Genomic DNA, 113412 nt, shown 5'->3' with positions numbered 1-113412 from the left:
TGAACAATACGCCGAAGGACAAGCTGATCTCGGCCATTGCGACGATCACCTGGCCGGCGCTGGTGGCGCCGATCCTCGGGCCGCCGCTCGGCGGTTTCATCACCGACCATGCTAGCTGGCGCTGGATCTTCTTCCTCAACCTGCCGCTCGGCATTCTGGCCTTTATCTTCGCGCTCATGCTCATTCCGGAGACGAAAAGCATGGCGCGCCCGCCTTTCGACTGGATCGGCTTCGTCGTCAGCGGCATCGGACTTGCCGGCCTCATGTATGGGCTGGAATTGATCGGGCGCCCCGATCCCGTCTGGCTGGAAGCCTGGACCTATGTGATCGTCGGCTTTGTCCTGCTGGCCATCGCCGTTTTTCATTTTCTCCGCACGGAGCATCCGCTCATCGATCTCTCGGGGCTGAAGCTGCCGACGTTCGCCATCACCATCTCAGGCGGATCGCTATTCCGCACCGCTATCGGCGCGGTGCCCTTCCTGCTGCCGCTGATGTTCCAGGTCGGCTTCGGGCTCAGCGCCTTTCACGCCGGCATGCTGACGCTCGCCGTCTTTGCCGGCAATCTGGCGATGAAACCGGCAACGACGCCCATTCTGCGCCGCTTCGGCTTCAAGCCGGTGCTGATCGTCAACGGCCTGTTGAATGCCGTCTTCATTGCCGCCTGTGCGCTGTTTTCGCCAGATACGCCGCTCTGGTTCATCGTGCCGGTACTGTTCATTGGCGGCATGTGCCGGTCGATGCATTTTACCGCACTCAACACGATCGCTTTTGCCGATATCCCACCGGGGCAGATGACGGGTGCCAACACGCTGTTCAGCACCGTCTTTCAGCTGACGATGGGCATGGGCATCGCCGTTGGCGCGATCGGCATTCGCATCGGTCAGGCGATCAGCGCACCGCTCGGAGTGGGGAGCATCGTCGCCATCGAGTTCCGCCTCGCCTTCGTGCTGCTCGGCATCATCGCGCTTCTGGCTGTGCTGGATTGTTTGCCGCTTGACCGCAAGGCAGGCGAAAACGTCTCGCGCAAGCCAAGGAAGGGTGTGTCGAAAGCGGCGTAGTGATGTCTTTTTCCGAAGCGGTTAGTATGAGAGTTGGATGAGATTATAATGCAGCAATATCGCTGGAATCGCCATCAGGATGATCAGAACTATTGCGACACTTGCCGCGCGCATCATCCGCCTCCGGCGGGCGCGCTGACCGGTCCAATCATATACTGTCATAATGAGCCCCTCCTTCTCATTAGTGATTAGAAAGACAAGAAATGGAACGCCAGTCAATATCGGCAATAGCGAGCTAAATAATAAGCCTTATCTAATATTTGGAGGGCGAAGCATACTTCGATGGCTGAAGAGAGCCGTCGAACTTCATCTGCAAGAGCCTAAAGATCGTTTTATGATGCCGGCTCACACGATATAACGGAAAAGGATTTCGTCCCTGTGTCAGCGGGACGCCGGCTGCTTTGGAAAAGAGGAAAAGGCAATGAGCAAGATGCGTGCCCTGGTTTTGGAACGTCAGCATGAACTGGCGATCCGCGATATCGATCTGCCGCAGGAGGTCGGGCCGGGCCAGGTGAAGATCAAGATCCATACGGTCGGTGTCTGCGGGTCGGATGTGCACTATTACACGCACGGAAAAATCGGCCCCTTTATCGTCAACGAACCAATGGTGCTCGGGCACGAAGCGGCGGGAACGGTAGTGGAAGTCGGCGCAGGTGTGACGCATCTGAAGGTCGGTGACCGGGTCTGCATGGAGCCCGGCATTCCCGATGCCAATTCCAAAGCGAGCCGTCTCGGCATGTACAATGTCGATCCTGCGGTCACCTTCTGGGCGACGCCACCGATTCATGGCGTGCTGACGCCATTCGTCGTGCATCCGGCCAACTACACCTTCAAGCTGCCTGATAATGTCAGCTTTGCGGAAGGGGCGATGGTCGAGCCTTTCGCCGTCGGTATGCAGGCGGCGACCAAGGCACGCATCACGCCCGGTGACACCGCTGTCGTGCTTGGTGCCGGCCCGATCGGCATCATGGTTGCGGTTGCAGCGCTTGCCGGTGGCTGCGCCCGGGCGATCGTTGCCGATCTCGCCCAGCCGAAACTCGATATCGCCGCGCAGTATCAAGGCGTCATTCCGGTCAATATTCGCGAGAAGAACCTCGTCGAGGAAGTCGATCGCCTGACCGATGGCTGGGGTGCGGATGTCGTCTTCGAATGCTCGGGCTCGCCGAAGGCCTGGGAGACGGTCATGGCGCTGCCGCGTCCCGGCGGCGTCATCGTGGCCGTCGGCTTGCCGGTCAATCCGGTCGGCTTCGATGTTTCCACGGCGTCGACCAAGGAGATCCGCATCGAAACGGTCTTCCGCTATGCGCATCAGTATGAGCGTTCGATCGCGCTGATCGCGTCCGGCCGCGTCGATCTCAAGCCCTTGATCTCTGAGACATTCGATTTCGAGGACTCGATCAAGGCTTTCGATCGCGCCGTCGAAGCCCGTCCGACCGACGTCAAATTGCAGATCGTCCTCGACCAATAGTCGCTCGCTGTCTCATCGCCTTGCCTCAAGTCTTCTTCTGGCTTCACGCACCGGCAAGGCGATGTTTTCCCTTAGGTTTCATATCTCCCGTAGACGGCCTGGCAAAAGCGATGCTAGGTAGCCTTTCACAGAGGGAAACAGGCTTTGACGCCGTGAAACGGGAAGGACCGCCGTGCCGCACGACGTTGCATTGATCGCATTGATTGCCGCCGGCTTCGTATTCGCGGCCATTTTCGGCTATCTGGCCGACAGGCTGCATTTGCCGCCGCTGGTCGGCTATCTGGTGGCCGGCGTCATCATAGGCTCGTCCACGCCGGGTTTTGTCGCCGATGTTTCGCTGGCATCGCAATTGGCCGAGATCGGCGTCATCCTGCTGATGTTCGGCGTCGGTCTGCATTTCTCGGCCGCCGACTTGTTGGCCGTGCGCGGCGTCGCCATTCCCGGCGCCATCGGTCAGATTGCAATCGCGACGTTGCTCGGGGTGGGGTTGACCTCACTATGGGGCTGGAGCGTCGGCGCCGGGGTTGTCTTCGGCCTTAGCCTTGCCGTTGCCAGTACGGTCGTGCTGTTGAAGGCGCTGGAAGAGCGCAATCTCGTGAGTTCGACGAATGGTCGTGTCGCCGTCGGCTGGCTGATTGTCGAAGATCTGGCCATGGTGCTTGCGCTCGTGCTCTTGCCGGCCTTTGCCGGTGTTTTGGGCGGTCACGCGGATGCCGGCGGCCATGCCGCTTCCGGTTCGATCTGGCTGACAATCGCCATGACGCTGCTCAAGGTCGCAGCCTTCGCGGCTGTCGCGATCTTCATTGGCCCGCGTGTGGTGCCATGGCTCCTGACTTCGGTTGCGCGCACGGGTTCACGTGAACTGTTCACGCTGTCGGTTCTGGCGATCGCGCTCGGTATCGCCTTCGGCGCGGCCGAAATCTTCGGTGTGTCCTTTGCGCTGGGCGCCTTCTTTGCCGGCCTCGTGATGAGTGAATCGCATCTCAGCCACAGGGCGGCGGCCGACTCCCTGCCGTTGCAGAATGCCTTTTCGGTTCTCTTCTTCGTGTCCGTCGGGATGCTTTTCGATCCGACCGTCCTGATCCGCGAACCGCTGATGATTATCGGCGTGCTTGCCCTGATCATGCTCGGCAAGGCATTGATCGCCTTCTGTGTCGTGCTACTGCTGCGCTATCCCGCCAGCATCGGCTTTGCGGTTGCAGCCGGCCTTGCGCAGATCGGTGAATTCTCCTTCATTCTCGCGGGGCTCGGCGTCTCGCTTGGATTGCTGACGCGGGAAGGGCAGGATCTCATTCTCGCCGGTGCGATCCTGTCGATCACCCTTAATCCACTGGCTTTCTACGCCACGGAAAAGCTGGAAAACTGGGCCTTTGCGCGCTGGCCGTTCCTGGCGAACAAATATGGCATGGCCAAGCAGGAGGCTCTTCGCCGCCAGCTGGCCGTCATCAACAAGCAGCGCGAGGAGCGGGATCGCCAGCATCATCTCGAGATCGAGCAGCTCATCGAAACCTTCCCGATGTTTGCCGAACTTGATGATAACGAGCATGAGGAACTTCTGCTGCTCTTCCGCCCGAGATCGGCGTCGCCCGGTGACCGGGTGATCAGAACCGGCGATCGCGGTGACAGCATGTTCTTCATCGCTTCCGGTGCTGTCGAAGTGCAGCTGGAGAATGACGAGATCCGGCTCGGCGCGGGTGCCTTCTTCGGTGAAATGGCACTGCTGACGGGGGCACGCCGCACGGCCGATGTCGTTGCCGTCGATTTCTGTCAGCTTTTCGTGCTGGACCGCCGAGACTTCAATCTGTTCATGTCGCGCCATCCGCAGCTGCGTGCCGCCGTCAGCCGCATGGCGCGGGAGCGGCAGGAGAGCAATGTGTCACGCCAGCGGCGCGATCTTTCCCAGGATGCCAGCTGATATCAGGCTGATATTTTATCGGCGTTTCAGCCAGCTTTTCGAAACGCGGCAGGCCATCGTGTAGGCAGGGTCGAAGACATTGCCGACATCATAGCGCACGACCTGACCGAGCAGGTGGCTGGCTGCGGTCTTGTCGAGACCGTAATCGGAGCCGAGCCAGCGCAGCATCTCGCTGGTGGCATGCTGCAGGGCTTGATCGAGCGGCCGGGCATTGCCGATGGTGAAAATATCCTCCGCCGTCTCGCCGCGCGGCCAGATGATCGTCTTTTTCTTTTCGACGCTGAGGCGCACCGTCACCTCGAAAGTGGTCTCGATCCCAGTGCCGACGATCTCGCCGTCTCCTTGCACTGCATGGCAATCGCCCAGGAAAAAGAGAGCGCCAGGCGCAGAGACCGGAAACCAGACGGTCGTGCCAGGCCCCAGCAGGCGATAATCCATGTTGCCGCCGAATTCGCCGCTGGTGGCGGTCGATATGGCCTGACCGAGAGACGGCGCAACTCCGAAGCAGCCGATCATCGGAGCCAGCGGCAGGGTAAGGGTTTCGAGACCCGTCACCGGTTCGGCCAATCGCGCCGTGAGATTCTGGCGGTCGATCTGCCAGATAACCCTCTCGCGTGCCGGTAGTGCCCGGACATCCTGCGGATCGACGACGTTGGCGGCGACCACGCTGCCGGTGAAACCCGTATCGCGCGTCGGCACCATTGCGACGATCTCAACCTTGAGAGAATCTCCCGGCTCAGCACCCTCGACGAAGATCGGCCCGTTCATCGGATTGGGGCCGGATATCTGGCGGACATCATGCTTGTCGTAGCCGGCGGCATCGAGCGTTTCGGTAACAACCGTATCGCCATCGGCAACATGCAAGGCCGGAGGCAGCGAGCCGATGACATTGTGATAATGGGTAGGAGCGAAACGGTGTATTGCCATTTTGCTTAAGCCTCACGTGGAATCCGGTCGCGTCAGCCTATGACGACTCCGAACGTCTGGGAAAGAGCGCAACGACCATATTTACGCATAAAGGCCACTTTGTTTGGTATGCGGTTAAATGCCTGCCACCGCAGACAGGCCTCAAGCAAAATGATCGCGAAATGCCTGCGGCGTCGTGCCGAACTTCCGCATGAAATTGCGTCGCATGGTTTCTTCCGAACTGAAGCCGCAGCGCATGCGTGCCTGATGCACGCTGAGGCCTTCCTCCAGAAGGCGGCGGGCTGCCTCGATGCGGATTTCCTCCACGGCGCGTGCAGGCGTCCGCCCGGTCGCCTTCAAATAATGGCGCGAGAAGCTGCGTGCGCTCATATTGGCCTGCTCGGCAAGCGTCGGCAGGGAAAGATCGGCGCGCAGATTGTCCATGATCCAGCCATGCAGACGGTCGAAGCGTTCGCCGCCCTCCTGAAGTTTCAGTGCCGCGCTGAACTGCGCCTGGCCGCCGGGACGCTTGAGGAAGACGACGAGTTCGCGAGCCACGGAAAGCGCCAGCGAGCGGCCGAGATCGGCTTCAACCAGCGCAAGCGAGAGATCGATACCGGCAGTCACGCCGGCGGAACTCCAGATCTGCCCGTCCTGAACGAAGATCGGATCGGGCTCAAGCTTCACTTGCGGAAAGCGCTTGGCGAATTCCTCGCAACGATTCCAATGGGTCGCTGCCCGCCGCCCGTTCAGAAGACCGGCTTCCGCAAGCAGAAAGGCGCCGCTGCAGACCGAGGCTATCCGTCGGGCATTCGCAGCTCGCCGGCGCACCCATTCGATCAGGTCGAGGTTCTCGCAGGCTTTATTGACGCCCCAGCCGCCGGCGATGATCAAGGTGTCGAGCGGTGTATCGATATTGCCGAGTGGGGCGGTCATGAGCACGAGACCCGAGCTCGTTTGCGTCTGCGGGTCTTCCGCGACCACGATGGCCTCGTATGGTTTCGGCCGATCGAGCTCATGCGCCGCCTCGTTGGCGCTGGTGAAAACCTGCAGCGGACCGGTAATGTCGAGCAGCTGGGCATTGTCGAACGCAAGAATTTCGATGCGGCGCATGATTGGCAAGAAATGACGGTGGTTTGGCAAATATGCCAGATCGTTGTCGCATAGGTTTGGAAAAGTCAATCCTTGGAGACATGTCATGACCATTCGCTTCGGCCTGCTTGCCTTTCCCGGCGTCCAGCAACTCGATCTGACCGCACCTTATGAGGTATTCGCCTCGATGGATGATGCGGAGGTGCATCTGGTGTGGAAGGACACGTCACCTATCGTGTCGGCAACGAAGCTGGTGTTGCAGCCGACGACAGCGTTTGCCGAATGCCCGCCGCTCGATGTGATCTGCGTGCCCGGCGGTGTCGGCGTCAATGCATTACTCGAGGATACGGCCGTCCTGAGCTTCGTCCGGGAACAGGCGACCCAAGCGCACTTCGTAACATCGGTGTGCACCGGTTCTCTCGTCCTTGGAGCGGCCGGCCTGCTCAAGGGCAAGAAGGCCACGACCCATTGGAATGCGTTTGATTTCCTCGAGAGTTTCGGAGCTGTTGTCACGCCGGGGCGCGTGGTGCGGGATGGCAATCTCTTCACCGCGGGCGGCGTGACTGCTGGCATCGATTTCGGATTGACGATTGCTGCCGCTTTGCGCGGTCGAGAGGAAGCCGAGGCGATCCAATTGTCGCTGGAATACGCGCCAGAGCCGCCATTTCATTCCGGATTGCCCGAGAAGGCCAGCGCTGGGGTGTTGGCGAGAACCAGGCAACGCCTTGCTGGCTCGAGAATGGCGCGGCGGGAGATCGTCGCTCGCCTCATGGCGGCCAGACATGAGCCTGAATGAACATCGGCTTGTCCACCGGTACTGTCACCTCAATGAAACGGAGCATCGATAGGGAAGCGATCAACGGTTGATCGTGTCGAGGCAATGATGGGCAGCGGATGACTGGAAATTCCAGTCTCACGTCGCCCATCATACTTGACACAAATAGCTTTTCTGCGACCGTGGCATCACAATAGCGTCCACGGCCTTACGGGGAAAAGGCTTATTTGATGAACGAGTTCCGATCGTTGCGCTGCATTTTCCGTTTCGTCATGGCAGTGACCGTTCTGATATGTGCAGGCCTGGGGTCGATATCGCACGCTGCAGCCGCCGAGACATCCGAGATCGCTCCGCAGACAAAGGCTTCGAGCGAGCAGATCGAGAAGCTGATCGGCACCTTGCGTGACAGCGGCGCGGTGGCCGGAGCCGACCTGTTGCAACGCCGCTCCGATTTCGAAAAGCTCATGGCATCGACGCCAGGCCCGGCGCGTGTCCAGATACGTCATGTCGACGCTAACGGGGTGGATGGCGATCTGATCTGGCCGGCACGATTGCATCATCCGATCGGGCGGCGTGCCATCCTTTATTTGCATGGCGGCGGCTTCTATAGCGGCTCCCTTCGGACGCACGCCAACATAGCGGGTTCGCTCGCCAAGGCCGCCTCGGCTGATGTGCTGTTGATCGATTATCGCCTCGCGCCCGAAAATCGCTTCCCCGCGCAAAGAGACGATGCCATTGCGGCCTATCGCTGGCTTCTGACATCTGGATACAAGGCCAGCAACGTTGTTATCGTAGGCGAGTCGGTTGGCGCGACTCTGGCCATCGAGGTCGTTTTGAACCAGCTTAGGCTGAGCGGTCCGCTTCCCGCTGCCGTGGTCGCAATGAGCCCGATTACCGATTTCGCTGCAACGGGCGCTTCCCTGGCCGCCAATGCCGTAAGCGATCCCTTGATGAACAAGGCCGAGTTGATCCTTATCCACGATGCGTTCGCGCGTGATCGCCCTCTCGCCGATCCCGATATATCGCCGCTCTATGGCAATGTCTCCGGGTTCCCTCCGCTGCTGATCCAGGTCGGCGCTCGCGAAGTGCTACTTGATGACGCCTCGCGGTTCGCAGACAAAGTGCGCCAGGCGGGTGGCAATGTGAGCCTGGAAGTCTGGCCGGGGATGATCCATCAATGGCAGATTTTCCCGTTCTGGCTCGATGATGCGAGGAAGTCGAACGAGCGCGTTGCGCAGTTCGCGATTGCGCATTTCGTCGATAAGCCAGTGCAATAGCTCGCACACCTGGTCGAGCTCAATCTGATTGCGAAAATGTCTGCTCTTCTGCGGTGCCTCATCAAGCGCGCTCGGTCGAACGGCTTATGGCGCCTAATTATTTATCGCAATAAATAATCGTGGATTAAATTTTTATATAGACAGGGCAGGCGAAAGCCATTATGCATGTCAATGTCGCGATAATAAATCGCACGATAAATTTAAGTGGAGATTGAAATGAGCCAGTCGATCCCTCAAGCTACTCGTCGGGGCGTTATGACAGCCGGGCTGGGCCTTGCCGCTGCTGCAGCTGCCAGCCCCTTCGCTCAACCTGCACAAGCCTCTACAAAGCAATCAACTTCGAAAGGTAAGGACACAATGAGCAGCAGCACGATCACCACCAAAGACGGCACCCAGATCTTCTACAAGGATTGGGGAACGGGCCAGCCGATTGTCTTCCATCACGGATGGCCTTTGAGCTCCGACGATTGGGACGCCCAGATGCTATTCTTCCTTCATCAGGGCTACCGCGTCATCGCCCACGACCGCCGCGGCCACGGCCGCTCCAGCCAGACGGCGACCGGAAATGAAATGGATACCTACGCCGCCGATGTGGCGGCTCTTGCCGAGCATCTCGATCTCAAGGGCGCCATCCATGTCGGCCATTCGACAGGCGGCGGCGAAGTTGCGCGCTATGTCGCCCAGTATGGCGGCCATGGCCGCGTCTCGAAGGCCGTGCTGATCGGCGCCGTACCGCCGATCATGGTCAAGTCCGACAAGAACCCCGGCGGCCTGCCGCTGGAAGTTTTTGATGGCTTCCGTGCAGCGCTTGCAGCCAACCGCGCTCAGTTCTTCCGCGATATTCCGGCAGGGCCGTTCTACGGTTTCAATCGTCCGGGCGCAGCTGTTTCGCAGGGTGTTATCGATAATTGGTGGCGCCAGGGCATGATGGGCGGCACCAAGGCCCATTACGATTGCATCAAGGCCTTTTCGGAAACAGACTTCACCGAAGACTTGAAGAAGATCGAAGTCCCGACCCTCGTCATGCATGGCGACGACGACCAGATTGTGCCGATCGCGGATTCGGCGCTTCTCTCCTCGAAGCTGCTAAAGAATGGCACGCTCAAGGTCTATAAGGGCTTCCCGCACGGTATGGCCACCACGCATGCGGACGTGATTAACGCCGACCTGCTCGCCTTCTTCAAGGCCTAAGCATTAAAATGGTCATGCGCCCGCCAAAAAGGCGGGCGCTTCACAGCCTGCCGGGTGCTGGTTACCACCCTCACCATTTCAGCTGTCGAGTTTCAACGAGAGCTGAACGGCGCGGGGCAAGGGCGGTAGCGGCCGGCTGATTTCAACGCGGCGCGTCCATGTGGCGCGCCGTTCCTGTTCGCGCTCCCGAAGGGCCTTCGAGACAGCGACAAAGGTCATTGCACGTTCGATGACTTGTTCTGCCTTGGTCATGGAAATCTCCATTTGTTCACTTTATGTTCTCATATGGAGTTCTGAAAGTCAAGCAAGACAGCGTTCGGGCCGCGGCCGCCGATAGGCGCAGCGGCTTCCCAATGAAAACGCCAACCAGCGACTCTAATTCCCTTGTAATTTATGGGTGATTTTCGGCCAAACTCGTCAATCAGAAAATGTGGTCTTGCCTTTGCCCTATCATTGACAAAGAAGCAGCGGGCTTTCGTTTTGAGCATCATTGACGGTGCAGATTGATCTCGCTGGTTACGACCGATTTGCCGGAGCTCAGATCCTTGTCGATGGTCCGGAGCGTCAGCTGGTCGTCGCCCTGCCTGCGAATGGTCATACTGGCATCGCGATCGCCGTTGACGAGACGTGCCCAGCGCACCGCCAGATTGATGACATCGCCCTGCCTGCTGCCCGACAGCTGCGATGTCGCACCGGAAGGACCGGTGTAGGTACCTGAGTATCTGTTTCCGCGCGCTGTGAGCTGGGCCGAGATCGCGCGACTGATGATGAGAAGGCCGCGGCAGTTTCCCCTCATCGAAATCGAGGAACCCGGTGCGCTGATGGTGAATCTGCAGGAGACATTGATCGGCGTGTCGCCGATCTTCCGAAGCACCTTGCCGGTTCCCGTCCAGCTGCCGTTCAGCGGCTTCAAAAATCCGATTTCATCGGCGGTGACAGGTGTCGCCAGGCAAACAGCGGCAAGGAGGGCAAGAAGGCACGCCTGATAACGCATGATATCAATCCCTTCGTCAGACTAACTAGGAACGTCGCAGGCTATGCTCAGTTCCCAGGCAGTCAGAGCCAGTTGATGCGCTTCAGAATATAGAGAGTGATGATGGAGGTGACGGCGACCAATACGACGATGATGATGAAGGCCCAGGTATCGTTGACGCCTGGAATACCGCCGACATTCATGCCGAACAGGCCGGCAACGACGCTCGGCGGCAGCAGCAACGCGGCAAGCGCTGCAAGCCTGTTGGAGTTGCGGGCGATGCGCTCGCTGATGACGGTCGAAAGGTCATCGTGCAGGATGCCTGTCCGGTCGCGGATTGCATCCAGATACTCGATGCAGCGCATCAGCTTGTCGATGACCTCACGCATGCGAAGCTTGTCGCGTTCGGCAAGCCAGGGAGCGTCGTCATGTTCGATGCGATTGAGGGCATCGCGTTGCGGCGAAAGATAGCGTCTTAGCTGCACGGCGCGTCTGCGAAGCAGCTTCAGGCGCTCGCGGACTTCGGCGGCCTCGCCATGGAAGATCAGCTCATCCAGCTCGTCAACTTCCTCATCCATTTGATCAAGAACGGGCTCCAGGTCCCTCACGAGCTTGTCGCTGACGAGGGCAAGCAGTTCGCCGGTACGCTTCGGTCCCTTGCCCTTTTCGAGCGCCTGGCGAATGTCCCGAAGAGCGGTGATGTAATGGCCGCTGTCGCGAAGCGTCACGACGCGGTTCTCGTCCACCCAGGCATGCAGGGGAACGAGATCCAGATCCTCGACCGTCACATCCGCTTCGTCGGGCGGTGCAGCGCAGACGCCGCGAAGAATGATCAGCAGGCCGTCGTCAACCGGCTCGACACGGGGACGTGATTCATCCTCGAGCAACGCGTCGGCGACGAGCGGATCGAAACCGCCATTTCGTGTTATCCAAGCGGCCGCCGCATCATGGTCACGCTCGAGATGAACCCAGAGAATTCCGTCTGTCGGCTTCCAACTCTGGAGGCCGGCGGCACCGATCTCGCGACAGCTGCCATTGCCGTCGAGAAGGACGGCGAAGCGTATGCCCGGCTCGGCGCCGTAGCTGAGTTGAACCTTCCGGCCCTCGATCTCCATCCGCTCCCATCCTCCCCCGAGTGTAAAAGGAAAGCGAAATCATGCAGCTATTTTCAATAGTTCTAGCACCGAGAACGTTAAGGTGAAACTGCAGTTTAACGCGAATGATCGGTTATGATGCCAGACCGTTCATTCTGCCGCCGCGGCAAGACAGCTATCGATGATCATACGGATCTCGGCACGGCAGGAGCCGCAATTGGTTCCAGCATTAAGCTTCTTGCCGACGGCTTCGACACTGTGACAGCCGCCGCGAATGGCCGCGACGATTTGATTGACGCCGACGCTGAAGCAGGAACAGACCGTCGCGCCGGCATCAATCGTATCGGCTCCCGGCCTGCCTGCGATCAGCGCAAACCGCTTGTTGAGATTGCCGTGCGATGCCGAAAGCTGGGCGATCGCCCAGTTTCGGGCGACCGCGACGGGCTGGCGGGCGACAAAGAGAGCCGCAAGCAGCCGTTCGCCATCGAAGAAGGCAAGGCGCAGGTCTCCGGAAGCCCGATCGGCATAGCCGAGCGGCTCGAGGTCAACTGGTATATCGAATGTCGCGCGGCACCAGCTGACCCAGTCGTCCGGTACCAGATCGAATGCAAGTTCTGTCCGCCATCCACCATCGGTCTTGGCAAGCGCCCAATAGGCACTCTCGAGGTCGCGCGGCTTTGCTGTGGAGACCGTGAAGCAATAATGCGAGGCTTGGAAGCGGCGTGCGCAGACTGCGACATTCTTCGACGCGGGCTGACCGGAAATCGGATCTGTAAGGGGAGCGACCACGGCGTCGATGCGGGCTTTGGCGGCGAAGCTATCGTTCCAGTGGATCGGTACGAAGAGGCTGCCGCGCGCCTGCCGCTCTGTCACCAAGGCGCGGACGATCACCTTGCCATGCGGGCTCTCGATCTCGACCAGGCCCGCTTCGGCGACACCGATCTCGATTGCATCACGCGGATGGATCTCGACGAAGGGCTCGGCGATGTGGCCCGATAGGCGGGCGCTTTTGCCGGTGCGCGTCATCGTATGCCAGTGATCGCGAACGCGTCCGGTATTGAGCGTCAGGGGGAAGCGACGGTCGGTTCGATCGGTAGCCGGCGGTTCTATGGCGACGAAGCGCGCCTTGCGATCGGAATGATAAAATCCGCCATCTGCGAAGAAGCGTGTGATCCGTGGTGCCGCCCCGGCTGGCTGTGGCCATTGGAACGGCGTGAGCGCGTCGTATTCTTCTGTGGCGATCGCTTGATAAGCGCCGATGTCGAAGTCCCGGCTGCCCTCGTTTTCGAAGCCGGAAAGGCCCGCGTGCTCGGCGAAGATCTCCGCATGTGTGCGAAACGAAAAGGCTTGCGAAAATCCCATGCGCCGGCCGACTTCGGCCATTTGCCACCAGTCGGGCCTGGCTTCGCCGGGGGCTGCGAGAAACTGGCGCTGCCTCGAAATCCGCCGTTCGGAATTGGTGACGGTGCCGTCCTTTTCCCCCCAACCCAGCGAGGGCAGCAGCACATGCGCGTGCCGCGTCGTATCCGTCTCGCGCAGGATGTCGGAGACAACGACGAAGGGACAGGCTCTGATGGCCGCCTCGACGGCATCGGCGTCCGGCATGGAGACGACGGGGTTGGTCGCCATGATCCACAATGCCTTGATGCGGCCGTCGGCGACGGCGCGAAACATGTCGACCGCCTTCAATCCCGGCTTTCCGGCAATCCGCGGTGACTGCCAGAAGCGCTGCACGCGGTCGCGATCCATAGCGCTCTCGATCGCCATGTGAGCGGCAAGCATGTTGGCGAGGCCGCCGACCTCGCGGCCGCCCATGGCATTCGGCTGGCCGGTCAGTGAGAAGGGTCCCATGCCGGGCCGGCCGATGCGGCCGGTCGCGAGATGGCAATTGATGATGGCGTTGACCTTATCGGTGCCGGATGAGGATTGGTTGACACCCTGGCTGTAGCAGGTAACGACCTTCTCGGTCTGCGCAAACAGTCGGTAGAATTCGCGAAGCTGCATGGCAGGCAGGCCGGTCAGCTCAAGCACGCGGTTGAACGACAGGGCGCCGGCGGCTGCGAAGGCTTCGGCAAAGCCGCCGGTATGCTCGGCAATATAATTCTGATCGATGGTGTTGCTTGTGATCAGATGCTCGAACAGACCCAGGAAAAGGGCAACGTCACCATCCGGCCGGATCGCCAGATGCAGATCGGCGATATCGCAGGTCATGGTCCGGCGCGGATCGATGACGACGATCTTCATCGTCGGCCGTGCCGCTTTTGCCGCCGCCAGCCGCTGGTAGATGACCGGATGGCACCAGGCGAGATTGGAGCCGGTGAGGATGACGAGGTCGGCAAGCTCGATATCCTCGTAGGTGCCAGGCACCGTATCCGAACCGAAGGCGCGGCGATGACCGGCGACCGAGGATGACATGCAGAGCCGCGAATTCGTGTCGATATTGCCCGAGCCGATGAAGCCTTTCATCAGCTTGTTGGCGACGTAATAATCCTCCGTCAGCAGCTGGCCGGAGACGTAGAAGGCAACGGAATCAGGGCCATGCTCGGCAATCGTCTCACTGAGGCGTCTCGCGACCAGATCAAGCGCATCGTCCCAGCTTGCCCTCTGGCCGGCAATTTCCGGATGGAGCAGACGGCCGTCGAGATCGATAGTTTCACCGAGCGCCGAGCCCTTCGAGCATAGCCGTCCGAAGTTGGAGGGGTGGTCGGGATCGCCTTTGACGGAGACCTTGCCGTCGTCATCGACCCTGGCGATGACGCCGCATCCGACGCCGCAATAGGGGCAGGTGGTTTTGGTTTCAATGGACATGGGTGGGGTCCATGAAACTCAAAGGACGTGGCGAAACACCCCCCTCTGTCAGCTTTGCTGACATCTCCCCCACAAGGGGGGAGATCAGTGGGAGCGTGAGATTGCCTCCGCGCTGCGAAAATGATGACTCCGCTTGCAGGAGCACCATATGATCTCCCCCCTTGTGGGGGAGATGTCCCGAAGGGACAGAGGGGGGTATTCTCCCGCGCACCGTCATCCTCATTCCGCCGCCATCATCAGGCTTTCAAGCGCAATGAAGAGCGCGCCATCCTCGTTGCGGACGGGAATGGTCCTGACCTCGCCCTGGTCGGCGCCAAGCGCCTTGCCGGTTTCGAGCGAGATCACCCAGTTGTGCAGCGGGCAGGTCACCGATGCTCCATGAACGATGCCCTGACTGAGTGGCCCACCCTTGTGCGGGCAATGATCCTCAATGGCGAAGACCTCGTTTTCGGCGGTGCGGAACACGGCGATCTTGCCCTCAGGGGTTTTCACGCAGCGTGCGCCGCGCAGCGGAATGTCCGAGATATCGCCGATTGCATGCCAGATTTCCTTTGGCCAGGTCGTCATATCCATCTCCTCACTCGGCGGCCTGCGGGAAGCCGACCGTCGCCATCGGCTTGAACTCGTGCTTGTCCTTGCCGGAGACACGCTCCGACCAGGGATCGACCTGGGCGAATTTCTGGCTGAAAACAAAGCGCTCGTAATAAGCCTTGCGCTTTTCGGCATCACCCATGATCTGGCGGCGGATCTCATCGAGGCCGATGCGCTTGGCCCATTTGTAGATGCGCTCGAGATAGCGGGCCTGCTCACGATACATCTGCGTCAGCGCCACGATATGCTCCAGCGCCTCGTCCTCGGTCTTGACGAGGCCCAGAACTTCCGTGCCCTTGATATCGAGGCCGGCGGCACCGGCGAAATGGATTTCGAAGCCGGAATCGACGCAGATGACGCCGACATCCTTGCAAGTCGCCTCGGCACAATTGCGCGGACAGCCGGAAACCGCCATCTTCACCTTCGCCGGCGTCCATGAGCCCCACATGAATTTCTCGATGCGGATGCCGAGACCGGTGGAATCCTGCGTGCCGAAGCGGCACCAGTCGGAGCCGACGCAGGTCTTCACCGTACGCAGGCCCTTGGCATAGGCTTGCCCCGAGATGAAGCCAGCCTTGCCGAGATCGGCCCAGACGGCGGGCAGATCCTCCTTCTGTACGCCGAGAAGATCGATGCGCTGACCGCCGGTCACCTTTACCATCGGGATTTCGAACTTGTCGACGACGTCGGCAATCGCGCGCAGCTCGTTCGAGCTGGTGACGCCGCCCCACATGCGTGGCACCACGGAATAGGTGCCGTCCTTCTGGATGTTGGCATGCACGCGTTCATTGATGAAGCGCGACTGGTAGTCATCGGCATATTCGTCCGGCCAATCGCAGACGAGGTAATAGTTCAGAGCCGGGCGGCACTTGGCGCAGCCGCAGGAGGTCTTCCACTCAAGCTCCTGCATAACGGCAGGAATGGTCTTCAGTCCCTTGGCTTTTATCAGCCTTCTGACATCGTCATGGCCGAGCTCGGTGCAGGTGCACATCGGTTGGACGGCGGCAGGGTTGTAGCTGTCGCCGAGCGTGATCGACATCAATTGTTCGACAAGGCCCGTGCAGGATCCGCAGGAGGCTGAAGCCTTCGTGTGGGCGCGCACGTCGTCGAGCGATGTCAGGCCCTTGGCCGTGATGGTCGAGGTGATCTTGCCCTTGCAGACGCCGTTGCAGCCGCAGATTTCCGCATCATCCGGCAAGGCTGCAACGGCCGCCATAGGGTCCAGCGGTGACCCTCCCTGATAGGCCTGACCGAAGATCAGGGTATCGCGCATCTCAGAGATATCCACCGCCTTCTTCTTCAGGTCGTTGAACCAGGCGCCGTCGGCGGTCTCTCCGTAAAGCACCGTGCCGATGATCTTGTTGTCCTTCAGCACGAGGCGCTTGTAGATGCCGGCCGCCGCGTCGCGCAGGACGATCTCTTCGCGATCGTCGCCATCGGCGAAGTCACCGAGCGAAAACAAATCGATGCCCGTGACCTTGAGCTTCGTCGGCGTGTCCGAGTGTACGAAGGCGGCGCTCGTATCGCCGGCCAGATGCGAGGCGGCGACACGCGCCATCTCGTAGAGGGGGGCGACGAGGCCATAGACCATGCCGCCGACTTCGGCGCATTCGCCGAGCGCCATGATCGAGCCATCCGAGGTCTGCATGCCGTCATCGACGACGATGCCGCGGTTGACGGCGATGCCCGCTTCCTTGGCAAGGCCGACATTGGGACGGATCCCGACGGCCATGACGACGAGCGTGGCCGGGATCACCCGTCCATCATCGAGTTCGATCCCCTCGACCTTGCCATCACCGATGATCGCCTTGGTATTGGCCTTGGTGATGACCTTGATGCCGCGCTCCTCGACCGCCTTTTGCAGGAGATAGCCGGCGGCCGGATCGAGCTGGCGTTCCATCAGAGTCGGCTGCACATGAAGAACGGTCACATCCATACCACGCAGGCTAAGCCCAGCGGCCGCTTCCAGACCGAGCAGGCCGCCGCCGATGACAACGGCCTTTTCGCGTGACTGAGCCGCAAGCAGCATGGCCTGCACGTCGTCCAGATCGCGATAGGTGATGACCCCGCGCAATTCCTTGCCCGGAACCGGAATGATGAAGGGGACGGAGCCGGTTGCGATGACAAGCTTGTCGTAGCTCTCCGTCACGCCGTGATCGGAGGTGACCGTCTTTGCCGCCCGGTCGATGGCGACGATCTTGTGTCCCTTGTAGAGCGTGATGCCGTGCTTGATGTACCAGCCGTCGCCATGGATGATGATCTGCTCGTAGTCCTTCTCGCCTGACAGCACCGGCGACAGCATGATGCGATCGTAATTGACGCGCGGTTCGGCGTTGAAGATCGTGACCTGATAGAGGCAGGGCGCCTTTTCCAGCAGATGTTCCAGCATGCGCCCTGGCGCCATGCCATTGCCGATGATGACGAGTTTCTGGGTCATGGTATCACTCCGCGGCTTCGACGAAGCGGTGGCGTTCGTAGAGGAACTTCAGCACGGCCTCGCGGCATTTGAGGTAGGTTCTATCGGACGCAAGCTCGATGCGGTTGCGCGGCCGCGGGATCGGCACTTCAAGGACATCGCCGATATGAGCGGCCGGGCCATTGGTCATCATGACGATGCGGTCGGAGAGCAGCACTGCCTCGTCGACATCATGGGTGATCATCACCATCGTGCTACCGAGGCGGGCGTGGATTTCCATGACGGCATCCTGAAGATGGGCGCGGGTGAGCGCATCCAGCGCGCCGAAGGGCTCGTCAAGCAGCAGGATCTTTGGCTCCATGGCGAGTGCGCGGGCAATGCCGACACGCTGCTTCATGCCGCCTGATATTTCCGAGGGACGCTTGTCCTTGGCATGGGCCATCTGCACGAGATCGAGGTTGCGCATGACCCAGTCATGACGCTCCGCCTTGCTCTTCGTGCCGCGGAATACCTTCGAGACAGCGAGATTGACGTTCTCGTAAACGCTGAGCCAGGGCAGCAGGCTATGGTTCTGAAAGACTACGGCGCGATCCGGACCTGGCGCGTTGACTTCCCGGTTCTCAAGCAGCACCGCACCGGCGGAAACCGGCGTCAGGCCGGCAATGAGGTTCAAAAGGGTCGACTTGCCGCAGCCGGAGTGGCCGATGATCGACACGAACTCACCCTTGTCGATGACGAGTTCGATGCCCTTCAGAACTTCGGCGCGCTGGCCGCCGCGGTCGAAATATTTGTCGATATGATCGAGCTTCAGATAGGCGCTCATTGGGTTCTCCTCAATTGCTCGTCATGCCGCGGGTCACGACGGCACCGAGGCCTGCGACCAGGCGGTCGAGGACGAAGCCGGTGATGCCGATGTAGGCGAGTGCGACGATGATGTCGGGCAGACGCGAGGAGTTCCACGCGTCCCAGATGAAGAAGCCGATGCCGACACCGCCGGTCAGCATCTCGGCGGCAACGATTGCAAGCCAGGAAAGCCCGGCGCCGATGCGAAGGCCCGTGAAGATGTAGGGAGCGGCCGCCGGCACCATGATGCGGAAGAAGAATTCGATCTGGTTTAGCCGCAGCACCTTGGCGACGTTGCGATAGTCCTGTGGAATGTTGCGAACGCCGACTGCCGTGTTGATGATGACAGGCCAGATCGAGGTGATGAAGATCACGAAAATCGCCGACGGGTTGGAATTCTGGAAGGCCGCGAGCGACAGCGGCAGCCAAGCAAGCGGCGGGACGGTACGCAGCACCTGAAAGATCGGGTCGAGACCGCGCATCGCCCAGACCGATTGTCCGATCACCGCACCGATCAGCACGCCGGCAACGGCGGCAAGGCCGAAGCCATAGGCGACGCGCTGCAGCGAGACGAGCACGCGCCACGCAAGCCCGATATCCTGCGGCCCGTTATAGAAAAAGGGGTAGACGATGAGGTCGTAACTGTCCTGCCAGACCTGCGAAGGCGGCGGCAAGCTGGCGCCCGCCTGCTCACAGAGCAGCTGCCAGATAGCGAGCAGAAGCACCAGGACTACCAGGGGCGGCAGGGCGTTACGCAAGACCGAGACAGCGATACGACCTGGATTGATGCGCCGAGCCGGGCGGGCCGCCAATGTCACGACATCGCTCTTTGCGGGAGCAGGCGCTTGCGCAACGGCAGCTTGCTGTTTGCGGGCGGTTACGGACATTGAACGAATCCTTTTTGGAAGAGAGTGCCGAGCCTCATGACGCCACCTTGATCGAGAGGCTTTCGAGGTAGGCAGTGGGATTTTCGGGATCGAAAACCTTGCCGTCGAAGAAGGTTTCCTTGCCGCGCGAAGTCGATGCGGGAATGTCCGACGCGGCAACGCCGAGATCCTTGGCGGCATCGCGCCAGATGTCCTGGCGGTTCACCTGGCCGACCAGCGTCTTGATATCGGTATCGGGAGCGAACTTGCCCCAGCGAATGTTTTCGGCGATGAACCAGGCGTCATGGCTCGGATAAGGATAGGAAACGCCTCCCTTCCAGAACTTCATGTAAAGATCGGTGCCCTTGGCGATCCGGCCGTTGCCGTAGTTGATGTCGCCCTTGAGGCGGCCGAGCACGTCCTTGGGCGGCACGTTGAACCATTGCCGCTTGCCGAGAATGGCCGCCATCTCCTCCTTGTTGTCCATGCTGTCGCACCATTGCTGGGCTTCCATGACCGCCATCAGCAGGGCCTTGGCCGCATTCGGATTCTTTTCGATCCAGTCTGCGCGCATGCCGAGCGCTTTTTCCGGGTGGCCCTTCCAGATTTCGCCGGTCGTACAGGCGGTAAAGCCGATCCCCTGATTGACGAGCTGCTCGTTCCAAGGCTCGCCGACGCAGAAGACGTCCATGTTGCCGACCTTCATGTTCGCCACCATCTGCGGCGGCGGTACGACGATGGTCGAGACGTCCTTGTCGGGATGGATGCCGCCGGCCGCCAGCCAATAGCGGATCCAAAGATCATGCGTGCCGCCAGGGAAGGTCATGGCCGCCTTGATCTCCTTGCCCGCGGCTCTTTTCGCATCGAAGGCGGCTTTCAGCTTGGATGCGTCAAGCTGCACACCGGTTTCCGCATATTCCTTTGCAACCGAAATGCCCTGGCTGTCGTAATTGAGACGGGCGAGGATCGCCATCGGCACGGCTTGGTTGTTCTGCGTTACCTTGCCCGTGTGCATGAGGTAGGGGAGCGGTGAGAGGATGTGGGCGCCGTCGATGCCGTTTGCCGCCCCGCCGAGCACGAGATTGTCGCGGGTTGCACCCCAGGAGGCCTGCTTGGCCACATCGACGTTGGAAAGGCCATGCTTTTCGAACAGGCCTTTTTCCTTGGCAATAACCAGCGGTGCGGCATCCGTCAGCGCGATGTAGCCAAGCTTGACCCCCGACACTTCAGGTCCGGCGGTTGCTGCAAAGGCGCCGGAGGGGAGAGCGGTCCTGACGGCGCCGATCAGGGCTGCCGTGGCGGATGTCTTCAAAAGGTTTCGGCGCGTAATACCACCGGAAAGGATCTTCTTCACTTGCAGTTTCCCCTTGTTTTGCTCGTGACGCGTGGATTTTGGACATAAAAAAAACGCCGCTCGGTTGATGCAGCCCGGGACAGGAAAGGAATCCTCGGGGCAAGAACCTTGCGACGTCGATGTCTTTGCGAGCGCGTTTTCCGCGCATTGCGTGCTTCGATCGCCGTTGATCGAAGCGAAATTGAATAAGCAAGCCGCGTGCCAGTTTTTCACGGCGCGATCATAGCATTGTAATTGCTCGATTATTCAGGAAGATGGTTCGAAGGCCGCTGTGCGGGCAGTTGCGATTTCTGCAAATATTTTGAGCGGATGCCGCTCGCCGGCTTTTGATCCTGCGTTTATTCTGTGCAGCGCAGCATGCCTTGAGGCTAGATGTCGTCGCTCAAAGACTGCGTCGCGCTTGTCGTTTTCACGGCAAATCCGGCGACATAGGCGGCGATCTCCGCTGGATCGAAAATATGGCCGTCCATGAAGCGGTCGCCATCCCTGCCGCCCTCGATACGGATATCGGCATCGTCGGGCGACGCCTCGCTGCCGAGTGCCAGCCGATAGAGATCGGAACGGTAGGCCGAGGCTGCCATCTTCATGTTCTGCTCGGAAAATGCGCTTTGCCCCCAGCGTATCATCTGGCTGAAGATCCAAAGTGCCTGGCTCGGGCGCGGATAGTTGGCAAAGCCGCCATGGAAACTGAAATACCTGTCGATGATGCGGCGATGGCCTCTGGCATCAAGGTTGAATTCGCCTGCCAGCACATGGCGGATGATGTGTACAGGTGCCGCAATATAACGCTGATCGGCAAGCGCTTCGGCAAGGGAATCGTGATTTTCCGGCCGATCACACCAGCGCGCAGCTGCGTCCAGCGCCACGATAAGGCGCGACACGGTTTCCGGATGGTTTTCGGCCCATTCCGGGCGCATGCCGATCACCTTTTCGGGTGCGGAGGGCCAGATATCCTGCTTTGCTGCGACGATGCGGCCGACGCCTCGTTCGGATGCGACCATGTTCCAGGGGGCGCCGACGCAGAAGCCATCGATGGCGCCGGCGGCGAGCGCATCGGATGTGAGAGGCGGCGGCACGACGACGAGCTTCACGTCCCGGTCCGGATCGATGCCGCCGGCGGCCAGCCAATAGCGGAATTCGTAATTATGCGACGAGAAGGGATAGGTCATGCCAAGCGTCGGCGGCTGCTCCCCGCGCGCCTTCATGGTATCGACCACCTTCGCAAGCGCCTGCGAATTTTCCAGTGCGCTTGCCTGATCGCACAGGCCTGTTTCTTCGCACATGCGGTCGAACAGCCGCGTCGATAGCGTGATGGCATTGCCGCCACAGCCGAGAGAGAATGGCGTAATCGTGGGCGAGGGGTTTGAGCCGAGCCCTAGCATCGCTGCGACCGGCATCGGCGAGAGCATATGGGCGATGTCGAATTGGCGAAAGGCAAGACGGTCGCGGACATTGGCCCAGGAGACGTCCTTGACGAGATCGAGGGCGATCCCCTCCTTGCGGGCGAAACCGAATTCCGCCGCCGCAATCAGGACAGAAGCATCGACGAGCGGAATGAAGCCGGCGCGCAGTATGCGCGGGCCTTCGCCGGCAATCTGGGCAGGCGCCGAAGGATTGCTGTCACCCGCCTGTTGGGCTTTGGCGGAACGGGTTGCCTGCGCTCTCATATTCACTCCGATGCCTCCCCTCTCAAGGCGACGGACAAGATGGGGCTCGGTACGCTCACATCAGCAACCCCGCTGCCGTCACAACGCTTTGCGCGATCTCGGACATCTTCTTCTTCTCGTTCATGGCCGTCTGTCGCAGCAGCGCGAAGGCTTCCTCTTCCGAAAGGCCGCGCATCTTCATCAAGATTCCCTTGGCCCGCTCGACGATCTTGCGTTCTTCAAGCGCAGACTTGGCGTCCGCCAATTCCCGCTGTAGCCGGCTGAAGGCATTGAAGCGGCTGACGGCCATATCGAGGATCGGCTTGACCCGCTCCTTCTTGAGGCCGTCGACGATATAGGCTGATACGCCGGCCTCGACAGCCGCTTCGATCGAGGCGGTGTCGGAACGATCGACGAACATGGCGATTGGCCGCCCTACCGTCCGCGTCAGCTGAAACAGATGCTCCATCATGTCGCGGTTTGGATTTTCGAGATCGATGATAATGACGTCGGGACGCAACGTCTCGATCGTGCGTGCGACGCCCTGCACTTCATGGATGACCGTCACCCGCGCATGACCAGCCTCCCGCAGCCCCTCTTCGATAATCGAGGCGCGGATCGTGTTTTCATCGATCACAAGAATGGTCAGATCGAGACGGCTCATTGCATCTTTATGACGCAACGCAGCAAGGCGAACAAGTGTTGTTCGCTGAAATATTGGGCGACTTTAAAAATCGCCTAAATATTGGGCTGCCTCGACCTGTTCTGGCTATTTCCTCATCAACGCTGCCAATAGGCGGCGATGCTGAAAGTGCCAGGATCCCTGGCGATCTCGCTCTTGACGAAAGCGCGGACGGCACGCGCCTGCTTCTGTTCGCAGGCGACCCAGACAAAGGTTTTCGGATCGGCCGCAGGCACGATGTCGCGCAGGATGCGTTCAAGCGTATCCGTCGTCCCGGCAGCGGCATCATTGCGATGCAGCCAGGTGACATTCATCGATGCGCTTGATGTCAGCGGCTGCTCTTCTTGTTTGTCGGCGACCTCAAGAAGGATCCGCAACTCGGCATTGGCAGGGACGGAGGCTGCGATGCGGGCGATGGCCGGCAGCGCGGTTTCGTCGCCGGCGAGAATGAGCTTGCGTGCTGTCGGCACGCCGCCGCCACCGGGGCCGATCAGGCCGGCAGGATCGCCGGGGCGAGCAGTCAACGCCCAGGTCGCTCCCGGCACATCGTCGCCTTCATGTACGACGAAATCGATATGCATCTCGCCGCGGTCAAGATCGATGCTACGGATCGTATAGGCGCGGATGGTCAGCGCATCATCGCCCTTCGGCCAATGGATGCGGCCGTCCGGCTCCGTATGCGGCCAGACCGGCTCGCGGCCTTTCGGCGGAATGAGCAGGCGCGCATGCAGGCCGCCCTCGACGAAATGCCTGGCATCATCAGTCGCAACGACGACGCGGCGCATGTGCGGAGTGATATCGTAGGCATCGACGACCCTGATTTCGCGGAAGTTCGGTATGGCTGATGGTTGCGGGCCGTCGGCCCAATCGAGGGCGAGAGTGTTGCTGGTGGAGAGTTCGAACAGGTTTTCGGCGACCATGCTGCGGATCGTGAAGAGCATGGCTGCCGTCGGGCAACGTAGCTTGATGTCGAGACGATCCTTGCTGACGGCGATGTCGGCGCTGCCGATGACGGTATCGAGGCGGGCTCCGGCCTCACTTCTCGTGATGGTGACATGTTCGGCAAAACGCGCGCAGAACTGATCCAGCAATTGACCGGCATCCTTGTGGGTCGCCACGCCGGAAGCGGTGAAATCCCTTGAATGCATCATTTTTTCGTCTCCTTGCGGGTCAGGAACCAGATGAGATAGGGCCCGCCAATCAGCGCCGCGAACAGACCGACGGGAACCTCATAGGGAAAGATCACAATGCGCGACAGCCAGTCGGCCAGCACGAGCAGCATGGCGCCAAGCAGCAAGCTCGCGCCCAACTGTTTGAGGGTGCTACGAAAGCCTATGAGACGCCCAAGATGCGGTGCGATCAGCCCAGTCAGGCTGAGCGGGCCGACGAGGAAAGAGGGGATCGCAGTCAAGATGGCCGCAAGAACCGCCAGAGTGAGGCGGCTTGCCGCAACCGAGAGGCCGACGGAGCGCGAAACGTCGCCGCCGAGCGGCAGCACATCGAACCATCGCCTCAGGATCGGCAGGATCGGAACGAGAAGCACAAGCGAAATGACGCCGGTCCAGGCTTCGAAGGAACCGGCCCGATTGGTGGAGCCCGACAGCCAGGTCAGCAGGAGATAGGCGCGCAGATCGCCGCGTGAGAGAACGACAGTGACGATTGCCATGCAGAGGGCGCCAATGGCGACGCCCGAAAGCAGCAGTCGCTCGGGGTCGAAGCCGCCGCGCGCGCTGAATGCCATCATGGCAAGGAATGCAATCAGCGCGCCGATCGTCATTGCGGTGATCGTGACGACGGGGGAGGGGAATGCAAAGAGCAAGAGTGCAATCGTCAGGCCCGCACCGCCGCCGGCGCTCACTCCCAGGATCTCGGGGCTTGCGAGCGGATTGGCGGTGAGGCGCTGCATGATGAAGCCGGCTGCGGCGAGCATCGCGCCCGCAGTTGCCGCAACGACGGTGCGCGGCAGGCGGAAAGGCAGAAGTTCCCGAAACTGGCTGCCGATCGCTACGTGCCAGCCATCGAAACTGCGCCCGACCGACAGAACAATGAGGATCAGAAGAACGAAGCCGAGTGCGAGCAAGGCAAGCGCTCGTCCCGGTGCTGCAATCGTCAGCCGCGCGCGAGGACCGTCAACGGCGCGCAGCGCATTGCCGGAATGCAGGCGCCGCAGAAGCAGCAATAGGAGGGGGCCGCCAAGGAGCGCGGTCGCTGCTCCCGTCGGGGCAAGGTCGGTGAACCCCGGCGAGAGGAGCTGCACCAGGCAATCCGTCAGGAACAGCAAGCCGGCGCCGGCGATAGGGGCGGCGATCAGCAGGTGCTGCGTGCGCCGCGCGCCGCAGAATCTGGCGATGTAAGGTGCGGCAAGCCCAAGAAAGCCGATGATGCCGACCTGCGCCGTCACCGAAGCCGCCAGCCAGACGGCAAGCGCCAGAATGGCGAGGCGCATGCTGTGCAAGGCAAGGCCGAGGTTCTTGGCGCTGCTGTCGTCCAGGCTCATCACCGTCAGAGGGCGGACCAGTACCAATGCGGCTGCAAAGCCGATGATCAGGCGCGGCGCAAGCGTGATGACGCCGTCCCAGTTTTGCTGGTTCAGCGCGCCCGCGCCCCAGATGAAGACGGACATGGCATATTCGCCGCGCGCGAGAATGATGGTGACGCTAAGTGCGGTTGCAACCAGCGTCACCATCATGCCGCATAGCGCCACCGTCACCGGGTCGAGACCACGCCTCCAGCTCAATGCCAGAACGATCAGGACCGCAGCAAGCCCGCCGACAAAGGCAGAGATCTCCCGCGGCAGGCCGATCAGCAAGGGAAAGAGCCCGACAGCGATCGTCATTGCCAGCTGCGACCCGGCGGCGATCCCGAGCGTCGAGGCGTCGGCGATCGGATTGCGCAAGACTCTTTGCAGCAAGGCGCCCGAAAGGCCGAGAGCCGCACCGGCTATGATTGCGATAGCCGAGCGCGGCAGCAGGCTATCGGTGAGCAAGATATGGTTGAGTGCGGCTGCCTCGCGTACATCAGCGGCAAGCTGCGGCCGCAGCAAGAGCAGAGCTGCAAAAGCAAGGATGCAGAGAGTGGCGAGCAGAGCACCGTTGCGTGCCAGCGATTTGCCTTGGGCAATCACAGGCCGATCAATCATTCCATGCACGGTTGAGGCCTCCTGCAAGGAGATCGGCGAAGCGTTCTGCCGCCGGCAGCGCACCATAGGGATTGATCGAGCCGAGCATGAGGACACGACCTTGCCGTACCGGCGGAAGCGCATTCCAGAATGCGCTTTGCTGGAGTTCCGCCAGAGCTTCGGCCGGATGCGGCGGGATGAGGACGATCCATGCATCCGGCATGGCGGCTAGCCGTTCGATGCCGACCGGTGCGGTTGCCGAATAACTCGTCAAATCCGGCCAGGCATTGGTTAGGCCGGTGCGGGTGAGAACTTCGCCGAACATGCTATCGGAACCGAAGACGCGAAAGTGCCTGGCGTCGCCCAGATTGATCGGCAGGATCGGCCGGTGATCGCCCTTGCTGAAACTGACGCGATAGGCTTCGAGTTTTTCGCGCATTGCATCGACGAGGGTGCGACCTGTCATAAGTCCGAGCCGTTCGCCGATCGCAAGGGTTGCCTGTTCCGAAAGCCGGTAAGGGCTGGCTCCGGGTTGATAAATGGCGTGGCTCTCGACCGGTGCGATCAGCCGCATGCGATCGTCGGCCCAGGTATAGAAATTGGAATTGAAGATCAGATTTGGCCGGGATGCATAAAGGGCTTCGAAGTTCGGCGTGCCGCGCAGCCCGAGATCGGCAACGCCCGCGGGAATGGCCGGGGTCACGGCAACGTCGCGGAATTGCAGTAATTCGGTGCCGGCAACCACATTTGCGCCGATCGCCAGCAGGGTTTCCAGAATGGCCCAATCGAGCGTCGCCACACGCGGGCTCGCCGCGGCGCGCGCCGGCGTCACGCCGGCGATCGCACTTGCGCCTGCCATCGCAATGAACTCTCTTCGAGACAGCTTATGAGCGTTTCCTGCTGTCATTGGAAATAGCTGACCAGGCTGCAGCACTGTGACTGGGCAAGCATCCCTGCGCCGACGCGGTAAATTCGCAGCCACTGCGTCGTCATGCGTAAGCGTTGCCTTCGTTTTGAAACGAGTTAGAGGATTGCGTTGCGGCAATCCCCCGGTTCCTTGCCATGATTGAAAATAAAAGTATACCTTAATCCTCAACTTACCACTTCTTGCTGAGCTTGAAGGTGATGGTTCTCGCTTCGCCGTAGCCGCAGACATTCTCGCCGGCGCAACCCGAGACATATTCCTTGTCGAACAGGTTCGAGACGTTGAGCGCCGCACCCCAGCCCTTCTTCTCGTAGCGAATGCCCGCATCAAAGAGCGTTGCGGAGGGTACACGCAGCGTATTGGCCTGGTCTGCCCAGGACTTGCCCTGGTAGCGCACGCCGGCGCCGATGCTGAGCCCGTCAAGCGCATCGCTCGTGAAGGCGTAGTCGATCCAAAGGGATGCGGTGGAATTCGGCACCAGATAGGGCGAGTTGCCGATGATGGAGGAGTCGAGGTCCTTGGTGATCGTCAGATCCGTGTAGGAATAGGAGCCGAGGAGCTTCCAATTATCATCTAGATTGACCTTGCCTTCGAATTCGACACCGCGCGAGCGGACCTCGCCGACCTGGCGCTGCAGGAAGGTGACCGGATCGGTCAGCGCCATGTTCTTGCGGTTAATCTGGAAGATGGACGCCGTGAACAGGCCGTCGATGAAGTCGGGCTCATACTTGATGCCGGCCTCGTATTGCTCGCCCTTTTCCGGGGTCAGGCCGCCGCCGCTGACGCTGGTGCCGATCAGAGGATTGAAGAAGGTGCCGGCGCTGACATAGGGCGTGATGCCGTTGGAAAACTCGTAGGCGAGGCCCGCACGGCCGCTTGGCGCTGATGCGTTCGACTTGTAACTTGTGCCGACCTTCGAGTCGGAATTGGTGTCGACGAAGTCGTAACGGCCGTTGAGCGTGACCAGCCAGCCATCGCCGAAGCGCATCTGGTCCTGCGTATAGATACCGAGTTGCTGCTGCGTCATGACCTGATTGAGGTAGACGAAGTTGGTTCCCTGCGGCGTGCCGTAGACCGGGTTCGTTGCGCTGATCGGATTGGAGCCGCAGCACGCCTGGATCTGGTCGAGGCGGTAGATCGAATAGTCCGTGCCGATCAGGAAATCATGGCTGATCGGGCCGGTGTCGAACTTGTTTTCCGCGCGTGTGTCGACGGAGAACGTATCGACCTTTGAGCGCTCGAAGAAGCCGATGCGGTTCAGCATGTAGTTGGGATCGTCATAACCAGGGCTGAGCGGATTGCCGTCGACATAGCCGTTCAGATAGGGGCCTTCCTCGCGCTTGTAGAGATGGCCGTAACGCGCGTTCTGCGACACGGTCCAGCCGCCGTCGAAATCGTGTGAGAATTCGTAGCCCAGCATCTGCTGGGCATATTTGAGATTATCGATGCTTCGCTCGCCATAGAAGGCATCGCGCTTGATCTTGCCGAAGGGCGCATCGACAACGGTGCCGACATAGGGGAAGAAGCCGTTGCCGCTATGGATTTCATCCAGGCCGCTCAGCATGCCGAAGACGGTCAGCTTGGTGGACTCATCGGGTGAGATGGTGACCTGCGGCATGATGAAGCCGCGCAGGTCGTGGGTGCCATCGCTATAGGTGTCGCCGCCGGCGATCTTGCCGGTCAGGCGGTAGCGATAGACGCCGTCGGCCGAAAGCTTGTCGGAAAAGTCGAAGCCGACGAAGGCATTGCCGAGATTGTTGATGCCGATCTCGGTCGAATATTGCGGAATGTCCGTTGGCTCCTTGCGAACCATGTTGACGAGGCCGCCCGGATTGGCGCCGCCATAAAGCACGGAGGAAGGCCCCTTCAGCACTTCGACGCGCTCGAGCATATAGGGATCGATTTGGAAGCCACCGAAGCCGTAGCTATAGAGCGTCAGGCCATTCATGAAGACGCCGCTCTGCGTCGCGTCGAAGCCGCGAATGTAGAACCAGTCGGTATCGCCATCATTGCCGAAGGGCTGCGCGGTGACGCCGGGCGTATAACGCAGAGCCTCATCCACCTTGTTGGTGATGCCGCGATCCTGCATTTCCTGCTGGCCGATGACGGAGACCGATTGCGGTACCTCGGTGATTGGTGTGTCGGATTTTGAGCCTGCCGTGGTCTTCCTGGCGACATAGCCCTTAACCGGCGCGGTACCGTTGTCTTCACTCTTCTGTTGCGAACCCTGAATAACCAAAGGCTGCAACTCCGTCGGCGTTTCCTGCGCCATGACCTTGGAGCCCGCCAGCAGCGCGATAAGGGCTGCGCCCGTTGCCATGAGCCGCGCTCGCGATACGTCCTGCTTCAATCCCTGCATTTCCGTCAATTGTCCCGAATTCTTGCGCCCGTTCAGCCCCGGTGGCCGATCCGTCGATAAGATGAGCAGTTAACTCATATTTACAGGCGCGGCTTGTCTGTCACGGGGGAAATTGAATGTTTTTGGGCAATTCTCCGCAAAACCTACAATTGCTCGCGGGCTGTGGTTTTCAGGCAAGCCTGCTGCGCTTCCAGCTGGCAGGCGCAGCGCCGACATTCTTGCGGAAGACGCGGGTGAAATGCGCCTGATCGGCAAAGCCGGTTTCGACGGCAACGGTTGTCAGCGGCATCTCGCTGTTCAGGAGCAGATGCTTGGCCTTTTCGAGTCTGGCCTGCGTTTGCCATTGATGCGGCGGCAGGCCCGTCGACGCCTTGAAGGCGTGGCTGAAATGCGACTGCGAGAGGCCGGTCAATTCAGCCAGTTCTTCCAGCCGGATGGCGCGCGTGCAGTTCTCTTCGATATAGTCGACCGCGCGCCGCAGCTGCCAGGTGGCAAGGCCACTGCGCTTGCGCGGCTGGGTGCCGCGCAGTTGCAGCACATTGATCAGCAACGAAAGTGTCAGGCCGTCGCCGTAGAGATCGTGCAGCGGCTCCGGGTTTTCACACTCGGCCGCGATCAGCTCGGCAAGCGCCATTATGCGCGGGTCGTTGAAATGCAGCTGCGGACGGTCGAGCCGCGCCGCGTCGATATGTTCCATCAGGCGCTGGCTGATGATCTCGGCGTCGAAATGAATGTCGAGGTGGCGGACGAACTCGACGCCTGCCATGTCGACCCAGAGCTCCATGCCAGCGGGAATGTAGGAGATGCGACCACTACTATAATCCTGCAGCTGGGCCTGCGCGCGAGGCGAGGGGCGGACATTGGTCTTACCCGCACCGCGCTGTTCCAGAAGGATGAACAGACGCGGATCGCGTGCCACATAATATCCGCCAGCCTGCGCCGCGCAATTGACGTTCCAGATGTCGGCAACCATGCCGTTCCAGTGGCGGCGATGCATACCGCCGATGACGGAAAAGCCTCCGATCTTGTTCTGCATTCTTGGCTGAAACGTCATTTGCTGCTTCCGGCGTTGCTTCTGCGCAATAATCCTTCAAATTAAACTCAAGTTATTATAACAACACTGCCAGGATAGCAATCCGCATGGGCGCGAGGGCGGTTGCCATGCAAAAAGATCTCTACCCGCGTCTCCAAATACAAACGGGATGCCCTTTCGAGCATCCCGCCTTTGAGATCGATACTACTGACTTAAGGTCTGTATCCTAGAACAGACCTGCCAATCTCACCGTTTTTGCATCGGGCTGAAACGAAGCCTGGATCACGTTGGACGGCTGATGGTTGGGAGATGGCTGGGGTGCGACGGCATGTGCCGGCCGAGGAGCCGGGCTCTGAGCCGGGCCGCAGCTTCCGGAGCTCGTTTTCTCGACCCGAGGCTTGCCGCTGCCGGAGCTGAAATACTCCACGGTTTGCGTGCAGGTGCCCTTGCCCGATGTCATCGAGATGACCGTATATCCTTTCACGCCTGCGGGGAGCTTCGACAGATCGATCTTCATGAGATTATCCGAGCCATCCGGCCACGGCGCGAAAAGACGCGGATCATTCATCAGGGCTGCAGCCTCGCGATCCATGGCAGCCGAGATGCGCTCTATGTCGGCGAAGGGCGAGACGTCGTCGATTGGAGCAAAGCCCGCCATCGACGCCGGATCGTCCCGGAAGGTAATCGTCGGTGGCTGAGCACCGCTGTAGCGGATCAATTCCAGCGAGCCGTCCGGCAGGCGAACTGTCATTTGGTGCGTATTGGCGGATTGCTCAATCTTCTGCTGAGCGACGGCCTGGCTCGCCAATCCTGTGGCTGTGATAAGGCCGGCGCTGATGAGAAATGCATTGCGGAGGGTTAGCACGATGATCTCCTTTGCGTTGAGAGCATGTCGGATCGGCTCCCGCTTGAATGGCTTGGAGCGCCGATCGATGCGAACCCTTTCGATCTTGGTCTCGCCTCTGCCAAATTTATGGCAGTCACTGCGGCACCACGCCGCAGTGGGGCCGCACTGCTGTCAATCCTGCGTGATAAACTCGTGACAGAAGCGTCGCGTGAACGCTTCCGCACGCGAAGCGGGCCCATTCGCTCGTTTTGAGCTCTATGGGACAACGCCCGCTTGAAATTTCGCTTGTCTTCCGCCACCTGTGCGGCGCGACTTTTTTTATTCCCAGGAGACTAGACGCTTATGACGACCACCACCGCAGAAAATACCGCCGAGAGCCACGTTTTTGAGGCCGACGTTGCCCGCCTTCTGCACATGATGGTTCACTCGGTTTATTCGGACAAGGATGTCTTCCTGCGCGAGCTGATCTCGAACGCGGCCGATGCCTGCGAGAAGCTGCGCTACGAAGCGATTGCCCATCCCGGCTTGCTTGCCAACGATCCCGACAGCCGCATCCTGCTGACGCTTGATGCCGATGGCAGCAAGCTCATCGTCGAGGATAACGGCATCGGCATGAGCCGCGACGAGATGATCGAAGCGCTCGGCACAATTGCCCGCTCGGGCACGCGCGCCTTCATGGAGCGAATCGAGGCCAACAAGCAGGGCGAGGGTGCGCAGCTCATCGGCCAGTTCGGCGTCGGCTTCTATTCCTGTTTCATGGTTGCCGACCGCGTCGACGTCATCTCGCGCCGCGCCGGTGCGGAGGATGCCTGGCTCTGGTCTTCCGATGGCAAGGGCGGCTACAGCGTTGCGCCTGTTGACGTCAGCGAGGCACCGGCGCGCGGCACTCGCATTACGCTGCATCTGATGGAAGATGCCAAGAGCTATGCCTCGCGCTGGAGCGTCGAGCGCATCGTCAAGGAACAGTCCGGTCATGTGCCGGTGCCGATCAAGATCGCCGAAAAGCCCGGCGAGGAAGCGACGCAGCTGACCGACGGCACCGCGCTCTGGACGAAATCGAAGAACGACATCACGTCTGAAGAGTACACCGATTTCTATCGCGGCGTTTCCGGCCAGTATGACGAGCCGGCGCTGACGGTGCATTTCCGCGCCGAGGGTCGCCATGAATATTCGGCGCTTGCCTTCGTGCCGGGCTCGCAGCCCTTCGATCTTTTCGATCCGGACCGCAAGGGCCGCATGAAGCTCTATGTGAAGCGCGTCTTCATCACCGATGAAGCCGAATTGCTGCCGCGTTATCTCCGCTTCGTGCGCGGCCTCGTCGACACGTCGGACCTGCCGCTCAACGTCTCGCGCGAGATGATCCAGGAAAGCCCGATCCTGACGGCGATCCGCAAGGGCGTGACCAATCGTATCATCACGGCGATCGAGAAGCAGGCGGAGAGCGATCACGACGCCTTCCTGAAGATCTGGGAGAATTTCGGCAGCCTCATCAAGGAAGGCCTCTACGAGGACTTCGAGCGCCGCTCGCAGCTTCTGGCGCTCTCGCGCTTCCGCACGACTACCTCGGGAGATGGCTATCGCTCGCTTGCCGACTACATCAAGGATGCCAAGGAGGGCCAGCAGTCGATCTACTATCTCGTCGGCGGCAGCCTCGAGCAGCTGAAGGCGTCGCCGCAGCTCGAAGGTTTCCGCGCTCGCGGTATCGAAGTTCTGTTGCTGACCGATTCCGTCGACAGCTTCTGGGTGACCAATGCTCCGGAATTTGAGGGCAAGAGCTTCAAGTCGATCACGCAAGGCTCCGCTGATCTCGCCCAATTCAAGAAGCAGGACGAAGACAAGCCGGAAAGCGAAAGCGCGCCCGCCGAAGTCCAGGCCTTCCTCGACTATGCCAAGCAGAAGCTGGCCGACGAGGTCTCCGATGTCCGTGCATCCGATCGTCTGATCGAAAGCGCCGTTTGCCTCGTTGCCTCCGAGCAGGGTTATGACCGCCAGCTTGAAAAGATACTGCAGGGCGCCGGCCGCCTGCAGTCTGGTGCCAAGCCGATCCTTGAGATCAATATGGATCACCCGGTCGTCAAGGCGATTGCCGCCAAGGCGGATGCGCCGTCCCTGCGTGACGATGCGGCTTTCCTGCTGCTCGATCAGGCCCGCGTTCTCGACGGCGACAAGCCGGCCGATCCGCGTGCCTTCGCCGAACGACTGGCGCGGCTGATGGAAAAGGCACTGCAGTAATCAATCAGTCGGCACGGCTTTGAAAGGCCGTGCCGACCTGCTCGGCAGAGCTTGCGTCCGCGTGGGCGTCGGATGCGAAACTTGTCTAAAATTATCATCTTTTCGTTGCGCGAGGAAACGTCCTCTTTTATAGAAGACATGCACACTGGCCGGATCGCTCGGCCACGTAAGCGTTAACGTCACTCAACGCGTATGATCGAACGGCTCTGCGGCTTCGGTCTGCGCGACTGTGTCCTGCGGATCGAGATCAAAGTGCCTCGAAAGGACACCCATGGATACCCCCCATAGTTCCAACCCGGCCATCTCCGCTCCGAAGATCGAGCGCGTGCGCCATGAACTGAAGCGGCGCACTCTGACTGTAACGGCCATCGACAGGATCACGCCCGGCATGCTGCGCATTCGGCTGGCCGGCGAAGATCTCGCCGATTTTGTCAGCCTTGCGCCCGACGACCACATCAAGGTGATGGTTCCGGGCGCCGGCGAGGAGATGGAGCGGCGTGACTATACGCCTCGCCAATACGACACCGACGCGCGGACACTCGTCCTCGATTTTGCCGTCCATGAGGCAGGCCCTGCCACGCAATGGGCGCTCGACGCTCGCGTCGGCGACAGGCTGGAGATCGGCGGTCCCCGCGGCTCGGCCGTCGTGTCCGCAGATATCGAGAACTGGCTGCTCATCGGCGACGAGACGGCGCTGCCGGCCATCGGCCGCCGGATTGAGGAGGCACGTGCGGGGGCACATATAACGGCGATCGCCGCGGTTGCCGATGCTCATGAACATCAGGCATTTCAAACCGATGCGCAGCTGGATATGCGCTGGGCATATCGGCCTCTCTCGGAAGCGGCGGATCCGTCCTCGCTTCTGAAGATATTGCAGTCGATCGATGTGGTGCCCGGCACGTTCGTCTGGATCGCCGCCGAAGCCTCCGTCACGCGCGCCTTGCGCTCCTACCTCGTCGAAGACCGCGGCTATCCGCTGAGCTGGATCAAGGCGTCCGGCTATTGGGTCAAGGGCAAGGCGGACACGACGGAGAAATTCGACTGAATGCGGGAGGCAGGCGGCAAGATGCCGCTTGCTCATCCTAATATGATAGGTCAGGCATCTTGCCGGAACAGGCTGCTGCCCCATTTCATGGCGCAATTGTCCCGCAAGTGGACAAGGCGTTCCGCGATAAGGTTGGGTTCACCGAAACTGCATTCTGGATAGATTTCGACTTCCTAAATTACAAGGGATCGTTGAAGGTTAGGCTTGAAGCGGGAATGGTGGCAAAGCCATAGGCGATCGCTTTGCAGGTCCATGCGCCGAGCGGGAGGCGGTGCTTTGGGCGTCATGTAAATCCCTGCCGTACGCGACGGCCAATGTTGAGGATCGACGCAAGGTGCTTGCCGTCCCGAAAGACCCGCCGCAGACATTCGTCGCATTGATGTTGTCGGCGCTTCGTAAGGCCTTCATCGGCATCGCTCTGGCGAGCGCGGCCATCAATGTGCTGGCGCTGACCGGCTCCTTCTTCATGCTGCAGGTCTATGATCGGGTCATTCCGAGCCATAGCCTGCCGACGCTGTCCGGTCTCGTCATCATCGTCGTGACCCTCTATCTGTTTCAGGGCGTAATCGAATTCCTGCGCTCCATGCTGCTTGTGCGCATCGGCATGTCGCTCGATGAGCGTCTAAACAGGAAGGTCTTCGGCGCGCTTCTGTTCCTGCCGAGCAAAAAACAGACGTCGGACGATGGGCTGCAATCGGTGCGTGATCTCGAGCAGATCCGCTCCTTCCTTTCCGGTACCGGTTCGACGGCGCTTTTCGATTTGCCATGGGTGCCGTTCTATCTGATCCTTTGCTTTCTGTTCCACTTTTGGATCGGCTTTACGGCTCTTTGCGGCGCCTTGCTGCTCGTCGGCATTACCGTGGCTGCCGAAATGCTGTCGCGTCGACCGGCGCTGGAGGCGGCCAGGTCTTCGGCAGCACGCCTCGGCTTTGCTCAGGCTGCGCGGCGGAACTGGGAGGCTGCTATTGCTATGGGGTTTTCCGGCCGCCTCACCGATAAATGGGCTGTCATGAATGAGGATTATCTCAGTCACCAGGCGATAGCGAGCACCCGTGTCGGCGCGCTGACCATCGCCGCCAAGATTGCACGCATGATGCTGCAATCCGGTGTCCTTGCCGTCGGCGCGATCCTCGTCATTCGCCAGGAAGCGACGGGAGGTATCATCATTGCCAGCTCGATCCTGGTGACGCGGGCGCTGGCGCCCGTCGAGCTTGCGATCGGCCAATGGAAGGGTTTTGTGGCTGCACGCCAGGGTTGGACTCGGCTTGCCGCACTCCTCGACGCCGCGCCGCCCGAGAAGCAGGCTTTCGCCTTGCCCGCACCGTCGCGGGAGCTCAGCGTCGAGAATATCACCGTGACGTCGCCCGGCAGCCGCGATCTTATCCTGCGCAATGTCTCGTTCAAGATATCGGCGGGAACCATACTCGGCGTCATCGGCCCGAGCGCATCGGGCAAGTCTTCGCTGGCACGTGCAATTGCCGGCTTGTGGCCGGTTGCAATCGGCTCCGTGCGGCTCGATCGTGCCGCTCTTTCGCAATGGGATACCGATGAACTTGGGCAGCATATCGGCTATCTGCCGCAGGATGTAGACCTCTTCGACGGCACAATCGCCGAGAATATTTCGCGTTTTGCTGAGGACATGCGAACCGAATCGATCATTGCGGCGGCGAAAGCGGCGGGTGTCTACGACATGATCGTCAAACTCCCGGATGGCTTCGATACCAAGATCGGCGAAGGCGGATCGCGCCTTTCGGCCGGGCAAAGGCAGCGTATCGCCCTGGCGAGGGCGCTTTACGGCGATCCCTTTCTGGTGCTTCTCGACGAGCCGAATTCCAATCTCGATGCGGAAGGCGAAGCGGCACTGACGGCGGCCCTCGCAGGCGTCAAGGAGAGGGGTGGCATTGCGATCGTCATTGCCCACCGGCCAAGCGCTCTTGCCGCCGCCGATAGGGTCATGATCGTTGCCGGCGGCCAGGTCCAGGCATTCGGGCCAAAGAAGGACATCCTCGGTCCGTCGCCCAAGCAGCTCGGAACGACGCATCTGGCCATCGCCGGCGGGGAGACGCACGGATGATCGGCAAGGCCTCGTCATCGAACGAACGAATGATCCGCCGCCTGTCGCTGTTGGTGATAGCCGCCATTTTGCTGTTGTTCGGCGTCATGGGCGGCCTTGCCGCCGCTACAAAGATTTCCGGCGCGGTCGTCACCTCCGGCACGCTTGTCGTCGACAGCTATGTAAAGCCAGTAAAGCATCTGAAGGGCGGGATCGCCCGTGCGATCCTGGTGAAGAATGGCGATCATGTCGCCGCCGGCCAGGTGCTCGTCCGGCTTGACGACACCCAGACCCAAGCCAACCTCTCGATCATCCGCAAACGGCTCAACGAACTTTCTGCCCGCACGGCGCGTCTGGCAGCGGAGCGCGACGGCCGGCAGGATATCGACTTTCCGGCCGATCTGCTCTCGTTTGCCGAAGATGCTGATGTGGCAGCTATCCTGGCAGGCGAGCGTCGGCTCTTTCGCGATCGTCAGATATCGCGCGATGGGCAGAAATCGCAGCTTCACGAGCGCATTCAGCAGCTCAGGCAGGAGATTGACGGTCTCGTCGCCCAGGAAGAGGGCAAGCGGCGGGAAATCGCGCTCATCGCCAAGGAGCTCGGAAGCCTCGAAGGCCTGCTCGATCAGGGCATCATTTCGGCGACGAAGGTCTACTCGTTGCAGCGGGAAAGCGCTTCGCTGAACGGCGATCTCGGAAACCTCGTCTCGTCCGTCGCCCAGACCAAAGGCAAGATTGCGGAAACCGAGCTGCAGATCCTGCAGATCGATGCCGACCGCAGTTCGGAAGTATCCGAGCAATTGCGCCAGGCGGAAAGCGATAGCGGCCAGTTTGCCGAGCGCCTTATCGCCGCCGAGGACGATCTGAAGCGGATCGACATCAAGGCGCCGCAGGCGGGGATCGTCGACCAGCTAAGCGTCCATGCCGAAGGGGCAGTCATTTCGCCGGCAGAGGCGATCCTGCAGATCGTTCCGGACAAGGACGCGCTGGTCGCAGAACTGAAACTCGCGCCCCAGGATATTGATCAGATTACCGTGGGACAGGCGGTGTCCCTGCGTTTTCCTGCCTTCAATCAACGGATTACCCCGGAGCTGAACGGGCATGTCGATACGATCTCCGCGGATCTGACGACGGATCAGCGTTCGGGGCAAAGCTACTATGTCGTGCGGGTCAAGGTGGCAAAGCAGGAATGGGATCGGCTGGGGCAGCTTACGCCGCTGCCCGGCATGCCTGTGGAGGCCTTTCTGCAAACGGGCCAACGAAGCGTCCTTGCTTATCTGACAAAGCCGATGACCGACCAGATCAGGCGAGCGTTCAAAGAGGATTAGGCATATAGGTGCATCGGCGCAGAGTTGTGATGCGCAGGAGCGCTATTGCTCACAGCGATCAATTGCGCAGCGGTCGATGCAAACGCTTCATCGCTTGACTTTTGAGGAGGGTAGCATGGATCAATACAAGGGCGGTTGCCTATGCGGCGAGGTCCGATTTGTGGCATCGGGTCGGCCGTACCGGGTCGGCCTTTGCCATTGTCTCGACTGCCGCAAGCATCATGGCGCGCTTTTCCATGCCTCTGCGATATTCCCCGAGCAGGCGGTCAAGATCGACGGTGAGGCCCGGGATTATGCAGGGCGCTTCTTCTGTCCCCGCTGCGGCTCGTCCGTTTTTTCGCGCACCGTGGATGAAATCGAGATAAGTCTGGGCTCCCTGGATGCTCCCGACCAGCTAAAGCCCACTTACGAGCTATGGACCATCCGTCGCGAATCGTGGCTGCCGCCTTTTCCGCTCGAGAAGCGATACGCACGCGATCGCGAGGGTACCGGCCGCTTCGAGGAATAGCTCCCGATGGCGGTTGGTTTCGGCCGGATCAATCCGTCCGAAACACCTGTTTTGACGCACCGATTGTTCGATGCAGTCAGATGTGCCAGTCCGTCGTGTGGGCGGATTGCGTCGAGGCGGCAAGCTGGGCGTTGTGATCGTCCAGGGAATAGGCCTTGATATAGTCGATCTTCATCTCCGACCCATTCGGGAGACCATCCGTCGGCGTCCCCGCCACGCCGCCGACCGCGAGATCGACCAGCATGTACATCGGCCCGTGCATATCGGCCGGCGTATCGGCATGGGCAACGGCAACGTCGTCGAAATACCAGACGATCTGATCCTTGTCCCAGAGCACGCCGTAATTGTGGAAGCCATCGGTGCTTGGCACTTCCACTGGAATAGAGGTCTTCGTGTGCTCGCCGGTGGCATTCGAATGAACCGTCACATTGACCGTGGTCGGGTTTTGTCCGCGCATTTCCACCACGTCGAGTTCCGGTGGCCAGGAACCATCCTCCGGCAGCAGCCAGAAAGCGGGCCAGACGCCCTGATTATGCGGCATCTCTGCCCGCATTTCGAAATAGCCGTAGGTCTGCGAGAAGGTCGAGTGAGTGGTCAGAATGCCTGAAGTATAATCATGGTTCTCGACGATCGATTTCAGCGCGTCCGGCGTCTGTTTCGCCGTAATCGTCAGAATGCCGTCGGAGACAGAAAAGGGGTTGGCGGATGCGGTCGGTGCATAAGAAGGATTGATGTACCACTGCAGTTCATCATTCAGGCTGCTGCCCTTGTCCGGCGCCCAGGAATATTTAGCATCCCAGGTGCCCTGCGTCCCCTCGTGCAGCGAAAGCGTATTGAAATCGTCCGAAAAAGTCTGAGTGAGCGACGATCTGTCGAGCCCGAGCTGAAACTGGTCTTCATGCAGGTCGGAGATGGTCTTGTTGGCGAAGACCAGGCTTTCGCCATTACCGAGATCGAGCCGGACATTGGCACCTTCCTGCGTGGAATGGCTCACGACCTGATCGAACGACGTCAGGCCATACTGATTGAGCCTGACCTTGTCGTCATCGCTGAAATCGGTGATGAGATCGCTGCCGTTGCCCTTGCTGATGATGAAAGTATCGGCGCCGCCACCGCCCGTCAGCACGTCGTTGCCGGCACCGCCATCGATGGTCTGGCTGCCGCTGCCGCCGGTGATGATGTTATCGGCGTCATTGCCATAGGCATGGCGATTATTGCCCGTGACCGTGAGATTTTCGAAATTTTCGGGCAGCGTATAATCCATCCAGGTATTGATGGTATCCACGCCGGCGTTGGATGCTTCATAGGCGTGATTGATGCTGGAATAGAGATAGTAGATATCGTCGCCGGTGCCGCCCATCATCGTCACATTGACGGAGGCGTCACCCCACATGGAGTCGTTGCCGGCGGTGCCGTAAAGCACCGGGCCAGAGCCGGTGGCGGAAAAGAAACCTGTCGACGTATCGCTATAGTAAAGTGGCTGTCCAAGGGCATTCAAAACTGAATTGGGCATGAGAATCCTCTTCCTTCGTGCCGGACGACCTCCTCCATCGAGCTAATATTTCTCCCCGCTCATATGCATCAAATAGCGTGCATTGTTTTTCTGCCCACCCCCGACGGCAAGTTTTTTCGCCAACCTGCCCAAAAGTGCTGGTTGGAGCATTCGTGCTCATGGCTATGAGGCCGGGACGCAGTTATTCACCGCGTCCCCGAAGCCAGAATTTAGAGCGCGGCCTTTACCTTGGCAGCGACATCCGGGCTTACCCATGTCGCCCAGATGTCTTCATGGTTCTTCAGGAAGTATCGGGCGGTGTCTTCGTTGGTGCCCTGGTTATCCGTCTGCCATGCAAGAATGCTATTGACGAGATCGTTCGTCCATTTCCGTTTCTTCAGATAGTCCATCGCGAGGCCGGCGTGATCGGCAAACTTCTTGGTGACGACGGTGTAGACTTCCGAGACGGGATAGGAATTGACCTTTGGATTGGCGCAATCCATGACCGAGGTGCATGCGTCCCATTCGGCCTTGTCGTGGGGTACGCCGAAGGAAAGGCGCACCATCGGATACTTACCGAGGATCGCGGTCGGCGACCAATAATAGCCAAGCCAGCCCGTCTTCTTTTCGAAGGCATTGGCGATCGTACCGTCAAGAGCGGCGGCAGAGCCGGTCTCGACGATTTCAAAGCCCTTCTTCTCGCCGTCGAGCGCCCGGTAGAGATTGCCGAGCGACGCCTGGCATTGCCAGCCGGGCGGGCAATTGTAGATGACGCCCTTTTTCGGATCGTCCGGCGCGGGGAAAAGTTCCGGGTGTTCCAGCGCCTGCTGGACGGTCTTGATATCGGGATGGGCGTCGGCGAGGAATTTCGGAATCCACCAACCATCCTGGCCGCCATCGGAAAGAATGCCGGCAGCGATGACCAACCGTCCCTCGGAAACCGCCTGATCCAGCGGCGTGCGCACCGCATTGATCCAAAGTTCCGGCGCAACGTCCGGTTGGCCTTTCTCGTTCATCGAAGTAAATGTTGGCAGCGTGTCGCCCGTGAGGAGTTCGACCGAGCAGCCATAGCCTTCCTGGAGGATGATCTTGTCGACATTTGCCGCAACGCCGGCCGACGCCCAGTTCATTTCGGCGATGGAGACCGAACCGCAATCGGCATGCGCGGCGCCGGCAAAGGTATAAAGTGCTGCAGCGAAGACGGCGGCAGCTATAGGCTTCTTCATGTAAGACCTCCAGGTCCTGATGTTGCTGTTGTCGAAGGATGTCGCGGGTGAAGCCGTTGATCTTTTCCTTCGCTCTTGCGATGCCCCGGCAGCGCAACGGCCACGCAGAGGCAAATCCGGACAGTCAAACCCGTCCGGGCGCGTCCGGATTACTGCCACATCGATCCCGATGCCATGTGTTGGCCGGATGAAGTTTGAAGCTTTCCCACAGGAAATGAACGGATGCTACCGGCGTCATCGGCGTCTTATGCCCGACACGGAAGCTGGAGATCCGTTTGATCGCTGCCGAATGGACCTGCGCGCGAGCTGCGGAGGGAACGGGCAGTTCCGTTGGCGACCACGATCATATCGAAGGCTTCAGCTTTTTTTGACCCTCCGCAGCGATGCTCTCGTGGGTAGAGCGTTTTCCGACTTTGCAGCTATTGCCTTCAGGGTGATCGAGGATAGATCGCAGCATGTTGAAGCAATCAGGAGTTTCATATGCGGAAGATCATTCTGATCGGTATCGTGGCATGCGGATTTGCCGCGCCAAGCTATGCACAGGTATCAAACGACCAACTGGAATTGGCTTACAATTCGGCACGCAATCAACTTGGCGTGCTGAAATATTGCCAGAATGCAGGCCACATCGATGGGGCTGCTGTCGAGACTCAAACGAAAATGCTCGCTCTCATACCGGCGCCCTCGGATACGGCGAAGGGCGAAGCGGCCGAACAAGAGGGTGAAAAAGGCAAGATCTCCGCCATGGGCGTGAATCAGGATCTTGCAGCCATTACAAAAGCGCAGAACGTGACCGAAAAGCAGTTTTGCGAAACCATCGCAAATGCGGTGAAGCAGGCTGGCGCGCAACTTCCAAAATGAAATGCAAAACTGCGACGGCGCGAGCCGTCGCAGCTTGCCATGTACAATATCCGCTTGGCATCCGCATCGCTTCGGACTGCCTCATAGTTTGCTTGAGATCATTCCAACGCCAGCGAACGCGCCACGGTCAGGTTGCTGCCGACGGCCTCAGCGATCTTGAAACGGATTTCCGCCTGTCTTCGCATAAACGCATCACAATGCCTTTAGTCTAGTATTTTTATAGACAATTATCGTGCCGTTCAGCCTGCGCGGTGCCGAGCGGCCTTTTGGCCGCATGATCGATGTCGTGGCGGCCAAAATAGGGACGGGATATGAGAAAAACGCATTCAAGCGCGAAAACCATCGGGCGAAGCAAGATCCGCATTGCCCTGGCATTTTCTTTTCTGACGATGATGGGCACTGTCGCAAATGCCGCATCCGATACGGCAAAGCCGGTCGATGGGGGCATTCTCAACGTCGGATTGGCAACGGATGCCTCCATTATCGACCCGTCGATCACGGGCAACTCGGTTACGGCATTGATTACCCGCAATATCGTCGACTCGCTTGTCGGGCAGGCCGAAGACAACAAGTTCACGCCGTGGCTGGCAGAAAGCTGGGACATCAACGGCGACAATACCGTCTATACTTTCCGTCTGCGTCAGGGCGTGACATTCAGCGACGGCACTCCGCTCGATGCAGCCGCGGTCAAATACAATTTCGATCGCATTCTCGATCCGAAGACGACATCGAGCTACGCCAAGTCGCTGCTCGGACCGATCGACAAGATCGAGGCGCCGGATAGCCGTACGGTCGTGATCCGCTATCGCCAGTCCTTCGCGCCTTTGTTGCAGGGGTTGAGCCTTCCCTATCTCGGCATTCAATCATCGACCTATCTTCAGAAGGCGCAGAGCACGACGAATACGGTCATCGGATCGGGTCCCTACGTGCTCGACAATTTTACCAAGGGCAGCGGCAGCAAGCTGAGCCGCCGTGCGGATTACAATTGGGGTCCTGGCTATGCCGCGCATAAAGGGCCGGCCCATTTCGATCAGATCGTCTTCAAATATCTGCCGGAGGCTTCCGTGCGTCTCGGTGCGCTGGCAAGCGGTCAGTTGCAGGCGATCGACGCGGTGCCGCCGGCAAATTATCGCTCCGTTCAGGGTAACGGCAAGCTGCAGGTGGTGACGCGGGAAAACCCGGGCGTCAACAGCGCCTATTTCCTGAACACCTCGAAGGGACCATTTCAGGACTTGAAGGTGCGGCAGGCTTTCCAGAGCGCCGTCAATGGACCGGCAGCGGTCAAGGCTGCCTTCTTCGGAACCTTGAAGCCGGCCGACAATATCCTCGGCCCCTCGACGCTCTATTATGACCACGATATTTCCAGCTCATGGGGCTTCGATCTGGCAAAGGCCAACCGGCTGCTTGACGAGGCGGGCTGGTCACAGAAGGACGCCGATGGTGTCCGCAAAAAAGATGGCGGCCGGCTGACCCTGCATTATGTCTACGACAGCACCTCGCTCGCCGCGACGGAAGTGACCTTGGCGCAGGCCATTCAATATCAGGTGCGGCAGGCGGGTTTCGATTTGCAGCTCGATCCAGTCGATTCCGGTGGCTGGACCGCTCGCGCCAATGCCAATGATTACGATCTCGTGTCCTTCTACTATGTGCGTGCGGAGCCCGATATCCTGCGCACGGTATTCCATTCGGCCTATATTCCTCCAGCCGGTCAGAATGCGTCTCGCGTCAAAAGCCTCGATGAAAAGCTGACGAAAGCGGTCGGGGCTTCCGATGCCGAGCGTAAGAAACTCTATGCCGAGATACAGAAGGAAGTGATCGAGCAGGCTTATGCCGTACCGCTTTTCGTAGCCGCCTATCAGCTCGGCGCCTCGAAGAGCCTGCATGGCATTTCCTGGGCCACCAATGCGAAGCCGAATTTCTACGATGCCTGGCTGGACCGCTAAGCTCTTCCAAACCGCTGTGCGGCGGACCGGGGTGATCGTTGCCGTGCTTTGGGGCGCGGCAACGATTGCCTTTATCGCCGTAAAGCTCATTCCCGGCGATCCCGTCGCGATCCTGGCTGGCGGGGAGAACGTCGTCGATCAGGCAGAGCGGGCCGCATTGGTGCATCAATATGGCCTCGACCAGCCGCTTGCGCTGCAATATGCGCATTATATCGCCAAGGCCTTAAGTGGCGATTTCGGACAAAGCTACCAGTACAGACAGCCTGTTTCAGAGGTGATCTATGAGGCCGCGGGGCCGACATTGCAGCTCGCCGGCAGCGCGATCGTGCTTGCTCTCCTTCTGGCGATCAGCGTGGCCTTGGCAACCGCAGGCCGTCGCAAAAGCCTGACATTGCTGTCCTCGGGGATAGAATTGATCCTTCTGAGCACGCCCGTCTATTGGATCGGCATTGTCCTATTGTCGGTCTTCAGCTTCAATTTCGAATGGTTTCCGGTCACAGGCAATGATGGACCATCGGCGCTTGTGCTGCCCGCCATTGCCTTGAGCCTGCCGCTCGCCGCACTCTTGAGCCAGGTATTGCGCGACGGCCTGGAGGAGGCGCTGTCCCAGCCGTTTTCTCTGACCGTGCGGACACGCGGCGTCGGCGAGACGGTCCTGCGTGTCAGACATGGTTTGCGGCACGCCGCACTGGCGGCCTCGACCCTCACCGGCACGTTGCTTGCCAGCACCCTAGGCGGCTCGATCCTGACCGAGACGGTATTCGGCCGTTCGGGCATCGGGCAGATCACGCTTCAGGCGATCAAGACCCGCGACATGCCGTTGATCCTCGGTCTGGTGATGCTGTCTGCCCTTGTCTTCGTCATCGTCAATCTGCTGGTCGATGCTTTCTACCTTGTGATCGATCCACGTCTAAGGAGGACAGGCCTTTGAGCGATGTCGTGCTAGCTGAAAGCGGGCAGCGCCGCATCACGCGCAGACGCCCCGTCTGGCTGTCTTTCGGACTGCTTGTTCCCTTCGCCTTTTTTGTGCTTCTTTGTGTAGCGGTCTGGGCGCCACAATGGCTCTCTGCTCTCGATCCCGAGGCAGTCGATACGAATGCGATCCTCTTGCCGCCTGATGGGCAACACTGGTTTGGAACCGACGAACTGGGCCGGGATCTGTTTTCGCGGGTGGTTTACGGCACCTCGCAATCCCTAACCATCGGCATCGGTGCGACCCTGATTGCCAGTCTCGGCGGGATCGTGTTGGGGACGACGGCTGCACTGGCTCCAAGGCCGATCGCCCGGCTTTTGTTACGCATCATCGATATTCTGCTTGCCTTTCCGGAAATGCTGCTTGCATTGCTGGTGATTGCCGTTCTCGGCCGCGGGCCAGCCAACACGCTCTTGGCGGTCGGGCTTGCCAGCATCGCCGGCTACGCGCGGCTGATCCGTTCGCAGGTGCTTCACATTAAGCTGTCGGACTATGTCGAACATGCCGTGGCACTTGGCGAGCATCCGTGGACGATCATCAGCCGGCATATCGTCCCCAACGCCATCCGGCCGCTTCTCATCCTCGCGACGATTGGTGTGGGCAGTTCGGTACTGTCCGCTTCGGCCTTGAGCTTCCTTGGTCTGGGCGTCGTGCCTCCGGCCGCCGAATGGGGTGCACTCCTCGCCAATGGCCGCAATTTTCTCGATATCGCGCCCTGGACCAGCCTGTTGCCGGCGACGGTGGTTGCGCTTTCCGTCATTTCGATCACGCTCCTGGGCCGCCGGCTGCAAACCCTCCTCGCAACGGGAGATCTGCGATGAATATTCAGTCCGGCCTTCGAAACTTTCAGACCACCGCTTCCGAGCCGCCCCAGCTGCTTGCGGTCAAAGGGTTGAATGTGGCCTTTCAGACCCCGCAGGGCCGCGTGGATGCGGTTCGCGACCTGTCGCTACAAATCGCGCCTGGCGAGATCCTCGCATTGGTCGGCGAATCCGGCTCCGGAAAGTCTGTAACGGCCCGGGCGATTGTCGGCCTCGCCGGATCGCGCTCCGTGGTAAAAGCCGACAGGATGGATCTGAGCGCGCATGATGGCCGGCCGCTCGACCTCCTTGATCTGTCGGAAAAAGCCTGGCGCCATGTGCACGGCCGCGAAATCGGTTTCATTCTTCAGGATGCGCTCGTATCGCTCGATCCCCTGAGGACGGTCGGTCGCGAAATCGCCGAGCCCATCCTCACGCATCGACTGGCACCACCTTCACTCGTATCGCAACATGTCGTGGAATTGCTGGAACGTGTTGGTGTTCCCGAGCCGGATTTGCGGATGGGGCAATATGCGCATCAATTGTCCGGCGGATTGCGGCAAAGGGCATTGATTGCCTCCGCGCTTGCCGGCCAGCCGCGCTTGCTCGTCGCCGACGAACCGACGACAGCGCTGGATGTCAGCGTCCAGAAAAGAGTGCTCGCCATCTTCAAGGAACTGGCCGCTGCCGGCCATGGCATCCTCCTGATCACGCATGATCTCTCCGTTGCCGCCCAGCTTGCCGATCGGGTCGCGGTGATGCAAAAGGGCCGGCTGGTGGAAACGGGCCTGGCGCGCAGCATTCTGTCAGATCCACAGCATGACTATACCCGGCGGCTCCTGGCAGCCGTACCTACAGCGGTCAATCGCGGCCGTCGCCTCAGCGCAGCGAATACGCCCTTGCCGCTCCGGAAGCCCGTTTGCTCAGCCGAGAGTCTGCTGGAGATACGCAACGTATCGATGAGTTTCAGGCACGCGGATGGCAGTCTTCGGCGCGCCGTCAGGGACGTATCGCTTCATATCGGCAGCGGCGAAACGCTGGGTGTCGTCGGTGAATCCGGTTCGGGCAAGACCACGCTCGGCAAGATTGCGCTGGCGCTGCAGCGGCCGGATGCGGGGGAGGTGCTGTACGAAGGGCGACCGTGGAGCGCGCTTTCCGAACGCATTCGCCGCCCCCTCAGAGCCGGAATACAGACCATCAGCCAGGACCCGCTGAGCTCCTTCAACCCACGCTTCACCGTCGAGCGCATCATCGAGCAGCCTCTGCTGCTTCACGGCGGCCTCGGTAGATTGGAGCGCCGCGAGAAGATCATCGGTCTAATGGATCTGGTCGGGTTGCCGCCGGATTTGCTCGCCCGGAGGCCGACCGCGCTTTCAGGTGGCCAGCGCCAGCGCGTATCGATCGCCCAGGCTCTTGCGGCCGCGCCGAAGCTTCTGATTTGTGACGAGCCGGTTTCGGCACTCGATGTCACGACGCAAGCCCAGGTTCTGGATCTATTGGTCGATCTGCAGGCAAGGCTCGGCCTGTCGATGATGTTCATTTCGCATGATCTGGGGGTGATCCAGCATATCAGCCATCGGATCGTCGTCATGAAGCAAGGAGCGATCGTCGAGGCTGGATCTGTCGAAGAGGTCTTCCAGCGGCCTCGCCATGCCTATACGCGCGAACTTATTGCATCCGTGCCGAGGTTTTCGCGCTAAAAGGCCTGATCGTAACATGGTTGGCTTCATTCTTTACGTCTCCTTGCCGCCGGCAAAATAGCCGGTTCCGGCCTAATTACTGTCGGCGCGTTACCCTTGAGAAGCATCACGCTGTCAACCTGCTCGGTATCAGCTTCACAATATCTGCCAGAACGGACCTGAGCCGAGGCTGCTGACGTTGCCGCCGGGATGGTTGGCGACCAGCGTTTCGCCGGAAAAGCCGCTGCTGCTGATCCTGCTGTCACCGGGGGCGGCGAGAGAGATTGTCAATGCAGTCTTTCTGGGAGCTGTCATTCAAATGACCGCCGGCCAGCCTCGCTCCATTCGTGAGCGGCTTTTGCAATATCATTCAAACCTATTTTGTCTGTGATTTCTATTTTCAATATAAGTGAAATTGAAGTAACAATTAATAATACATATTGAAAGAGATATTTCGGAATCATAAATCCTATGTATAGTCTACAAAAATACCTTAATAAGGCTGACGAGGGTTATGGTGATTGAACGTGATGAAAGTGTAATTCTTATCGCTACATAAATTCTATGATGCAATGGCATAAAATTAACGCTATTGTTATCGAAATAACCTCGGGTTTTGAGGGGCGAGGAGTAAGGTGGGGCGCATAATGTTGCGGGGAGCAGAGATGAATGGGATGGCGCTGTTCGCGCTCATAAGGCGTGCCGATAGGCGCTTGCCCATATTGGCAAGTCGACCGAGCGGAGGATTGTGATGGCTGGCCGGACTACTATCGCCGCCGGTTCAGGCACATTGCAGGAGCGTTACGGCGACTGGACGCTTACCATCGTCAATCAGGGAGCCGCCGATCAAGCGCGGCCACATTATGCGATTTCCTATACGCTGTATGATCTGCAGACAAATGCGCCAGTGCTTTCGATCGAACTTACTCCCGACGGCGGAAGCCTGAGGGGTATATTGGCGTTGCCGCTGGGGCTGCATCTGCGGAGCGGGCGGTTGCCGCGGGGTGACGAAGCTGCTTTGGGTCTGGCTCAGCCGCTCGGTGCGGCTTCTTCGCGCGGCTGTCCGGTCGAGCTGAGGCTCGATGCAGCCATGATTGCCAACCTGCGGCGACGGCGTAGCCTCCGCGTGATGCTGGCGGCGACCGATACGGGTCGTGATGTGAGCTACGTCATTTCGCTCAATGGATTTGCCGAGGCTCTCAGCCGCGCGCTCTCCATTGTCGATCCCTACGCCGCAAGAGCCCACATCAGGTCGGGCTTGACCCTTCAGTAGCAGGTCGGATTTCGGGCAGGGTTGTCCGTGCGATTGGCGGTGCCGCCAACCGCACGCATTTCCTTCGCTCCGGCAGTATGCTCGAATTCCGATGTCAAGTTTCCCGGCTAATGCTTGCAAGCAATGTCCGGCGTGCCTCGCTCAGATGTGCCGTGCAGGTCTGGCTAATTTTCCTTTGGTCCCTTGAGAGAATCGCATCGATATAAGCCAGATGCTGATAGACAGCCGCTTCGTTGCGAATGCGCTCGTCTTTCTTGTTCCATTGATAATGGTAGAAGAAAATCAGCGAGATAACGTGGTAGAATTCGGTGACGAAGCGATTGCTGGAAGCGCTGTTGATCAGGCGATGCAATTGCTCGTCAAGGAGCGAGAACCGGTGATAATCGGTCTCGATCGTCTCCAGCAGCTTGAGATGCTCGGTGCGCAGTCTGCGCAGCGCGTTCCAGCTCGGGTCGCTGTCATCGAGTTCCGCAAAGCGCATGACGGACCGCATTTCGAAAATTTCGCGGATATCGGAAAGCTCGTTGGCGAATTCCAGGGTCATGCCGCGGAAGACCCATTTGCCGCCGGCTTCGCGCTCCATCAGGCCAAAATGCCGGAAGCTCTGCAGAAACTCGCGGATCGTCGTCGTCGACACGCCGAATTGCCGCGCGAGCTGAAGCGCATTGATCGCCTGGCCCGGACCGCTATCGGATTGGAGTATCCAGGTCAGGAAGGCGCGCTCGACGATCAATGTCGGCGGGATGGTCTCCGCTTCGGCATAGAGCTCGGATGGTTCTGCCTGCCGCAGCACTATCCTGTCCTTGGATAGAAGGCCGTTCTCCATCGCGGCCACCAGGCACTTGCGGACCGTCGTTCTGCTGGTGCCGAGGGTTCGGCCGATCTCGCGTTCCGAGCCAAGAGAGTGGCCGTGACCGACCGATTGTACGTGGCGCAGGAACTCGTTGAACTGCCGTTTGAAGAGGTTTTCAGAACGCATGCCGATTTGGTTTCGTTGGTTTTTTAAACAAAAAATACCACTTTGAATCGATCGCCTCAACCGTGTAGATTCCGCCTCGAGCTAAGGAGGATAGCTCGGGAATGAGACCAGCATATCTCGTTGCTCACTGGCGCTGCCGGGAAGATGGCGTCGCATGAGCTACACTTTTGATTTCGAGGGCCTGCTTCCCTATTGGGATCAGTTTGCGGAAGGCGTCTGGCTGACGATTCAGCTTTCGGTGGCGGCAACTATCGTGGGGTTTGTGCTGGGCACGTTCTGTGCGATCGCACGGACCAGCGGCTTGGCGACGCTGAAGACAGTCGTCGGCGCCTATGGCGCCGACCTGCCGGCCGACATCGCTACCCTGAACGGATCTGTTTCCAGCGAACCGGGTGCAAGCGTCCGGTTCACGCCCCCAAACCGGAAAGGTATCGTCACGTGAAAGCCCTATTGATCGAAAGTGAAGGTGTCAGCCGTTTCACCGATGTCGCCCGCCCGCAGCTCGGAGAAGGCGATGTCCGTATCGCCGTCCGCCATGTCGGCATCTGCGGGAGTGATCTCAACACGTTTCGAGGCCTCAACCCGCTGGTGGAGCTGCCGCGCATCCCAGGGCACGAAATCGGTGGCGAGATCATCGAGACAGGGGCGGGCGTTTCGTCCGCCTATCAACCGGGGCGGCGCGTCATCGTTCTTCCCTATACCAGTTGCGTTACTTGCTCTTCCTGTCGCAAGGGTCGCGTGAATGCTTGTCGCTACAACCGCACGCTTGGCGTGCAGCAGGATGGCGGGCTTGCCGAAGAGATCGTTCTTCCCGCGGAGAAGGTGATCCTGAACGACACGCTCGATCCTCGCTTTCTTGCTTTGGTCGAGCCGCTGTCGGTAGGCTTCCATGCGGTGGCGCGCGGCCGCGTTTCGTCGAGTGATCGCATCGTCGTGCTGGGCTGCGGCATGATTGGTATGGGCGTAGTCATCGGAGCCGTTGCGCGTGGAGCCGAGGTGATTGCCGTCGATCTCAGCCCGGAAAAGACCGCGCTGGCACAACGCTTCGGAGCGCGCCACACAATCGATGCCGGCACGGAAGATGTCGCTGCGCGCATTGTTGAACTGACTGATGACCAGGGCGTCGATGTGGCCTTCGAGGCGGTCGGTCTTCCGGAAACCTTTCGCCAGGCGATCGATCTTGCCGGTTTTTGCGGGCGCGTCGTCTACGTCGGCTACGCCAAGGCTCCCGTTACCTATCAGACACAAATGTTCAATCTCAAGGAGTTGGATATCATGGGCTCGCGCAACGCGACCAGGTCCGATTTCGATGCGGTGATCGCTTATCTGGAGACGATCGGCGACCGCGCCGCCTCGCTCATTTCCAAGATCATACCCTTCGCCGAGGCCGAAGGTGCATTGCCCTTTTGGGACAAGAACCGTGACGTTTTGAAGGTCATTGTCGAAAGATGAATACGCAAGCATCCATGAAATCTCCAACAGCGCTTCCCGACTGGCATGGTGCGTTCCGACTGGACGGATAGCGCGCGCTGGTGATTGGCGGAGGCAGTGGACTGGGCCTCGCGATCGCGCGTTGCCTCGCCGCCTCCGGCGCTGAGGTGGTGCTGGCTGGCCGCAGGCCGGATCTCCTTGAGGATGCTGCGGCGTCGATTGGCCCCTGGCGAAAGCCGCACAGCTCGACCTTCGTGATCTTGCGTCGATCAAAACCTTCGCCGCCGGAGTCGAGGAGACGCACGGCCCGGTCGATATCGTCGTCAACAATGCCGGGAATACGGTGAAGAAGCCGTTCGAGGAATCCGATATTGCCGACTTTGACGAAGTCATGGACGTCACCGGTGGCAAGACGAGCCTTGGCCACGCGACTGAAAAGACGGACCCTGCCCCATTATCGGTGTACCGGAGAAGCCGGCTTTTTCGACAATCTGGGAGAGAAATGAACCGCTTCTTTGCGGCAACGCCTACTGCAATGCTTCGTCAGGACGACGCATCCCGTTCCAGCCATCATTTGGTGTCTGCGGCATTTTTAAAAGATCAAGCCTGTCGCCCAATTCTTCAGCCGGGCGGCATTTTTGCGCCCCTGTCCAGCTGGCTCCAGCGTAGAAAGAGATTTTCCAATTCCCATGCCTTCAGAGATCGCTGTTTCTTTTAATCTACTATTTTTATGGACAATATTTGCATTATCGAAAATGCATGCGATCTTCGGAAGGGATGAGAATGAGTGCGCCCAAACTCGTCGGCATTGCCGGCAGCTTCAACAGGCCGTCCAAGACCTACGCGCTGGTCCAGACCGTCGCGGATTTGGCAATCGAGCGATATGGCTTCTCAAGCAAGGTCTATGATCTGCACGATGTTGGTGCGTCCCTTGGCGCCGCTCAGTGGCGAAAGGAGCTCGACGACCAGGCGAAAGGTGTGATCGACGATATCGTCTCATCGGATGCGCTGATTATCGGTTCGCCGACGTTCAAGGGATCCTATCCCGGGCTGTTCAAGCATCTGATCGATCTTATCGATCCGCACGAGCTGCGCGCCAAGCCGATCATCATCACCGCGACCGGCGGCGGAGACAGGCACGCGCTGATGGTGGAACATCAGCTGCGGCCGCTCTTCGGCTTCTTCATGGCACACACCCTGCCAACCGCTGTCTATGCGTCTGATCGTGATTTTACCGACTACAAGGTCTCTTCGGAACCGCTGGCCAACCGGATCAATGAAGTGGTCGGTGAGCTCTCGGCTTTCTTCCCGCATTCGGTAAGGGTGCTGGCTGCGGCCGAATGATGGGCTGATGGACAAATTGCCTTCGACCGCCTCGGATCTATCAACCAAATGGAGGGTTACATGAAATGGAATGTCATTAGCCGCCTGAAGACGATTTTCGCTGGGCGCGCGTTGCGGGATGCGGATGGACGCATCCAGTCGGTCGATCGGCCCGAGTCCGTCGAGCGAGAGCTCTCCGCGCGCGACTACGAGATCTACTATTGGTGTACATCCCCTGCGCCTTGGCATTGAAGGGAGATGTGCTTTTGATGTCCTGTCGCAAGCTTTGTGTTCGATCTTTCTCGTGAGGCTTACATGACCAGAGTACTGATTGTGCCTGGCCTTTTCGGCTCGGGCGAGGGGCATTGGCAGCGCTATTGGCTGCAGGATCATCGCGACGTTCGGCTTGTCGAGCAGGATGACTGGGACTTTCCCAATCTCGGCAGTTGGATGGAGAAATTAGAAGCCGCGCTGGAAGAGGCCGGTGAAGCCTATATCGTCGCCCACAGCCTGGGCTGCGTGTTGACGGCGAGGCTGGCTGGCCGCGAGGCTGCGCGAAGGGTCAAAGGTGCACTGCTCGTAGCGCCCTGCGATATTCCCGTGACGGAAGCCCTGCATGCCGGACATCTGTCCTTCGGTACCATGCCGACCGACGCGCTGCCTTTTCCCAGCATGACGGTCGGGAGCCTGAACGACATCTATATGAGCCTCGACCGGCTCGGCATGTTCGGACGGCTCTGGAATTCGGATGTTCGCAATATCGGCCTTGCAGGACATATCAACATAGCAAGCGGTTACGGGCGCTGGGCGGGTGGTTACCGCTTTCTGGACATGTTGAAGGCGCGCAGCAGGCATCGCAGGCCGCAGGGATTTTCAGCGGCAATCGCGGCGTCCATTTGAAAGAAGGGCTTTTCATATCCGACATTCGACGCCATTGTGCGACGGATTTTTTTCTCGCCTTTTGGCCGCCATCCCAAGCGCGCGCCGGGGCATGTTCTTTGGAGGTAAGGCAATGAGTTTGCGCATCAACGATATCGCGCCGGATTTTACGGCCGAGACGACGCAGGGCGAGATTAAGTTCCATGACTGGATCGGTAATGGCTGGGCCGTGCTCTTCTCGCATCCGAAGAACTTCACGCCGGTCTGCACGACGGAACTCGGCGCCATGGCTGGCCTGGAAGGCGAATTCCGCAAGCGCGGCGTCAAGATCATTGGCATTTCCGTCGATCCCGTGGAGAGCCATGGTCGCTGGAAGAACGATATCAAGACGGCGACCGGCTTCGACGTCGACTATCCGCTGATCGGCGACAAGGATCTCAAGGTTGCCAAGCTCTATGACATGCTGCCGGCAGGTGCCGGCGAAAGCTCGGAAGGCCGCACGCCGGCCGACAATGCCACGGTCCGTTCCGTTTTCGTCATTGGCCCCGACAAGAAGATCAAGCTGATCCTCACCTATCCGATGACGACAGGCCGCAACTTCGGCGAAATCCTGCGTGCGATCGACTCTATCCAGCTGACATCCAAGCATCAGGTCGCAACACCGGCAAACTGGCAGCAGGGCGAAGACGTCATCATTACGGCCGCCGTCTCCAACGAAGACGCCATTACCCGCTTCGGCTCGTTCGATACGGTATTGCCCTATCTGCGCAAGACCCGGCAGCCATCAGCCTGACCGGCGTGGTGACAGAGAGTTTTAGCTGACGCGATGCGGCCCTGACGGCCGCGTCGCTTTTTACAGGTGAACGTTTTCGCGCAAGAAATCCAGCAGGGCGCGCACGCGCGCTGGCAGGGGGCCGCCTTGGCCGATATAGACGGCGTGGAATTCCTCGATATCGCCGGAATTGAATTCTTCCAGCAGGGGCTTTAGCCGCCCGGCCGCGATATCCGATTTGACGGTAAAGGCGGCAAGCCGCGCCAGGCCGGCACCGGCAAGCGCCAGATGCCGCATGGCTTCGCCGTCGCCCACCTGCAGGCTGCGCGCTGCCGGTACCGTCGCAACCTCGCCGTCAATGAGCAGCGGCCAGCCTTCGATCGCTCTGGAATAGCTAAAGCTGATGCGGCAATGTTTTGCCAATTCCGCGGCGGAGTGAGGCGTTCCATGCTTGCGCAGATAGTCCGGCGAGGCGACGATGATATTTCGCGTCGCTCCGAGCTTGCGGGCCGTGAGGCTGGAGCTCTTCAGCGGCCCGGCGCGGATTGCGACGTCGGCGCGCTCCTCCATCAGGTCGATGACCCGGTCCGTATGGAAGATCTCCAGCGAGACATCGGAATGTAGCGCCATGAAGCTTGGAATGAGCGGAGCCAGCACATGATTGCCGAAGGAGCCGCTGGTGTTGATGCGGATATGACCGGCTACCTGCTCTCCCGCCGATGCGTGGCGTTCGGCTTCGGCAATATCGGCAAGAATGGCGACGCTACGTTCGAAGAAGGCACATCCCTCTGGGGTAAGCTGCAGCCGTCGCGTCGAGCGATGGATAAGACGCGCGCCAAGGCGTTTTTCAAGTCTTGTAATGAGTTTGCTGACGGCAGACGGCGTCATCCGGCAGGCCCTGGCCGCGGCGGTGAAGCCGCCGAGTTCCACGGTGCGTACGAAGACTTCCATTTCACCGGAACGGTTGATCTCTTGACGGCTCATGATGAATTGAAATCACAAATCAGTTTCTTTCCGGCAATCTATATCACCTTCATCCGAGCGTCTATCTATCTGAAGAACCAATAGGAGACAGACCATGGAATACAGAAATCTCGGTGCTTCCGGCTTGCGCGTTCCGGTTCTCAGTTTCGGCGCCGGCACCTTTGCAGGCAGCGGGCCTCTCTTCAGCGCCTGGGGCTCGACGGATGCGATTGAAGCGCGCCGTCTGATCGACATCTGCCTGGAGGCGGGCGTCAATCTCTTCGATACGGCCGACGTCTATTCGGCAGGCGCATCGGAGGAGGTGCTCGGCGAGGCGATCCGGGGCAGGCGCGATGCCGTGCTGATCTCCACAAAGACAGCTTTGCCGATGGGCGATGGGCCGGCCGATTGGGGCAGCTCGCGTTCGCGCCTGATCAGATCGGTCGACGCCGCCCTGCGCCGGCTCGGGACAGATTACATCGACCTTTTGCAATTGCACGCCTTCGATGCCTCGACGCCGATCGAGGAAACGCTTTCCACCCTTGATGGCCTCGTGAAGGCGGGAAAGGTCCGCTACATCGGCGCTTCCAACTTCGCTGGCTGGGAGCTGATGAAATCGCTCGCGATCTCCGACAAGTACGGCTATGCCCGCCATGTCGCCCATCAGGTCTATTATTCGCTCGCCGGTCGCGATTACGAATGGGAGCTGATGCCGCTGGGTCATGATCAGAACGTCGGCGCCCTGGTCTGGAGTCCGTTGGCGTGGGGCAGGCTGACAGGCAAGATCCGTCGCGGACAGCCATTGCCGGAAAAGAGCCGCTTGCATGAGACCGCGTCATTCGGCCCGCCTGTTGATGACGAGAAGCTGTTCGATATCGTCGATGTGCTGGATGAGATCGCCGGCGAGACCGGAAAGAGCGTTCCACAGATCGCCCTCAACTGGCTCTTGAGCCGGCCAACGGTCGCAAGCGTGATCATCGGCGCGCGCAACGAAGAGCAGCTGCGGCAGAATCTCGGTGCGGTCGGCTGGACGCTTTCGAAAGAGCAGATCGAGAGGCTAGACAAGGTGAGCGAGATGACAGCGCCCTATCCCTATTTTCCCTATCGGCGACAGGAAGGCTTCGCCAGACTCAACCCGCCGCTGGTTTGACGCGGCAAGCGATCCGATGGCGGCGGCGAAGCAGGCAAATGCTTCGCCGCCGGATGTCACTTAACGGCCACCCTCGATCTTGCGATGGCGCTGGTTTCGGCCGCTTTCGCCATAAGGATAGGCGGCTGGTTGCGGCGCGCTGACCTCGTTCAGTCGATCCATCTCCGCCTCCGACAGCGTCAGCTTGGCGGCGCCGAGATTGTCGGCAAGCTGCTCGGGCGTGCGAGCGCCGAGAATGACTGACGTTACCGCCGGGCGTGCTGCCGTCCAGGCAAGCGCTACCTGTGCCATGGTCACATCTCGTGCCTTGGCGATCTCCTCGACAGCGGCAATGATTGCCCAGGTGCGCTCCTGTGCGTTGCGTGGGGCAAAGGATTCGCTGCCGCGGTTGGGGTTCTCGCCAAGTCTTGTGGCGCCGGTCGGCATTTCATCGCGCCTGTATTTGCCTGTTAGCCAGCCGCCGCCGAGCGGCGACCAGGGAAGCAGGCCCATGCCGGCATCGAGGCAGGCGTCGACGATCTCGAGTTCGATATCGCGAACGAGCAGGTTATATTGCGGCTGCAGCGTCACCGGCCGCGTATAGCCGCGCGCCTTGGCAATCTCGACCGCCTTGGCGATATGCCAGCCGACGTAGTTGGAGAAGCCGTAATAGCCGATCTTGCCGGCGCGCACGGCATCATCGAGAAAGCGCAATGTCTCCTCGATCGGGGTCAGGGCATCCCAGGCATGCATCTGATAGAGATCGATATGCTCGATGCCCAGTCGGCGTAGGGAGTCATCGAGCGCTTGGTTCAGATGACGGCGCGACAGGCCGAGATCGTTCGGTCCGTTGCCCATCGGAAAGCGGCCCTTGGTGGCGATCACGGCCTGGCGCGCTTCCGTCGGACGAGCCTTCAGCCAGCGTCCGATGATCTCTTCCGACTTGCCTGCACTATAGACATCGGCGGTGTCGATGAAATTGCCGCCCCATGCGAAATAATCGTCGAGAAGTTTATGTGATGCGGCCTCGTCTGCTTCCGCGCCGAAAGTCATGGTGCCAAGGCAATAGGCCGTGACAACGGCCCCGCTTGGGCCGAGCTTGCGATAATCCATTCCTGCCTCCTCTGAACGGAACGCTGGCACCCGATCGGCAAAGCTGTCGGGAAAGCCGCAGGCTCCGTGATCCATAGCAATGTGGTGCTTGAGACGGCCTCCACCGTCGATGGGGATTCGACGCTCGGCGTTTCAATGCCGTGGCCGCAGAGACACCATAGTCAATCATCCCATGATTACCAAGCGCATTCGTTGCCTGAGTGGCCTCGCTTGCGTAAAATTCTCCGTGATGATTCTTCTCTCGCCGAATGCTTCCCTTCATGGATGAAACGCCGACAAGCCGTATGCTTTCCTGGGCACGCAACTCCACCATCTATCGTCTCGAGCGCCGGATGATGACGGAAAAGCAGCTGTTCGACGCGATCACCAAGAAAGCTAAACAGAAGTTCGAGGATATCAGCGACGCACAGATCAAGGCGCTTGCCGATTTCGCCGTTAAATTCGCTTACGAACTGAAAGTCCTCGACGATGTCGCTTTTGCCGAGATCAGCACGCGCTCGGCCGTTCGTTCCGGCAAATCGAAGAAAGCCATCGCCTTTAAGCTTGCTTCCAAGGGCATCAGTGGTGAAACGGTTGACGCGGCCGTGGAGGAGGTCGACGATCTCCATTCCGCCGTCATCTTTGCCAGGAAGCGTGGTTTCGGCCCGTTCCGGCGCGGCGATCTCGATGAGAAGCGCAAGGCAAAGGAACTATCCGCCTTCGCCCGCAACGGTTTCAGCTTCGCAGTCGGCAAAAAGGTCTTCGAGATGGAGCGAGAGGATGCCGAGGAACTGTTGCTGTCGGCCTCGGCATTCTGAAGATCGATGCTCATTGAAATAGCTGAGGTCACCCGCTAGCTTTGCCGCGCTTGAGTGGGGCATGCAGGGGACGTTCGTGAAAGCAGTCATTCGATTACTGGCAGCGGTGACGTGCGTTGCCTCTTTGCCGATGGCCGCCCATGCCGAGTGGCAGGCGGTCGAGACGACCAAGACCTACGCGATTGCCGGAACATCGGGGCGCGAACTCTACGATTCCATAGGCGAGCGCGGTCCATTGCTCGGACCCAAGGTCAGGGCGATTGCGCATACCGATTTCAAGCTGACCTGGACTCGGAAATATGAGTTGCAGCCGGACGGCGCCTGCATGATCACGGTCAACATACCGAAGCTGATCATCACCTACACCTTGCCGAAACCCCCGGCGCAATTGCCCGCTTCGACCCGAAAAAGCTGGCAGAAATTCATCGCCGGGGTCGAAGCCCACGAGCGGGTGCATGGCGGCTTCATCAAGGACATGGTCAGGGAAATCGAGACCATGAGCGTCGGCTTTTCCGTGCCCGACGACCCGAAATGCAGCAAGATCCGCGTGGAGCTGACGAAGCGGCTCGGTGAGATTTCCAACAGGGAACGGCAGCGCAACAGCGATTTCGATAGGGTCGAATTCAGCGATGGCGGCAATCTCCAGCAGCTCGTTCTGAAGCTGGTCAAGGAAGAGTAATTGAGGGTGACGCAGCCGGACGTATCCGCCGGCTGCGTCACCCAATATGTGCCTTATCGACCCTTCTGCTTCCGCCATTCGGCGAACTTCTGTTTCGGAGCGTCGCTGGTTGCCGGGTAGAGGCCGATGATGGTCGCGCCGTTCATGACCTCTTCGGTAACGAAATCCTCATAGGCTGTCATTTCCACGGTCTCAGTGGCGATCTCATCGGCGAGGTGCGCGGGAATGACGATGACGCCCTCATTGTCGCCGACGAGAACGTCGCCGGGGAAAACCGCGACATCGCCGCAGCCGATCGGGCCATTGATTTCGATGGCCTGATGCAGCGTCAGGTTCGTCGGCGCGGACGGGCGGTGATGATAGGAAGGGATATCGAGGGCGGCGATTTCCGGACTGTCGCGGAAGCCGCCATCGGTGACGACACCGGCCACGCCACGCACCTGCAGCCGCGAGACCAGTATGGAGCCAGCGGAGGCAGCGCGTGCATCCTTGCGGCTATCCATGACCAGCACGAAGCCGGGCGGGCATTGCTCGACGGCGGCGCGCTGCGGATGTTCCGGGTTGCGGAAGACTTCGAGCGTGTTCAGGTCCTCTCGCGCCGGAATATAGCGCAGCGTGAAAGCCTGGCCGACCATGTTCGCCTTCTTCGGCGAAAGCGGCCGCACATCCTGGATGAACTGGTTGCGCAGGCCGCGCCGGAAAAGTGCGGTGGCGATCGTCGGTGTTGCGACGCCCATCAGCTTGTCGCGCGTCTCTTTGCTCAGCATGTAATTGCTCATGCGATATATCCCTCGTGATCAATAGATGTCTGGTTCGCCCGGCGTCGGGCCGAAGCCGGTTTCCAGGAAGTCGAAATCGCAGCCGGTATCGGCCTGCGCCACATGGCGCGAGAACATCCAGCCATAGCCGCGGCCGAATTTTTCCGCCGGCTTGACCCAGGCGTCGCGCCGGCGCTGCAGCTCGTCCTCATCAACAAGCATGTCGACGCGCCGTGCTTCGAGGTCGAGGCGAATGATATCGCCGTTGCGCAGCAGCGCCAGCGGGCCGCCGACATGGGATTCCGGCGAGACGTGCAGGATGCAGGCGCCATAGCTGGTACCGCTCATGCGGGCGTCCGAGAGGCGGAGCATATCCCTGTGCCCTTTCTTCAGAAGCGCCTTCGGGATCGGCAGCATGCCCCATTCGGGCATGCCGGGACCGCCTTGCGGGCCGGCACCGCGCAGCACCATGACGTGATCGGGCGTAATGTCGAGATTTTCATCGTCGACCGCCGCCTTCATCTCCGGATAGCTGTCGAAGACGAGCGCTGGCCCTTGATGCTTGTGAAAGCGCGGATCGCAGGCGGCCGGCTTGATGACGGCCCCCGTCGGCGCGAGGTTGCCCTTCAGCACCGCAAGCGACCCCTCATGATAGACCGGATTGTCGAGCGAGCGGATCACGTCGTCATTGTAGCATTTCGCCCCCTCCAACGTTTCGCCGAGGGTGACACCGGAGACTGTTAGCGCCGAAAGGTCGAGCTTCGGGGAGAGCTTCGCCATCAGCGCGCGCAGACCGCCGGCATAATAGAAATCCTCCATGAGATAGATCTTGCCGGTGGGCCTGATATTGGCAAGCACCGGAGTCGTGCGCCCGGCTTTGTCGAGATCGTCGAGCGAGAGATTGACGCCGGCGCGGCGTGCCATCGCGATCAGATGCACAACTGCATTGGTGGAACAGCCTGTCGCCATCGCGACAGCAACGGCATTGTTGACGGCGGCCTGCGTGACGATTCTCGAAGGGACCAGATCTTCCCAAACCATCTCGACGATACGTCGACCGACAGCTGATGACATGCGGATATGATTGGCGTCTGGCGCGGGGATCGAGCTGGCGCCGGGCAGGGTCAGGCCCAGCGCCTCGGCGATTGCCGTCATCGTGCTCGCCGTGCCCATGGTCATGCAGTGACCGTAGGAGCGGGCAATACCGGCCTCGACATCGACCCATTCTTTCTCCGAGATGGTGCCGGCGCGGCGCTCGTCCCAGAATTTCCAGGCGTCGGATCCGGACCCTAGATATTCGCCGCGATAATTGCCGCGCAGCATCGGGCCGGCCGGGAGGTAGATCATCGGCAGCCCCATGGAGAGCGCGCCCATGACGAGGCCGGGCGTGGTCTTGTCGCAGCCGCCCATCAAGACGGCACCATCGACCGGATGCGACCGCAACAGCTCCTCCGCCTCCATCGCCAGCATGTTGCGATAGAGCATGGTCGTCGGCTTCACATAGCTTTCCGAAAGCGACAGGGCGGGCAGTTCCAGCGGAAAGCCGCCGGCCTGCAGGATGCCGCGCTTCACATCCTCGACGCGATGCTTGAAATGCGCATGACACGGATTGGCGTCGGACCAGGTGTTCAGGATGGCGATGACGGGCTTATCGGTCCATTCTTCGGGCGCATAGCCCATTTGCATGGTGCGCGAGCGATGCCCCGAGCTTCTGAGATCATCAGGCGCAAACCATCTGGCGCTGCGTAAATCCTGGGGCTTCTTCCTGCTGTTCATTGTATTGACGCCTTGTATTCGGATGTTGGTCGAAGGGATAAATCCGTGCGCCGCATCATTCCTTCATGCCCCATTTTAGCAGGGTGCGCCGCTCGATGGTCTGGAAGACCAGGTTTTCGACAATAAGCCCGATGACGATCACAGTCAGCAGGCCGGCAAAGACCGAGGGGATATCGAGAAGATTGCGGTTTTCGAAGATGAACCAGCCGAGGCCGCCCTGGCCGGAGGAGACGCCGAAGACGAGCTCGGCGGCGATCAGCGTGCGCCAGGAAAAGGCCCAGCCGATTTTCAGGCCGGTCAGGATCGACGGAAAGGCGGCGGGGATCAGGATGCGGAAGACATAGGATAGCCCCGTCAGCCCGTAATTGGCACCGACCATGCGCAGAGTGCGCGAGACCCCGAGAAAGCCGGCATGCGTGTTGAGCGCGACAGCCCATAGGACGGAGTGGATAAGCACGAAGACGAGGCTTGCTGGACCGAGGCCGAACCAGATGAGCGCGAGCGGCAAGAGCGAGATGGCCGGCAGCGGATTGAACATCGCCGTCATGGTTTCCAGGAAATCGGTGCCGATGCGGGTGTTGATCGCAACAACCGTCAGGACGGCAGCGAGCACCGTTCCCGAGACGTAGCCTGTTACCAGTATCTTCAGCGTGGTCCAGATGCGGGCCGGCAGCACACCGTCGGCAAACCGGTCGTAAAGCGCCGTCAGCGTGTCGCTCAACGTCGGAAACAGCAGCGGATTGTCGAGATGCCGGGCATAGGCCTCCCATATGACGGCGAGGACAACGATCAGCAATGACTTGCGGAAAAGGCCCGACTGCCAGAGGAGCTCGATCGTGCCGAGCTTTTGTTCGACGGCTGCGATATGGCCGGCCGTTTCCGGTGACTGCGGCGCAAGGATAATCTGCGGTGCGCTCATGGATTACTCCCTGTGCCCCTGTTCGGCAAACAGCATGTGATGAATTTCCTGCTCCAGCTTGGCGGCGGCTGTGGGGTCGTCGCGGACGGCCTCCACATCGCGCACCTCGGCCTTGACCCGACCGGGATGCGGCGACAGCAGCAGGATACGATTGGAGATCTTGATCGCCTCGGCGATCGAATGGGTGACGAAGATGACGGTAAAGCGTGTATCTTCCCAGAGCTGCAGGAGCTCGTCCTGCATCTGCCGGCGGGTGAGGGCATCGAGCGCTGCGAAAGGCTCGTCCATCAGCAGGATATCGGGCTGCATCGCCATGCCGCGGGCAATCGCGACACGCTGTTTCATGCCGCCGGACAGCATGTGCGGATAGGTGTCGACCGCGCGTGTGAGCTTGACTTTCTCGATATAATCGCGGGCGATCGCCTCAGCTTCGCGACGCGGCAGGCGGCGGGCTGTCGTCAGTGGGAACATGACGTTTTCCAGTACCGTCTTCCAGGGGAGCAACTGGTCGAATTCCTGAAAGACCATCATGCGGTCGGCGCCCAGTTTCTTGACCGGTTGCCCCTTGATTTCGATCCGCCCCACCGTCGGTATCATATAGCCGCCGATCGCCTTCAGCAGCGTCGATTTTCCGCAGCCCGAGGGGCCGAGAAGGACGAAGCGATCGGACTGGCCAACGGAGAAGCTGACATTTTCCGTCGCGGTGATCAGCAGGTTCGGCGTCTTGTAGCGAAGCGTCACCCTGTCGACATTCAGAAGCGGTGTCGCGGTCATTGTTTCCGTCATCGGCATGTCAGCACGCGTTTTTGCCTGAAGCATGGGCCTTCTCCGTGGGGTCGCTTGAAGGCGGCATTCGCGCCGCCCGTAGGCATCAGTTGCCATTGAGATCGGCGGCTTCCGGCAGGTAATAGTCGGTCCAGGCCTTGGGCATGGTCTTCAGCGTACCGATCTTGTGGAGGTGCGCCGCGAACTTCATGGTTCCCTGCGGATCCATGCGGAACTCCATCATGTGCGGCTCCTTCAGGATCGCCAACAGGTCTTCGACGCTGGTCTTGTCGCCGCTGACGGTCTTGTAGGCTTCCACCGCCGATTTCGGATCCTTCTTGATGAAGTCGATCGCTTCAGCCGTCGCCTCGCGTACCGCCTTGATGATCGTCGGGTTGGCGCTTGCAAACTGCGTCGTGGTGAAGAAGGTGCCCTGGGTCAGCTCGCCGCCGATGATGTCGCGGGAATCGATGACCTTGTGAACGCCCGGCTGCTTCAGCTCCAGATATTGGAAGGGCGGGGCGGAGAAGTGGTTCTTGACCTCATGGGTCTGGTTGGCGAGCGCTGCCATCGCGTCGGGGTGACCGAGCTGCACCGTATTGGCGTCGAACTTGTGTACCTGGTCGTCGCCATACATTTGCGCGGCGGCCATCTGCAGCAGAATTGCCTGCGTGGAGACGCCGACCGTCGGCACCGCGATCTTGTCGCCGGCCTGAATGTCCTTCAACGACTGGATGCGCGGGTCGCGCGAAACCATGATGACCGGCTGGGCCGAATTGGTAACGATGCCCTTGACCTTGCCTCTGGTGCGGTCCCAAAGCAGCAGCAGATTGCCGGTGCCGGTGTTGACGATGTCGACATTGCCGGACAGCAGCGCGTCGGTCTGCGCGCCGCCACCGCTGAAGGTCCGCCATTCCACCTTGACGCCCTGTAGGCCGTCTGCGGCCGCGTGCTTCTCGATCAGCTTCTGCGTTTCCATGACGTGACTGGCGAGATAGAGAATGCCGGGCTGGCGCGTGATCGAAATATCCGTCTTTTCGGCTGCTCCGGCTGAAAAGCTGCCCGCAATCACCATGCCGACCGCAGTCAGACAGCGAAGAAATCCTCTCATTTGCTCCTCCCGATTGATCCAACCTTTGAGAAAGGAGGTTGGCGTCGGTTCACTAAAGCACTAATGTATCAGTGCATCAAGCCCTGAATTGTGTTTAATGAGCAGACGCTCTTGCCCAGAAAGGCCGCCAGTGAAGCTCAATCCGAAAGAATTTGCCCTCGATCGCTCCCGCCAGGTCGCGCCTCAGATTCTCGAGATCCTGCGATCGCGCATTCTTTCGATGAGCTTGCCGCCAACGACGGTCTTGTCGCGCATCTCGCTGCAGAGCGAATTCAATGTCAGCCAGACTCCTGTGCGCGATGCCCTGATCCGGCTTGAGGAGGAGGGGCTTGTGGAGGTCTATCCACAATATGCGACTGTCGTTGCGAGGATCGATATCCGCAACGCAACCGAGGCACATTTCCTGCGATTGTCGATCGAACTGGAGGCCGTCCGCAGGCTGGCTGCGGATTCGCCTGCGGAAACCGCAGCAATCCTCGAAGGCATCCTGGCTCGCCAGAAGCATGTGGCGTCACAGGAAACCTATGATCTATTCGACATGCTCGACAAGGATTTCCATCGCGTTCTCTACGAGCGGGCCGGCATTCTCGGCCTCTGGTCCACGGTCCGGCGCCAAAGCGTGCATCTCGACCGGCTGCGCATGCTCAACCTGCCCATGCCGGGCAAGCTCGAGCAGATCATTGTCGATCATCAAGCCGTGGTCGATGCTATCAGCTCGGCCGATGCGGAGGCCGCCGTTGCCGCTTTGCGCCGGCATTTGTCGGGCACCTTGTCGATCGTCGATCTTATTTGCGAACAATATCCGGATTATGTGAGCCGTTAGCCTATCGGCTTTTCGGACCGATGTGAGGTGTGGAGCGCGCCGACCCGCGGATTGGCTTATGCGTCGCTTCATGCGACAAGATCTGAGGCAAACAAATCATGGAGTTCGCTTGACCATCGGGCTTGCGCATGCCGAGTTGATCGCGGTTCTGACGGCCGTTACGGGCGGCGATCCAAGGGTGATGACGGTGCGGTCGGGTGATGCCTTGCCGTCCGGTCCGTTCGAGCTTGGGCATCGCACGCTGCAAAGCGGATTGCGCGAATGGGTTCAGGAGCAGACGGCCCACCCGGTCGGCTATCTGGAACAGCTTTACACCTTTGCCGATCGCGATCGAAACAACGAAATTCTCGGCGGCCGCACGATTTCGATCAGCTATCTTGGGCTGGTGCGCGAGCAGGCGGCCCCCGGCGGCGGCATGCCTGGCTGGCACGGCTGGTACGAATATTTCCCTTGGGAGGATCATCGGGGCGGGCGACCGCCGATGCTGGATGATGTCGCCGCCCGTCTGACGGCCTGGATCGGTGACGATGCCATGCGGCGCGACCAGCGCCGCCGGCGGGCCGATTTTACTTTCGGATTGAATGGTGCTGCTTGGAACGAAGATCTCGTCCTGCAGCGTTATGAATTGCTCTACGAGGCGCATCTTGTCGCCGAGGCGGGCTGCGATCTCAAGCTCAATTTCGGTCGGTCCATGTTTGCAGATCATCGCCGTATCCTTGCGACGGGCATGGCGCGGCTCAGGGCTAAGATCAAATATCGGCCTGTGGTGTTCGAACTCATGCCCGAGAATTTCACGCTTCTGCAATTGCAGAAAACCGTGGAGGCGCTGGCAGGCCTGACCCTGCATAAACAGAACTTCCGTCGACTGATCGAGCAGCAGGAACTGGTCGAAGAGACCGGGGGGACAGAAAGCGAGACCGGCGGCCGTCCGGCCAAGCTCTTCCGCTTCCGTCGCGCCGTGCTCGAAGAACGCGAATTCGCTGGAACGAAATTACCACTCTCCCGCAATTGACATATGCTCACGTTGAGAATATCTATTTGCTCATGATATACTCAAAATGAGTATAATAAGGAGCCGGCCATGAATCTTCCCGTATCCGCATCTTCCCTTTACGATCGCGTCAGCCGCGTCATTCCCAAAGCTGAATGGCTGACTTTTCAGGATGACGTCGAGGCGATCCTCGAATTGAAGCGGCGGCACAATGCCGTCATTCTCGCTCACAACTATCAGACGCCGGAAATCTTCCATGGCGTCGCCGATATCGTCGGCGATAGCCTCGCGCTTGCGCGGAAGGCGGTGGAGGTCAATGCCGATATCATCGTCCTGGCCGGTGTGCATTTCATGGCCGAGACGGCCAAGCTGCTGAACCCGGAAAAGACGGTTCTGATCCCGGATATGGAGGCGGGCTGCTCGCTGGCGGAATCGATCACGCCGGAAGATATCGCGCTGCTGCGTCAGGCTCATCCGGGCGTTCCGGTGGTCACCTATGTCAACACGTCGGCAGCCGTAAAAGCGGCGTCAGATATCTGCTGCACTTCGGGCAATGCCCGGCAGGTGGTGGAATCGCTCGGCGTGCCGAAGGTGCTGATGCTGCCGGACGAATATCTGGCGCGCAACGTCGCACGCGAAACCAATGTCGAGCTCATCGCCTGGCATGGGCATTGCGAAGTCCACGAGCTCTTCACCGCGGACGATATCCGCCAGCTTCGCGAGAATTATCCCGGCGTGACCGTACTGGCCCATCCGGAATGCCCGCCTGATGTCGTCGAAGCCGCCGATTTCGCCGGTTCTACCGCCGTCATGTCTGACTATGTCGGCAAGAAGCACCCGTCGCGTGTGGTGCTGCTCACCGAATGTTCGATGAGCGACAATGTCGCCGTGCATCACCCGGATGTCGAATTCATCCGGCCCTGCAATCTTTGCCCGCACATGAAGCGCATCACGCTTGGCAATATTCGCAAGGCCCTGGAAGAGGGGCGGCATGAGGTGACGATCGACCCGGCAATTGCCGCAGACGCCCGCCGCGCAGTGGAAAGGATGCTGGCGATATGAGCGAGATTCGTGAAGACTTGAGCGGCCGCATCGTCATCGTCGGCAGCGGCCTCGCCGGATTGATGACGGCGCTGACGCTGGCTCCCGAACCAACCGTGATTATTACCCGCGCCTTGATCGGCGCGGAGACCTCAAGTGCCTGGGCGCAAGGTGGCATCGCCGCCGGCATAGGTGAGGGCGACAGCGCGGCCCTGCATCTTGCCGATACGCTCGCTGCTGGCGATGGACTTTGCGATGCAAAGGTCGCGGCAAGGATCGTTGCAGAAGCCCCTGCGGCCATCGCGGCGCTGGAGCGCTTCGGCGTCGAGTTCGACCGCAACGATGCCGGCGAATTGTCACTCGGTCTCGAAGCTGCACATTCGCTTCGGCGTATCGTGCATTCCAAGGGCGATGGCTCGGGTGCCGCCATCGTTCGCGCACTTGCCGAGGCGGTCGCCCGCACGCCGTCGATCACAGTGCTCGAGGGCTATCAGGCGCAGCGGCTGCTGCTGGATGGGGATCGTGTCGCCGGCCTTTTGTGCCTGACCAGCAAGGGCAACGTCATCTTGCCGTCCTCCCGTATCGTCCTTGCCACGGGCGGCATCGGCGGCCTCTTCGATGCCACGACCAATCCGGTCGGCAATTTCGGGCAGGGGATTGCGCTTGCGGCACGGGCAGGGGCACGGCTTGCCGATATGGAATTCGTGCAATTCCATCCGACTGCGCTCGATAGTCGCAGGCGTCCGCTGGCGCTTGTCAGCGAAGCGGTTCGCGGCGAAGGCGCGCTCCTCGTCAATGAGAGCGGCGAGCGCTTCATGGCCGGTGTCGAAGGTGCCGAGCTTGCGCCGCGCGATGTGGTCGCACGCGCGATCAGCGCGGAAATCGCCCGCGGCGGTCGGGTCTTCCTCGATGCGCGAGGCGCGCTCGGCAATCGTTTTGCCACACGCTTTCCAGTCATCGAGGCCCTTTGCCACGAGGCAGGCGTCGATCCTGCGAGCGATCTCATCCCGGTGCGTCCGGCGGTCCACTATCATATGGGTGGCGTTGCGACCGACGAGAACGGCCGCAGTTCGGCTCCCGGCCTATGGGTGGTGGGCGAGGCGGCTTCCACCGGCCTGCACGGCGCCAACCGCCTTGCCAGCAACTCCCTGCTGGAGGCTGCGGTCATGGGTATGCGGGCGGCGCACGATATCGCCGGCACGGATGCAAGCCCCGCAAGATTGCAGAAGCAACTTCCCGAGACATTTGCGCCAGACCTGACGTTCGTCCGGCCGATCGCGTCGCGCCATCTCGGTGTGCTGCGCAACGCAGGTGCCATCCATGGTGCGATTGCCGCACTCCTGCCGCTTTGCGAGAGCGAAGGGCCAGCGACAGACCCCGCGCTGGTGGCCCTGCTGATCGCCGTCTTTGCGAGCCTCAGGACGGAGTCGCGCGGTGCCCATGCGCGCACCGATTTTCCGCTGAAACTGCAATATGCGCAGCGCCGCATGATGAACCTTTCCGACGCCTTGGATATTGCCAGGTCCGTCACCCCCTATTCGCTCGCAAGGAGTGCCTGACATGACGCTTGCTCCCCTCCCGCGCCTGATCGTTGAGCCACTGGTGCGCAATGCATTGGTCGAAGATCTCGGCCTCGCCGGCGACATCACATCTACGGCCGTCATCCCGGCGGAACATCGGTCCCGCGTTGCTATGGTCACCCGCCAGCCGGGCGTTATCGCAGGTCTCGACGCCGCTGAACTTGCCTTCCAGCTGGTCGATCCCACCATTGTCATGACCCGTCACGTGCCAGACGGTACCAAGGTGGAAGCGGGCGAGGTCATCGCGACGATCGAAGGGCCATCCCGCGGCCTGCTGACGGCGGAACGCACCGCGCTCAACTTCCTCGGTCATCTCTCTGGTATCGCCTCCGTGACGGCCGACGTCGCCGAGGCGATCGCAAGCACGAAGGCCTCGATCGTCTGCACGCGCAAGACGACACCTGGTCTTCGGGCGCTGGAAAAATACGCCGTGCGCGCCGGCGGCGGCATGAACCATCGCTTCGCGCTCTATGACGCGGTATTGATCAAGGACAATCACGTCGCCATTGCCGGAGGCATCACTGAAGCCATTCGCTGCGCCAAGGCGGGCGTGGGTCATATGGTCAAGATCGAGGTCGAGGTGGATACGCTGGAGCAACTTCGCGAAGCGATGCAGGAGGGCGTCGACGCCGTGTTGCTCGACAACATGACGCCGGATCAACTGCGCGAGGCGGTCGATATCGTCGGCGGCCGGGCCATCACCGAAGCCTCGGGCCGCATCACGCCGGCGACGGCTTCCGCAATCGCGGCCTCCGGCGTCGATCTCATCTCCGTTGGCTGGCTGACTCACAGTGCTCCGACGCTCGATATCGGGCTGGATTGGAAGGCAGCGGCCTGAGGTAGGGTAAGTTCCGCATTTTGGAGGGCCGGTAACGCGAGGTTACCGGCTCTCCAGCTTCCAGTTGGTCATTTACTTCATCAATGCGGATCGCACGTCGGTCAACGCAAAATCATCTCCGACATAGAGCAGAGGGGCTGAATGTCGTTTGGCAAGAGCATAGGCGAAGCAATCACCGAAATTCAGGCCGCCTCGCGTGCCGAAACCCTTGCCGTATTCCACACGGGCCTTCATCGCGGCTCGCGCGAGATCTTCATCTATCGAGGCAATCTCGATGCGGAATTCGGTTAAAAATTCATCCAGATCGGCAATCGCTTCATGCCGGTCTCCCTCTTTGATCCTGCCCGCCATGACTGTTCCGGCCTCGACGTAATTCACAGCCGATATGAGACGCTGAGCGTCCGTCTGAAGGGCCATCATGCAGTCTGGAGCTTCCGCCTCCTCGAACATGATCGCAATGATGGCAGACGCATCAACGATCATCATCGGGGGAAATCGAGGTCTTCAGCTGTGTCGCCGACCGCTTCATCCCATTCCTGTTTCGTGACGGGCCGGCGGTCGTAGCGGCTGGCGCGCCCGCGAACGAAATCTCTCATGCGGGCAATATAGTCGCCCTCCGCCTCCTGCTTGGCGCGCAGCCGTTCAAGCCGCTCGCGCATGGCCTGGGTAATGGCGTCGGTCATGGTTTCGCCGGTCAGGCGGGATAATTCCCGCGCCAGCCGATCCGCTTCTTCGGTCTTGATGCTCAACGCCATGGCCGCGATCTTTCTAGATGAGTGATCTAGATAGCACGCATATATCGCTTCTTCAATGCAAAAGGGTCCCGATCAAGTTGAGCCCGGTCAACACGTAAGCCAAATTGACTTCTTGATTCTGATGCGACCAAGCCTCTGTTCAGTTTTCACACAACGACCGGCACTTGCGCGCCGTCCATGCTGATCACGACGCCGGTGACATAGCTTGCTTTGGCCGAACTCAGGAAAGCAACGACATTGGCAATGTCGGCGGGGTCTGCCATGCGGCCGATCGGAATACGCTTCAGCGCATCGACTAGCGCCTCCTTCTCGGTCGAGCCGGAAGCCTTCGCGGCTGCTTTGAGACCCTCGGCGACTCGATCCGTTTCGGTGAGGCCGGGGTTGAGGCCGACGACGCGCACACCTTTGCCGGCATAGGCGTTAGCAAGCCCGACGCTCGCGAGCATCAGGGCGGCATTGGCCGATCCTCCGGCCAAATGGACGGGCGAGGCGACCTTGCCGCCGTTGCCGATGATATTGATGACGGTACCTGAGCCGCGTGTGCCCATGCGCTTGATGACGGGATCGATCACATTGATGTAGGAAAAGTATTTCGCATCCATCGCAGCGCGCCAGATGGCGGGCGTCAGCTTGTCGGCGGGCGTGCGCGCTGCGGCACCGGCGCTGTTGACGAGGATGTCGATCGGGCCGATTTCCGTTTCGACCTTGTTCACCACGGCAAGCGCCTGTTCATCGGAGATCAGGTCGGCGGCATAGCCGCGCGCACCAGGAAGCCGGGAAAGCGCGGCGTCGATATTCGACTGTGAGCGCGAGCAGATCGCAACCCGTGCACCTTCCTGCAGGAAGAGTTCAGCACAGGCGAAGCCGATGCCCTTGGAGCCGCCCGTGATCAGAACGACTTTATCCTTGAGGCCGAGGTCCATGGAATGTCTCCGGTATGATTTGCTTGGATCGCCAAGCTACGTCCCGAAATCACCACCGTACAGGGTCGCGGTCGTCACAGCTTGGTTACCGGAGCGCGATCTTATGAAAGACGCTTGGCCTTCAGCACGGAAACGGCCGTCTCGCTGTTATGGACATAATCGTTGGCATCAGGCTGACGCTGCACCAGGAGAATGAACAGCAGGTCGGTCAGCATCAGCTGTGCATCGCGGGCGGTAATCGCCGACGAGCGCACGCGATCCTCGTCGCCGACGGTATGGAGGCAGATATCGGCGACGCGGGCAAGCGGATTATCCTGCAGCCCGGTGACGGCAATGACGGTTGCCTGGCGCTGGCTTGCCAGCTCCGCAATCCGCAGTGTCTCGATGCTGGCGCCGGAATAGGACAGCGCAAAGAGCAGGTCGTCAGGCCCAAGCGTCGATGCATTGGCCATCTGCACATGGCTGTCGCTGTCATGCAGCACGTTACGGCCGAGCTTCATCAGCTTATAGGAAAAGTCGCGCGCGACCAGCGACGAGGCGCCGACCCCGGCCAGATGGATGCGCCGGGCATCATGAAGCGCCTCGAGCGCCTTTTCGATATCGGCTTCGTTGTTGACGGAAATGGTCTGCTGCATGGCCTGCATCTTGCTGCCGAGCAGCTTCTGCAGGATTGTGAGATAGCCGTCGCCCACTTCGATCGTGCCGTGGATCATGCCGGCCGGCGCCTGCCATTCCTGCGCTTTCGCCTCGCTGACGGCCAGCTTCAGCTCTTGATAGCCGGCATAGCCGAGTTTCTGGCTGAATTTCACGACGCTCGACTGGCTGCGGCCCGTTTCAACAGCAAGTGCTGCGGAAGAAAGGCGCAGCATCTGGTCGGGATTGTCGATGATGAACTGACCGATCTGGCGATCGGCGGGGGCCATGCTTTCCAGCTGCGCGCTGATTTTCTTTAAGATCGACATTTGTCCCTTCGAGCCGTCAAGGCCGCTTTACCCACCCACACGAGCGCACCAAAAATAGCATCCGGTTCAAGCTCGGCAATCTCGCTTCGTGCGATCGGACGTTATCACAGCAGGTTGGAATAAAAAATTCCAAATCTGGTTGACAGCATGGAATGACCGATTAGTCTTTGGGGGAAACGCGTGAAGGACTCGTGGCGTCCTTACCTTTTCCTCGACGGATTTTCATCATGGACAGACTTCGCATCTCCGGCGGCAGACGGTTGCAGGGCGCGGTGACCATCGCGGGTGCCAAGAACGCCGCCTTGCCGCAGATCGCCGCAGCGCTTTTGAGCCCGCATCCGCTGGAGCTCACGAACCTGCCCGCCGTCAGCGACGTCGAGAATATGCTCGGCGTTATTGCGCTGCACGGCGCCAAAATCACTCGCGGGCCGCACGGCACAACGATCGATGCGAGCGAAATCGTCTCGAAAGAGACGTCCTACGATACGGTCAGGCGCATGCGGGCGACCGTTCTTGTGCTGGCGCCGCTGCTAGCCCGCTTCGGCCATGCGCGTGTTTCCCTTCCGGGCGGCTGCGCCATCGGAGCCCGGCCCGTCGATATGCATATCAAGGCGCTGGCGACTTTGGGCGCCGATATCGCGATCGAAAGCGGCCTGATCGTCGCCTCGGCGCCGAATGGGCTGAAGGGCGCGCGGATCGTGCTGAGCTCCCCATCCGTCGGCGCGACGGAGACGGCCATAATGGCCGCCTGCGCGGCCAAGGGCGAAACCGAGATCCTGAATGCCGCCCGTGAGCCGGAGGTGGCTGATCTCGCGGCTTGTCTTTGCGCCATGGGTGCGCGGATCGAAGGAGCCGGCACACATCGTATTCTCATCGACGGCGACACCAGCTGGCGCCCTGCCAAGCATCACGGTATTCCCGACCGAATCGAGGCGGGAACCTATGCCGTAGCGGCTGCGATCACCGGCGGCCAGCTCGAGCTCATTCATGCGCGGTTGGAAAATCTGGCCTCGGTCGTCCAGGCGCTCGAAGCCATGGGTGTCAGCGTCTGGCCCAGCGACCGAGGCCTTGTCGTCTCCAGGGATGGCCCACTCAAGGGAGCCGATATCACCACCGAACCCTATCCGGGTTTTCCAACTGATCTGCAGGCGCAGTTCATGGCTCTGGCCTGCTGCGCCGAAGGCGCGTCGTTGATCCGCGAAACGGTATTCGAAAACCGTTTCATGCATGTGCCGGAGCTGACGCGGCTCGGCGCCAACATCACCCTGCAGGGCACGACGGCACTGGTGCGCGGCGGGGCGCCGCTCAAGGGCGCGCAGGTGATGGCGACGGACCTCAGGGCATCCGTGTCGCTGGTTCTCGCCGCCCTCGTGTCCAAGGGCGAAACCATCGTCAACCGCGTCTATCATCTTGATCGTGGCTATGAGCAGCTTGATCGCAAATTGCGTCTCTGCGGTGCCGATATCGAACGGCTGACATCATGACCGCCCCATCGGAAAACGCTCCCTATTTCCTCGGCATCGATGGCGGTGGCACCGGCTGCCGGGCTCGCATCGAGGATGTCGAGGGCACGGTTTTAGGGCAGGGATTGTCCGGGCCGGCAACGACCCGGTTAGGGATTGACGAAGCGTGGGCATCGATTTCGCGCGCCTTCGATGCCGCTATCGAGGAGGCGGGGCTGAGTGCCTCCGATCTTGGGCGCATCCATGTCGGTGTCGGGTTGGCCGGGATCGGCCGCAAAGGCGCCCTTGCCGCGCTGAAGGCGATAGAACACCCCTTCGCCAGTATCGATTTCATCAGCGACGGGGAGGGCGCCTGCCTCGGCGCCCATTCCGGTCGCGATGGTGCCATCGTCATTGCCGGGACGGGCTCCATCGGGCTCGGTCTCGTCGAAGGCCGGCAATTGCGGGTCGGCGGCTATGGTTTTCCGATTTCGGATGAGGGTAGTGGCGCTTATCTCGGTCTGAAAGCGGTTCAGCTTGCACTGCGCGCGCATGACGGTCGCGAACAGAAGACCGCATTGCTGGCCGAAATCATGCAGCGCTTCCAGAACGATCCGATGGAGGCGGTCGCCTGGATGGACCGGGCTTCGGCCACGGACTACGCGGCTCTTGCGCCCATGGTCCTGCGACATGCCGATCAGGGCGATGCCGCCGCACGGCGAATCGTGCAAAGTGCGGCCGGCCATATCGATACGCTGGTTCGCACCCTGTTCGAAAAAGGTGCACCGCGCGTCTGCCTGCTCGGCGGTCTCGCAAGTCCACTTGAACCGTGGCTCTCGCCCGATGTACGCCGCCGCTTGAAACCCATCGATGGTGACGCCGTATCCGGTGCGATCATTCTGGCAAGACGAGCTGTTTGCGGTCGTACTGAATGATTGCGGGCATACAATAAACGTCTTTCTCTTCCCCCTTGATTCCGTCGACGGCAGGTCCTATTTTGACTATATATGGTCATTTTCGATTGAGGGCCGTGATGTCAACAATTAGCGTAGCAGAAGCAAAGGCAGGCTTTGCCAATCTGGTCGATGAAGCTGCCAATGGTGATTTTGTCACCATTACGCGCCACGGGAAGCCCGCTGCCGTACTTGTGTCGGTCGAAGCGGCAGAGGCCGCAAAGAAGGCTTTGGAGAAGCCAAAGCCGAATTTCGGGGATTTCCTGCTCACCTTTCCCGGTGGTGTCGATCTAGATCGAAACTCGTCAAAAATGAGGGACGTTGATCTGTGACAGGGTACCTGCTCGATACGAATATTATCAGCAGGTTTGCACCGGATAAGGTGCCGCCCTCCGATGCCATCCGGATCTGGTTCCACAGTCAGGGCGAAGCCGATGCGCTCTTTCTGTCGGCCATGTCTGTCTCGGAGACCGAAAAGGGAATACGCTCTCTTCATCGCCGTGGCGCGACTGAGCGAGCCAAGCGTCTCTCTGACTGGCTCAATTTCATCATGGACAGTTTCAGTGATCGTATCCTACCCATGGATACGGTGGTTGCGCGGATCGTCGGCGCTCTGGAAGACGATGCCCTGAGCAAGGGTCACAATCCCGGCCTCGGCGACATTATCATTGCAGCGACGGCGCGGGCTTATGACCTGACCGTCATTACCGAGAACTTGCGGCACTTCCAGCCGCTCGATGTATCGGCTGATCTTCCGGCGGTTTTCAGATCGGAATGATCGCTATCTCCACAATGAATAGCAACCAGCGCGACGATGGCGACCTCCTCTACGATTAAGCTGACCGAGCCGCAGCGCTAGCTAACGCAGTCGGCAAATTACACATGCCGCTGTGTGCTGCCTCGCATAATCGCAGTGGTGAATTTGCGTGGCAGAAGTGGAATATTTTATTCCTTTGTAGATTGACGAAAGGAATAATCAGACATAGTGTTAACCAAGGTAAACAGGGAGTGGGCAGGAAGCGAAGCCGAAAAAGGCCGTCCGAGCCCAGGCTGAATTTGATCGGCCGTCTGACTGAAAGCCGACCCTTGCTGCGGTGTGTTCGATATTAGAATGATCGAACTTGCCCCTGCGAGCTATTGATATCGAAGCGTTATTTCGCGAGCAGGCCCATGACAGAACAGACGTTGATATCCGAACTGGAACAATTGGTTTCCGAAGGGCGCAATCCGAATACGATGCATATCGATCTATTGCCGACTTTCGATATCTTGCGTGAAATCAATTATGAGGATCAGACGGTGCCTCTCGCCGTCGAGAAGGTCATTCCGGCGATTGCCGCCGCCGTCAATCAGATCGTCGCCGCCTTCCAGAAGGGCGGACGGCTGATCTATATGGGGGCCGGCACCAGCGGCCGTCTCGGCGTTCTGGATGCCTCCGAATGCCCGCCCACCTTCAGCGTGCCGCCGGATATGGTCATCGGATTGATTGCGGGCGGCCCGGATGCGCTGCGCCGTTCGATCGAAGGCGCGGAGGACGATCCGGTACAGGGGCGTCAGGCGCTGGAAGAGATCAATCTCACCAAGGATGATGTGGTCGTCGGCATCGCCGTCAGCGGCCGCACACCCTATGTGATCGGCGGCCTGAACTATGCCAAGAGCATTGGCGCTTTCACGGTCGCACTATCCTGCAATCCCAATTCCATCATCGCCGGCATCGCTGATCTGGCGATCTCGCCTGTTGTCGGCCCGGAAATCCTGACCGGCTCGACCCGTCTGAAATCCGGCACGGCACAGAAACTCATTCTCAACATGCTGACGACGGCGAGCATGATCCGCATCGGCAAGAGCTATCAGAACCTGATGGTCGACGTCAGCGCCAGCAACAAGAAGCTGGTGGCGCGCGCTTCGCGCATCGTCATGCAGGCGACCGGCTGTACGCAGCAGGAAGCGCGCCGTGTGCTCGACCTGACCGGCAATGACGTCAAGCTAGCCATTCTCATGGAAATTACCGGGATGGGCATTGAAGAAGCCCGCGTGGCATTGCAAAACGCTGATGGATTCCTGCGCAAGGCCATCAACGCCAGGACTGCTTGAGACAACCGTCGCAGCTAACCGCGACGGCAATCAATGGCCAAAATCGGCCGGGGACATTTAAAAAATTTGGAGGACTGAAAGTGGAAGGGAATTTTGGAAAGAAGCTGATTTCAGGCGTGGCGCTGGTCGTGGGGATCGGTCTGGCGACGGTTGCGATGCCTGTGGAGGCAGCGACGTTGCGCATGGCATGGTCGCAGGACGCAACCGGTCTCGATCCGCATAAGCAGACCGCCTTCTCCTCCATCCGCCTGCTGGAGCTGATCTATGAGCCGCTGGTTCGCCTGGACGGCAATCTGCAGATCGTGCCCGGTGTCGCTGAAAGCTGGCAGTTCTCGCCCGACGGCAAGCAGTTGACCTTCAAGCTCAACGCAAAGGCCAAATTCCAGAACGGCGCAGCCCTCACGTCGGCCGACGTCAAGGCTTCCTTTCAGCGCATTCTCGATCAGGCGACCGGTGCCGTCGCCCGCGCGAACTTCCTGTCGATCGCAAGTATCGATACGCCCGATGCCACAACCGTCGTCTTCAACCTGTCGCAGCCCGACGTCCCGCTTCTGACGGCCATGACGAGCCTCAACGCTGCCATCGTACCGGCAAGCGAGATTTCCGCCGGCACTATCGGCACCAAGGCGACCGGTTCCGGGCCCTTCAAGCTTGACAGCTGGGTTCCGAACGCCAAGGAAGTCTTGAGTGCCAATAAGGATTGGGCAGGCGGCGCCACCGGCGTCGACGGCATCAACATCAGCGTGCTGCCGGATGAAACCGCGATCCTTGCCTCGCTCCGCACCGGCCAGATCGATTTCGCGCTTCTGAACGATCCGCTCGTCGCAACGCTTGTGCCGAAGGAGTCGAAGCTGCAGCTCACCCGCACGCCGGTGCTCTCCTACAACGTTCTGCAGCTCAATCCCTCGCGCAAGCCGATGGATCAGTTGGCCGTGCGCCAGGCGATCTCGTGTGCCATCGACCGCAAGGATGTGATGGACACCGCAGCTCTCGGCGAAGGCAAGGTGACCGGGCCACTGACGATGCCGCTCTATGCGACCGATCCCAGCAAGCTCTTCTGCTACACGCGCGATATTGCCAAGGCGAAGAAGCTGATGGCCGATGCCGGCTTTGCCAACGGCTTTTCGGCGACTGTGATCGCCGCAACCGGCGAGCCGCCGACGGCCACGGCCGAGGCGCAGGTCATTCAGTCGCAGCTCGCCGAAATCGGCATCAAGCTCGATATCAAGGTGATGGAACTCAACGTCTATGTCGACACCTGGCTGAAGGGCAATTTCGACATGGCGGTGGCACTTAATGGCGGCAGTGCCGACCCTTATTCAATGTATAACCGTTACTGGACCAAGACCGGCAACCTGCAGAAGGTCGCCAACTATATCGATGATACGCTGGATAGCCTGATGCAGAAGGGCCGCGCCGAAACCGATCCGACCAAGCGCAAGGAGATCTTCGCCGAGTTCGAAAAGCATCTTGCCGAAGTCTCGCCCTGGATCTGGCTCTATACGGCCTACGGCTACACGGCCGAGCAAAAGAACGTCGAAGGCTTCGTGCCGACGCCGACCGGCTCGCTGTTCGGTCTGAGCAAGGTTTCGATTAAGTAACGACGATCGGGAGCTAGAGCATTTCCTTTTCAAATGACATCATGGAAGTGCTCTATCTCTTTGTTTTTACGCAATTTCGGCCGTAAATTTACGTCTTGGTTCAGCTGAAATTGTTCTAGAGGAATTATAATGTCGTATCTGACGCGCCGGTTGATGACATTCCCGCTGATCATGCTGGGCGTGTCCATCTTCGTCTTCGTCGCCATCCGGCTGGTGCCGGGCGATGCGATCACGGCGATGCTCGGAACCAATGCGGGCCTGCTGACGCCGGAACAGCGGCAGGCCCTTGCTGCCTATTTCGGCATCGACCAGTCCTGGCCGATCCAGTACTGGCATTGGCTGCTCGGTGTATTCCAAGGCAATCTCGGCATATCCGTCACCTACGGAAAACCAGTGCTCGACATCATCCTGGAGCGCTTTCCGCTGACGCTCGAGCTTGCTTTGCTTTCCATGGTGATCGCGCTTGCCGTCGGCCTGCCGGCGGGCGTCTTTGCCGCCACCCGCAATGAAAAACTGTCCGATCTTGCGGTGCGCATCGTCGCCATGGTCGGGCAGTCCACGCCGAACTTCGTTCTCGGGCTGCTGCTGATCTATGCCTTGTCGGCGGGATTTGGCGTGTTGCCGACTATGGGCGCCTTCACACCCCTTTGGGAGAACCCGCTCGAAAATCTCGGCCAGATGATCCTGCCCGCGCTGACGCTCGGTTTTGCTTTCGCCGCGTCGGTGACGCGCGTGGTGCGCTCCGCCATGCTCGATGTCCTGAGCGATGATTATGTCCGCACCGCCCGCAGCCGTGGCGTGCCGGCGCGCGGCGTCATCTGGCGGCATGCTTTGCCGAATGCATTGATCCCGGTGGTGACCCTGAGCGGCGTCGAATTTGGCTATCTGCTTGGCGGTGCTGTCCTGGTCGAGCAGATCTATGCCCTGCCCGGGCTGGGGCGCATGGTGCTCGATGCCATCCTGCAGCGTGACTATGCGCTGGTGCAGGGAAGCGTGCTGTTCATTGCCTTCAACTTCATGATCGTCAATCTGCTTGTCGATCTCGCCTATGTCGCGCTCGATCCGCGCGTTCGGCTGGGAGAAGGCTGATGCGGATCATCAGAGCCATCTTCGGACATATGAGCGGGCGGATCGGCGGCGTCATCGTCCTCATCTATATCTTGCTTGCCATCCTCGGCACGCTCGGGGTCACGCCGCACGATCCACTGACGCAGAATAGGATCGACAGGCTGCATCCGCCGAGCCTCACCTATTGGATGGGCACGGATCTCTTCGGCCGCGATGTCGCAAGTCGGTTAATGCACGGTATCGGCGAATCCTTCACCGTCGCCTTCTTTTCCGTCGCCGTTGCTACCCTGATCGGCACCGTGCTTGGCTTAACCGCCGCCTGGTCTGGCAAGCGCTGGGATGGCGTCATCATGCGTACCATGGATGTGCTTCTCGCTTTCCCTGCGATCCTGCTCGCGTTGCTCATCATCGCCATCGTTGGCCCCGGTACCTGGACAAGCGTTGCCGCAATCGCGATCGTCTATACGCCGATCTTCACCCGCGTCGTGCGCGGCCCGGCTCTTTCCTTGAAAGGACGCGATTTCGTCGATGCCGCCCGCACCTTCGGCAGCAGCCGTTCCTATATCCTGACGCGGCATCTTCTGCTCAATCTCGTCGCACCCTTGACCGTGCAGGTGACGCTGGCGCTTGCCTGGTCGCTGCTGACGGAAGCGGGCCTCAGCTTCCTCGGCCTGGGAACGCAGCCGCCGTCCTCTTCGCTTGGCCTGATGCTGAGCGACAGTCGCAATCTTATGGAAACGGCGCCTTGGCTGCTGATCTTCCCTGGCGTGACCATCATGATCTCCATCCTCGGCTTCAACCTGCTCGGCGATGCCCTGCGCGATATCCTTGATCCGAAGATGCGGAGGGCGACGGTATGACACCGCTTCTTTCTGTCTCTGATCTCAGCGTCGGCTTCGGACGCAACCCGGAGACCAAGCCCATCGTTCGCGGTGTCAGCTTCGATCTTGATGCCGGCGAGACGCTGGCAATCGTCGGCGAAAGCGGCTCGGGCAAGTCGGTCACCGCACTTTCGATCAATCGTCTCGTCGATTTCGGCGGTGGCCGCATCACCGGCGGCTCGATCCGCCTGAAACGTGCCGATAACAGCATCCTCGATCTGACCAAGGCGAGCGAAGCGGAACTGACGAAGATCCGTGGTGCCGAAATCGGCATGATCTTCCAGGAGCCAATGACCTCCCTCAACCCCGTCCTGACCATAGGTACGCAGATCGAGGAATCCTTCCGGCTGCATCGCGGCCTGACGGGGAGTCAGGCGAAAGCGGCGGCCAGGGACGCCTTGGATCGCGTGCGCATTCCGGATGCCGCGCGGCGCTTGACCTATTGCCCGAACCAGCTTTCCGGCGGTATGCTCCAGCGCGTGATGATTGCAACCGCGCTTGCTTGCAATCCACGTCTTCTGATTGCTGACGAGCCGACGACGGCGCTCGATGTCACCGTACAGGCGCAGATCATGGCGCTCCTTGCCGAATTGAAACGCGAAACCGGCATGTCGATGATCTTCATCACGCATGATATCGGCCTCGTCGCCGGTATTGCCGATAAGGTGATGGTGATGCAGGCAGGCCAGGCGGTTGAGCAGGGCGAGCTTAATCAGATCCTCGATCATCCAACCCATCCCTATACCCGCCATCTGCTGCATTCGGTTCCCCATTTTTCGTCCGGACAGGCGGCACGCGCCGATTTTCAACGGGACGAGGTGTCGTCCCAGCCGGCATTGAAGGTCGATGGCTTGACCGTCCGTTTTCCGGTCAAGGGCGGCCTCCTTCGGCGGTCGAGCGGCGCCGTTCATGCCGTCGAAGGCGTTGGTTTTGACCTGATGCCGGGCGAGACACTGGCAATCGTCGGCGAGAGCGGATCGGGTAAATCCACCACAGCCCGCGCGATCCTCGGATTGGTGAAATCGACCCGCGGCACCTTTACGACGAATAGCGGCAAGGCGGCGGATCGCACGAGCGCGGTGCAAATGGTTTTCCAGAACCCATACGCTTCGCTCAATCCGAGACTGCGCATCGATAGCATCCTTGCCGAACCGGTGATCGCCGCGGGCGCGCGGGTTTCCGCCGAAACCCGCGAGCGAATGGTCATGCTGCTCAAGCGCGTAGGCTTGCCAGAAAACGCGCTGGAGCGCTATCCGCACGAATTTTCCGGGGGCCAGCGGCAAAGACTATGTATTGCGCGCGCTTTAATGCTGAATCCGTCAGTGCTTGTGCTGGATGAAGCTGTGTCCGCGCTCGACGTATCCGTTCAAGCTCAGGTTCTCGAATTGCTGATCGAACTTCAGCGCGAATACGGGCTCGCCTATCTGTTCATCTCGCACGACATGGCTGTCGTGGAGCGCATCGCCCATCGCATCGCAGTGATCTATGCCGGGCAGATCGTCGAGATCGGTGATGCCGCCTCGGTCTTGTCGGAACCCAAGCATTCCTATACCAGGCGGTTGATCTCGGCGGTCCCGACGGTTGCGCGGCGGAGGGAAAACTTCACGCTCGACACTCGTCAGGTTCCGTCCCTGGTGCGCCCCTTGGGCTTCGAGCCGGCCATTCCCGAGTGGCGCCGCTTTGCGCCGGATCACATCGCGCTGGCAGAAGCCTGAGCGGGCCGAGGAGAAGCGAGATGGCAGCGAGGGGGAGCATGCAGTTTCAAGAGCGTTTCGATCGGGCCTTCGCGCCGATCGAGCAGTCGGTTGCGGCGGCGCGCATCCCCGGCGGTGTGCTTGGCATTGTCGATCTCGACGGTATCAGACAGGTCCGCGCCGTCGGTTCGGCGCAGAAGGTGCCTGATGTCAGGCCGATGCTTCCAGATACCTGGTTCGACCTTGCATCCCTCACAAAAGTCATTTTCACCACACCGCGTATTCTTGCTCTGGCAGAGGCCGGCACGATCGACCTCGATGCTCCCTTGATCGAACTCCTGCCCGATCTGCGCCAGTATAGTGCCGAGGCCTGGGAGCGAAAGGTAACATTCCGCCAATGCCTCGGCCATCAGACGCCGTTCCCGGCGGTCGAGCCGATCTACACCTATGGCCGCGACCCAGAGCTTCTGCGCGCCTTCATCCTGCAGCGCGAATGGCGCGCCGGGCCGCCCGTCTATTCCGACATTAACTTCATTCTGCTTGGCCTCGCGCTGGAGCGGCTGAATGGGAAGACAATCCGCGCCATGGATCCCGGGCCGGGATTTGCCTTCTCCGCGCCGCCGGAATTAGCTGCTGCAACGGAAGACTGCACCTGGCGTCACCGTGTTCTGTCGGGCGAGGTCCATGACGACAATTGTTCGGCATTGCAGGGTGCCGGCCATGCCGGCTTGTTCGGAACGGCGGATGCGATCCTCGACTTCGCAAAGGGGCTGCTGGATGGCAACGGCGCACCGGCCCGCTCGATCACCCTGATGCGAACACCGCTTTCGGCAACGCGGACCCATGGCTGGGAACGGCCCCATGACGGTTGGCATGGCGGTGCTCTCTGCTCGTCCGGCACGATCGGTCATACGGGGTTTACCGGCGTGGCCCTCTGGGTCGACTTCGACAAGGGCCGAGCCTGGACCCTTCTTACCAACCGCATTCACCCGACGCGCCACTTCGACAGCGGCATTCTGGCGCTCCGTCAGGCCGTCAGCGATCTCGTCAACGCAGCATAGGAGTCTGACCATGGAACCAATCTGGGCAGTCGGTCTGATGACCGGAACCGTCCTCGACGGCAATATCGATGTCGCCATGCTGAAGACGGACGGCGAGCGCGTCGAGGAATTCGGCCCCTATGTTTTGGCCCCTTATCCCAGCTGGATTCGAGAACTGCTGGAAGAGACGCTGCGGCAGGCGCGCGCATGGAATTTCGAAGGACCTGAACCGGCGATCTTCAAGGCGGCCGAGGAAGCCTTGACGCGAGCACAGTCGGAAGCCGTGAAGGAACTCGTGGAAAGCAACGGCATGACGATGGCAGACATCGGCGTCGTCGGCTTCCATGGCCAGACCGTCTTGCATCGCGCGCCGCAGAAGGACCGGCTGGGGCAGACGCGCCAGCTTGGCGATGGCGAGCTGATGCGGTCCATTCTCGGCACCAAGATCGCCTATGATTTCCGCTCGGCCGACATGCGCGCCGGCGGCCAGGGCGCGCCGCTTGCTGCTGCCTATCATACCGCGCTGCTGCGCGGGGCGGGTGCAGCAGGAGAGGCGGCCATTCTCAATCTCGGCGGCGTTGCGAATGTCACATGGTGGGATGGAGAGGGCAATTTCGTTGCTTTCGATACCGGCCCGGCCAATGCGCCGCTCAACGATTTCATCAAGTCGCACGGGCTTGGCGAGATGGACCGCGACGGTGCGCTTGGAGCTGCCGGCAAGGTCGATGAGGCACGGCTCGAGCGGCTGCTGCAGCACCCCTATATGACTGCACCCTATCCGAAATCGCTGGATCGTTTCGATTTCGGTGCCGCCATGGCAGATGGCCTCGGCCCGGAAGATGGCGCCGCCACGCTTTCGGCCTTCACGGCAAGCGCCGTCGGCAAGGCGCTGGACCTGCTGCCGCGCAGGCCCACTAAGGTCGTCGTCAGCGGCGGCGGCCGACACAATCCGACGATCATGTCGATGCTGAAGAGCCGGGCCGGCGTCGAGCCGATCTTTGCCGAGGATCTCGGCTGGCGCGGCGATGCTGTCGAGGCCGAATGCTTTGCCTTTCTCGCCGTACGCGTTCTGCGTGGCCTGCCGATCAGCTTTCCTGGCACGACGGGCGTGCCGGCGCCGATGCGCGGCGGACGCCTTGCGGAGTAACAGCCTGCGCGTTGGCTGTCGCGCGAGAGGTTTTCGCTTCCGTCCATCGATGATATGAAGAGGCCGCGAATTTGCGATCGGTTGGTGTCGGACGGATATCGCTTAAATGGCAGGCAGGCATTACCGAGCAGGCTTCTTCGGCATCATCGTCGCTTTTGCGATCGCATTTTCCATTGACGGTTTTGCTTTCAGACCCGCGAGAGCTCAACCGGAATGGACTGTCGCACCACCTGTCTGCATTTCGGGGCCGCTGACGACGGAGACGGGCCAAACGCTGTGCCTGCGCAAGGACAGCTACAATCGCGATCTCTGCACCGCCATCGAATATTTCGCGCATGCCAACCGTCTGCCGCCGGATTATCTGGCACGGCTCGTCTGGCGCGAAAGCCTGTTTCGCTCCGATGCCGTCAGTCCCAAAGGCGCGCGCGGTATCGCGCAGTTCATGCCGGGAACAGCGAGGCTGCGTGGCGTGCGCGACAGCTACGATGCGCTTGAAGCGCTCGGCAAGGCGGCAACCTATCTCGATGAATTGCGGGGCCGCTTCGGCAATCTCGGGCTTGCGGCGGCTGCCTATAATGCCGGCGAGGGCGGTCTTGCCAATTTCCTGAATTCGGGCGGGCTTCCCTATGAGACGCGCAACTATGTGAGCGCGATCACCGCCCACAGTGTCGAAGAATGGCGCGATGATCCGCCAGATATAGCAGCCCCCGTGCTGGATAAGAGCAAGCCGTTTGTCGATTCCTGCGTCGCCCTTGCTCAGAGCCGACGCCTGAAACCCATTCCGTTGGAGCAGGAGCGGCCGTGGGCGCCCTGGGGTGCGCAATTGGCCGAGCATTTTCAGCTGGATGCCGCTCGCCGTCTGTTTACCGCAAATATCCGGAAGCTGCCGTCACCGCTGAATTTGGAGAAGCCGTTGATCGTGCGGCAGCGCAATGCCGACTTCGGTCGCCGGGTCCGTTATGCGGCGCGCATTCCGCGGCAAACGCGGGAGGAAGCGGATGCCGTTTGCACGCAGGTCCGGCAGCAGGGCGGCAGTTGCCTGGTTTTTAAGAACTGAGTTTGGGGCGCGTCAATACCTGCGTCATTTGCGGCCGGCGCGTATCGATTGTTTTGTCAAGTGCCTATTGGTAGCGCTTTACTCTCTCCTGCCGCCCGCTTATTCGTTAGAGATCGGCATTTGGGAGGAAGCCGTTTGGGTAGCCAAAGGAGCGTATGATGACGCAGAAGCGTGAAGTCCCCGGTATCCGTCCCTATAATAGCCCAGCTGGCGGTTGGGGAGCCCTGAAGGCAACCGCCAAGGCGGTTCGCGACCAGATGGATGTCACCGAGGCGCCGGGCCTTCTCCTGCGCACCAACAAGCCCACGGGCTTCGATTGCCCTGGCTGTGCCTGGCCCGACAAGGAACACACCTCCACCTTCCAGTTCTGTGAAAACGGCGCCAAGGCGGTCACCTGGGAAGCGACGAACAAGCGCGTGACGCCGGAATTCTTCGCCGAACATACGGTCAGCGAGCTTTTGACCTGGAGCGATTATGAGCTCGAAAATGCCGGCCGGTTGACCCATCCGATGGTCTACGACCACGCATCCGATACCTACCGGTCGATTGCCTGGGAAGACGCCTTTGCCCGCATCGGCGACGTCATGCGCAGCCAGCCCGATCCGGATATGGTCGAGTTCTACACATCCGGCCGTGCCTCCAACGAAGCGGCCTTCCTCTTCCAGATCTTCGCGCGTGAATACGGCACCAACAATTTCCCCGATTGCTCGAACATGTGCCATGAGGCGACCAGCGTCGGCCTGCCGCAATCGATCGGCATTGGCAAGGGCACCGTCTCGCTCGACGACTTCGATGAATGCGATCTGATCATCTCCATGGGGCACAATCCCGGCACAAATCATCCGCGCATGATGGGTACGTTGCATGGATGCTCGCGCCGCGGCGTGCCGATCATTGTCTTCAACCCGCTGAAGGAGCGGGCGTTGGAGCGTTTTGCCGATCCGCAGGATCCGATCGAGATGGGAACCTTCAGCTCGACCCGAATCGCGTCGTCCTATTATCAGGTGAAGATCGGCGGCGATGCCGCCGCGCTCAAGGGAATCATGAAAGCGGTTCTGGCGCTGGCCGAAACATCACCTGAAGTCCTCGATCATGCCTTCATCGCCGAACACACCACCGGCTTCGAAGCCCTTGTTGCCGATATTAACCGGACTGAGTGGGCCGATATCGAGCGGGTCTCCGGGCTCGCCCGCGCTGATCTGGAACGAGTAGCGGAGATCTATGCCAAGTCGAAGGCCACGATCGTCGCCTACGGAATGGGCATCACCCAGCATGCCAAGGGAACCGCGAATGTGCAGCAGATCGCCAATCTCTTGTTGCTACGCGGCAATTTCGGCAGGCCTGGTGCCGGCATCTGCCCGCTGCGCGGCCATTCCAACGTCCAAGGCAATCGCACCGTCGGAATTACCGAGAAGCCGACGCCGGCTTTGATCGAGGGCATCGAACGTGCCTTTGGCTTCACCGCGCCGGCTCATCATGGTCACGATGCCGTCGCCGCCATGCAGGCTATGGCGGAAGGGCGCTCCAAGGTGCTCATCTGCCTCGGCGGCAATTTCTCGATCGCGCTTCCCGATCCGGAACTCTGCGCGCAGGCGATGCGCAAGCTCGATCTCGCCGTTCACATGAATACCAAGCTCAATCGCTCCAATCTGCTTATTGGTAAGGAATCCTTCCTGTTCCCCGTACTTGGCCGCACTGAACAAGACGTTCAGGCTACCGGTGCGCAATCGGTGACGATCGAAGATTCGATGTCGATGGTACATGCGTCGCGCGGACGGCTGAAACCGGCCTCCGACCAGCTGCGTTCGGAACCTGCGATCGTCGCGGGAATAGCGCAGGCGACCCTGCCGAACAGCAAGGTTGCCTGGATGGAGCTCATCACCGACTACGATCTGATCCGCGACAAGATCGAAATCGTCTATCCGGATTTCGCCGACTATAACGAGCGCATCCGCGTGCCGGGTGGCTTTCGCCTGCCGATCGGACCGACCGAGCGCGTCTGGAAGACGCCGTCCGGCAAGGCAGAATTCAAGCTCTTTGATGGTCTGAACGAAGATATCTCGCTTTCGGATGGAACTATCCTCAAGCTCGCTACAATCCGCAGCCACGACCAGTACAATACGACGATCTATGGGCTCGATGACCGCTATCGTGGCGTCTTCGGCCGCCGCGACATCCTGTTCATGAACGACAAGGATCTGAAAGCAAAGGGCCTGGAGCACGGCGATCTGGTCGAGATCGAAACGGCGCTCCCATCGGGTGCCAAGCGATTGCTGAAGCTGACGGCGATTTCCTACGATATTTCCGAGGGCTCCGTCGCTGCTTATTACCCGGAGGCAAATTGCCTGATCCCGATCGACTATCAGGACAAGGAAAGCGGCACGCCGTCGTATAAATCCGTTCCGGTGCGGGTCAGCAAGGCGGCATAGTTTCGTTTTGCCTTCTAGCCGTCTTTTGCCATCTTGATGGCTGACTATCCTGTGGCTATGTTAGTTGGAACAGGAGACAGATATGGCTGAACCACAACTATCCGTTCGCAGTGCTCGAGCACGTGACCTCGCGCATCGCCTTGCGCGGCGTGAAAACCGGACGATCGCCGATGTCGTCGAACGAGCATTGGAAGCCTATGAAATTCGCGAGGCTGGTCGCGAACCCGCATCGTCTTTCTATGCTCGAATGGCGATGAGGGATGATGATGATATCGACCTCGAATCCGTCATTCGCGATGGGCGTCAACCCAATCACGGTATTGATCTGTGATATTTCTGGACACGAATGTCATCTCCGAAACTTTCCGGAAACTGCCTGACGAGGCTGTGATATCGTGGCTTGGTCGGTATGATGCGGAGATAGCACTTTCCACTGTGGCTATTGCTGAAATCGCCTTTGGTATTCAAAAGATTGCTCCCGACCAGAGGGCTGCCCGGCTTGAGCAGAGATTATCTGAATGGCGCCATCGTTTCGCGGATCGGATCTTCGGTCTTACCGAAGAAGCCGCATTAGACTACGGCGAGCTAATGGGTGCAGCGAAGAGGCAAGGACGACCAATGTCGACGGCGGATGGCATGATTGCAGCCATCGCCCGCGTAAATGGCGGACGTTTGGCCACTCGCAATCTGTCCGACTTCCGTGAGACTGGGCTGGATCTGATATCTCCTTGGGAATTCTAGTCCGCTTGCAATGGTGACGACCTTTCCGGCATATGTGCGGTTGCTCGAGAAGACAGCTACCGCAGCCGTCCTCCCTGCTTGTCGAAATAGCGCCGACGTTCGGGCGGGCAATGCAGATGGAGCGTGTCGCCGCGCTCTATCTCCGGTCCGTCGCGATATTCAGCGATGATCGCCTGGCCGTCCTCTGTCTGGCAGTAGAGATAGCGTGTGCCGCCCAGATATTCGGTGACGTCGACCGTCACCCGCACGGCATCGTCGGCATTTGACGCGACGACGAAATGTTCAGGGCGCATGCCAAGCAGAATCGTTTCGCCCGCCGATGGCTTGGTCTGTGAAAGGTCAACCTTGATGCTGTCGTTTCCGACCTTTGCCGTCCCGTCATCCGACCATGTCGCGCCGATCATGTTCATCCTTGGCGAGCCGATGAAGCCGGCCACGAAACTGTTAGCCGGGTCTTCATAGACCTCGCGCGGAGTGCCGACCTGCTCGATCCGGCCGTCCCTCAGCACGACGATCTTGTCGGCGAGCGTCATCGCCTCGGTCTGGTCATGGGTGACATAGATCATCGTATTGCCGAGTTCCCGGTGAAGCCGGGCAATTTCAATGCGCATGGAGACGCGAAGTTCCGCGTCGAGGTTGGAGAGCGGCTCGTCGAAGAGAAAGACATCCGGCTCGCGAACGATGGCGCGGCCGATGGCGACACGCTGGCGCTGGCCGCCGGAAAGCTGTCCCGGGCGGCGGTCGAGGAGATGATCGATCTTGAGGATCGCGGCGGCGGAGCGCACGCGTCTTTCGATTTCGGATGCATCGGTCCGGGCCATTTTCAGCCCGAAACCGAGATTGTCGCGAACGCTCATATGCGGATAGAGCGCATAGGACTGGAAGACCATGGCGATGCCGCGCTCGGACGGATCGAGATCGGTGACGTCCCGGCCCTTGATGGCGATCTCACCGTCGGTCACCTCCTCCAGCCCGGCAATCATGCGCAGCAGCGTGGATTTGCCACAGCCGGAGGGGCCGACAAAGACGACGAAAGCGCCTTCCGGTATGTCGAGATCGATGCCATGAATGACCTCCAGCCCGCCGAAACTCTTGCGGACGCCGGTCAGGCGCATACCGTTCTTCGTCATGTCAGGCTCCGCGCTGCAGCTGATCGGCGCGGATCCAGACCAGCATCTCGCCCGGATCGCGATTGTCCCAGAGATGATAGGGCACGAAACGCGCGGTGGAGGCAGCGCTTTTCGGTGGTGTCGTCCGATAGAGATCGGAGCCCCAGTCGGCCTCATCGCGCATAACCGAAACATCGAGCGCTACCGCGCCCTCCAATGCGGCAATTTCCGTCGTCTTGGCGGAAGCCGGATCGCTGGAAAGCGAGATGCCGTTGAGGTCGTGACCATTGTCGGTGGTTTCGACGCAATAGACGAGCGGACCCCGCATCAGGGCCGCACGACCGGCGTCCTGGCGGACTTTCGGATTGGCAAACAGCGTGCGCGGGATGAGCGGAAGGGTGAGGTCGACGCTGTCGCCCGCCTTCCACTCGCGCTCGATACGGGCATAGCCATCGACAGTGATCGCTGCCAAATCGATCGATGCACCATTGATTGCAAGCGTCGCGCCCTCGGCCCATTCGGGGATGCGCAGCGATAGTGCGAATTTGGCTGCGCGATCGGGATTGACCTCGAAGCGAATGGCGCCATCCCAAGGATATCGCGTTTCCTGTGAGAGCTGCACGGTCACGCCGCCGGCAAGCGGCACGCGCGCCTTGCTCTCGCCGTAGAGATGGACGGCAATCTCATTGTCGGCCGCGGCGTACATGTAGGAGCCGACGGAGGCGAGAAGACGCGCGATATTGGGCGGGCAGCACGGGCAATGGTGCCAGATCCAACGGTGATGCTTGCCGGCGCTCTCCAGCGGATTTTCGTAGAAGAAGGTCTTACCGTCCTGCGATAGCCCGGCCATTGCACCGTTATAGAGCGCCACTTCCATGATGTCGGCATAACGGCGGTTCGGGCCGCGGCCGAGCATGCGGTTGGCCCAGAAGACCAGACCGACGGAGGCGCAGGTCTCGGCATAGGCGCTCTCGTTCGGCAGGTCGTAATAATCGGTGAAGCCTTCGTTCGAGGCAGCCGGCCCGATGCCGCCCGTCACATACATCTGCTTGGTCGTCAGGTCGTCCCAAAGCGTCTCGAGGGCCGAGGTCAGCGTATCATCGTTATATTCCGTGGCGATATCGGCCATGCCGGAATAGAGATACATGGCGCGCACGGCATGGCCGACGACCTTGGTCTGTTGGCGCACCGGCAGATGCGACTGGCTGTATTCGTAGGTCTTCTGCACGAAGTTCTTCGGGTCGCGGCCGTCGCGAAGCGCTTCCTCAGTGAAGAAATGCGGTTCCTGGCCACGCTCGTCGATGAAGTATTTCGCGAGATCGAGATATTTCGTCTCGCCGGTGACCCGGCCGAGCTTGACGAGCGCGAGCTCCACCTCTTCATGGCCGCAATAGCCGCGCAGCTGGCCTTCGCCATGCCCGAAGACGGTAATCATGTAATCGGCAAAACGGCTCATGATATCGAGCAGCTTGCGCTTGCCCGTTGCCTGGTAATAGGCGACGGCAGCCTCGATCAGATGGCCGGCACAATAGAGTTCGTGATGATCGCGCAAATTGGTCCAGCGGCGGCCTGGCTGGACGCGCTGGAACCAGGCGTTCAGATAGCCGTCCTCCTGCTGCAGCTTTTCATACATGTCGATGATGGCGTCCGCGCGCGCTTCCAGTTCGGCATTAGGGTGGCGATAGAGCGAATAGGCGATGGTTTCGATCGACTTGCCGAGATCACTGTCCCAGAACATCTGCGTCGAGCCTGACCAGGTCTGCAAGGGAATGACGATGCCGGGGCTTGGCTGGCTGACGTCGATGGCCTTGATCATGCCGGCCTCGACGCAGCGGTCGAGTAGCGTCGCTGCGGTGGAATTGCAGATGGCATCCTGGCGAGCACCGAAGAGCCCTCCAAGTTCGACATTCGGAACGGGCAGGGGGCGAAACTGGCGACTTTGCTTGTCAGACATGGCTTTGATCCGTTGTTGAAAGGGTTATTTCACGGCGCCGGCCATCAGCCCGCGCATGTAATAGCGTTGCAGAAGCAGAAAGACGATGACGCAGGGGATGGTCATGACGGCAATGCCGGCCTGGACCGCACCCCAGTTGACTGCACCGAGGCGACCGGTCCTGACGGCGATCATCAGCACCGGCAGCGTGAATTTCTCGTTGCTCGACAGGAGCACCAAGGCTGCCAGGAACTCGTTCCAGGCGTTAAGGAAGGCGAAGATCGCAACGGTTGCGACACCCGGCAGCACCAGCGGGAAGAGAACGCGGAAAAGAAGCTTCAGATCACGCGCGCCATCGATGCGCGCCGCCTCCTCGATTTCCTTCGGTACGGCGTCGAAGGCATTGCGCATCATGAAGACGGAAAAGGGAAGCTGCAGCGTCACATAGACGAGCGTCAACCCGATCAGCGAATTGTTGAGGCCGAGCCGTGCCAGAATGATGAAGAGCGGCGTCAGGATCGACTGGAAGGGGATCATCAGCGTTGCGATGATCAGAATGAATAGGGCGCCCTTGAAGGGGAAATGATAGCGCGAGAAGCCGTAGCCGGCGAGCAGGCTGACGATCACGGTCAGAAGCACCGTTGCGACGGAGACGAAGAGCGAGTTCAGCGTATGCTGGACGACCCCGGCGCCAAAGCCATCGAGCGAGCGATAGGCGTCGAAGCTGAAGCCGGTTGTCGGCCATGGCGGCAGCGGCGGCAGGCTGGCTTCAGTTCCATGCCGGAACGATGACAGCAGCGCGATCGCGAACGGCGCGAAGAAGAAGATGACGATGACGACGCCGATGCCGTGATAGCCGATGCTGCCCCGGAGCTTGCGCCTTGCGCGGCGCTCCTTTGCTGTAGTCATGGCTTGTCCTCCCCGACGCGCAGCAGCCAGAGCTGGACGATGCTGATCAGCACCAGGATGACGAGAAGCGCGATCGAGAGCGCCGCGCCATAGCCGAGATTGAAGGACACGAAGGACTGGTTGAAGATGTAGTAGACGACCGAAATCATGCGGTTCTGCGGGCCGCCTGATGTCATGATGTAGAACTGGTCGAAGGCGAGCACCGAGCCCGTGATGGAGATGATCAGCGCGAGCGCGATCGTGCGGCGCATTAGCGGCAGGGTCAGATGCCGGAAGCGCTGCCAGCGCCTCGCGCCATCGATGCGGGCCGCCTCGGTCAGCTCGGAGGGGATCGCCTGCAGGCCGGTCAGCAGAATGATCATGGTAAAGCCGGCGATCTTCCAGACCACCATGACGATGATCGTTGCGAAGGCCATGTCGAAATCGGCAAGCAGGTTCGGCCTCTTGTCGACAAGACCAAGCGCCAGCGCGACCGGCGCGAAGAAGCCGGCGTCGACATTGGCAAGCCAGACCCAGAGCAACGAAGCCGTTGCAAGTCCCACGACGACCGGAAGGAAGATGATCGTTCGGTAGAAGCCGACGAACGGCTTGTGCTTTTCGACGAAGAAGGCGAGCGGAAAGGCAACGGCGAAGATCGCGATGGTGACGATGACGGTGTAATAGGCGGTGAAGCGCAATGCTGCCATGAAGCGCATGTCGGAGATCATGCGGACATAGTTTCCAAAGCCAATCCATCGGGGATTGCCGAGCAATGGCCAGTTGTGGAAGCTCATCCAGACGGTAAAGACCACGGGCAGCACGAAGAAGACGATAACGAGCGCCATGGCCGGCGCGATGTAGAGAAACCCGTGCCAGCCGGCACGCTTTCGCCGTTTTCGCGGACGCGCGGTTGCGATAGCTCCAGGGCCAGCCATGGAATGCTCCCGATATTGCGATGGAGGGACCGGGGAGTATCGAAGCTCCCCGGCGTTCATGGGTCGATTATTGTTGGGCGTTGTCGATGATCGACTGCATCTCCGATTGGGCATTGGAGAATGCGCCATCGACATCGCTTCCGAAGATAGCCGCGTTGGTGAAGCCCGCCCAGGGACCGTTGGCGCTGTTGATCAGGTCGTTGAACTGCAGCGTATAGGGCGTCTTGGCGACAGCAATCGCCTTCAGGCCGACCTGCATGCGCGGATCCAGGCCCTGCAGCACCTGGTCGGCGATATCGCCGCGCGTCGGCAGGCTACCATATTTCGCCATGATCTTCTGTCCCTCAAGCGAATAGGTGTATTCGAGAAACTTTTTCACGGCATCGAGCTTCTTCGTGCCCTTGGATATGACGAAATTATCGCCGCCGGCAAAAGAGGACGGCTTGCCGTCGACGCCGGGGATCAGGGTCACGCCGAAGTGGATATCGGGATATTGCGTGATCAGCGTGCCGATCGAGAAGGCGCCGATGCTCTGCTGGCCGATCTTGCCGTTGCTGATGCTGAGGAAGTTGGCGCCGGTGTCACTTGCGGCACCCGCCGGCACCAGATCCTTCTTGACCATATTGCGGTATATATCGACCGCCTTGCGCATTTGCGGCGTGTCGAGCGTCGCCTTCTTGCCGTCTTCCGAGAGAATGTCGGCGCCGGCACCCCAGACAAGCGGCGTAAAGGTGAAGATCATGCAGCCGCCGCAGCCGCCGCCGGAGAAATAGAACCCGTAGGTATCGCTGCCGAGCGCGCGGATCTTTTCGGCATTGCTCGTGATCTCGTCCCAGCTGGTCGGCGCCTTTTCAGGGTCGAGGCCCGCCTTTTTGTAGAGATCCTTGTTCCAGGCAAAGACCGACGTCTCGACGGAGAGCGGCAAGCCATAGATGTGGCCGTCATAGGTGCCGAGCTTCACATGCGAGGGCGACAGCGAATTGAAATAGGGCAGGCTCTTTGCCCAGTCCGTCAGGTCCTCGAGTTGGCCGGCGGCAGCAAAGGCCGGTGTATAGATGAGGTCCATCGACAGGGCGTCGGGCGCCTGGCCGCCGGCAATGGCGGTCGCATATTTCTGCACGAGTTCGGCAAAAGGCACTTCGGTCAGCGTGACCTTGTCCTCATGGCCGGCATTATAGGCTTCGACGACCTTCTTGAAGGAATCGCCGATGCCGCTTCGCACCCACATGGAGATGTTTTCGGCGGATGCGGCGGATGCAAGCATTAGGGATATAAGGCCGGTGGCGGCCAGAAATCGCTTCATCATGTTCTCCTCCCATGGGGCTACTCCCATCAGCCCCTTTTCCTTTGATCAACGACCGGGGTTTCCCCCGCATGATTGCCGCACGATAAGCTCGCAGGGCAAAGTTCTGATGCCAGGTTCGACGCTGCGTCCTTCCGCAAGCGCGAGAACCGTCAGCCCGGCCTCACGGCCAAGGGCTTTAAGATTCATATCGACCGTCGTCAGCGGCGGCCGGGTCTGGGCGGCGACGATCTCCCAATTGTCGAAACCGACCACCGAGACATCCTCCGGCACCCGTACGCCGCGCTCACGAAGCGCATCGACGACTGCACGGGCAATCTGGTCGTTGCCGCAGAAGATCGCATCCGGCTTTGCTCCGGCCACGCTCCAGAGCTTTGCGACGGCCTCGTGTCCCCAGGCCTCGGACCACATGCCGAACATGACCGGCAGTTCGTCTCCGGCGAGGTCGCGATAGGCCTTGGCGCGCTCACGCACTGAAACGAAGCTTTCAGGACCGGTCACATGGGCAATCCGGCGTCGGCCAAGCCCCTGCAACCATTCTACAGCAAGGGCAGCCCCCTGATAGTCATCCGCGCAGAAGGTGACGCTTCCCGGCGCCCCTTCAGTGAAGGCATAAATCACGGGAATCGGCAGATTGGACAGATCCACCGGCAGGCGGCGGTCGATCCGCTTTCCCGAGGCGATAATGCCATCCACATGCTTGTCCAGCATCGCGTCCACATGAACCTTCCCAAGCGCCGGATCGTCCTCGATCGTGCAAAGAAAAACCGAGACGCCGTGATCGACGAGTGCCTCCGTGATGCCGGCCATGACCGGCAGCGTGAAACGTCCGTAGGTATCATTTGTCAGAAGACCGATCGTGAACGTGCGATTGCTGAGCAAACCCTTGGCCAAGGCATTCGGACGGAAGCCTATGTCGGCGGCAGCGCGCTTGACCCTCTCGCGGGTCTCGTTGCCCATGCGGCCGGTATTGTTCAAGGCCTTGGATGCCGTTGAAATGCTCACGCCTGCAGCCGCCGCAACGTCATGGATCGTTGCACGTCCGCTTTTCGCACGCTGATTTTCCAGATGTCTTCTCCCAGTCAGTTTTCGTGAGAAAAGCTTTTCTCACGGCGAGAGTCAATATGAGAAAAGCTTTTCTCAAAAATTTCTGTGCAGGAGAGAAGGAGGCCCGGAAGCTGGATGAGGGCCGCAGCGAATTTGCAGGTTACTGCAGAATGTGCGCCATGAAAACGAAGCGGCGGCTGAGACCCTGCGGGTCCCGACCGCCGCTTAAGTTCTAGATCGCTGTCAGCTTTAGCCGATTGTCATCAGGCTGGCATTGCCACCGGCCGCCGCGGTGTTGATCGACGTCGTTATTTCCTCGAGCAGCCAGTTGAGGCAATAGGCGTCGGGGTTCTTGGCAATGTCCTCGCTCGACGCTGCCTGTGTGAGAACCAGCGGGCCGGGGATAGCCGCGATTGTCTTGATCGCCTGCTGGACGCGTGCAGCATCACCTTCGATGAGAGCGCCGGCAAACGGTCCATCCGCTGTCCAGTCCTTTGTCCAGGAGATGCGGTTTGCGACCTGCGCAGGCAAGCCATGAAGCTCGCCCTGCAGGCCCGATGCAGCATCGATGACGATTGAATTGCCTGTCGCAAGGCCTGCGGCGATTTGGACATGCAGACCAAGTGCTGTCTGCGGAGCGAGCAGAATTCTCCCTCGCGGATGCAGCGCATAGAGGTTCAGCTCGCCAACCGGGCCTTGCAGTTCGGTATTGAAGCCGAGCGACGACTGGGCGGCGACGACACGAGCCTGTTTGGCCGCATTCCCAGTGCCCTTGCTTTCGAGCCAGGCGATGAACTGCTGTGCAGCCGGATCGGCCTGCACGGAGGCATCGCGCAACGGTTCGGTCGGGGAGGCGACAAGGCGGCGCAGGTACATTGGGCCGCCGGCTTTCGGCCCCGTGCCGGAAAGGCCACGTCCACCAAAGGGCTGGACGCCGACGACAGCGCCGATGGTATTGCGGTTGACGTAGAGATTGCCGGCACGGACGCGCTCCGTGACATGGGCGATCGTATCGTCAAGCCGGGTGTGCAGGCCGAAAGTCAGGCCGTAGCCGGAGGCATTGATATCGGCGATCAGCTTGTCCAGGTTCTTGCGTTGATAGCGCATGATATGAAGAACGGGACCAAAGACTTCCCGCTTCAGATCGCTCAGCTTCTTCAGCTCGATGATGGTGGGAGCAACGAAGGTGCCCTTGGCGGCGCTTTCGGGAAGGTCGAGCTGTTCGACATTGCAGCCAAGCTTGCGCATGCGTTCGATATGCTCGTCGATGCGGCGCCTGGCGTTGTCATCGATGACGGGGCCGATATCGACGGCGAGCCGATCGGTCCTGCCGACCGAGAGTTCGCGAAGAGCGCCGCGCAGCATGGCCAGCGTGCGATCGGCGACTTCATCCTGTAGGCAGAGGATGCGCAGGGCCGAGCAGCGCTGGCCGGCGCTGTCGAAGGCCGAGGCGATGACATCGCCGACGACCTGTTCGGCAAGCGCCGAGGAGTCGACGATCATGCCGTTCTGCCCGCCGGTTTCGGCAATTAAGGGAATCGGTTTACCGAATTTGGAAAGCCGTTCGGCCAGCTGAGCCTGGATCAGGCGGGCAACTTCCGTGGAACCGGTGAACATGACGCCGGCGGTTTCCGAAGCGTCGACGAGGGCGGCACCCATTTGCCCCCCGCCCGGGACAAATTGCAGAACATCGCGCGGAATGCCCGCTTCGTGCAGGATGCGGACGCCTTGGGCTGCGATCAGCGGTGTATTGCCGGCTGGCTTAGCGACGACGGGATTGCCCGCGACCAAAGCGGCCGCAACCTGGCCGGTAAAGATCGCCAGCGGGAAATTCCATGGGCTGATGCAGACGACGGGGCCAAGGGGCACGCTCTCCGGCTTCAGTACTTGACGTGCCTGCGCAGCATAATAGCGAAGGAAGTCGATAGCTTCACGGATTTCGCCAACGACATTTGCGGCCGATTTGCCGGCCTCGCGGATGGTCAGACCGACGAGAACAGGCATCTCGCTCTGCATGATATCGGCGGCGCGCTCAAGTATGGCGGCCCGCTCAGCGGGGCTCACAGCAGCCCAACGCTCCGCTGCTGCGGCGGCAAGCCGCATGACGTCGGGTGCATCCTGCGGCTCGAGCTCGGTGACATGGCCGACGACATCGCCATGATCGGCGGGGTTGAGGACGGCGCGAGCCATGCCGCGTTCGGAGCCATCGGCGAGAAGCGGCTTGGCGATCCAGTCTCTCGCTGCCGAAGCTTGCAGCTGTGCAGAGAGATCGGTTAGCGCCGCTTCATTCGAGAGATCGACGCCGGCGGAATTCCGTCGCGCGCCGCCGAACAGATCGGCCGGGAGAGCGATCTTGTCGTGCTGCGCGCCGACTACGCTCATGCCGCGCACGATCTCGACGGGATCGGCAATCAGCTCGGAAACGGACACGGCCGGGTCGGCGATCTTGTTGACGAAAGAGGAATTGGCGCCGTTTTCGAGCAGGCGGCGGACGAGATAGGCAAGCAGCGTCTCATGTGTGCCGACCGGCGCGTAGATCCGGCAGGGGCGATTGAGATTTTCGGCGCCGACCACCTCTTCGTAGAGCGGCTCGCCCATGCCGTGCAGGCACTGAAACTCGTATTTGCCGATAGCAAAGTCGTTCCCGGCCATATGGTAGATGGTGGCTAGGCTCTGCGCATTATGGGTGGCAAATTGCGGGAACACGACGTCGGTCGCGCCCAGGAGCTTCTTGGCGCAGGCGATGTAGGAGACGTCTGTATAGATCTTGCGTGTATAGACCGGAAAACCTTCCAGGCCGTCGAGCTGCGCGCGCTTGATCTCCGCGTCCCAATAGGCGCCCTTGACGAGGCGAACCATCAGGCGATGCCCGGAGCGGCGGGCAAGATCGATGATGAAATCGAGGACGAAGGGGCAGCGCTTGCCGTATGCCTGCACGACGAAGCCAATACCATCCCAGCCGGACAGATCCGGATCGAGGCACAGTTCTTCCAGAAGGTCGAGCGAGAGTTCGAGGCGGTCTGCCTCTTCGGCATCGATGTTCAGGCCGATATTGTAGCCCTTGGCAAGCAGAGCCAGCGCCTTCACCTTCGGCAGAAGTTCGCCCATCACCCTGTCGGCCTGCGAACGCGAATAGCGCGGGTGGAGCGCGGAGAGCTTGATGGAGATGCCGGGGCCTTCATAGATGCCGCGGCCAGCCGAGGCCTTGCCGATCGCATGGATGGCGTTTTCGTAGTCGCGATAGTAGCGCTCGGCATCGGCATGCGTCGTCGCGGCTTCGCCGAGCATGTCATATGAATAGCGGAAGCCCTTTGCTTCGAGCGCACGTGCACGCTTCAATGCTTCGTCGATCGTCTCGCCAGTGACGAATTGTTCGCCCATCATGCGCATGGCCATATCGACGCCGCGGCGGATGACAGGCTCGCCAGCGCGGGCGATCAGCTTTGTCAGCGCCGCGGAAAGCCCGCCTTCGTTGACGGTGGAGGTCAGTTTGCCGGTGACGACGAGGCCCCAGGTCGCGGCATTGACGAACATCGAGCGGCCGCCGCCGATATGCGACTTCCAGTCGCCGCCGGCGATCTTGTCGCGGATCAGCGCATCGCGCGTCGCCGTGTCGGGAATGCGCAACAGCGCCTCGGCAAGGCACATCAGCGCGACGCCTTCCTGGCTGGAGAGGGAATATTCCTGCACCAGCCCCTCGACGCCGTCTCCCTTGTGTTTGGCGCGTAGCGCTTCGATCAGTTTCCTGGCCGTCTTCTTTGCCGCTTCGCGCGTCGTGTCCGGCAGGGTCGCCGCTTCGACGAGGAACGGCAGGCACTCGGTCTCGGAGCGTCTGTAGGCGGCAGTGATTGCCTGGCGAAGCGGGCTCTGCTCGCGAATGGGCGGTGCGAAATGGGAAAATGGGGCAGCGTCTGGAGCTGGTTCTTCAGTTGCAAGCTTGGCAGAGACAGTCATGATAACCTCAAGGTGCAAGGGGCCTAATGGTTTGAGCTGAGGTCAGCGATATCGCCACGCTCAGCTGTCCCATTGCTTCGACGAGAACATACTTCATTGCAGAAAAGCGTTCCGCCTTGAAACTGCGGCTTTCCAGTCATATTGAACTTCAATAGCGCTTATTTCAAATAGGAATGCCTGCGAAAATGACCAAATCCAGTGAAATTGACCAGTTCGACCAAAAGATCCTCGACGCACTGGTGGAAGATGGCCGCATGTCGATCACGGAGCTTTCAGAGCGGGTCGGCCTTTCCAAGACTCCCTGCCAGGCACGGCTTAAGAAGCTGATCGATTCTGGCTATATCGACGGCTTCAAGGCCATCCTCAATCCGATCAAGCTTGGCCTTGATCACGTCGCCTTTGCTGAAGTGAAACTCACGGATACCCGTGAGGAGGCCTTGCTCAGCTTCAACAATGCCATCAAGAAAATCAAGGAAATCGAAGAGTGCCACATGATCGCCGGCCGCTTCGATTATCTCCTGAAGGTCCGGACGTCAGATATTCGCCGCTACCGCATCGTTCTCGGCGAAAAAATTTCCAGCCTGCCTTTCGTAGCAAGCACTTCGACCAATGTGGTGATGCAATCTGTCAAGGAAAACTGGTCGTAATTCCGCTTCCTGCTCCATCAGCCGGGTGAGGGTTCGCCGCCCTATTCATCTTGCCGGCTAAACAATGACCTAGATTTCGCCATTCGAATCGGATCATTGCAAGGCGCTAAAATAAGTAGGATGGAGTACGCATGGAGACCAGTGCAGGCGACCGAGACCTTGTCGAGGTCATGAAGCGGTACTTTGCGGTGAAGGCCGAAGTCGAGGAAATAAAGCTCCGCCTGGAGGCGGCAAGGCGGGAAAGCGGCGAAGAGATCGACGCATTCTACAATCCGCGCAACAACGTGAACCACGCCGCCGACATCATTCGTTCGCATGCTCTCAAGCAGGAAATGGTACGTCTGATGGATTGGGCCGAAGGCTGGGGGCGGCAGAGCCTCACGCCGGATGTGGCCTGACGGTCGCATAAGGACCGCCAGGCTTCGATCGTGAAATCAGGTCGTTCAGCTATCCGATTTCAGTTTGCCCGCCGTGGCCCAGGATTCTTTCGATATCTCCGTGATGATGATTTCCACCGATTCCGGCGGGCAAGCGAGGGTTTCCACAGCGGCCCTGGTCGCTTCGCGAACGAAAGCGCGCTTCTGGTCTTGTGTGCGGCCGGGATGCATTTCCAAGCGGAGGATTGGCATGGCAACTCCTTGATAGATCATTGAATAGGTTCTGCCTGATGTCAGGCACCGCAGACTATCTTGCAAAACCAGCTGGCGATAAATACGCTCCTATTTGCTTCATTCCGAACCTATAGGTATGCAATCATGGACAAGTTGGCCGGCATGGCGATGTTCGTCAGAGTGGTCGAGCATGGCAGCTTCGCTGCCGCTGCCGACATAAGCCGGGTGTCGCCAGCCATGGTTGCCAAACATATCAGGACGATCGAGCAGCGACTTGGTGCGCGCCTGCTTCACCGCACGACGCGCCGTCATCAGCTGACCGAGGTCGGCAGGCTCTATTACGAGCGCTGCAAGACGGTGCTGGCGGAGGTGGAGCTTGCCGAGCAATCGGCCTCCGAACTGCAATCGGCGCCGCGCGGGCGCCTGCGGCTCGTCGCACCCGTCAGTTTCGGGACGCAAAGCCTCGTGCCGGCACTCGTAGACTATCTGCATGAGAATCTGGAGGTCAGCGTCGATCTGGCGCTCGACAATAATCCGCATGATCTGATCGGCGAAGGCTACGAACTCGGCATCCATATCGGCGATCTGACGGACACCAATCTCGTGGCGCGTCCGTTAAAACCCTATCGGCGTGTTCTCGCAGCATCGCCGGATTATCTGGGTCGCCGTGGCAGGCCGCAAAGCCCTGAGGACCTTGCCAATCATATGTGTCTCGGCCATTCCTACTGGCGTCTACAGGGGCGCTGGCATCTCGTCGGCCCGGATGGGGAAACGCGCGAGATCGCCATCAAGGGCAGGTTCACCACCAATCAGGGCGGCGCTCTGCGCGTTGCCGCTCTGCATGGAGCCGGCATTGTGCTGCAGCCGGAACTGCTTCTGGCGGCCGATCTCGATGCAGGCCGGCTTGAGCCGGTCCTGCCCCTCTGGTCGTACCAGCCGACACCCATGCACCTTGTTTATGCACCGGACCGGCGCCCGACGGCCATGCTGCGCAGCGTTATCGATTTTCTCGTCGCTCGCTTCGGTTGACATTTTCACCTCTTTTATCCGCCACGGATCCATGATCAAATCTGATCATCGGGTTGGCAAGTGAGGGACGCGTGGCCAAGATTACGTTGAAGGATGTGGCGGCGGCCGCGGGTGTGGGAGCAGCCACCGTCGAGCGTGCACTCAACGGCCGCGGCAATGTGTTGCCGGAGACGGCGGAAAAGGTATTCATCGCCGCAAGGCGGCTCGGCTACCGTATGCCGCTCGCCGGCACTAGGCATGGTCTGGTGCGCATCGAAGTCGTGCTGCTCCGGCCTGAGACCTATTTCTATTCAAGGCTCAATCGCGCATTCGAGCGCATCGCCGCCTTGCTCGACAAGGATATTCAGATCCAGCGGACTTTCGCCAGGGAAGACGATCGTGTGGATTTTTCGCGTCATATCGCCAATCCGCAGGCGCGGCGCTCCGCCTTGATCGTCGTCGCGCCCGATCATCCCGATGTGGTCGGCAGCATCCGCAAGGCTGCCAGCGGCGGCATTCCTGTCGTGCAGATCATGACGCGGCCAGCTCTGGAGCTGCCTTACGTCGGCATCGACAACGAAGCGGCCGGTCGCACCGCTGCTTTCTACATGGCGCGCATGCAGGCAGGCATCTCAGGCACTTTCGTCGCGCTCTGCCACAGTGGTGCTTACGAGAACCACAAGGCACGTATTCGCGGTTTTTCCAGCTATCTGCTTGATCATGCGAACCCATCGCATCGCTTCGTCGAAGTCATGTTCGATGAGGACGATGAAATGAAAACGATCGAGCTGCTGACAAATGCCTTCGCCCGATATCCCGACATTATAGGTGTTTATAGCGCGGGCGGCGACAATGCCGCGATTGCGACGGTTCTGCGCCGATATCGTCAGCAGTCGGTCTTCTGGGTCGGGCATGAATTGTCCGACGCGACGCGCACCTATCTCAAGGAGGGGCTGATGACGATCGTTCTCGATCAGGCTCCGGAGGTTCAGGCCCGGCGTGCCATCGATCTGACACTGAAGCGGCTGGGCCTGATTGATACCGACGTGGATCTCGAACCGGTGCGGTTTCTAACCATTACTCCTGAAAGCCTCTGAAGACATTGGTGCGTTGGCTCGGATATCTCGCGTCAACCGGCGCTTGTTGGCTTTAAACCGCATAGGCGCCTACGGGAGCGGAGTCTTGATTTTTCAAGCCTACGGAGTTAAGTATATCCCAATTGCATATCCCAAAATCAGGAGCCGAACATGACGAGTTCGACTGTATTCACCAGCAATCGAAGCCAGGCTGTGCGTCTGCCCAAGGCCGTAGCATTCCCTGAGGACGTACATCAGGTCGATATCCTGAAGATCGGTCGCAGCCGCGTGATCGTGCCGCAAGGTAAACGATGGGATGATCTCTTCCTTCATGGCCCCCGTGTCAGTGACGACTTTCTGGACGAGCGTGAACAGCCAGCGGTGGAAGAACGCGAGTCCTTCTGATGCTGACCTATATGCTCGATACGAATATTTGCATTTATGTGATGAAGACCTATCCGCCTGCCGTGAGGGAAAAATTCAACGCGCTGGCGGAGCAGCTTTGCATATCGAGCATAACCCTTGGCGAGTTGTATTATGGTGTGGAGAAGTCGACTCGGCGCGTGGAAAACTTGACTGCCGTCGAGCATTTCGTGGCTCGGCTGGAGGTTCTGTCGTTCGGCGACAAGGCGGCTGCACATTACGGACAAGTGCGAGCCGAGTTGGAGCGCGCAGGGACCCCATGTGGCCCGCATGACATGCAGATCGGCGCACATGCCCGCAGCGAGGGGCTGATCGTGGTGACGAACAACATGAAGGAATTCATCCGCATACCTGGCATTCGGGTGGAAAACTGGGTCTAGCGGTCGTGATCGTCGGCGTCGGGCTCGAGTCATCCAACTTGGCGCCTAAGCGATTGCGGCGCTGGCAGCAATCAGCCAGTCGCGAAACGTTTCCGCATCGTCGGAAAGATGGTCGGCTTCGATCAGCCAATAGGATTTATCGGTATCCAACGCCGTATCGAATAGGGCAACCAGCGTTCCATTGCCCAATTCTTCTGCAATCAAGGCCGTTGGGCAGAGGCCCACACCTTGCCCGCCGATGACGGATCCGATCATCAAGCCGAAATCGGCAAAGATCGGTCCGGGTTTAGGAGGCTGGTGGATGCCTTCAAGGGTGAACCAGCGTGTCCAGGCGGCCGTCGTTTCATCGTGCAGGAGGTCGACATTAAGGAGATCGGCGGGCGTCCTGATCGGTCCGTGACGGCGCTCATATTCCCTCGAACAGGTTGGCCGCGTTTCGGCGGGCAATAGGGAAACCGCGTTGACCGCTGGCCTTGGTCCATGGCGGATCAACAGATCGACGCTTGCCGCCTCCGGCGTCTTCGCATCGAGCGCGTAGACGATATTGATCTGAATTTCAGGGTATTCCTTCTTGAATGCCTGCAATCGCGGTATCAGCCAGCGCGTGGCGACAGAAGCAATACAGGCCACGCTGACCGGCCGATTGTTGCCGGCAAGCCGCAGCTGCCGGGCGGCGATGTCGATATGTCCGAGACCGTTTGCCACCGCTGCCCCGAAACTGCGGCCGGCCATGGTTGCCATTACGCCGCGGGCATGGCGCGTAAACAGCTTGATGCCGAGCCATTCCTCCAGGGCGCGCACATGTTGGCTGACACCCGCGGCCGTGAGATTGAGTTCAGCCGCCGCCTTGGCAAAACTCTCATGGCGAACGGCTGCCTCGAAGGCGCGAAGGGAGGCAAGCGGAACATGTTGCATCGGATAAGGCTAAGTAAAACTTGGTCAAAGCGCAAGGATAATCGATGTTGCGCGGGCGCCTTGTATTCGTAGAGTGATGCCAAAACGAATGTCTTCCTGTCAGATCGGTGAGGAATGTGAAGTCGCCATGAACAGTATTTTCGATACGCCCGCTCCCGCCGATGCAGCCGAGCGGCGCGACAAGCCTCCTGTCATCGTCTATCCGAACGGCACGCTGCCGCCTGCCGATATGGATGTGCTGCGATCGGCGCGGCAAACCATGACCAAGATGGCCGAAATCGTCGTCCCCCCGCGTGAGGGCGGCAGTTTTCGCGTGCCGAAGGGACATTTCTTTCGGATCGTCAGCGTGGAGGGAGCGCAGGTCGGCGATCTCAATCTGTGGAATGCCGCCGATCTTTCCGAGCGTTTCTTCAGCGGCAAGACGCGAGCGTTGCATGCCACCCATGTCGGTCTCGGCGATCGCCTGTGGAGCACGTTGCCCTATCTGCGCCCCATGGCGACGATCACGCATGATACGCTTGGCTGGTATGGCTGGGACGCGGACGGGGCAGGCGTTCATGACGTCATCGGCACGCGCTGCGATCCCTATACGAACCGGCTGCTGAAGGGCGACGACTATCACCATTGCTGCCATTCGAACCTGTCACGCGCGCTCGCCAAGGAAATGAACATCTCTGTCCAGGAGGCGGAGTTTCACGTTCACGACGTGCTGAATGTCTTCATGTGTACGGGCTTTACGCGTGACACCCATCAGTATTTCATGAAGGCGAGCCCCGTGCGGCCGGGCGACTTCATCGAGTTCTTCGCGGAAATCGATCTGCTTGGCGCTCTCTCAGCATGCCCCGGCGGTGACTGCGGCAACGAACATTCGAGCGATACGGTGCCCTGCTATCCATTGCTCGTCGAAATCTGGCGGCCCAAGCCCGAAAGCCTCGTCGGGCGAATATTCCCGGAGCGCAATGCCTATCCGAGGACGCACGGACTGTAATTTGCCGGCCTAAAACAGTTTGCCGGCGGTCTTGGCCGCCGGCAAATCCAAATCATCCATCAAACGATGCGCCCATTCAGGACGATGCATCGTTGACCGCTTAGTTACAAACGCGAATGCGCTCGTAATGCCAGCCATAGTCATACTCGTTCTGGACGCGGCGATCCTCGTACCAGCATCTTGGCGGCGGCGGGGCGACTTCGTAAACCGGGCCTCTATTGGCAAGGGCGCCGCCGACGATCAGTCCGCCGAGGAGACCGGCAGCAACACCGCCGGCGATCGCGCCGCCATTGCCATGGTGGTGATGGCGACGCCAATCATCATGGCCGCGCCAGTCGCCGCGATGGCCGTCGTAATACTGTGCCTGTGCGCTGCTGACGGGCGCCAATGCGCCGCCTACGACCGTAGCGGCCAGCAAAACCGTAAGAACCGTCTTCTTTATCATGACCACCTCCAAAGCAGTCTTTGTGCTCAGCGAATGCGCGAGTCATCTAATTAACGTCTTCAGCATGATTATGTTCAGCTGAATATTCAATGAATGGCCCGTTCATCGGGCAAAGCGGCTGAAAATAACCCCTCCCACGGGCTCTGAGGCGCGAACTTGTCAATTTGGAGGCAGCCGCCGCGTCGCGTTCAGCCATTCGAGCGTCCGCGATTCGGGGTCTGGATTGCGAGTAATATCTGTCACGACTGCCGCGACATCGGCGCCGTGCTCAAATACGCCCGCAAGACGCTCGACCGTCAGGCCCCCGATTGCGACAAGCGGCCGATCGCCGATGCGAGCCTTCCACTCGCCGATCCGCTCAAGGCCCTGGGGCGCCCAGGGCATGGCCTTGAGGACGGTCGGATAGATCGGTCCAAGCGCTATATAATCGGGTTCGGCAGCAAGTGCCGTCTCCAATTCCGCCTCATCATGCGTCGAAAGCCCCAGCTTCAATCCGGCATTCCGTATGGCGGAGAGATCGGCGTAAGCGAGATCCTCCTGGCCGAGATGGATGAAATCGCAGCGCTCCTCGGTCGCGAGCTGCCAATAATCATTGATGATCAGCTGGCATCCATGCGCGGCACAGATTGCCTTCGATTGGCGAATTTCCGCGCGAACGTCGGAGGTTGGGCGATCCTTGATGCGCAACTGCACCAGTCTGATGCCGAGCGGCACCAGCCTCTGTATCCAGGCGGCGCTATCGACAATGAGGTAGAACGGATCAAGCTTCATGAGAACACCGCCTTGCCGATGACGGGTGTCGATGGCACGGCCATGTCGCGCGGCTCCAGCATCCCGGCGCCAAATGCCTGCCTGCCGGCATCGATGGCCTTGGCGAAGGCTTCCGCCATCGCGGCCGGATCGCCGGCGCCGGCAACCGCTGTATTCAGCAGCACGGCATCGAAGCCAAGTTCCATGACGGTCGCTGCATGCGACGGCCTACCGATGCCGGCGTCCACGATCAGCGGTACCTCGGGAAAATGTGCCCGCATCGATCGCAGGGCCGAGAGGTTGAGCGGTCCCGCCGCCGTTCCGATTGGCGCGCACCAGGGCATCAGCACCTTGCATCCGGCTTCCAGCAGCCGCTCGGCCACGACAAGATCGTCCGTCGTATAGGGAAAGACCTCGAACCCCTCGTCGGTGAGGATTTTTGCCGCTTCCACCAGCGCGAAGACGTCTGGCTGCAATGTATCGTGGTTGCCGATCACCTCGAGCTTGATCCAGTTGGTCCGAAAAACCTCGCGTGCCATTTTCGCGGTCAGGACCACCTCGGAGACGCCGTGGCAGCCGGCGGTATTGGGAAGGACACGAACGCCGAGTTCGCGAATCATCTCGAAGAATGCACCGCCGTTGCGCCCGCCTGCCGTTTCCCTGCGCAGCGACACGGTGACGATCTCGGTTTGGGAACGTTTGACGGCTTCCGCCAGTACGACCGGAGAGGGATAGCGCGCCGTGCCGAGAAGAAGGCGCGATGCGATTTGGGTTCCATAGAGTTCAAGCACGGGTCAACCTCCTTGCATGGGAGTGAGGATTTCGATCCTGTCGTCGTCGGTCAGGGTATGGTCATCGCGCTCGTCGCTATGGATGAGCTCGCCGTTGACGGCGGTTGCCAGCCATTCCCCCTCATATTCGAGCGCAGTGAGAAGCTGCGAGAGCGTGGTGACTTCGACAATCTGCGCTTCGCCGTTGATGATCAGGCGCATTGGCGACTCCTTTCGTTGTGTCCGGAAAAGACGAGATCGGCGGCTTTCTCGGCCATCGCCGGCGCCAGCAAGAAGCCGTGACGATAAAGGCCGTTGACGAAGACGGTGCCTCCCTCGCGCGTTACGCGGGGAAGATTGTCAGGAAAGGCAGGTCGGATGCCGGCGTCTGTTTCGATCACGGCGGCTTCGGCAAAGGCCGGGTGCAGCGCATAGGCTGCATTCAGGAGTTCCATCAGCGAACGGGCGCTGATCGGCCCTTTGAAATCGGTCTCGATCATCGTCGCGCCGACCATGAACAGGCCGTTGCCGCGCGGCACGATATAGACGGGAAAACGCGGATGCAGCAGGCGGACGGGGCGCGAAAGCGAGATCTCGTCGCTTTGCAGATAGAGCATTTCGCCGCGCACGCCGCGCAAATCGCGGATGCTGCCGATGCTGGCAGCCCCTGTACAGTCGACGATGTCGGAGAACCTATCATCATCCAGGTGCCCGTCGACAAAGGTGACGCCTTTTGCAGATAGATCGTCCTTCAATGATCGCAGGATCTCGCGGGGATCGAGATGCGCCTCCTGCGGAAAGAACAGGCCCAGGCGGAACCGGCCGGCAAGCGAAGGCTCAAGAGCGGCGATTTCGTCTTCGCCCACCCAGCGATGGCCTGTCGTGCGGCTGGCGAATCGCTTCAGCTCGTTTTGATCGCGGTTCGGCGCGACGACGAGCGTTCCGTTGCGGACGACCTTGCCCGGCAGAATCGCGTCCCATCGATCGGCGGAATCACGACCGCGCTCGAGCACAGCCTCATCAGCGCTTTCCCGCTCGCACCATGGCGCCAGCATGCCGCCGGCAAGCCAGGAGGCGGCGCGATGAAAATTCCGGCTTGGATCCGAGATCGTGACCTCTGCTCCGCGCCGGATCAGCTCGTGAGCGACCGTGAGGCCGGCAACGCCGGCCCCTTTGATGAGGATGCGCATGTCACTCGGCCGGCTGGGTAGGGGCTTCGACCGGCATATAGAGATCGCCGCCCTCCCGATATTTCGCCGCCATCGCTTCCAGCCCTTCCTTCTGTGCCTCCGCGCGAATGTCGTGCGAAATCCGCATCGAGCAGAATTTCGGGCCGCACATCGAGCAGAAATGCGCGACCTTGTGAGCCTCCTTCGGCAAGGTTTCGTCGTGGAAGCTGCGGGCGGTATCCGGATCGAGCGACAGGTTGAACTGGTCCTCCCAGCGGAACTCGAATCTCGCACGCGACAATGCGTCGTCGCGGACCTGAGCGGCCGGATGACCCTTGGCGAGGTCGGCCGCATGCGCGGCGATCTTGTAGGTGATGACGCCGGTCTTGACGTCGTTGCGGTCGGGCAGGCCGAGATGCTCCTTCGGCGTGACGTAGCACAGCATCGCCGTGCCAAACCAGCCGATCATCGCAGCGCCGATGCCCGAGGTGATGTGATCGTATCCCGGTGCGATATCCGTCGTCAGCGGTCCGAGCGTGTAGAAGGGTGCCTCGCCGCAGACGGCGAGCTGCTTATCCATGTTCTCCTTGATCTTGTGCATCGGCACATGGCCGGGGCCTTCGATCATCACCTGGCAATCTTTGGCCCAGGCGATCTTCGTCAGTTCGCCGAGCGTTTCGAGCTCGGCAAACTGCGCGGCATCGTTGGCATCGGCGATCGAACCGGGCCGCAAGCCGTCGCCGAGCGAGAAGGAGACGTCATAGGCGCGGCAGATGTCGCAGATTTCCTCGAAATGCTCGTAGAGGAAGCTCTCCTTGTGGTGATGGAGACACCACTTGGCCATGATCGAGCCGCCGCGCGAGACAATGCCGGTGACGCGGTTGACGGTGAGCGGGATGTAGTGCAGCCGCACGCCGGCATGGATGGTGAAATAGTCGACGCCCTGTTCGGCCTGCTCGATCAGCGTGTCGCGATAGATCTCCCAGGTCAGTTCCTCCGCGATGCCGCCGACTTTTTCCAGAGCCTGATAGAGCGGCACCGTGCCGATCGGCAGCGGCGAATTGCGGATGATCCATTCGCGGATATTGTGAATGTTGCGGCCGGTCGAAAGATCCATGACGGTATCGGCACCCCAGCGTGCTGCCCAGACCATCTTCTCGACTTCCTCCGCCATGGAGGAGGTGAGTGCGGAATTGCCGATATTGGCGTTGATCTTCACCAGGAAATTCCGGCCGATGATCATCGGCTCGCTTTCGGGATGATTGATGTTGGCCGGAATGATCGCTCGGCCGCTCGCAACTTCCTGGCGAACGAATTCAGGCGTGACGTGATCGGGAATATGCGCGCCGAAGCTCTCGCCATCGCGGATCAAGGCTTCTGCCTTCGCCTTACGGCCGAGATTTTCGCGGATGGCGATAAATTCCATTTCCGGGGTGATGATGCCGGCACGCGCATAGGCGAGCTGAGTGACGGCCTTGCCATCCTTGGCGCGCAGTGGCTGGCGCTTGGCCGGAAATTCCGGTGTCAGCCGTTCGCCGGTGACGAAGCCGTTGTCTTCGGGACGCACATGGCGGCCTTCATAAGCCTCGACATCGCCACGGGCGAGAACCCAATCGCGGCGCAGCTGCGGCAGGCCCTCTTCGATGCGGATATCTGCACCTTCGACAGTATAGGGGCCGGACGAATCGTAGACGATAACTGGCGGCTCGCCCGATGTCGGATGGACGCTGATTTCGCGCATCGGCACACGGATATCGGCATGGATATCCCCGGTGATATGGATTTTTCGAGAGGCCGGCAGCGGGCCGGTGGTGACGGTCGGAGTGAGGTTTTTTGCGGCAATGTTCATGGTGTGAGGCTCCAAGTTGCAGTTGGAGACCCAGTCAATCAGCCGGAATGATGAAAAGACGCCGGCATGGAATCCAGGCGGGAATCCGAAGCCTCGAGCGCTTGCACCGTCCCTACGCCAGTATGAACTGGATCAGGTTCAACGGGTCACTGCGCCCACAACCGGCATAGCCGTATTGTTCAGCAGTATCTCAGCCCCTTGCCGGGACCCCCCTGGTGAATGTCAAAAGGCTATGCCTTACTCTTGTCCTCTGTCAACCCCGCAGCGGCGGTCGCATTTTCCGGGAGATTGACCATTGCCGCGCCCGTCGAATTGCAACTTTATCGCGCAGATCATCGTGCGGACTTGTCGCGCCTTAGTAACGTGGTGTGGTATTGCCGACGAAGCGATGGGGGCCGGTATGGGACAGCTTACTCGCGGTATCGAGCCAGATCTTGCCGCCGAGGGCGCGCCAGCGGTGACAGAAGGCGAAGTCCTCGCTGAGATAGATCCCCGTTCCCTCCTCGACCATGCATTCAAACAGGGCGTATTGGGTGCTGGGCGAGCGTTTGGTGCTGGGATAGGCGTGGATTGCGTTGTAGCGCAGCTCCGGATAGGCCGCGATCATTCTTTCTATAACGTTGCGCTTGATCAAAAGCATGCCCGTACCTGCATAGATGGCGCTGACGAAATCGCCATCACGCTCTGCAACCTGGCCGACAAGTGGCGTGCCGACATAGTGAAGTGCGGCTGCCGCAAGTGTTTCGCCGTCTGCTGAATTGATACGGGCCGCCGTCTGCCAATCATAATCCTTGATCGGATACATGGCGGCGACCACATCCTTATCGGCTTCCAGAAGCCTCATGACCTGATCGGGCTCGAAGCTGATGTCGGCGTCGATGAAGAGCATATGGGTCGCCGTCGTATCGTTCAGGAAGGACGAGACAAGCGTGTTTCGGCTGCGGGTAATCAGGGCGTCATTGCCGAGCAGAGCCAGCGTCAGCTGTATGCCCGCCTGCGCTCCCGTCTGCATCAGTGAGAAAATGGACTGCATGTAGTCCTTGGTAACGAGGCCGCCGAAGCAGGGGGTCGCTATGAAGATCAGCCGGTTCTCATTCATTCGCGATTTTCCCTCTCCGATGGCGCGAGTCGCCGGAATCTAGGAAAATTCAATATTTCTGTGTGTAGCGAATTATTGAATTTCATTGCTGATCTTTGCTCAAACCGACCGGTCATTGTGCCGTGGAATTCCCGATGGCCATATCATAACCAGATTGGGCAGCCATGGTCGTCATCGACCGCCGACATCGCGGTGGCCTTAAATGCGGTGACGGCCCTGACTGGCAGGCGTTCTCGTGAACAGGGACATCTTTGCGATCTCTGCCGGTGCCGCCATGGCCTGCGGTCGCCAGTTGCATTTAAGCAACAGAGGCCAAGACTAACGCCCCAGCGCCCTTCATATAATTGACAAACATACGGGCTGTTTGTAAATCCAATACAGGACATAAGTTGTCTTACGGTCGAGCAATCGGTCGGATCGGTAGAGGCATTTCAAAACCTTTTGCCGCGGGGGTAATCATGAAGGTTCGAGGGGACTCAAGCCAACATCAGGTGCGTATTTGCCGGGCTGCCCGGTCGTGTTTAGACCAAACCGATCCCCAGGGCAGTGTTCCAGTTTTGCGCTCGCGGTAAAATAGAAATGCATAATACAACCAGGAGTTTAAAATGAACATCAAGAGCCTTCTTCTCGGCTCCGCTGCCGCTCTGGCGGCAGTATCCGGTGCCCACGCAGCAGACGCGATCGTCGCCGCCGAGCCGGAGCCGCTGGAATACGTTCGCATCTGCGACGCATACGGTGCTGGCTACTTCTTCATTCCGGGCACGGAAACCTGCCTCAAGATCGGCGGCCGCGTCCGTACCGAAGGCGAATGGTACGATGCCTACAACCCGAACAGCAAGAACGGTACGCTCTGGCATACCCGCGCCGAGCTGAGCGTCGATACCGCGACCGACACCGAATACGGCCCGCTGAAGACCAACACGGTCATCCGTTGGGACTGGAACGACGGCAACTCGACCTCCACCAAGCTGCTGTTCGCCAACATCAGCCTCGGCGGTTTCCTGGTCGGTAAGGCCGATTCGCAGTATAACTACTACATCGGCTATGCCGGCGACGTCATCAACGACGACGTGATCTATGACGGCCCGTATGAACTCAACCAGTTGACCTACACCTACGATGCCGGCAATGGCTTCACGGCTGTCGTCTCGGTTGAAGACTCGAACTCCAGCGGCTCCGACGCCTCCTACGGCTCAAGCTGGTGGTCTGACGACAAGGGCAACCACTACGCTCCTGACGTCGTTGCCGGTGCCGGCTTCAAGTCTGGCGCATGGGGCTTCAAGGTCGTCGGCGGTTATGACTCCATCGTCGAAGAAGGCGCCATCAAGGCTCGCGTCGACGCTGACTTCGGTACCTTCTCGGCCTTCTTGATGGGCGGCTGGAACACGGACGGCGACAAGCTGAACAAGTACGCCGGCACCAACCTCGATCGTTCGGCTTGCCCTGTTAACGATGAATCGAAGTGCGGCTGGGGTGACTGGGCTGTTTGGGGCGGCGTTGGCGTTCCGATCAACGAAAAGCTGAAGTGGAACCTCCAGCTCGCCTACACCGACTCGAAGATCTTCGCCGCGACCACGAACGTCAAGTGGAACCCGGTCAAGAACCTGCTCATCGAGCCGGAAGTCTCCTACACCAACTTCGATTCTGTGAACCAGGATCAGTGGGCTGGTATCCTGCGCTTCGAGCGTAGCTTCTAATATTGAATTACCCGGCTTAGCGCCGGGTATGAGAAGCCTGACGTTCCAATCCGTCAGGCTTCTTCCATCGATCGGTTGACCTCCGATCAAAGCAAAGGATCTGGCTTTCCCTCCGGATCCTTTTTTATTTCCAGCTTTTGGCAACCGGTTCAGCGCCCAGCAGAAGCTTAAGGCCGTTATCGTTGGTTCTCTTCACTTCAGAAGGGAAAACCGCTGTCTGCTTTTTCCGATATCGTCACATCGCGGTAATTGCCAGTTCCTGCGTCTGTGCCAGCGGGAACCAGGTCTTTAGCACCATCCTTATGAACATCT

Annotated in this window: 106 protein-coding genes, 1 pseudogene and 1 riboswitch (2 of these 108 running past the window's edge); of the genes and pseudogenes, 56 read left to right on the top strand and 51 right to left on the bottom strand. The window is 60.0% G+C overall.

Annotated features, from left to right (window positions below; genetic code table 11):
- The 3 genes from JJQ51_RS11105 to JJQ51_RS11095 all read left to right on the top strand — a co-directional run.
- Positions 1–1058, top strand: partial view of a DHA2 family efflux MFS transporter permease subunit gene (locus JJQ51_RS11105; RefSeq protein WP_269244720.1) — the 3' portion only. The gene continues 406 nt to the left of window position 1, outside the view; only the last 1058 of its 1464 coding nucleotides appear in the window; the start codon falls outside the window, past its left edge; it ends in the stop codon at positions 1056–1058.
- A gap of 421 nt (positions 1059–1479) precedes the next feature.
- Positions 1480–2526 (top strand): NAD(P)-dependent alcohol dehydrogenase, encoded by a 1047-nt coding sequence (locus tag JJQ51_RS11100; protein WP_113389403.1) that lies wholly within the window; start codon positions 1480–1482, stop codon positions 2524–2526.
- A gap of 172 nt (positions 2527–2698) precedes the next feature.
- A complete protein-coding gene (locus JJQ51_RS11095) occupies positions 2699–4441 on the top strand; it encodes a cation:proton antiporter domain-containing protein (RefSeq protein ID WP_113389404.1) in 1743 nt (580 codons plus the stop codon).
- 15 nt (positions 4442–4456) lie between these two features.
- Here the strand turns inward: JJQ51_RS11095 and JJQ51_RS11090 are convergent, their stop codons facing one another.
- On the bottom strand, positions 4457–5368 hold the full coding sequence (locus JJQ51_RS11090; protein ID WP_113333153.1) for an acetamidase/formamidase family protein: 912 nt from the start codon (positions 5366–5368) through the stop codon (positions 4457–4459).
- Between the two features lie 141 nt (positions 5369–5509).
- Positions 5510–6460, bottom strand: coding sequence for a GlxA family transcriptional regulator (locus JJQ51_RS11085; RefSeq protein WP_113333154.1), 951 nt, complete (start codon positions 6458–6460; stop codon positions 5510–5512).
- 85 nt (positions 6461–6545) lie between these two features.
- Between JJQ51_RS11085 and JJQ51_RS11080 the strand changes: the two genes are divergently transcribed.
- From JJQ51_RS11080 to JJQ51_RS11070, 3 genes are all read left to right on the top strand, one after another.
- The gene (locus JJQ51_RS11080; RefSeq protein ID WP_269244719.1) at positions 6546–7235 is read left to right on the top strand and encodes a DJ-1/PfpI family protein; all 690 of its coding nucleotides are present in this window, start codon (positions 6546–6548) and stop codon (positions 7233–7235) included.
- A gap of 251 nt (positions 7236–7486) precedes the next feature.
- Positions 7487–8491, top strand: a complete 1005-nt coding sequence (locus JJQ51_RS11075) for an alpha/beta hydrolase (protein ID WP_269244777.1) — start codon at positions 7487–7489, stop codon at positions 8489–8491.
- 357 nt (positions 8492–8848) lie between these two features.
- The gene (locus JJQ51_RS11070) at positions 8849–9682 is read left to right on the top strand and encodes an alpha/beta fold hydrolase (RefSeq protein ID WP_113333156.1); all 834 of its coding nucleotides are present in this window, start codon (positions 8849–8851) and stop codon (positions 9680–9682) included.
- Between the two features lie 78 nt (positions 9683–9760).
- Here JJQ51_RS11070 and JJQ51_RS11065 read toward each other — a convergent pair whose 3' ends face one another.
- The 17 genes from JJQ51_RS11065 to JJQ51_RS10985 form a co-directional block, all read right to left on the bottom strand.
- Complete coding sequence (locus tag JJQ51_RS11065; RefSeq protein WP_015342656.1) at positions 9761–9934, bottom strand: hypothetical protein; 174 nt, start codon at positions 9932–9934, stop codon at positions 9761–9763.
- Between the two features lie 235 nt (positions 9935–10169).
- Positions 10170–10676, bottom strand: a complete 507-nt coding sequence (locus JJQ51_RS11060; protein WP_145634037.1) for a hypothetical protein — start codon at positions 10674–10676, stop codon at positions 10170–10172.
- Positions 10677–10738: 62 nt separating this feature from the next.
- A complete protein-coding gene (locus JJQ51_RS11055; protein WP_113389406.1) occupies positions 10739–11770 on the bottom strand; it encodes a CorA family divalent cation transporter in 1032 nt (343 codons plus the stop codon).
- Positions 11771–11899: 129 nt separating this feature from the next.
- Positions 11900–14557: a nitrate reductase gene (locus JJQ51_RS11050; RefSeq protein WP_113391719.1), complete on the bottom strand. Its 2658-nt coding sequence runs from the start codon at positions 14555–14557 to the stop codon at positions 11900–11902.
- 219 nt (positions 14558–14776) lie between these two features.
- A complete protein-coding gene (nirD, locus tag JJQ51_RS11045) occupies positions 14777–15124 on the bottom strand; it encodes a nitrite reductase small subunit NirD (protein WP_113390390.1) in 348 nt (115 codons plus the stop codon).
- A gap of 10 nt (positions 15125–15134) precedes the next feature.
- Positions 15135–17585, bottom strand: a complete 2451-nt coding sequence (nirB, locus tag JJQ51_RS11040) for a nitrite reductase large subunit NirB (RefSeq protein WP_113354356.1) — start codon at positions 17583–17585, stop codon at positions 15135–15137.
- Positions 17586–17589: 4 nt separating this feature from the next.
- Complete coding sequence (locus tag JJQ51_RS11035) at positions 17590–18387, bottom strand: ABC transporter ATP-binding protein (RefSeq protein WP_145634040.1); 798 nt, start codon at positions 18385–18387, stop codon at positions 17590–17592.
- A gap of 10 nt (positions 18388–18397) precedes the next feature.
- Positions 18398–19294: a nitrate ABC transporter permease gene (gene ntrB, locus JJQ51_RS11030; protein WP_113333168.1), complete on the bottom strand. Its 897-nt coding sequence runs from the start codon at positions 19292–19294 to the stop codon at positions 18398–18400.
- 34 nt (positions 19295–19328) lie between these two features.
- A complete protein-coding gene (locus JJQ51_RS11025) occupies positions 19329–20627 on the bottom strand; it encodes a CmpA/NrtA family ABC transporter substrate-binding protein (RefSeq protein ID WP_145634042.1) in 1299 nt (432 codons plus the stop codon).
- A gap of 368 nt (positions 20628–20995) precedes the next feature.
- Entirely contained in the window at positions 20996–22294 is a 1299-nt protein-coding gene (locus tag JJQ51_RS11020; RefSeq protein WP_269244776.1) for a CmpA/NrtA family ABC transporter substrate-binding protein, read from the bottom strand.
- 55 nt (positions 22295–22349) lie between these two features.
- The gene (locus tag JJQ51_RS11015) at positions 22350–22937 is read right to left on the bottom strand and encodes an ANTAR domain-containing response regulator (protein WP_069614611.1); all 588 of its coding nucleotides are present in this window, start codon (positions 22935–22937) and stop codon (positions 22350–22352) included.
- A 116-nt stretch (positions 22938–23053) separates the two neighbouring features.
- Complete coding sequence (locus tag JJQ51_RS11010; RefSeq protein WP_145634045.1) at positions 23054–24106, bottom strand: siderophore-interacting protein; 1053 nt, start codon at positions 24104–24106, stop codon at positions 23054–23056.
- The gene (gene fhuB / locus JJQ51_RS11005; RefSeq protein ID WP_145634178.1) at positions 24103–26094 is read right to left on the bottom strand and encodes a Fe(3+)-hydroxamate ABC transporter permease FhuB; all 1992 of its coding nucleotides are present in this window, start codon (positions 26092–26094) and stop codon (positions 24103–24105) included. Before fhuB ends, JJQ51_RS11010 begins: the two co-directional genes overlap by 4 nt.
- The gene (locus JJQ51_RS11000) at positions 26087–26932 is read right to left on the bottom strand and encodes an ABC transporter substrate-binding protein (RefSeq protein ID WP_233788582.1); all 846 of its coding nucleotides are present in this window, start codon (positions 26930–26932) and stop codon (positions 26087–26089) included. Before JJQ51_RS11000 ends, fhuB begins: the two co-directional genes overlap by 8 nt.
- Before the next feature lie 238 nt (positions 26933–27170).
- Complete coding sequence (locus tag JJQ51_RS10995; protein WP_145634049.1) at positions 27171–29357, bottom strand: TonB-dependent siderophore receptor; 2187 nt, start codon at positions 29355–29357, stop codon at positions 27171–27173.
- 169 nt (positions 29358–29526) lie between these two features.
- Complete coding sequence (locus JJQ51_RS10990) at positions 29527–30411, bottom strand: AraC family transcriptional regulator (protein WP_113354365.1); 885 nt, start codon at positions 30409–30411, stop codon at positions 29527–29529.
- A gap of 205 nt (positions 30412–30616) precedes the next feature.
- Positions 30617–31255 carry a hypothetical protein gene (locus JJQ51_RS10985; RefSeq protein ID WP_113354366.1) on the bottom strand — a complete coding sequence of 213 codons (639 nt, stop codon included), beginning with the start codon at positions 31253–31255 and terminating at the stop codon, positions 30617–30619.
- Between the two features lie 324 nt (positions 31256–31579).
- Here JJQ51_RS10985 and htpG point away from each other — a divergent pair, with 324 nt between their 5' ends.
- From htpG to JJQ51_RS10960, 5 genes are all read left to right on the top strand, one after another.
- Positions 31580–33469: a molecular chaperone HtpG gene (htpG, locus tag JJQ51_RS10980; RefSeq protein ID WP_113354368.1), complete on the top strand. Its 1890-nt coding sequence runs from the start codon at positions 31580–31582 to the stop codon at positions 33467–33469.
- Positions 33470–33740: 271 nt separating this feature from the next.
- Positions 33741–34514: a siderophore-interacting protein gene (locus JJQ51_RS10975; RefSeq protein ID WP_113354369.1), complete on the top strand. Its 774-nt coding sequence runs from the start codon at positions 33741–33743 to the stop codon at positions 34512–34514.
- A 334-nt stretch (positions 34515–34848) separates the two neighbouring features.
- Positions 34849–36588: a type I secretion system permease/ATPase gene (locus JJQ51_RS10970; RefSeq protein ID WP_113354370.1), complete on the top strand. Its 1740-nt coding sequence runs from the start codon at positions 34849–34851 to the stop codon at positions 36586–36588.
- Entirely contained in the window at positions 36585–37895 is a 1311-nt protein-coding gene (locus JJQ51_RS10965; RefSeq protein WP_113354371.1) for an HlyD family type I secretion periplasmic adaptor subunit, read from the top strand. Before JJQ51_RS10970 ends, JJQ51_RS10965 begins: the two co-directional genes overlap by 4 nt.
- A gap of 115 nt (positions 37896–38010) precedes the next feature.
- A complete protein-coding gene (locus JJQ51_RS10960) occupies positions 38011–38403 on the top strand; it encodes a GFA family protein (protein ID WP_113354372.1) in 393 nt (130 codons plus the stop codon).
- A gap of 76 nt (positions 38404–38479) precedes the next feature.
- Here JJQ51_RS10960 and JJQ51_RS10955 read toward each other — a convergent pair whose 3' ends face one another.
- Both JJQ51_RS10955 and JJQ51_RS10950 read right to left on the bottom strand, forming a co-directional pair.
- Entirely contained in the window at positions 38480–39916 is a 1437-nt protein-coding gene (locus JJQ51_RS10955; protein WP_113354373.1) for a family 16 glycosylhydrolase, read from the bottom strand.
- 209 nt (positions 39917–40125) lie between these two features.
- Entirely contained in the window at positions 40126–41121 is a 996-nt protein-coding gene (locus JJQ51_RS10950; RefSeq protein WP_113354374.1) for an ABC transporter substrate-binding protein, read from the bottom strand.
- A gap of 480 nt (positions 41122–41601) precedes the next feature.
- On the opposite strand from JJQ51_RS10950, the gene JJQ51_RS10945 reads away from it, so the two are divergent.
- The 5 genes from JJQ51_RS10945 (at position 41602) to JJQ51_RS10925 (ending at position 47398) form a co-directional block, all read left to right on the top strand.
- Positions 41602–41982, top strand: coding sequence for a pore-forming ESAT-6 family protein (locus tag JJQ51_RS10945; protein WP_113354375.1), 381 nt, complete (start codon positions 41602–41604; stop codon positions 41980–41982).
- Between the two features lie 311 nt (positions 41983–42293).
- Positions 42294–43925: an ABC transporter substrate-binding protein gene (locus tag JJQ51_RS10940; RefSeq protein WP_113354376.1), complete on the top strand. Its 1632-nt coding sequence runs from the start codon at positions 42294–42296 to the stop codon at positions 43923–43925.
- Positions 43906–44856 (top strand): ABC transporter permease, encoded by a 951-nt coding sequence (locus tag JJQ51_RS10935; protein WP_113333186.1) that lies wholly within the window; start codon positions 43906–43908, stop codon positions 44854–44856. The genes JJQ51_RS10940 and JJQ51_RS10935 overlap by 20 nt, the downstream gene beginning before the upstream one ends.
- Entirely contained in the window at positions 44853–45719 is an 867-nt protein-coding gene (locus JJQ51_RS10930) for an ABC transporter permease (RefSeq protein WP_269244718.1), read from the top strand. Before JJQ51_RS10935 ends, JJQ51_RS10930 begins: the two co-directional genes overlap by 4 nt.
- A complete protein-coding gene (locus JJQ51_RS10925) occupies positions 45716–47398 on the top strand; it encodes a dipeptide ABC transporter ATP-binding protein (protein ID WP_269244717.1) in 1683 nt (560 codons plus the stop codon). Before JJQ51_RS10930 ends, JJQ51_RS10925 begins: the two co-directional genes overlap by 4 nt.
- Positions 47399–47533: 135 nt before the next feature.
- Here the strand turns inward: JJQ51_RS10925 and JJQ51_RS10920 are convergent, their stop codons facing one another.
- Positions 47534–47692, bottom strand: coding sequence for a hypothetical protein (locus JJQ51_RS10920; protein WP_269244716.1), 159 nt, complete (start codon positions 47690–47692; stop codon positions 47534–47536).
- 436 nt (positions 47693–48128) lie between these two features.
- On the opposite strand from JJQ51_RS10920, the gene JJQ51_RS10915 reads away from it, so the two are divergent.
- Entirely contained in the window at positions 48129–48650 is a 522-nt protein-coding gene (locus JJQ51_RS10915; protein WP_269244715.1) for an invasion associated locus B family protein, read from the top strand.
- A gap of 94 nt (positions 48651–48744) precedes the next feature.
- Here JJQ51_RS10915 and JJQ51_RS10910 read toward each other — a convergent pair whose 3' ends face one another.
- Positions 48745–49629: a GntR family transcriptional regulator gene (locus JJQ51_RS10910; protein ID WP_269244714.1), complete on the bottom strand. Its 885-nt coding sequence runs from the start codon at positions 49627–49629 to the stop codon at positions 48745–48747.
- Positions 49630–49783: 154 nt separating this feature from the next.
- Between JJQ51_RS10910 and JJQ51_RS10905 the strand changes: the two genes are divergently transcribed.
- The 8 genes and pseudogenes from JJQ51_RS10905 (at position 49784) to JJQ51_RS10870 (ending at position 54055) form a co-directional block, all read left to right on the top strand.
- Positions 49784–50071: a hypothetical protein gene (locus JJQ51_RS10905; protein ID WP_269244713.1), complete on the top strand. Its 288-nt coding sequence runs from the start codon at positions 49784–49786 to the stop codon at positions 50069–50071.
- Positions 50068–51081: a zinc-binding alcohol dehydrogenase family protein gene (locus JJQ51_RS10900; RefSeq protein WP_269244712.1), complete on the top strand. Its 1014-nt coding sequence runs from the start codon at positions 50068–50070 to the stop codon at positions 51079–51081. The genes JJQ51_RS10905 and JJQ51_RS10900 overlap by 4 nt, the downstream gene beginning before the upstream one ends.
- Before the next feature lie 80 nt (positions 51082–51161).
- Positions 51162–51272 (top strand): annotated as a pseudogene (locus JJQ51_RS10895) (3-oxoacyl-ACP reductase); the annotation flags it as partial.
- 14 nt (positions 51273–51286) lie between these two features.
- Entirely contained in the window at positions 51287–51778 is a 492-nt protein-coding gene (locus tag JJQ51_RS10890) for an SDR family NAD(P)-dependent oxidoreductase (protein WP_152093316.1), read from the top strand.
- 65 nt (positions 51779–51843) lie between these two features.
- Complete coding sequence (msuE, locus tag JJQ51_RS10885; protein WP_113333194.1) at positions 51844–52404, top strand: FMN reductase; 561 nt, start codon at positions 51844–51846, stop codon at positions 52402–52404.
- A gap of 60 nt (positions 52405–52464) precedes the next feature.
- Positions 52465–52635 (top strand): hypothetical protein, encoded by a 171-nt coding sequence (locus tag JJQ51_RS10880; RefSeq protein WP_156090746.1) that lies wholly within the window; start codon positions 52465–52467, stop codon positions 52633–52635.
- Between the two features lie 63 nt (positions 52636–52698).
- On the top strand, positions 52699–53283 hold the full coding sequence (locus tag JJQ51_RS10875; RefSeq protein ID WP_113354446.1) for an RBBP9/YdeN family alpha/beta hydrolase: 585 nt from the start codon (positions 52699–52701) through the stop codon (positions 53281–53283).
- A gap of 112 nt (positions 53284–53395) precedes the next feature.
- Positions 53396–54055 carry a peroxiredoxin gene (locus tag JJQ51_RS10870; protein WP_069614590.1) on the top strand — a complete coding sequence of 220 codons (660 nt, stop codon included), beginning with the start codon at positions 53396–53398 and terminating at the stop codon, positions 54053–54055.
- Positions 54056–54115: 60 nt separating this feature from the next.
- On the opposite strand, the gene JJQ51_RS10865 is transcribed toward JJQ51_RS10870, so the two are convergent.
- A complete protein-coding gene (locus JJQ51_RS10865; RefSeq protein WP_269244711.1) occupies positions 54116–55018 on the bottom strand; it encodes a LysR family transcriptional regulator in 903 nt (300 codons plus the stop codon).
- 94 nt (positions 55019–55112) lie between these two features.
- On the opposite strand from JJQ51_RS10865, the gene JJQ51_RS10860 reads away from it, so the two are divergent.
- Positions 55113–56147, top strand: coding sequence for an aldo/keto reductase (locus tag JJQ51_RS10860; protein WP_269244710.1), 1035 nt, complete (start codon positions 55113–55115; stop codon positions 56145–56147).
- Between the two features lie 60 nt (positions 56148–56207).
- Here JJQ51_RS10860 and JJQ51_RS10855 read toward each other — a convergent pair whose 3' ends face one another.
- On the bottom strand, positions 56208–57239 hold the full coding sequence (locus JJQ51_RS10855; RefSeq protein ID WP_269244709.1) for an aldo/keto reductase: 1032 nt from the start codon (positions 57237–57239) through the stop codon (positions 56208–56210).
- A gap of 260 nt (positions 57240–57499) precedes the next feature.
- Here JJQ51_RS10855 and recX point away from each other — a divergent pair, with 260 nt between their 5' ends.
- Both recX and JJQ51_RS10845 read left to right on the top strand, forming a co-directional pair.
- Entirely contained in the window at positions 57500–58036 is a 537-nt protein-coding gene (gene recX / locus JJQ51_RS10850) for a recombination regulator RecX (RefSeq protein WP_145634057.1), read from the top strand.
- 61 nt (positions 58037–58097) lie between these two features.
- Positions 58098–58715 (top strand): DUF922 domain-containing Zn-dependent protease, encoded by a 618-nt coding sequence (locus JJQ51_RS10845; RefSeq protein ID WP_145634059.1) that lies wholly within the window; start codon positions 58098–58100, stop codon positions 58713–58715.
- A 53-nt stretch (positions 58716–58768) separates the two neighbouring features.
- On the opposite strand, the gene JJQ51_RS10840 is transcribed toward JJQ51_RS10845, so the two are convergent.
- From JJQ51_RS10840 to JJQ51_RS10820, 5 genes are read right to left on the bottom strand one after another with little or no spacing between them, the layout of a single operon-like run.
- Positions 58769–59494, bottom strand: a complete 726-nt coding sequence (locus JJQ51_RS10840) for a ribonuclease activity regulator RraA (protein ID WP_269244708.1) — start codon at positions 59492–59494, stop codon at positions 58769–58771.
- Between the two features lie 18 nt (positions 59495–59512).
- Entirely contained in the window at positions 59513–61249 is a 1737-nt protein-coding gene (araD, locus tag JJQ51_RS10835; protein ID WP_269244707.1) for an L-arabinonate dehydratase, read from the bottom strand.
- A 55-nt stretch (positions 61250–61304) separates the two neighbouring features.
- Positions 61305–62168 (bottom strand): ABC transporter permease, encoded by an 864-nt coding sequence (locus JJQ51_RS10830; RefSeq protein WP_145318325.1) that lies wholly within the window; start codon positions 62166–62168, stop codon positions 61305–61307.
- Positions 62169–62171: 3 nt separating this feature from the next.
- Positions 62172–62987, bottom strand: a complete 816-nt coding sequence (locus JJQ51_RS10825) for an ABC transporter ATP-binding protein (protein WP_269244706.1) — start codon at positions 62985–62987, stop codon at positions 62172–62174.
- 52 nt (positions 62988–63039) lie between these two features.
- Complete coding sequence (locus JJQ51_RS10820) at positions 63040–64044, bottom strand: ABC transporter substrate-binding protein (RefSeq protein ID WP_152093323.1); 1005 nt, start codon at positions 64042–64044, stop codon at positions 63040–63042.
- A 130-nt stretch (positions 64045–64174) separates the two neighbouring features.
- Between JJQ51_RS10820 and JJQ51_RS10815 the strand changes: the two genes are divergently transcribed.
- The 5 genes from JJQ51_RS10815 to nadC all read left to right on the top strand — a co-directional run bounded on the left by JJQ51_RS10815 (position 64175) and on the right by nadC (position 69317).
- A complete protein-coding gene (locus tag JJQ51_RS10815; RefSeq protein ID WP_069614580.1) occupies positions 64175–64867 on the top strand; it encodes a GntR family transcriptional regulator in 693 nt (230 codons plus the stop codon).
- Between the two features lie 109 nt (positions 64868–64976).
- Positions 64977–65879, top strand: a complete 903-nt coding sequence (locus JJQ51_RS10810) for an NUDIX hydrolase (RefSeq protein WP_152093324.1) — start codon at positions 64977–64979, stop codon at positions 65877–65879.
- 69 nt (positions 65880–65948) lie between these two features.
- Positions 65949–66920 (top strand): quinolinate synthase NadA, encoded by a 972-nt coding sequence (gene nadA / locus JJQ51_RS10805; protein WP_269244705.1) that lies wholly within the window; start codon positions 65949–65951, stop codon positions 66918–66920.
- Positions 66917–68458 carry an L-aspartate oxidase gene (locus JJQ51_RS10800; RefSeq protein ID WP_113354394.1) on the top strand — a complete coding sequence of 514 codons (1542 nt, stop codon included), beginning with the start codon at positions 66917–66919 and terminating at the stop codon, positions 68456–68458. Before nadA ends, JJQ51_RS10800 begins: the two co-directional genes overlap by 4 nt.
- Before the next feature lies 1 nt (position 68459).
- Positions 68460–69317, top strand: coding sequence for a carboxylating nicotinate-nucleotide diphosphorylase (gene nadC, locus JJQ51_RS10795; RefSeq protein ID WP_113354395.1), 858 nt, complete (start codon positions 68460–68462; stop codon positions 69315–69317).
- A gap of 72 nt (positions 69318–69389) precedes the next feature.
- Here nadC and JJQ51_RS10790 read toward each other — a convergent pair whose 3' ends face one another.
- From JJQ51_RS10790 to JJQ51_RS10775, 4 genes are all read right to left on the bottom strand, one after another.
- Entirely contained in the window at positions 69390–69803 is a 414-nt protein-coding gene (locus tag JJQ51_RS10790) for a type II toxin-antitoxin system VapC family toxin (RefSeq protein WP_113354396.1), read from the bottom strand.
- Positions 69800–70072, bottom strand: a complete 273-nt coding sequence (locus JJQ51_RS10785; RefSeq protein WP_113333209.1) for a type II toxin-antitoxin system VapB family antitoxin — start codon at positions 70070–70072, stop codon at positions 69800–69802. Before JJQ51_RS10785 ends, JJQ51_RS10790 begins: the two co-directional genes overlap by 4 nt.
- A 146-nt stretch (positions 70073–70218) precedes the next feature.
- Complete coding sequence (locus JJQ51_RS10780; RefSeq protein WP_145634068.1) at positions 70219–70995, bottom strand: SDR family oxidoreductase; 777 nt, start codon at positions 70993–70995, stop codon at positions 70219–70221.
- A 101-nt stretch (positions 70996–71096) separates the two neighbouring features.
- Complete coding sequence (locus tag JJQ51_RS10775) at positions 71097–71957, bottom strand: MurR/RpiR family transcriptional regulator (RefSeq protein WP_113354398.1); 861 nt, start codon at positions 71955–71957, stop codon at positions 71097–71099.
- A 227-nt stretch (positions 71958–72184) separates the two neighbouring features.
- On the opposite strand from JJQ51_RS10775, the gene murA reads away from it, so the two are divergent.
- The 15 genes from murA to JJQ51_RS10700 all read left to right on the top strand — a co-directional run bounded on the left by murA (position 72185) and on the right by JJQ51_RS10700 (position 88104).
- Positions 72185–73441 (top strand): UDP-N-acetylglucosamine 1-carboxyvinyltransferase, encoded by a 1257-nt coding sequence (gene murA, locus JJQ51_RS10770; RefSeq protein ID WP_113354399.1) that lies wholly within the window; start codon positions 72185–72187, stop codon positions 73439–73441.
- Positions 73438–74334 carry an N-acetylglucosamine kinase gene (locus tag JJQ51_RS10765; RefSeq protein WP_113354400.1) on the top strand — a complete coding sequence of 299 codons (897 nt, stop codon included), beginning with the start codon at positions 73438–73440 and terminating at the stop codon, positions 74332–74334. Before murA ends, JJQ51_RS10765 begins: the two co-directional genes overlap by 4 nt.
- Positions 74335–74432: 98 nt before the next feature.
- Complete coding sequence (locus JJQ51_RS10760) at positions 74433–74684, top strand: type II toxin-antitoxin system Phd/YefM family antitoxin (RefSeq protein WP_095436838.1); 252 nt, start codon at positions 74433–74435, stop codon at positions 74682–74684.
- Positions 74681–75130: a type II toxin-antitoxin system VapC family toxin gene (locus tag JJQ51_RS10755; RefSeq protein ID WP_113354401.1), complete on the top strand. Its 450-nt coding sequence runs from the start codon at positions 74681–74683 to the stop codon at positions 75128–75130. Before JJQ51_RS10760 ends, JJQ51_RS10755 begins: the two co-directional genes overlap by 4 nt.
- A 392-nt stretch (positions 75131–75522) precedes the next feature.
- Entirely contained in the window at positions 75523–76446 is a 924-nt protein-coding gene (gene murQ / locus JJQ51_RS10750) for an N-acetylmuramic acid 6-phosphate etherase (protein WP_113333215.1), read from the top strand.
- A gap of 155 nt (positions 76447–76601) precedes the next feature.
- A complete protein-coding gene (locus tag JJQ51_RS10745) occupies positions 76602–78047 on the top strand; it encodes an ABC transporter substrate-binding protein (RefSeq protein ID WP_233788594.1) in 1446 nt (481 codons plus the stop codon).
- 129 nt (positions 78048–78176) lie between these two features.
- A complete protein-coding gene (locus tag JJQ51_RS10740) occupies positions 78177–79136 on the top strand; it encodes an ABC transporter permease (RefSeq protein ID WP_145634074.1) in 960 nt (319 codons plus the stop codon).
- Positions 79136–79975, top strand: a complete 840-nt coding sequence (locus JJQ51_RS10735) for an ABC transporter permease (RefSeq protein ID WP_113354404.1) — start codon at positions 79136–79138, stop codon at positions 79973–79975. The genes JJQ51_RS10740 and JJQ51_RS10735 overlap by 1 nt, the downstream gene beginning before the upstream one ends.
- A complete protein-coding gene (locus JJQ51_RS10730) occupies positions 79972–81711 on the top strand; it encodes an ABC transporter ATP-binding protein (protein ID WP_145634076.1) in 1740 nt (579 codons plus the stop codon). The genes JJQ51_RS10735 and JJQ51_RS10730 overlap by 4 nt, the downstream gene beginning before the upstream one ends.
- A gap of 20 nt (positions 81712–81731) precedes the next feature.
- Entirely contained in the window at positions 81732–82751 is a 1020-nt protein-coding gene (locus JJQ51_RS10725; RefSeq protein WP_145634079.1) for a serine hydrolase domain-containing protein, read from the top strand.
- A gap of 10 nt (positions 82752–82761) precedes the next feature.
- The gene (locus JJQ51_RS10720; protein WP_145634081.1) at positions 82762–83877 is read left to right on the top strand and encodes an anhydro-N-acetylmuramic acid kinase; all 1116 of its coding nucleotides are present in this window, start codon (positions 82762–82764) and stop codon (positions 83875–83877) included.
- Positions 83878–83983: 106 nt separating this feature from the next.
- Positions 83984–84934 carry a lytic transglycosylase domain-containing protein gene (locus JJQ51_RS10715; RefSeq protein WP_145634083.1) on the top strand — a complete coding sequence of 317 codons (951 nt, stop codon included), beginning with the start codon at positions 83984–83986 and terminating at the stop codon, positions 84932–84934.
- Positions 84935–85092: 158 nt separating this feature from the next.
- A complete protein-coding gene (locus tag JJQ51_RS10710; protein WP_145634085.1) occupies positions 85093–87363 on the top strand; it encodes an FdhF/YdeP family oxidoreductase in 2271 nt (756 codons plus the stop codon).
- An 82-nt stretch (positions 87364–87445) separates the two neighbouring features.
- Positions 87446–87694: a type II toxin-antitoxin system VapB family antitoxin gene (locus tag JJQ51_RS10705; RefSeq protein WP_113354409.1), complete on the top strand. Its 249-nt coding sequence runs from the start codon at positions 87446–87448 to the stop codon at positions 87692–87694.
- Complete coding sequence (locus tag JJQ51_RS10700; protein WP_113333224.1) at positions 87691–88104, top strand: type II toxin-antitoxin system VapC family toxin; 414 nt, start codon at positions 87691–87693, stop codon at positions 88102–88104. Before JJQ51_RS10705 ends, JJQ51_RS10700 begins: the two co-directional genes overlap by 4 nt.
- A 56-nt stretch (positions 88105–88160) precedes the next feature.
- Here the strand turns inward: JJQ51_RS10700 and JJQ51_RS10695 are convergent, their stop codons facing one another.
- The 7 genes from JJQ51_RS10695 to putA all read right to left on the bottom strand — a co-directional run bounded on the left by JJQ51_RS10695 (position 88161) and on the right by putA (position 99273).
- Positions 88161–89234 (bottom strand): ABC transporter ATP-binding protein, encoded by a 1074-nt coding sequence (locus tag JJQ51_RS10695; RefSeq protein ID WP_145634087.1) that lies wholly within the window; start codon positions 89232–89234, stop codon positions 88161–88163.
- Between the two features lies 1 nt (position 89235).
- Positions 89236–91167, bottom strand: coding sequence for a glycoside hydrolase family 127 protein (locus tag JJQ51_RS10690; RefSeq protein WP_113354411.1), 1932 nt, complete (start codon positions 91165–91167; stop codon positions 89236–89238).
- A gap of 24 nt (positions 91168–91191) precedes the next feature.
- Complete coding sequence (locus JJQ51_RS10685) at positions 91192–92055, bottom strand: carbohydrate ABC transporter permease (protein WP_113354412.1); 864 nt, start codon at positions 92053–92055, stop codon at positions 91192–91194.
- Complete coding sequence (locus JJQ51_RS10680; protein ID WP_113354413.1) at positions 92052–92969, bottom strand: carbohydrate ABC transporter permease; 918 nt, start codon at positions 92967–92969, stop codon at positions 92052–92054. Before JJQ51_RS10680 ends, JJQ51_RS10685 begins: the two co-directional genes overlap by 4 nt.
- Positions 92970–93036: 67 nt before the next feature.
- Positions 93037–94275 carry an ABC transporter substrate-binding protein gene (locus JJQ51_RS10675; RefSeq protein ID WP_113354414.1) on the bottom strand — a complete coding sequence of 413 codons (1239 nt, stop codon included), beginning with the start codon at positions 94273–94275 and terminating at the stop codon, positions 93037–93039.
- Positions 94276–94320: 45 nt separating this feature from the next.
- Complete coding sequence (locus tag JJQ51_RS10670) at positions 94321–95277, bottom strand: LacI family DNA-binding transcriptional regulator (protein WP_371864853.1); 957 nt, start codon at positions 95275–95277, stop codon at positions 94321–94323.
- A 291-nt stretch (positions 95278–95568) separates the two neighbouring features.
- Positions 95569–99273, bottom strand: a complete 3705-nt coding sequence (gene putA, locus JJQ51_RS10665; RefSeq protein WP_152095460.1) for a trifunctional transcriptional regulator/proline dehydrogenase/L-glutamate gamma-semialdehyde dehydrogenase — start codon at positions 99271–99273, stop codon at positions 95569–95571.
- Positions 99274–99458: 185 nt separating this feature from the next.
- Between putA and JJQ51_RS10660 the strand changes: the two genes are divergently transcribed.
- Together JJQ51_RS10660 and JJQ51_RS10655 are read left to right on the top strand one after the other, a co-directional pair.
- Entirely contained in the window at positions 99459–99920 is a 462-nt protein-coding gene (locus tag JJQ51_RS10660) for an Lrp/AsnC family transcriptional regulator (protein ID WP_015342703.1), read from the top strand.
- Positions 99921–100051: 131 nt separating this feature from the next.
- On the top strand, positions 100052–100318 hold the full coding sequence (locus JJQ51_RS10655; RefSeq protein ID WP_152095461.1) for a hypothetical protein: 267 nt from the start codon (positions 100052–100054) through the stop codon (positions 100316–100318).
- Positions 100319–100363: 45 nt separating this feature from the next.
- Here JJQ51_RS10655 and JJQ51_RS10650 read toward each other — a convergent pair whose 3' ends face one another.
- The gene (locus JJQ51_RS10650; protein WP_267903981.1) at positions 100364–100594 is read right to left on the bottom strand and encodes a 4-oxalocrotonate tautomerase; all 231 of its coding nucleotides are present in this window, start codon (positions 100592–100594) and stop codon (positions 100364–100366) included.
- 81 nt (positions 100595–100675) lie between these two features.
- Between JJQ51_RS10650 and JJQ51_RS10645 the strand changes: the two genes are divergently transcribed.
- The 4 genes from JJQ51_RS10645 to vapC all read left to right on the top strand — a co-directional run bounded on the left by JJQ51_RS10645 (position 100676) and on the right by vapC (position 103418).
- Positions 100676–101560, top strand: coding sequence for a LysR family transcriptional regulator (locus JJQ51_RS10645; RefSeq protein ID WP_152095463.1), 885 nt, complete (start codon positions 100676–100678; stop codon positions 101558–101560).
- Between the two features lie 71 nt (positions 101561–101631).
- Positions 101632–102636, top strand: a complete 1005-nt coding sequence (locus JJQ51_RS10640; protein WP_152095464.1) for a LacI family DNA-binding transcriptional regulator — start codon at positions 101632–101634, stop codon at positions 102634–102636.
- Positions 102637–102786: 150 nt separating this feature from the next.
- Positions 102787–103020 (top strand): type II toxin-antitoxin system VapB family antitoxin, encoded by a 234-nt coding sequence (vapB, locus tag JJQ51_RS10635; protein ID WP_113354421.1) that lies wholly within the window; start codon positions 102787–102789, stop codon positions 103018–103020.
- A complete protein-coding gene (gene vapC, locus JJQ51_RS10630) occupies positions 103020–103418 on the top strand; it encodes a type II toxin-antitoxin system tRNA(fMet)-specific endonuclease VapC (RefSeq protein WP_152093345.1) in 399 nt (132 codons plus the stop codon). The genes vapB and vapC overlap by 1 nt, the downstream gene beginning before the upstream one ends.
- Positions 103419–103463: 45 nt before the next feature.
- Here the strand turns inward: vapC and JJQ51_RS10625 are convergent, their stop codons facing one another.
- Positions 103464–104333: a LysR substrate-binding domain-containing protein gene (locus JJQ51_RS10625; RefSeq protein WP_152095466.1), complete on the bottom strand. Its 870-nt coding sequence runs from the start codon at positions 104331–104333 to the stop codon at positions 103464–103466.
- A 127-nt stretch (positions 104334–104460) separates the two neighbouring features.
- Between JJQ51_RS10625 and JJQ51_RS10620 the strand changes: the two genes are divergently transcribed.
- The gene (locus JJQ51_RS10620; RefSeq protein ID WP_152095467.1) at positions 104461–105321 is read left to right on the top strand and encodes an urea carboxylase-associated family protein; all 861 of its coding nucleotides are present in this window, start codon (positions 104461–104463) and stop codon (positions 105319–105321) included.
- Positions 105322–105421: 100 nt separating this feature from the next.
- On the opposite strand, the gene JJQ51_RS10615 is transcribed toward JJQ51_RS10620, so the two are convergent.
- The 7 genes from JJQ51_RS10615 to JJQ51_RS10585 form a co-directional block, all read right to left on the bottom strand.
- Entirely contained in the window at positions 105422–105766 is a 345-nt protein-coding gene (locus tag JJQ51_RS10615; RefSeq protein ID WP_113231059.1) for a hypothetical protein, read from the bottom strand.
- Between the two features lie 159 nt (positions 105767–105925).
- Positions 105926–106537 carry a thiamine phosphate synthase gene (locus tag JJQ51_RS10610; protein WP_113354425.1) on the bottom strand — a complete coding sequence of 204 codons (612 nt, stop codon included), beginning with the start codon at positions 106535–106537 and terminating at the stop codon, positions 105926–105928.
- Positions 106534–107307 carry a thiazole synthase gene (locus JJQ51_RS10605; RefSeq protein WP_113354426.1) on the bottom strand — a complete coding sequence of 258 codons (774 nt, stop codon included), beginning with the start codon at positions 107305–107307 and terminating at the stop codon, positions 106534–106536. Before JJQ51_RS10605 ends, JJQ51_RS10610 begins: the two co-directional genes overlap by 4 nt.
- Positions 107308–107310: 3 nt before the next feature.
- Complete coding sequence (thiS, locus tag JJQ51_RS10600; RefSeq protein WP_113354427.1) at positions 107311–107508, bottom strand: sulfur carrier protein ThiS; 198 nt, start codon at positions 107506–107508, stop codon at positions 107311–107313.
- A complete protein-coding gene (thiO, locus tag JJQ51_RS10595; RefSeq protein WP_113354428.1) occupies positions 107499–108476 on the bottom strand; it encodes a glycine oxidase ThiO in 978 nt (325 codons plus the stop codon). Before thiO ends, thiS begins: the two co-directional genes overlap by 10 nt.
- 1 nt (position 108477) lies before the next feature.
- Positions 108478–110304 (bottom strand): phosphomethylpyrimidine synthase ThiC, encoded by a 1827-nt coding sequence (gene thiC, locus JJQ51_RS10590; protein ID WP_113354429.1) that lies wholly within the window; start codon positions 110302–110304, stop codon positions 108478–108480.
- Positions 110305–110395: 91 nt separating this feature from the next.
- A riboswitch (TPP riboswitch) is annotated at positions 110396–110528 on the bottom strand.
- A gap of 131 nt (positions 110529–110659) precedes the next feature.
- On the bottom strand, positions 110660–111403 hold the full coding sequence (locus JJQ51_RS10585) for a hypothetical protein (protein ID WP_113354430.1): 744 nt from the start codon (positions 111401–111403) through the stop codon (positions 110660–110662).
- A 605-nt stretch (positions 111404–112008) separates the two neighbouring features.
- On the opposite strand from JJQ51_RS10585, the gene JJQ51_RS10580 reads away from it, so the two are divergent.
- Entirely contained in the window at positions 112009–113100 is a 1092-nt protein-coding gene (locus tag JJQ51_RS10580; protein ID WP_069614542.1) for a porin, read from the top strand.
- A gap of 235 nt (positions 113101–113335) precedes the next feature.
- On the opposite strand, the gene JJQ51_RS10575 is transcribed toward JJQ51_RS10580, so the two are convergent.
- Positions 113336–113412, bottom strand: partial view of a TetR family transcriptional regulator gene (locus JJQ51_RS10575; protein ID WP_113333244.1) — the 3' end only. Its footprint extends 565 nt past the window's final position; the window shows 77 of its 642 coding nt (coding positions 566–642); its start codon lies off the right edge, out of view; it ends in the stop codon at positions 113336–113338.

Source organism: Rhizobium sp. AG207R (assembly GCF_027109195.1).
Lineage (GTDB): Bacteria > Pseudomonadota > Alphaproteobacteria > Rhizobiales > Rhizobiaceae > Rhizobium > Rhizobium dioscoreae.
Note: the sequence above shows the minus strand (reverse complement) of the source record. Positions and strands in the feature narration are given on the sequence as shown.

Excerpts from the sequence above, each read along its gene's own strand:
- JJQ51_RS11100 (WP_113389403.1), top strand. The coding sequence starts at position 1,480 with ATGAGCAAGATGCGTGCCCTGGTTTTGGAACGTCAGCATGAACTGGCG.
- JJQ51_RS11090 (WP_113333153.1), bottom strand. The coding sequence starts at position 5,368 with ATGGCAATACACCGTTTCGCTCCTACCCATTATCACAATGTCATCGGC.
- JJQ51_RS11085 (WP_113333154.1), bottom strand. The coding sequence starts at position 6,460 with ATGCGCCGCATCGAAATTCTTGCGTTCGACAATGCCCAGCTGCTCGAC.
- JJQ51_RS11080 (WP_269244719.1), top strand. The coding sequence starts at position 6,546 with ATGACCATTCGCTTCGGCCTGCTTGCCTTTCCCGGCGTCCAGCAACTC.
- JJQ51_RS11075 (WP_269244777.1), top strand. The coding sequence starts at position 7,487 with ATGGCAGTGACCGTTCTGATATGTGCAGGCCTGGGGTCGATATCGCAC.
- JJQ51_RS11070 (WP_113333156.1), top strand. The coding sequence starts at position 8,849 with ATGAGCAGCAGCACGATCACCACCAAAGACGGCACCCAGATCTTCTAC.
- JJQ51_RS11065 (WP_015342656.1), bottom strand. The coding sequence starts at position 9,934 with ATGACCAAGGCAGAACAAGTCATCGAACGTGCAATGACCTTTGTCGCT.
- JJQ51_RS11060 (WP_145634037.1), bottom strand. The coding sequence starts at position 10,676 with ATGCGTTATCAGGCGTGCCTTCTTGCCCTCCTTGCCGCTGTTTGCCTG.
- JJQ51_RS11055 (WP_113389406.1), bottom strand. The coding sequence starts at position 11,770 with ATGGAGATCGAGGGCCGGAAGGTTCAACTCAGCTACGGCGCCGAGCCG.
- JJQ51_RS11050 (WP_113391719.1), bottom strand. The coding sequence starts at position 14,557 with ATGTCCATTGAAACCAAAACCACCTGCCCCTATTGCGGCGTCGGATGC.
- nirD (WP_113390390.1), bottom strand. The coding sequence starts at position 15,124 with ATGACGACCTGGCCAAAGGAAATCTGGCATGCAATCGGCGATATCTCG.
- nirB (WP_113354356.1), bottom strand. The coding sequence starts at position 17,585 with ATGACCCAGAAACTCGTCATCATCGGCAATGGCATGGCGCCAGGGCGC.
- JJQ51_RS11035 (WP_145634040.1), bottom strand. The coding sequence starts at position 18,387 with ATGAGCGCCTATCTGAAGCTCGATCATATCGACAAATATTTCGACCGC.
- ntrB (WP_113333168.1), bottom strand. The coding sequence starts at position 19,294 with ATGTCCGTAACCGCCCGCAAACAGCAAGCTGCCGTTGCGCAAGCGCCT.
- JJQ51_RS11020 (WP_269244776.1), bottom strand. The coding sequence starts at position 22,294 with ATGAGAGCGCAGGCAACCCGTTCCGCCAAAGCCCAACAGGCGGGTGAC.
- JJQ51_RS11015 (WP_069614611.1), bottom strand. The coding sequence starts at position 22,937 with ATGAGCCGTCTCGATCTGACCATTCTTGTGATCGATGAAAACACGATC.
- JJQ51_RS11010 (WP_145634045.1), bottom strand. The coding sequence starts at position 24,106 with ATGATGCATTCAAGGGATTTCACCGCTTCCGGCGTGGCGACCCACAAG.
- fhuB (WP_145634178.1), bottom strand. The coding sequence starts at position 26,094 with ATGATTGATCGGCCTGTGATTGCCCAAGGCAAATCGCTGGCACGCAAC.
- JJQ51_RS11000 (WP_233788582.1), bottom strand. The coding sequence starts at position 26,932 with ATGGCAGGCGCAAGTGCGATCGCCGGCGTGACGCCGGCGCGCGCCGCG.
- JJQ51_RS10995 (WP_145634049.1), bottom strand. The coding sequence starts at position 29,357 with ATGCAGGGATTGAAGCAGGACGTATCGCGAGCGCGGCTCATGGCAACG.
- JJQ51_RS10990 (WP_113354365.1), bottom strand. The coding sequence starts at position 30,411 with ATGACGTTTCAGCCAAGAATGCAGAACAAGATCGGAGGCTTTTCCGTC.
- htpG (WP_113354368.1), top strand. The coding sequence starts at position 31,580 with ATGACGACCACCACCGCAGAAAATACCGCCGAGAGCCACGTTTTTGAG.
- JJQ51_RS10975 (WP_113354369.1), top strand. The coding sequence starts at position 33,741 with ATGGATACCCCCCATAGTTCCAACCCGGCCATCTCCGCTCCGAAGATC.
- JJQ51_RS10965 (WP_113354371.1), top strand. The coding sequence starts at position 36,585 with ATGATCGGCAAGGCCTCGTCATCGAACGAACGAATGATCCGCCGCCTG.
- JJQ51_RS10960 (WP_113354372.1), top strand. The coding sequence starts at position 38,011 with ATGGATCAATACAAGGGCGGTTGCCTATGCGGCGAGGTCCGATTTGTG.
- JJQ51_RS10955 (WP_113354373.1), bottom strand. The coding sequence starts at position 39,916 with ATGCCCAATTCAGTTTTGAATGCCCTTGGACAGCCACTTTACTATAGC.
- JJQ51_RS10950 (WP_113354374.1), bottom strand. The coding sequence starts at position 41,121 with ATGAAGAAGCCTATAGCTGCCGCCGTCTTCGCTGCAGCACTTTATACC.
- JJQ51_RS10945 (WP_113354375.1), top strand. The coding sequence starts at position 41,602 with ATGCGGAAGATCATTCTGATCGGTATCGTGGCATGCGGATTTGCCGCG.
- JJQ51_RS10940 (WP_113354376.1), top strand. The coding sequence starts at position 42,294 with ATGAGAAAAACGCATTCAAGCGCGAAAACCATCGGGCGAAGCAAGATC.
- JJQ51_RS10935 (WP_113333186.1), top strand. The coding sequence starts at position 43,906 with ATGCCTGGCTGGACCGCTAAGCTCTTCCAAACCGCTGTGCGGCGGACC.
- JJQ51_RS10925 (WP_269244717.1), top strand. The coding sequence starts at position 45,716 with ATGAATATTCAGTCCGGCCTTCGAAACTTTCAGACCACCGCTTCCGAG.
- JJQ51_RS10920 (WP_269244716.1), bottom strand. The coding sequence starts at position 47,692 with ATGACAGCTCCCAGAAAGACTGCATTGACAATCTCTCTCGCCGCCCCC.
- JJQ51_RS10915 (WP_269244715.1), top strand. The coding sequence starts at position 48,129 with ATGGCTGGCCGGACTACTATCGCCGCCGGTTCAGGCACATTGCAGGAG.
- JJQ51_RS10910 (WP_269244714.1), bottom strand. The coding sequence starts at position 49,629 with ATGCGTTCTGAAAACCTCTTCAAACGGCAGTTCAACGAGTTCCTGCGC.
- JJQ51_RS10905 (WP_269244713.1), top strand. The coding sequence starts at position 49,784 with ATGAGCTACACTTTTGATTTCGAGGGCCTGCTTCCCTATTGGGATCAG.
- msuE (WP_113333194.1), top strand. The coding sequence starts at position 51,844 with ATGAGTGCGCCCAAACTCGTCGGCATTGCCGGCAGCTTCAACAGGCCG.
- JJQ51_RS10880 (WP_156090746.1), top strand. The coding sequence starts at position 52,465 with ATGAAATGGAATGTCATTAGCCGCCTGAAGACGATTTTCGCTGGGCGC.
- JJQ51_RS10875 (WP_113354446.1), top strand. The coding sequence starts at position 52,699 with ATGACCAGAGTACTGATTGTGCCTGGCCTTTTCGGCTCGGGCGAGGGG.
- JJQ51_RS10870 (WP_069614590.1), top strand. The coding sequence starts at position 53,396 with ATGAGTTTGCGCATCAACGATATCGCGCCGGATTTTACGGCCGAGACG.
- JJQ51_RS10865 (WP_269244711.1), bottom strand. The coding sequence starts at position 55,018 with ATGAGCCGTCAAGAGATCAACCGTTCCGGTGAAATGGAAGTCTTCGTA.
- JJQ51_RS10860 (WP_269244710.1), top strand. The coding sequence starts at position 55,113 with ATGGAATACAGAAATCTCGGTGCTTCCGGCTTGCGCGTTCCGGTTCTC.
- JJQ51_RS10855 (WP_269244709.1), bottom strand. The coding sequence starts at position 57,239 with ATGGATTATCGCAAGCTCGGCCCAAGCGGGGCCGTTGTCACGGCCTAT.
- recX (WP_145634057.1), top strand. The coding sequence starts at position 57,500 with ATGGATGAAACGCCGACAAGCCGTATGCTTTCCTGGGCACGCAACTCC.
- JJQ51_RS10845 (WP_145634059.1), top strand. The coding sequence starts at position 58,098 with ATGCAGGGGACGTTCGTGAAAGCAGTCATTCGATTACTGGCAGCGGTG.
- JJQ51_RS10840 (WP_269244708.1), bottom strand. The coding sequence starts at position 59,494 with ATGAGCAATTACATGCTGAGCAAAGAGACGCGCGACAAGCTGATGGGC.
- araD (WP_269244707.1), bottom strand. The coding sequence starts at position 61,249 with ATGAACAGCAGGAAGAAGCCCCAGGATTTACGCAGCGCCAGATGGTTT.
- JJQ51_RS10830 (WP_145318325.1), bottom strand. The coding sequence starts at position 62,168 with ATGAGCGCACCGCAGATTATCCTTGCGCCGCAGTCACCGGAAACGGCC.
- JJQ51_RS10825 (WP_269244706.1), bottom strand. The coding sequence starts at position 62,987 with ATGCTTCAGGCAAAAACGCGTGCTGACATGCCGATGACGGAAACAATG.
- JJQ51_RS10820 (WP_152093323.1), bottom strand. The coding sequence starts at position 64,044 with ATGAGAGGATTTCTTCGCTGTCTGACTGCGGTCGGCATGGTGATTGCG.
- nadA (WP_269244705.1), top strand. The coding sequence starts at position 65,949 with ATGAATCTTCCCGTATCCGCATCTTCCCTTTACGATCGCGTCAGCCGC.
- JJQ51_RS10800 (WP_113354394.1), top strand. The coding sequence starts at position 66,917 with ATGAGCGAGATTCGTGAAGACTTGAGCGGCCGCATCGTCATCGTCGGC.
- nadC (WP_113354395.1), top strand. The coding sequence starts at position 68,460 with ATGACGCTTGCTCCCCTCCCGCGCCTGATCGTTGAGCCACTGGTGCGC.
- JJQ51_RS10790 (WP_113354396.1), bottom strand. The coding sequence starts at position 69,803 with ATGATGATCGTTGATGCGTCTGCCATCATTGCGATCATGTTCGAGGAG.
- JJQ51_RS10785 (WP_113333209.1), bottom strand. The coding sequence starts at position 70,072 with ATGGCGTTGAGCATCAAGACCGAAGAAGCGGATCGGCTGGCGCGGGAA.
- JJQ51_RS10780 (WP_145634068.1), bottom strand. The coding sequence starts at position 70,995 with ATGGACCTCGGCCTCAAGGATAAAGTCGTTCTGATCACGGGCGGCTCC.
- JJQ51_RS10775 (WP_113354398.1), bottom strand. The coding sequence starts at position 71,957 with ATGTCGATCTTAAAGAAAATCAGCGCGCAGCTGGAAAGCATGGCCCCC.
- murA (WP_113354399.1), top strand. The coding sequence starts at position 72,185 with ATGGACAGACTTCGCATCTCCGGCGGCAGACGGTTGCAGGGCGCGGTG.
- JJQ51_RS10765 (WP_113354400.1), top strand. The coding sequence starts at position 73,438 with ATGACCGCCCCATCGGAAAACGCTCCCTATTTCCTCGGCATCGATGGC.
- JJQ51_RS10760 (WP_095436838.1), top strand. The coding sequence starts at position 74,433 with ATGTCAACAATTAGCGTAGCAGAAGCAAAGGCAGGCTTTGCCAATCTG.
- murQ (WP_113333215.1), top strand. The coding sequence starts at position 75,523 with ATGACAGAACAGACGTTGATATCCGAACTGGAACAATTGGTTTCCGAA.
- JJQ51_RS10745 (WP_233788594.1), top strand. The coding sequence starts at position 76,602 with ATGCCTGTGGAGGCAGCGACGTTGCGCATGGCATGGTCGCAGGACGCA.
- JJQ51_RS10740 (WP_145634074.1), top strand. The coding sequence starts at position 78,177 with ATGTCGTATCTGACGCGCCGGTTGATGACATTCCCGCTGATCATGCTG.
- JJQ51_RS10735 (WP_113354404.1), top strand. The coding sequence starts at position 79,136 with ATGCGGATCATCAGAGCCATCTTCGGACATATGAGCGGGCGGATCGGC.
- JJQ51_RS10730 (WP_145634076.1), top strand. The coding sequence starts at position 79,972 with ATGACACCGCTTCTTTCTGTCTCTGATCTCAGCGTCGGCTTCGGACGC.
- JJQ51_RS10725 (WP_145634079.1), top strand. The coding sequence starts at position 81,732 with ATGGCAGCGAGGGGGAGCATGCAGTTTCAAGAGCGTTTCGATCGGGCC.
- JJQ51_RS10720 (WP_145634081.1), top strand. The coding sequence starts at position 82,762 with ATGGAACCAATCTGGGCAGTCGGTCTGATGACCGGAACCGTCCTCGAC.
- JJQ51_RS10715 (WP_145634083.1), top strand. The coding sequence starts at position 83,984 with ATGGCAGGCAGGCATTACCGAGCAGGCTTCTTCGGCATCATCGTCGCT.
- JJQ51_RS10710 (WP_145634085.1), top strand. The coding sequence starts at position 85,093 with ATGACGCAGAAGCGTGAAGTCCCCGGTATCCGTCCCTATAATAGCCCA.
- JJQ51_RS10705 (WP_113354409.1), top strand. The coding sequence starts at position 87,446 with ATGGCTGAACCACAACTATCCGTTCGCAGTGCTCGAGCACGTGACCTC.
- JJQ51_RS10695 (WP_145634087.1), bottom strand. The coding sequence starts at position 89,234 with ATGACGAAGAACGGTATGCGCCTGACCGGCGTCCGCAAGAGTTTCGGC.
- JJQ51_RS10690 (WP_113354411.1), bottom strand. The coding sequence starts at position 91,167 with ATGTCTGACAAGCAAAGTCGCCAGTTTCGCCCCCTGCCCGTTCCGAAT.
- JJQ51_RS10685 (WP_113354412.1), bottom strand. The coding sequence starts at position 92,055 with ATGACTACAGCAAAGGAGCGCCGCGCAAGGCGCAAGCTCCGGGGCAGC.
- JJQ51_RS10680 (WP_113354413.1), bottom strand. The coding sequence starts at position 92,969 with ATGGCTGGCCCTGGAGCTATCGCAACCGCGCGTCCGCGAAAACGGCGA.
- JJQ51_RS10675 (WP_113354414.1), bottom strand. The coding sequence starts at position 94,275 with ATGATGAAGCGATTTCTGGCCGCCACCGGCCTTATATCCCTAATGCTT.
- putA (WP_152095460.1), bottom strand. The coding sequence starts at position 99,273 with ATGACTGTCTCTGCCAAGCTTGCAACTGAAGAACCAGCTCCAGACGCT.
- JJQ51_RS10660 (WP_015342703.1), top strand. The coding sequence starts at position 99,459 with ATGACCAAATCCAGTGAAATTGACCAGTTCGACCAAAAGATCCTCGAC.
- JJQ51_RS10655 (WP_152095461.1), top strand. The coding sequence starts at position 100,052 with ATGGAGACCAGTGCAGGCGACCGAGACCTTGTCGAGGTCATGAAGCGG.
- JJQ51_RS10645 (WP_152095463.1), top strand. The coding sequence starts at position 100,676 with ATGGACAAGTTGGCCGGCATGGCGATGTTCGTCAGAGTGGTCGAGCAT.
- vapB (WP_113354421.1), top strand. The coding sequence starts at position 102,787 with ATGACGAGTTCGACTGTATTCACCAGCAATCGAAGCCAGGCTGTGCGT.
- vapC (WP_152093345.1), top strand. The coding sequence starts at position 103,020 with ATGCTGACCTATATGCTCGATACGAATATTTGCATTTATGTGATGAAG.
- JJQ51_RS10625 (WP_152095466.1), bottom strand. The coding sequence starts at position 104,333 with ATGCAACATGTTCCGCTTGCCTCCCTTCGCGCCTTCGAGGCAGCCGTT.
- JJQ51_RS10620 (WP_152095467.1), top strand. The coding sequence starts at position 104,461 with ATGAACAGTATTTTCGATACGCCCGCTCCCGCCGATGCAGCCGAGCGG.
- JJQ51_RS10615 (WP_113231059.1), bottom strand. The coding sequence starts at position 105,766 with ATGATAAAGAAGACGGTTCTTACGGTTTTGCTGGCCGCTACGGTCGTA.
- JJQ51_RS10610 (WP_113354425.1), bottom strand. The coding sequence starts at position 106,537 with ATGAAGCTTGATCCGTTCTACCTCATTGTCGATAGCGCCGCCTGGATA.
- thiS (WP_113354427.1), bottom strand. The coding sequence starts at position 107,508 with ATGCGCCTGATCATCAACGGCGAAGCGCAGATTGTCGAAGTCACCACG.
- thiO (WP_113354428.1), bottom strand. The coding sequence starts at position 108,476 with ATGCGCATCCTCATCAAAGGGGCCGGCGTTGCCGGCCTCACGGTCGCT.
- thiC (WP_113354429.1), bottom strand. The coding sequence starts at position 110,304 with ATGAACATTGCCGCAAAAAACCTCACTCCGACCGTCACCACCGGCCCG.
- JJQ51_RS10585 (WP_113354430.1), bottom strand. The coding sequence starts at position 111,403 with ATGAATGAGAACCGGCTGATCTTCATAGCGACCCCCTGCTTCGGCGGC.
- JJQ51_RS10580 (WP_069614542.1), top strand. The coding sequence starts at position 112,009 with ATGAACATCAAGAGCCTTCTTCTCGGCTCCGCTGCCGCTCTGGCGGCA.